The following is a 115,343-nucleotide window of genomic DNA, read 5'->3' as shown; positions in this document are numbered from 1 at the left end:
AGAACTCGGCACTGGGTGAAGTGCTGGCCAGTGGCTTCAAGACCTTGTTGCAGCACCCCCACTGCACCGAAGCCGAGCTGCGCACCGAATTGGAGGGCAGCGGCCGACGTGTGGCGGCCAAACTGGACAAAAACCTCAGTGCCTTGGCCACCATTGCGTCGGCAGCCCCCTTGTTGGGCCTGCTGGGCACCGTGATCGGCATGATCGACATCTTCGGCTCGCAGTCTGCTGGCCCGGGGGCGCTGAGCGGTGGCACCAACCCGGCCCAACTGGCCCACGGGATCTCGGTAGCCCTGTACAACACCGCCTTCGGCCTGATCGTGGCAATCCCCAGCCTGATTTTCTGGCGCTACTTCCGCAGCCGTGCCGACGCCTACCTGCTGACCATGGAACTGGCCGCCGAGCGCCTGCTGCGCCACCTCAACACCCTGCGCAAGTAAGGCCCCATGAACTTTCGCCCACGCCGCCAGGATGAGCCTGAAATCAACCTGATCCCCTTCATCGACGTGTTGCTGGTGGTGCTGATCTTTCTGATGCTTTCCACCACCTACAGCAAGTTCACGGAGTTGCAACTGCGCTTGCCGCAGGCCGATGCCGATGCGCAACGCGACTATCCCCGCGAGCTGATCGTCAGTGTCAGCGCTGACGGCCGCTTTGCCGTCAACAAGGTGCCGGTGCCGGGCAACCCCGACAGCCTGGCCATGGCCATGGCTGAAGCGGCCAAAGGCGGCCGCGACACCGTCGTGGTGATCAGCGCGGATGCCAGCGCCACCCACCAGTCGGTGATCAGTGTGATGGAAGCCGCACGGCGCAGCGGGCTGTCCCAGGTCACCTTTGCCACCCAGTCTCCCCGGGCCGGCAATCGCTGAGCCCTGCTGACAAGCTCGATCCATGACCCGATCCAAGACGGGGCTTTCGACACGCCTGCTGCAGGCCTGGCAGCACCGAGGGCTGGTGGCCTGGGCCTTGTGGCCCCTCTCGCGGGTGCTGGGGGCCTTGGTGGCCCTTCGGCGCATCGCCTACCGGCGCGGCTGGCTGGCCAGTTACCGGGTGCCGGCCGTGGTGATCGTGGTGGGCAACGTGGTGGCCGGCGGTGCAGGCAAGACACCCACCGTGCTGGCCTTGGTGCATGGGTTACGCCAACGCGGACTGGCGGTCGGGGTGGTGTCACGTGGGCACGGTCGTCAAACCGACGATTGCCGCGAGGTCACGGCCACCAGCGAGGCCCATGAAGTGGGGGACGAGCCCCTGTTGATTCAGCGCCGCAGCGGTGCACCGGTCTTTGTGGCACGCCAGCGGGCCCAGGCCGCCCAGGCCTTGTTGCACCGCCACCCCGCGACTCAGGTGATCGTCTGCGACGATGGGCTGCAGCACCTGGCCCTGCAACGGGACATTGAGCTGTGCGTGTTCGATGACCGAGGGGTTGGCAACGGTTTTCTGCAGCCCGCCGGCCCGCTGCGCGAGCCCTGGCCTCGGCCCGTGGACCTGGTCTTGCACACAGGGGATCACCCCGCCTTTGCGGGCTACCGGGCCCATCGACAATTGGCCCCGGTGGCATTCAACGGGCACGGCCTGAGCTGCTCGGTCGACAGCTTGCGACAGCGCAACTGGCACGCCGTCGCAGGCATTGCCCATCCGGCACGGTTTTTCAGCATGTTGCAAGACCTGGGACTCCGTGTGCAACAGACCACGGCACTGCCTGATCACCATGACTTCCGCGACGGAATTCCCCACAGCCCGGCCGGACTGGACCTCATCTGCACCGAAAAAGATGCCTACAAGCTGTGGGCCATCCAACCCGACGCCTGGGCCTTGGCACTGCAATTCGAACCCGAGCCGGCATTCTGGGACGACCTGCAGCAGCGACTGGATGCGGCGCTATCATCCAAGCCTTCCCTTCGCACCACCTCTGAACAAACACCCTCTCCGCATGGACAGCAAACTTCTTGAACTGCTGGTCTGCCCCGTGACCAAGGGCCCGCTGACCTACGACAAACAACGCGAGGAACTGGTGTCCCACAGCGCCCGCCTGGCCTACCCGGTTCGCGATGGCATCCCCATTCTTCTGGAAAACGAGGCGCGCGCCCTCAGTGACGAGGAACTGGGCCTGTGAGCTACACGGTTCTGATTCCGGCTCGGCTGGCATCGTCGCGCCTGCCGGACAAACCGCTGGCCGACATCGCAGGCCTGCCGATGGTGGTGCGTGTGGCGCGCCAGGCCCAGTTGAGCCAGGCCGCCACCGTGGTGGTGGCCGCAGACGATGCGCGTATCGTGGCCGCCTGCCAACAGCACGGTGTTCAGGCCATCCTGACCCGGGTCGACCACCCTTCGGGCAGTGATCGCCTGGCCGAAGCCTGTGGCGTGCTGGGCCTGGCTGACGATGAGCTGGTGGTGAATGTCCAGGGCGACGAACCGCTGATCGACCCCGGCCTGATCGACGCCGTGGCCGCGCTGCTGCGCCTGCACCCTGGTGCCAGCATGAGCACGGCTGCGCATGCCATCGAATCATTGGAAGAGTTCACCAACCCGAATGTGGTCAAGGTGGTGCTGGAGGCCTCGGGCCTGGCACTGACCTTCAGCCGGGCACCAATCCCCTGGTCACGAGACATGGCCGGGCAGGCTTGGTGGCGCAGTCCGGTTGCGGCCGGGCTCAAGCCCTTGCGCCACATCGGCATTTACGGCTATCGCGTCGGCTTTCTGCGTGCTTTCCCCAAGCTGCCTCAAGCGCCCATCGAAGTGGTGGAATCGCTCGAACAAATGCGGGCCGTGTGGCACGGACACCGCATTGCGGTTCACCTGAGCGAGCAGGCCCCAGGGCCCGGCGTCGACACCCCTGAAGACTTGGCACGTGTGCGAGCGCATTTCAGCGGGCTCTCGGCCTGAATCTGCGCGCACCCCGGGCAATCGGGGACCCTGCGCTTTGTCACAAGCGTAAGGATGGCGCAGGCCTGCCCATGCTATCCTCTGGACCAAATGAGCACTGCATCTGCCTTGGCCCACCGGGGTCAACTTGTGCGCAGCCAGTGGTGCCGGCCGATTTGACACTATCCGAGGACTTCCATGAGACTGATTCTGCTGGGCGCGCCAGGCGCGGGTAAAGGCACGCAAGCCACCTTCATTTGCCAAAAGTACGGCATCCCCCAGATTTCAACAGGCGACATGCTGCGTGCAGCGGTCAAGGCCGGCACACCCCTGGGCCTGCAAGCCAAGAGCGTGATGGAGTCTGGCGGCCTGGTGAGCGATGAGTTGATCATCAACCTCGTCAAGGAACGCATTGCCCAGGCCGACTGCGCCAATGGTTTCCTGTTCGACGGCTTTCCCCGCACCATCCCTCAAGCCGATGCCATGAAGGCAGCCGGCGTCAAGCTTGACTACGTGCTCGAAATCGATGTGCCCTTTGAAGCCATCATCGAGCGCATGAGCGGCCGTCGTTCACACCCGGCTTCGGGTCGCACCTACCACGTCAAGTTCAACCCGCCCAAGACCGAAGGCCTGGACGACCTCACCGGTGAACCGCTGATCCAGCGCGACGACGACAAGGAAGAAACGGTCAAGAAGCGCCTGGAGGTCTACAGCGCACAGACCCGCCCCCTGGTGGACTACTACGGAAACTGGGCCAAGGACGATGCCGCAGCAGCCCCCAAGTACCGCGCCATCAGCGGCATGGGTTCGGTCGACGAGATCACGACTCGCGCACTGCAAGCCCTGGCCAGCTGAGCCCGGCTCAGACGGCCGGCCAGAAGCCACCTGCGGGTGGCTTTTTTGCGCCCGGAATGAGCGCCGTCACCCTTCGCCAAACCAGTAACTCAAGCCAGCAACTGCAACAACAAGGCCACTCGGGCCTTGACCGGGTTCAGCCCAGGCACCACGGGCCAGCCACCGGCCTCCGTGACCAACACCGGGCCAAAGGCACAGCGAGAACTGCGAACGACAGCCACACCGGTTGCTGCCGCCCGCTGCAGGGCTTGATCCAGGCCCTGATTCAGGGTGCCATTGCCGGTTGCAGCAATCACCAAGCCCCGCACACCCTGGGCCACCAAGGCATCGACCTCTCGGCCTTGCGCGCCGGCATGGCTGTAAAGCACCGAAACCCAAGGCCAATCGGCCGCAGGCAGCGCCAAACAGGCCGCTGCCAACGCGGCGGGCCGGGCACCCGCCCCACCCGAAGGAGCCGTTCGCAACCAGTTCACCTGGCCCTCATACAGGCGAGCACAAGGACCGACGTCACCCGAACTGAATGCATCCGGCTGATAGGTGTGAACTTTCTGCACCACACTGGCTTCGTGGACCAGGCCTGCACACACCACCAGAACCCCCGCTGCCCGCGGGTCGCGAGCCACCGCCACGGCATCCACCAGATTCTGCGGACCATCCGGCGCCAACGCAGTCGCCGGCCGCATGGAACAGGTCAGCACAACGGGCTTGGCACAGTGGCCCAGGGTGGCGCCGAGGAAATAGGCGGTCTCTTCGAGCGTATCGGTGCCATGGGTGATGACCACGCCTTGCACAGCGGGATCGGCCAGCCAATGCAGGACACGCTCCAGCAGCACCTGCCACGTCGGGTGGTCCATGTCCTTGCTGTCGAGCTGAGCCACCTGCTCGCATTGCACGGTGACACCCTGCGCCAAAGGCAGCCCCGCCAGCAGATCCGCCACCCCGCGTTGCGCAGCACGGTAGCCGATGTTGTCATCGGGCCTTCCCGCCTCGCCCGCGATCGTGCCTCCGGTCCCCAATACAACAAGGTGCGAAGAAGTCGTGATGTTGGCTTGCATTTCAGAAAAAACTGGTCAAAAATACAGTTACTGGATATTAAAACAGCCCTCAGGAGCCGCCACCATGGACATGCCCAAGCTCACCGCACGACAGCAACAGATTCTGGAACTGATCCAGAGCGCCATCGGCCTCACCGGTGCTCCGCCAACCCGGGCTGAAATCGCATCCGAGTTGGGCTTCAAATCTGCCAATGCGGCTGAAGAACACCTGCAAGCGCTGGCACGCAAAGGGGTCATTGAACTGGTCAGCGGTACTTCTCGCGGCATCCGGCTGCGTGGCGAAACCTTGCGCCAACTGAATCAAAGCCGCGACCCTCAATTCTCCTTGCCCCTGCCCGGCCTGAGCCAATTGGCACTGCCCCTGATCGGACGAGTCGCCGCAGGCTCACCGATTCTCGCCCAAGAGCACGTGGATCAAACCTATTACGTGGAAAACAGCCTGTTCCAGCACAAGCCCGACTACCTTCTGAAGGTGCGCGGCATGTCGATGCGTGACGCGGGCATCATGGATGGCGACCTGCTGGCAGTGCAATCCACCCGTGAAGCCAAGAACGGTCAGATCATCGTGGCCCGCCTCGGTGAAGAGGTCACGGTCAAGCGCCTGCGCAAGACACCGCAGCACATCGAACTGATCGCCGAAAACCCGGACTTCGCCCCCATCATCGTCCAGCCGGGTGACCCTTTCGAGATCGAAGGGCTGGCTGTTGGCTTGATCCGAAACACGATGCTGATGTAAAGCGGCTGGCCTGCGCAGGTGGCGGGCGTTTGAGGCAAGGTGTCCTTGTCGAAACCCTGCGCTGGCTCCATCTTTCAATCCTGCCTGTGTTCAACCCCTGAATCGAACTGGAGTTTCACATGGGAAAGGCATTCACCACTGCCGTGCGTTGGCTCGCGCCTCTGAGCGCCATCTTGGCCCCTCGACGCACCCACAATGCAGGCTTGAATGACGCCAATCTGGGCGCGCAAGCCTCCAAGCGGATGACATCGGGTTGCGAAGCACCTCCCCCCATCCCACAGGCATCCCAGGATCTGGTCGGCATCGCCCTCGAACAGGCGGTGGCCACGGTGCCGGTGGATGCACGAGCCGACCGCATGGACCGCGGGCCTGTCGCCACAGCCCCCCAGGTGCACTCGAGCCCCTCGTCCTCCAGCCTGCGCCCCCTTCGTGTGTTGCGGATCCGGGAAAGCTGCCCCAACCCTCGACAGGCTGGTCGACTGGTGATTTCCGGACGCATGGCCGATGTGTGTGCCGAGCTGGAGCGCTTGGCTGCCGCCCATCCCGGATTGGTGCATTGACAATGATCGGCTCTACCCCGGGCTGAATCCGGCGTACCCCAATCGACCCGCCTTGGGGCCCAAAAAAGCGCGCATCGTGCCCCAAGACTTCGGGCCTCGCGATTCATCATCTATCGCAATGTCCTACGCTGAAGCGGGCAAATGCCTGCATTCACCCAAACCGGTTCCATGATCCATCCCCTCCAGGCCCGATGCCCACCCCAGGCAGGGCACAATCAGGGGATGAACATTGTGATTCTGGACGACTACCAAGACGCAGTGCGCAAACTCAATTGCGCAGCACGCCTGGACCCCTTTTCCGCCAAGGTTTACACCAACACGGTGAAAGGCCTTGGGCAGCTGTCCGTGCGGCTCAAGGATGCGGAAGTCATTGTGCTGATTCGGGAGCGGACCCACATCACCCGCCAACTGATCGAAAAACTCCCCAAACTCAGGCTGATTTCACAGACGGGACGGGTGGGCAGTCACATCGATGTTGGCGCCTGCACCGAAAAAGGCATTGCGGTGGCCGAAGGCGTTGGCTCGCCTGTTGCCCCTGCTGAATTGACCTGGGCCCTGATCATGACCAGCATGAGGCGGCTGCCTCAATACATCGCCAACCTCAAGCATGGCGCATGGCAACAATCGGGTCTGAAATCTGCCTCCATGCCGCCCAACTTCGGGTTGGGCAACGTGCTGCGGGGCAAGACCCTGGGCATCTGGGGGTACGGCAAAGTGGGTCAGCTGGTCGCCAGCTATGGCGCTGCATTCGGCATGAATGTGCGCGTCTGGGGGCGCGAGGCATCGCGGGCCCAGGCTTTGTCCGATGGCTACCAGGCGGCCAACAGCCGCGAGGAGTTTTTCGAGCAGTGCGATGTGTTGAGCCTGCACCTGCGCCTGAACGATGACACCCGTGGCATTGTGACCCTCGAAGACTTGTCACGCATGAAATCCAGTTCGCTGATCGTCAATACATCACGAGCCGAGTTGCTGGAGCCCGACGCCCTGATCGCCGCGCTGAACCGGGGCCGTCCCGGCATGGCTGCGGTGGATGTGTTTGAAAGCGAGCCCATTTTGCAGGGACATGCCCTGCTTCGCTTGGAAAACTGCGTTTGTACGCCCCACATCGGTTATGTGGAACTCGACAGTTATGAGCTGTACTTTGGTGCGGCATTCGACAATCTGGTCAACTACATCCGCGGTACGCCCACCAACATCGTCAATCCTGGGGCGCTGCAGGTGCGGCGCTGATCGGACAGCCAGCGACTCGACGGGGGCTCTTGAATGCACCCCGGCTGGGCCACAGAGTCTTGCCTGGAGCGGCCACTGCGCCGCTTCAAAGTTTGTTGGATTTCGAAATCGACTTGGCAAGATCGGCCTCGAACAAGTCGAAATCGATCAGATTGCTGTCTTCGATGACTGTTGATTCCACTGGCATGGACGCGGGCAGGCGATCCAGTTCGGCAAGCGCAGTCCCGTCAAGCGTGAAGTCCAAGGGAGAGTCCAACGGCGAGTCAAGCGGCGAATCAAAAGGAGAATCCAGCGGCGAGCTCAACTCTGCCGTTCGAGCGACTGCGCTGTCCGCTTTGCCAAGCTCTTCGACGCGCACCTCAGTCGGCGCCCTGGGCGGCGCCAGAGCCGCCTCCATGTCGCTGAGGTCCAGGTCGAGGTTCATCAAGCTGTCAGGGCCTGAAGACTGGGTGGAAGGGCCAAAACCCGAGATGGGATCTACAGGCATGAATTCCGCCGGAATCTGCCCAGGCGCCGCACCGAATTGAGAGTCGCGCACGGTCTGGAACGCTGTCGACAAGTCGCCAGACTGCAGGCGCGGACTGCTGACACCCGAGGCCCCATCACTTCGCGCTTCCTGATCCAGTTGACGAGCCACGGACTGCAGCACGAGCAGGTCTTTGAAAGCATCCAGGTCAAAGAACTCGCCGATCGAGACGGCGTGCGCATGAAAGACGGCGTCCTCCACCGCCACCAAAGCCCCGGGGCTGCCCCACACCTTTTCCAGATAGGAAAGGGTGCGAGGGTAGGCCTCCAGGCCCTTGCCCGCCTTGGAGAAAGCACTGAAGGGCGGCACTTCGGCACTGAAGATCTGATTGAAACGCTCACGCAACCGGGCGTACTCCCCGGTGTGACTGAGTGTGTGGTGAATCTTGAGCAGATCGAGGTAAGCCAGAGGGGTGCTTTCTGGATACTGATCAATATAGGTTTGCAGAACGCCGATGGCTTCGTCGTATTGGCCGAGCGAAACGAAAAATTCAGCGTGCTGTTGCACATCAAACAGATCCAACGGCAGCTTGGAGCCCCCACCGGGCACTGGCACACCCACCAAATCTGTGGAGCCAGCGGGACGCAACTCCGATTTTAAGAAATCTGTGGGTGACGCCGCCGTCGCCTTGCCCATGCTCTCCAACCGTTGGAAGGCCGACTCACTCAAGTCCAGGTCGACATGAACGCCGGACATCGATGGCAGGAATGGCGGCTTGGCCACATCTGCCATGACCGGTCTGGCAGCCCCAGTCACCGGGGCTGGAGACGCCATGGCAGGCACCGGCTCCGGCAGCACCGACGCACCCGCCTCTGCCCCTTGATTCGACTTGAGCCCCGTCTGCCACCAGGGCGCCTTACCCTTTCGAGAGGCCTTGGCAACCCCCCCACTCGCTCGCGGCACGCCACCGCCTCGCTTCAGACGCAGGCCGGCATAAGCCCCAGCGCCGATCAGCAAAAGCACCAACCCACCCAGCCCGTACACCACGGGATTGGCGTAGCGCTCATCTTCCGCCTCTGCCAGACGACTCTTCAACTCGTTCAGTTGGGCCTGAGCCTGCCTGTCCACCGACTTGAGACGCTTGTTCTCGGCCTCCAATCGCACGCGATCATCCGTGTCTGAAAGAATCTGCTCCAGCGATCGATTCAGCGAGGCCCATGCAGCCAGGGCCTGCGCACGCTGCGGCGAAGCCCCCTCTTGCGGCACCATGCTGAGCATGGGCGAAGGCTTCAAGCCGACGACGCGCTCGACCGAATCCGCAGGGGAATCCAATTTGAGGCGAGCCTTGGCCACCGGAGGCGCCGAGGCCACCTTCCCAGCAGACGGCTTGGCAGGCTCGTGACGCGCTGCCCGCACGACACGCTCCCCGGTCTTGCCCGCTGCTGTATCGCGGACGCCACGGGCCTCGCTTGGCACCAATTGGGCGGGTATCGCGATAGCGTCGGAGGCTTTGGGCAGCGGCACGGGCGAAGCCGTGGCTGGGGACGCACCCACCGAAGCCGCCGCACGAGGATCCTGCGGCAGCTCGGTCAACAACACATAGCGGCGGGTGACCTGTTGATCACAGTTCGCCGTCAAAGTCACAGTGACCACGGGCTCGTCAACAGGGACATTGGATCGAAGGCGCACCACACGCTCGCCGGCGCTACCAGAAATCGCCAGCGTCACACGGGAGCCATCAATGCGGGTATCACCTTGGGCCAGTTGGGCACGCAGGCAACCAGCATCGACATCCTCGCCGGATTCGAGTTTCAATTCAAAGGCCAGCGAAAGCGCCTGCCCCAGCACAGCGTTGCCGCGCACGCCCCCCAGACTGAGAGCAAAACTGCTACCAGCCAGCGCCAACAAAGGCACCCCGACGAAAATATTACGTATTTTCACAATTTCGTGTTTGCTTTATCGCAGATTCTGGCACAAGGCTTCTAGTCCCCAAGCAAGGGATAATTCATTCATGAAAATAATTTACCAAAGCGTTGCAATCGTGGGCAGTGGCGCCATGGGACGAGGCATTGCACAGATTGCAGCCCAGGCTGGCAGTCAAGTGTATTTGTTCGATGCCAAACAAGGTGCGGCCAGTTCTGCCCGTCAAGAAATCAACAGCCAATGGGAAAAGCTGTCGGCCAAGGGCCGTATCAGCCCGGACCAACTGCAGCAATATCAGAGCCAGTTGCACGTGGCTGAAAGCCTGTCGGCATTGGCTGGCTGTCAGTTGGTCGTCGAAGCCATCGTCGAAAACCTCGAAGCCAAACGTGCCCTGTTTCGAGACCTGGAATCCGTGGTGAGCGCCGAGTGCGTGCTCGCCAGCAACACATCCTCTCTCTCGATCACGGCAATTGCAGCCGCCTGCGCCCGGCCTGAGCGGGTGGCTGGCTACCACTTCTTCAACCCTGTTCCGCTGATGAAAGTGGTTGAAGTGATTGCAGGGCTGGCCACGGCGCAGCCCACCTGCACGGCACTCAGCGACTACGCGCGCCAGATGGGGCACACCCCAGTGACCGCTCAAGACACCCCTGGCTTCATCGTCAACCATGCCGGCCGCGGCTACGGTACCGAGGCCCTGCGCATCGTGTCGGAAGGTGTGGCTGATTTCGCCACCATTGACCGCATTCTGAAAGACCAGGTCGGGTTCAAGTTGGGCCCATTTGAATTGCTGGACCTCACAGCCCTCGACGTCTCGCATCCGGTGATGGAGTCGATCTACCGCCAATATTACGAAGAGGCACGCTACCGCCCCAGCGTCATCACCGCACAGCGGCTCGCGGGCGGCATGCTGGGTCGCAAGACTGGCCAGGGGTTTTACCGCTACGAAGGCCAACAGGCGCAGTGGCCGCCAGAGCCCCCCGTGCCCCAGGTTCCAGAGATGCCCCCCGTGTGGGTTTCGAGCCGCGCCGCGCGCCGGGCCGAGTTGTACCAACTGCTCAAGGACCTGGGTGCTGCGATCGAAACCGGCACGTCACCCTCTCCCCAGGCACTCACCCTGGTGGCCCCGCTGGGCTTCGACGTGACCACGGTGGCCGTGGTGGAGCGCCTGGACCCAAGCCGCACCGTGGGCATCGACATGCTGGTGGACGATGCCAGCACCAAGCGCCGGGTATTGGCCACCAACCCGGCCACTCGAGCCGATATGCGCGATGCAGCGCATGCGCTGTTCGCTCGTGACGGCAAGGCGGTGAGCGTGATTCGCGACAGTGGCGGTTTTGTCACCCAACGGGTGGTCGCCACCATCATCAACATCGCCACGGACATCTGCCAGCAAGGCATCTGCAGCCCACGCGACCTGGAACTGGCCGTCACACTGGGTCTGGGTTACCCCATGGGCCCGCTCGCCATGGGGGACCGCTATGGCCCCACCAATGTGCTGGAGGTGCTTTTCAACATGCAGACCGTGTACGGCGATCAGCGCTACCGGCCCAGCCCCTGGCTGCGACGCCGCGGCGCCATCGGCCTGAGCTTGAGCCACGTCGAACACTGAGCCCTCGAACGCCACAACACCACTGAACCATGCCCGCCGAACTGCAAAGCACCAGCCAGGGTCAGACCCTGATCCTGACCCTGCACAATCCCGAGTTCCGCAACGCACTGGGGCCAGAGATGTATGCGGCCGGTGTCGAAGCCCTCAATGTGGCCGAGCGCAGCGCGGACGTGCGCTCAGTGGTCATCACGGGGTCTGGGCCCTGGTTCTGTGCCGGGGGCAATCTGCAGCGCCTGCAGGCCAACCGCCTACAGGCACCGGCCGTGCAGGCCGAAAGCATCGAAGGCTTGCACACCTGGATAGAGGCCATCCGACTCTTCCCAAAGCCGATCCTCGCGGCCGTCGAAGGAGCCGCAGCAGGCGCCGGTTTTTCATTGGCCCTGGCCTGTGATTTCGTGCTGGCGGCGCGCGACGCCCAGTTTGTGATGGCCTACAGCACGATTGGCCTTTCGCCCGACGGCGGCGGCAGCTGGAGCCTCGCCCGGGCCTTGCCGCGGCAACTTGTCACGGAGTTGCTGATGTTCGGCAACCGCATCTCAGCCAGCGCACTTCACCAACATGGCCTGGTGAACCATGTCAGCGAACCAGGCCAGGCGCTGCAGGATGCGCTTCAATGGGCCGAGCGCCTCAACGCACGTGCCCCCAATGCACTGGCCAGCATCAAAGACCTGATCAACGAGGCCGGTCAAGACACATTGACCCACCATCTAGACCTCGAACGCGACCACTTTGTCCGCAACCTGCACCACGTCAATGCGGGCATTGGCATTGAGGCCCTTCTGAACAAGACCACGCCGCGTTACTGATTGCAAGGTTACTGATCGCAAGATTACTGATCGCCACGCTGCCTGGCACGACGTGACTGATCAGCCTTGACTGATGGCGCCGCCAACGGCCTTGCGCCTGAGCCTGCGCCTGGGCCTGCACTCGCCACGCGTGATCACCCCTGGGCCTGGCGAGCCAACGCAGTCCACCGTCCGCACTGACCGCCCCGCAGGCGCAGGCAGACGGTGGTTCGCGCCCGTACGAAAGCCGGGATTCGCGAACCGGATCGGATGAGGCAAGCAAGCCGTCCTGAATGCCCCGTCCGCTCAGACACGCAGGTGACAACCCTGTGGGATCACGCCGGTCCCAGACGCGACAATGAACCTGTTTTCAGTCACGCAAAAGACAGGCCATGGACGACCCGATTCTTAATATCGAAGAACGTGAAGCGATCAACTCAGGTCGCTGGTTCTCATCCCTTTCACCCTCACTCCGGCACGACATACTCCGATGCGCATACGTGAAGCGATACCGCGACGGCGAGCTGATTGCAGCACGGGGCGACCCACCGGAAGAGTGGATTGCCTGTGCCAAGGGCGCGGTGCGAGTGAGCTCCACCTCGATCTCGGGCAAGCAGATCACGCTGACCTATGTCGAGCCCGGGATCTGGTTTGGCGACGTGGCCATCTTCGACGGCGATCGGCGCACCCACGATGCCTACGCGCATGGAGACACCACCATCCTGTGTGTGGCCAAGGCCGACTTCAAGAAGATCCTGGCCATGCACGTCGAGCTCTACGAAGCCATGCTGAGACTGCATGCGCGGCGCATTCGGCAATTGTTCGGCCTGGTGGAAGACCTCAACACCCTGCCCTTGCGTGCGCGTCTGGCCAAGCAATTGGTGCATCTGGTTCGCAGCTACGGTGTGCCCAGCCTGTCGGATGGTCGCGAAATGCGCATCAGCCTGCATCTGGCCCAGGAAGAGTTGGCCCAGTTGCTGGGGGCCTCGCGTCAGCGCGTCAACCAGGAACTGAAAGCCATGGAGCGCGAAGACGCGATCCGCATCGAACCAGGAGGCTTGATCGTGCGTGACCGCGATGCGTTGATGCGCATCGCCGACAGCGACCTCTGATTCAGCCACCCTGCCCCTGAAACCCAAAGAGACAAACACCAGCCCATGAGCAACTACGAACACTTTGTCGGCACGCGCCCCGTGACAGAACAGCATGCCATCGACACTGCGGCCCTGTCGCAATGGTTGAGCCAGCACCTGCCCGGTTTTGAAGGCCCGCTGAGCGTCGAGATGTTCAAGGGCGGGCAGTCCAACCCCACCTACAAACTGGTCACGCCCAAGCGCTCCTATGTGATGCGCGCCAAGCCGGGCCCGGTGGCCAAGTTGCTGCCCTCGGCGCATGCCATCGAACGCGAATTCGCCGTGATGACGGGCTTGGCCGGCACCGACGTGCCGGTGGCGCAGATGCACTGCCTCTGCGAAGACGAATCCATCATCGGCCGCGCCTTCTACGTCATGGAATTTGTCGATGGCCGCGTGATGTGGGACCAGTCTCTGCCCGGCATGACGCCTGCGCAGCGCCGCGACATCTACCTGGAAATGAACCGCGTGATCGCGGCCTTGCACACGGTCAAGTTTGCCGACCGCGGCTTGGCCGGCTATGGCAAGCCAGGCAACTATTTCGAGCGCCAGATCGGCCGCTGGAGCAAACAATACGTCGCCTCCATCACCCAACCCATCCCCGAGATGGACCAGTTGATGGCCTGGCTGCCCGCCAACATCCCGGCCGCGGCCCGGGATGAGCGCATGGTGTCCATCGTGCATGGCGACTACCGGCTCGACAACTTGATGTTCCACCCCACCGAGCCACGCGTTCTGGCCGTGCTTGACTGGGAGCTCTCCACCCTGGGCCATCCCTTGGCCGACTTCAGCTACCACTGCATGGCCTGGCACATCCCGCCCGGCTCGTTCCGCGGCATTGGAGGGCTGGACGTTCAAAGCCTGGGTATTCCGACCGAAGACGAATACATCCGCCTCTACTGCGAGCGCACCGGCATCACCACCCCCGAAGCACTCAAGGCCGACTGGAACTTCTACCTGGCCTACAACCTGTTCCGCATCGCAGCCATCCTGCAGGGCATCGCCAAGCGCGTGGAGACCGGCACCGCCTCCAGCGCCCAGGCCGTCAGTTCGGCAGCCGGGGCCCACCCCCTGGCCCAGATGGCATGGCAATTTGCGCAACGTGCAGGCGGCTGAAGCCTCTCGCCCCCGCAGACACGGCCACCCCATTTTTTCGTTCTTTCCACAAGAAGCCCCCGGCACAGCGCCAATCAATCCAACAGGAGAAGCACATGGACTTTGACTATTCACCGAAAACCAAGGAACTCCAGGCACGGCTGAAGCAGTTCATGGCCGAGTACATTTACCCGTCCGAGGGCGCTTACCACGCCGAACTGGAAGCCAACACGGCCGCGGGCAAGCGCTGGTCAGCGCTGAAGACCATCGAAGACCTCAAGCCCAAAGCCCAGGCGGCTGGTCTGTGGAACCTGTTCCTGCCCGTCGACACGGCGGACGCCTCGGGCTACAAGGGTGCCGGCCTCACCAACCAGGAATACGCACCGCTGGCCGAAATCATGGGTGCGGTGCCCTGGGCCAGCGAAGTGTTCAACTGCTCTGCCCCCGACACAGGCAACATGGAAACCATTGCCCGTTACGGCTCGTCAGAGATCCGCGAGCGCTGGCTCAAGCCGCTGCTCGAAGGCAAGATCCGCTCTGCCTTTGCCATGACAGAACCCGATGTGGCCTCCAGTGACGCCACCAACATCGAAACCCGCATTGAACGCCAGGGCGACGAGTACGTCATCAATGGCCGCAAATGGTGGATTTCAGGGGCTGCCGATCCGCGCTGCGCCGTCTTCATCACCATGGGCAAAACCGATCCGGAAGCTCCCCGCCACTCTCAGCAGAGCATGGTGGTCGTGCCAGCCGACGCGCCCGGCATCAAGATCCTACGTCCGCTCAATGTGTTCGGCTACGACGATGCCCCGCACGGCCACGTCGAGATGACGTTTGAGAACGTGCGTGTACCAGTGGGCAACATCCTGCTGGGTGAAGGCCGCGGCTTCGAGATCGCCCAGGGCCGCCTTGGCCCCGGACGCATCCACCACTGCATGCGCCTGATCGGCCTGGCCGAGCGCGCACTTGAGCTGATGTGCCGTCGCGCCTCGGCCCGCACCGCCTTCGGCAAGACCGTGGCGCAACAGACCGTGACCCAGGAGCGCATCGCCGAAGCCCGCTGCAAGATCGACATGGCGCGCCTGCTCACGCTGAAGGCAGCCTGGATGATGGACGTGGCCGGCAACAAGGTGGCCAAGACCGAAATTGCCATGATCAAGGTCGTGGCCCCCAGCATGGCCTGCCAGGTCATCGACTGGGCCATGCAGGTGCATGGCGGCGGCGGCATGTGCGACGACTTCCCGCTCGCCTACGCTTACGCAGGGGCACGTACCCTGCGCTTCGCAGACGGTCCGGACGAGGTGCACCGCAACGCCATCGCCAAGCTTGAACTGGGCAAGTACGCCGCCCGCCCTGTCGAAGTTGAAATGCCGATCACACGAGGCTGCTGAGCCCGAAACCGGCAAAGACCTGCGCCCGGTTGGCAGCCAACCGGGCCAGTTCCAATGTGCGTGACAACTGCTGCACATGGGGGCGATCATGCTCGGTGCGCAGGTACAGACAACCGCGCGTCAGCATCATGACCAAAGGGACAGAGCGCTCATCCGTCCCCTCCCAGGCCAGCAAGTCCGCCGTGAGGGGCCCCTCCAGCCAGCACTGGGCCTCCTCCCGACGATCGCCGAGCACGGCGTAGCGTGCCCAAAGCTCTGGCGCCATCGTGGTCCACCCGAGCTCGCCAAACAGTGCCAGCCATCGGCTTTCTTCGTGCAACTTCAGCTTTCCTGTCGTTCGCACCTTGTCGGTGTAACCCTCGTAAGCCTGCTGCTCAAGACGGGTTTTCAACCATCGGCTCATCACCATCAAAGACAAGCTGTCCGGCAGATCCAGATTCATGCGCAGACGCAATTCATGGCCACGCAGGTAGTCACGCCTGGGCGGCATGCTCTCCATGCGCAAGGCCATTCCGCTGAGACGCCCGGTCCAGATCAGGCGGTCCTCGCTGCGGATGGCCTCGAAAGCCAGGCCTTCACGCTTGGCCCAAGCCCCCAGGGCAACGGAATGATCGGGCTTCAAGAACTTTGACAGGCGCTCCAGCATGGCAACTCAAATTCACTGAAAGATGAATTATTTGCCAGAAGTTGATCTGCCTGAAGCATCCAGCGAACCGCTGCCGCAACAAAGACACGGAACTCGGCACTGAATCGCGCCCGGGTTACCCCCCCTCAGGAGTTGGACACGTGCGGATGGAAATGGAGACCGGCGCCCGGCTCTCCAATCACGCTGCCAACCTCGGCGAGAGCGACGTAGAACTGGACGACGCACGATGGACCCTGGGCCCAAAGCGTTGACAACCAGGCCAAGGCCCCCCTTTATTGCAGCCACAAAGTCACACCTGTTCAATAACATGGTGCAGACATCGCAGCCACGCGTCTCCAACTGCCCACTACTTGAGCTTTTGCCGGCCAATTGCCAATGCTTCATCTCTCCGTTGACTTGCCAACCGTGCTGCTGTTGCAGGTGTCGTCGTTACTGGCAGGCGCCATGGGCCTATTCAATTTGCGCAGCCGCAGCCAACGCCATCCTGGACTCGGTTTTCTTGCATCCTGCTTTCTGTTGCTGGGCGCCGGCGGTGTTATCGCGGCCATGGGCGAACTCAATGTCTTGCCTCACGCGCTATGGACTCACCTCTCCCTGGCAATCGGTTGCGGGGGATACGCACTGATGTGGCTGGGGGCATCTGAATTGAGCGGCGGCCCCTGGCGTCGTTATCAACGGCTGGTGGCGTCGACTCCGGTGGGATGGATCCTTATCGGCCTGATCACCCAGTTTCCGCTGACCAACACACCGCGCGCGGCGGCATTTCATTTCAATGCCAGCTTCTTCCTGATCGGGTCAGCCGTCATCATCTGGCGAGACCGTCATACCGATCCGCTGCGTTCCAGATGGCTGCTGAGCTTGACCATGCTGAGCAGTGGCGTTGTCTATGGCGTGATGGCCGTGGGCATGCTTAGCCACGGGGCCGAAGAGCTGCCGATCGCAGAGGCATTTTTTCTGCAGATCATTTTCAATTTTTGCATCGTCTTGTGGATCATGTCCCTTGTGAACGAGCGCACTGAGTCCAAGCTCCGCCACGCCACAGAAACCGACGAACTCACTGGTGTAGGCAATCGGCGTTTCCTGACAAGTCGTCTGCCTGAATTGGCACATGTGGGATGGGCCCTCGCGGTGCTTGATTTGGACCATTTCAAGCGGATCAATGACGCTCATGGTCACGACGTCGGGGATCGTGTTCTGGCGTCCTCGGCCACCGTGCTCAAAGCTGAGCTGCGTGACTGCGACACGCTGGTTCGCCTTGGTGGTGAAGAATTCGCGGTTGTCCTGCCTGAAGTCAGCAAGGACAACGCCCTCGCTGTCGCCGAACGTCTTCGCCGCGCAGTCGCGGCACAAACAATCGAGACAGGTGCGGCGGGCCATTGCACGGTGACTGCCAGCATCGGGTTGGTCTGGGTCGACACACACGGCCAGCCTTGGAGCCATTGGCTCAATCTAGCCGACCTCGCCTGCTACGAAGCGAAGCATCGTCAACGCAACTGCGTCGTTTTGCATGCAGCATGAGCTTGCCCCCCCTGGGGGCCGGCGCGTGCAACTCGATCTTCATTTGTGCTGCGCCACCCACCGGCGATTCCCGTACCGCAGGGGCTCATCTCGCCCAATGTCGCATCGAGCCGGGAAGGGCTCTGGAGCCCTGTTCAGTCCAGAATCGCCTGCCGTGCTTGTTCTCTGGTCGCGAAGCTTGATTTCCATGCAAAGCGAACCCATCGCCGATGGCGACCCTCTCCACTCGCCAAGGGAGGGCCGAGGCCAAGACGCAGGCGCCAGGGGGGCAGACTGCGGCCGACCTCTTGGGGCACGCCAGCGTGTTCACGACGAGGCGACACCATCTGCGTCGAGGCAAGATCGTGGGCCCGACCAAGTAGCAAATCGTGCCAGTTTCAAGGGCATAATCCGGTGCGCGCCGGAACTCTTTCCGATGCGCGTCGGAATGCGCTACAACAAACATAGCGCGAAACGCAGTATTCATGCGGCTGCCCGTAGCTCAGTTGGATAGAGCAACAGCCTTCTAAGCTGTGGGTCACAGGTTCGATTCCTGTCGGGCAGGCCAATCATCCAATGACCAGGCCAACGGGTTCAGGGTTTGAGCCTCGACGCGGCGTGTGCACCAGGCCAGTGCGAAGTCTCGCAGCGGCGGCCGCCTTACATTTCTTATCAAAGAGACACTTGAAGTTGGCGCCTGGCGGACCAGAATGACGCATGGACTCATCAGATGCTCAGTTGCGCCAATTGCGTCTGGCCGTGCACGATGCGCTCGCCGGGCTGGACGAATTGATCTTGCTGCTCAAAATTGCCCAACGCACGCCCGAAGCCCAGGAGGCCGAAGCCCTTACCCGCCAGACACTCGCCCTGACTCTGTCTGACGGCCGTCAAAAAAATAATAAAACATAATCAATTCAGTATTGAATTAACAGCCTGCCCCTCTGCAACGGGCGGTCTTTACTGAACTTTCGCCTGCCTCAAAAATTTCTCAAAAAAACTGTCAACCAAGTCTGCGGGCCTTTCGTTGTAGCTCCATCCACGGAGATTTCAAATGAATTCCAGCTTCGCCAAACAACCTGTCAACGCCTGGCCCCACGACGATCGCGATCGCAAGCGCAGCCCTCAGCGTTGACCCCTGGCCAGGGGAGCCCTCTTCCCCCAATGGCCCAATCCCCACGACACCTCCCAAAAGCGCCTTGATAGGCGCTTTTTGTCGTTGATTCATTGACCTTGCTGCACCGCAACAGCGTCTTCCCGCAACCATCGCTCACCGGCATTCGCGATGGCTGCCGCCCCCAAGCGCGAGGGCTGGGGTGTCCCCGCTCCGTCACGCCCCTGATGTAGGAATTGCTACATTGACGCAAAATGCCGGGATGCAACTCAACTTCATCGCCAACGCATCGGTGCCCAGTTCTTCGGGCAAAACCCTGCCAGTGATCGATCCCTCGGACGGGCAGGTCTTTGATCATCTTCAACGCAGCAACGCCCAGGACATCGACGACGCCGTCCGGGCCGCACGCCAGTGTTACGACACGGTCTGGGGCAAGCTGAGTGCCGCTGAACGTGGGCGCCTGCTGATGCGCCTGTCGGTCAAGGTGGGAGAACATGCCGATGAACTGGCAGCCCTGGAACAACGCGATTGCGGCAAGCCCACCAAGCAGGCACGGGCCGATGCCCTGGCCCTGGTGCGCTATTTCGAGTTCTACGCCGGCGCAGCCGACAAGTTTCACGGCGAAACCATTCCCTACCAAGATGGTTACAGCGTGCTCACCTGGCGTGAGCCACACGGCGTGACCGGCCACGTGATTCCCTGGAACTACCCGATGCAGATCTTTGGCCGCAGCGTGGGCGGTGCTCTGGCGGCGGGCAATGTGTGCGTGGTCAAGCCGGCCGAAGACGCTTGTCTGTCGCTGATCCGGGTGGCCCAATTGGCCGCCGAGGTGGGGTTTCCGGCCGGCGCTCTGAACATCGTCACGGGCTACGGCCACGAGGTGGGTGACGCCCTGGCGCGCCACCCGGGCATCGACCACATCAGCTTCACAGGCAGTCCCAAGGTGGGCACGCTGATCCAGCAGGTGGCCGCCGAGCGCCATTGCCCGGTCACCCTGGAACTGGGCGGCAAGAGCCCTCAGATCATTTTTGAAGATGCCGACCTGGACGCCGCCGTGCCGGTGATCATCAATGCGATCGTTCAGAACGCGGGTCAGACCTGCTCGGCGGGCTCGCGCGTGCTGATCCAGGACAGCATCTACGAGCCCCTGCTGGAACGCCTGGGCCACGCCTTTGAGGCCCTGCGCGTGGGTCCGGCCCACCTGGATCTGGATGTCGGTCCCTTGATTCGCCAGACCCAGCAGCAGCGGGTCTGGGATTTTCTGTCCGATGCCCAGGTGGCCGGCATCTCGATGGTGGCGCAGGGCCGGGTGGTTGAAGAAGCACCTGAAACCGGCTACTACCAGGCCCCCACCCTGTTGCGTGATGTGCCGGTGGATCACCGCCTGGCCCAGGAAGAGGTCTTCGGCCCCGTGCTGGCCGCCATGCGCTTTCGCGATGAAGACCATGCCGTGGAACTGGCCAACGCCACCCACTTCGGGCTGGTGGCCGGGGTCTGGACACGCGATGGCGGGCGCCAGTTCCGCATGGCCAAGCGCCTGCGCTGTGGCCAGGTGTTCATCAACAACTATGGTGCCGGCGGAGGTGTCGAGCTGCCCTTCGGCGGGGTCAAGTCCTCGGGTTACGGCCGTGAAAAAGGCTTCGAGGCCCTCTATGGCTTCACCACCCTGAAGACCGTCGCCATTCGCCACGGTTAAGGCCCCCTCAGTTCATTTCATCTCAGGTTTTCTTCGCCCAGCGGCGGTAGACCGGCCCATCCGGCCGATCCCGCCGCAGCAGCCCCCTCTGGAGACTTTTCATGCGTGTGAATCAAAAATCGATCATCGTGACAGGCGCCGGCAACGGCATCGGTGAAGGCATTGCCAAGCGCCTGGCCGCTGAAGGCGCCCGAGTGCTGGTCAACGACATCAACGAGGCCGGCGGCCAACGGGTGGTGGCCGAGATCACCGCTGCAGGCGGCACCGCCGCATTCTTCAAGGCGGACGTCACACGCTCGGACGAGGTCAAGGCCCTGGTGGACGAAGCAGTTCGCCTCTACGGCAAGCTGGACGCCATGGTGAACAACGCCGGCTGGACCCACCGCAATCGCCCCGCCCTGGAAGTGTCGGAGGAAGAATTCGACCGCTGCTTCTCCATCAACGTGAAGAGCATCTACCTGGCCACCTTGCACGCCACGCCTGTGTTCCGCGCCCATGGGGGTGGCAGCTTCATCAACATCGCCTCGACCGCGGGTGTGCGTCCCCGCCCAGGGCTGACCTGGTACAACGGCTCCAAGGGTGCCGTCATCACCATCAGCAAGTCGCTCGCCGCGGAGTTGGGGCCGGACAACATCCGGGTGAACTGCATCAACCCCGTGTTCAACCCCGATACCGGGCTGGCCGCCGAATTCGCCGGTGGCCCGGTCGATGACGCCCGGCGCGCCAAATTTCTGGCCACCATCCCGCTGGGCCGGTTCTCGACGGCACTCGACGTCGCCAACGCCGCCCTGTACCTGGCCTCGGACGACGCTGCCTTCATCTCCGGCGTCTGTATCGAAGTGGACGGCGCCCGCTGCGTCTGATCTGCCAGCCGGCCCAACCGGCCTCATGGATTTCCCCCATGAGGCCCGTCGGGGCTCTGCTTCTGGTGTACCGTTGCGCGCATGACCGGGGTGCTTGATCAAAGGGCACCCGACCGCTCCCCCTGCCCGCATGACAGAACGATCCCCCTCCCCGTCCGTCCCTCGCATCATCCCTGTGGCCGACTGGCGCCAGCCAGGACCGCGGGGCGCCGAAACCCAGCCGCTGATCCCGGCGCAGGGTCAGCTTCATGATCGCCTGCACCGCCCCTTGCGGGATTTGCGCATCAGCGTGACCGATCGGTGCAACTTCCGTTGCAGCTACTGCATGCCCAAGGAAGTGTTCGACAAAAACTACCCCTACCTGCCCCATGCCTCCCTGCTGAGCTTCGAGGAGATCACGCGCGTGGCCGAGCAATTCCTGGCCCACGGCGTGCGCAAGATCCGGCTGACCGGCGGTGAGCCCCTGCTGCGCAAGAACCTCGAACACCTGATCGAGATGCTCGCCGCACTGCGCACCCCCGATGGGCTGCCCCCCGACCTCACCCTGACCACCAACGGCTCGCTGCTGGCGCGCAAGGCCCAGGCGCTGCGCCAGGCCGGCCTGCAGCGTGTCACCGTCAGCCTCGATGGCCTGGACGACGCGGTGTTCCGCCGCATGAACGATGTGGATTTCCCGGTGGCCGATGTGCTGGCGGGCATTGAAGCCGCCCGTGATGCCGGCCTGGGTGTGCAAGGCGGATTGAAAGTGAACATGGTGGTCAAACGTGGCACCAACGAGCACGAGATCCTGCCCATGGCGCGCTACTTCCGTGGCCGAGGCGTGACCCTGCGCTTCATTGAGTACATGGACGTGGGTGCAACCAACGGCTGGTGCATGGACGAAGTGCTGCCCTCGGCCCAGGTGATCGACCTGCTGAAGACCGAGTTCCCTCTGGTGCCGCTCGAAGCGGCTGCCCCAGGCGAAACCGCCCAACGCTGGGGCCATGCCAACCCGGCGGGCGAGTGGGATCCCGCCCTGGGCGAGGTCGGCGTGATCAGCAGCGTCACCCAGGCCTTTTGCCACGACTGCAACCGAGCCCGCCTGTCCACCGAAGGCCAAATCTACCTGTGCCTGTTTGCCACCCAGGGTCACGATCTGCGGGGCCTGCTGCGCAACGGTGCCAGTGATGCCGAGCTGGCCTCAGCCATTGGCCACATCTGGCAAGGCCGCAGTGATCGCTACTCTGAACTGCGCGCCAGTCTGCCTGCCGAAGCCTCGGCACCGGCCAACGTCAGTCGCCGCGTCGAGATGAGTTACATCGGCGGTTGACGCCGCCCTGTCATGGCTTTCCATTCAAGCGACATTCAGGCCCCGATCGGGCCAGAGCAAATCACTGGACTGGTCCTGGCCGGGGGTCTGGGCCAGCGCATGGGCCAAGAAAAAGGCCTGGTGTCACTGCAAGGCCAGGCCCTGGCCTGGCATGCCCTGCAGCGCCTGCGCCCCCAGGTGGGCCCGTTGGCCCTGAACGCCAACCGCCAGTTGGCGCAATACCAGGCCCTGGGTGTTCCTGTCTGGGCCGATGCACCAGCCGATGAGCCGCAAGGCCCGCTGGCTGGCATGCTCTGCGGTCTGCGCCATTGCCAGACCGATTGGCTGCTGACAGTGCCCTGCGATGTGCCCAATTTTCCGCACGATCTCGCTGATCGGCTGGTGCAGGCCCTGGGCTCACCGCCCAAAGCCTTGGCCACGGTGCGGGCCTTTACCCCTGATGAAGGCGCTGCCGGCACACCGCCAGCGACATCCCAGGGCCGCCCTGGCCCCTGGCGTCAGCCGGTGTTCTGTCTGCTGCATCGCAGTCTGGAAGGCGATCTGGCCCAGTGGTTGCATGAAGGCGGGCGCAAGGTAGGTGCCTGGCTGGGGCGACACACCCCAGGCGAGGCCGTGTTTGATCGGCCGCAGGATCAGCCGAGCGACTTCACCAACGTCAACACCCCGGCAGAGCTGGCCCGCCTGGCCTGAACCAGCCGGCCGCCCGGTCAAGCCTGAGGCGTCTGACGGGCCAGAGCGGCCACCAGCGGCTTGTCAACACGCCCCAGCAATCCCTCATCACGCAAACCCGCGCGGTTGAGCAGCAGCACGCTCACCGCCTGCAAACGCGGGTACACGCGCCACTCGCCGTAATGCCCCACACCCCCGCCTGCGTGCCCACACCAGTGCTGCCCTTCCAGCCAGCCAGTGAAACCGCCCAGGCTTCGCGCCGGCCCCACCATGGGCACCGAATCAAACAAACCTGAGGGGCAGCCGCTGCTGGCCAGCGCTTGACGCCCCAGCAGACCTTGCAAGCTGGCCGCCACACCAGCGGCATTGCCGATCAAACCGCTGCAGGCTTGGGCATCGGCCTGATGGTGCTCCAATCGCACCCAGGCGCTGCTCACCCCTGCCACAAAACGGTCCCGGTCGAGCATCCAGGCCAACACGGGGTTCAACCATCCCCAGCGAGGCAAGGTGCCCCGGGCGTGGTGGGCAGGATCGGGGCGATCAAAGCTCAGATGGCCGCTCGCCAAGGCCTCGCCGCCCAGCAAGCCCTGCGCCTGCAGATAGCCCGGCAAGGTCTGCCGGCTGACCGCGCGAAGCACCTGCCCCAACCACAGATGGCCGATCGGCGAGTAACGGTACGCACCGCCTGGCGAACGCACCGGTCGCCCGTGCTCCAACAGCAAGGCTTCGGCCACCTTGGGCGGATCAAAACTGTCGCGGCCCAGGTGAATCCAGGCCAGGGGATTGGGGTTGGCAAACCCCGCCGTGTGCAACAAGGCCTGGCGAACGGTCGCGCCGCCCAACTCAACGTGCTCGGGCAGGTAGGCTTGCAAGGGTTCGTCCAGGGCCAGCAGCCCGGTCTGCACGCCACGCAACACCGCAGCGGCTGTCCACAGCTGGGTGGCCGAATGCAAGTTGAAGCGGTGGCTCGCCTGCAAGACCTCGCCCGTGCCGGGATCGGCCAGGCCCGCCTGAAAGGACAACAAGGCCTGGGGCCCCTGCATGAACAGGTACTGCACGCCCGGGCTGTTGCCCGCCGTCAGCAGCGTCTGCAATGAATGGCGCGCGGCCTCAACCGCCGGCGCCTGCGGATCGACATCCATCTCCCTCACTCCCAAAGCATCGGGCCAGGCCCGTGGGCCACAGGATACGGCGCCTCATGGGCCGCTGGCCATACGCCTCCGGGGGCGTTGCTGCCAGACGACGCCGTCAAACCACTGTCACCCGGCATGCAGGGCACTCAGCGCCGGCCCAGGGCCTTTTCGACCCCCATGTTGGCCAGTGCGTCGGCGCGCTCATTGCCCGGATCGCCGGCATGCCCTTTCACCCAACGCCACTCGATCTGGTGACCACCGGTGGACACCAGCGCGTCCAGACGCTGCCACAACTCTGCGTTCTTCACAGGCTGCTTGGCAGCGGTCTTCCAGCCCTTGGCTTTCCAGCCGTGGATCCATTCGGTGATGCCCTTGCGCACATATTCGCTGTCCAGGAACAAGGTGACCTGGCAGGGCCGCTTGAGCGCCGTCAGCGCCTCGATCACAGCCATCATCTCCATGCGGTTGTTGGTGGTACCCAATTCACCACCAAACAATTCTTTTTCGAAGCTGCCCGATTTCAGCAACACGCCCCAGCCACCGGGGCCAGGGTTGCCCTTGCAGGCGCCATCGGTATAGATCACAACATGGTTCAAAACTCAAAATCCTTCTGATTCAAAACGAGATACCGACGGCTGGCCAGCCGCCTGGGTGGGTTGGTGATGCTGGCGGTTCACGGCGGGCACTGACACTCCCGCCGGGCGACGTGAGGTCTTCCAGGCTGGCCCCAGCAGGCGCATGCCCCGTACGCGCTTGACGGCCACCAAGCAATAGGCCGCGCCGAAAATCGGCCACCAGCGCGGGCCGGCTCGGTCCATCCATTCAAACCGACGCAGCCACTGGTCGCTGTCGACCGCAGGCCGGTAACAGCCGAAGTCGGCCTCTTCGACCTCAAAACTCAACAGCCGCAGCCAATCCCGCAGCCGAAGGTAGCCCAGAAAATCCCCCGCGCCTGGCAGGTACAACTGCCCGCAGCCAAAGCGTTGATACAGGTGCTCGCGCCGTTGCCGCGCCCCCCAGAGGCTGGTCGGGTTGAAGCAGCAGATCACAACCCGCCCCTCCGGTACCAGCACCCGGGCCACCTCGCGCAAAGTGGTGTGCGGGTCGTGCGACACCTCCAGTGTGTGGGGCAATACCACCAGATCAAGACTGGCCTCCGGAAAAGGCAGCGCTGCAAAATCTGTCACCAGGGCTGCGCGCAGGCCACCCGGGGCGGCTTGTACCGCGGCGCTGTCAACGGCCAGCCACTGGTGCGGCATGCGGTTGCGCCGCAGGGCATCCAGCTCGGGCAGACCCAGCTGCAAGCTGTGGTAGCCAAAAATATCAGCCACCGCCGCATCGATGCGCGCCTGCTCCCAGGCCATCAGGTAGCGCCCGGGCGGGGTCTGAAACCATTCGTGAAGCGACTGCATGAGCGGGCTGAAAATGCGAAACTCGGCGGCTTGGGCACGCGGGTCGGTGCCGTGAAACCCGGAACAGACGCACCGGGGACAAGCCCCAGAGCATAGCGCCTGCCATCCCCCTGCCAGCTCCTCAACTTTCTATAATCCGCCCGTCCATGACCACACATCTCATTCCCCTGCCGGCTTTTGCGGACAACTACATCTGGCTGCTGCACGACGGTCGGCGGGCACTGGTGGTCGATCCGGGCGATGCCCAGCCCGTGCTGGACGCCCTGGCTGGTCACCCCGGCCTCCAGCTGGAGGCCATTTTGCTGACCCACCACCATGCCGATCACACCGGCGGTGTGGCCGCCTTGCAGGCCCAGACCGGCGCCCGCGTGCTGGGCCCCGCAGGCGAAAAATTGCCCGAGCCCGTCACCCGGCTGAACACGGGTGACCGCCTGGAGGCCGCCGGCTATGATTTTCAGGTGATTGGCGTACCCGGCCACACGGCGGGGCACATTGCCTACTACCTGGAGCGCCCTGGCAGCGAACCGTCAGGCCCCCTGCTCTTTTGTGGCGACACCCTGTTCTCGGGCGGCTGCGGTCGCCTGTTTGAAGGCACCCCGGCCCAGATGCTGGCGTCGCTGGACCGTCTGAGCGCCTTGCCAGGCGACACCCGGGTGTGCTGCGCCCACGAGTACACCCTGTCGAACCTGCGTTTTGCGCTGGCCGTCGAACCCCACAACCAGGCCCTGGTCGATCACCAGGCCCAATGCATCGCACGGCGTGCTCGGCACGAACCCACCCTGCCGTCCACCATCGCTCTGGAGCAATCCATCAACCCCTTCCTGCGCTCGCGCCTGCCCTCGGTGATCGAGGCCGTGCAAGCTCAGGCCCCAGACACCTCCGGCGCCGACGACGCCGCCGTGTTCGCGCAACTGCGCGAATGGAAAAACGAATTCAAATGAAATTGCTCACCGCGGCCTGCCTGGCCGCCCTGTTGTGGCTGACCGGCTGTGCCAGCGCACCCAACCCCAACCCGGCCAGCCCGGAGGCAACCGCCTCCAGCACGACCAGCGCTGCCACCCGACCGTCCGCGCCCCGCTCCCCCATGACCATGACGCTGGGGGGAGCCAACCCCTTGCAACCGATTGCTGCGGCCGAAGCGTACTCGCGCCCCGTAGCGCAGTTGGCGGCACCATCCGACATCTGGGAGCGCATCCGGGCCGGCTTTGCCATGCCCGACCTCGAGACCGACCTCGTGCACGACCGGGAGCAGTGGTATACCGCACGGCCCGACTACCTCAACCGCATGACCGAGCGTTCGCGCAAGTACCTCTTCCACATCGTCGAAGAACTTGAGCGCCGTGGCATGCCCACCGAACTGGCCCTGCTGCCCTACATCGAAAGTGCCTTCAACCCGCAGGCAGTCTCATCGGCGAAGGCTGCCGGCATGTGGCAGTTCATGCCCGCCACCGGAACCACCTTCGACCTCAAGCAAAACGTTTTTCGCGATGACCGGCGCGACGTGCTGGCCTCCACCCGGGCTGCGCTCGATTACCTGCAAAAGCTCTACAACATGTTTGGCGACTGGCACCTCGCCCTGGCTGCCTACAACTGGGGCGAAGGCAGCGTGGCACGGGCCATCGCGCGCAACCAGAAGCAAGGCCTGGGCACCCGCTACGTCGACCTGAGCATGCCCAACGAAACCCGTTATTACGTGCCCAAGCTGCAGGCCGTGAAAAACATCGTGGCCAACCCGGAGTTGTTCCGCGCCGAACTGGCCCTGATCCCCAACCACCCTTATTTCGAAACGGTGGACATCCCGGGCGATATCGACGTCGCCCTGGCCGCCAAGCTGGCCGAGGTGCCGCTGGACGACTTCAAGGCGCTCAACCCTTCGGTGCACCGCCCTGTGATTCTCGCGGCTGGCACGCCGCAGATTCTGCTGCCCTGGGACAACGCCACCATCTTCAAGCGCAACCTTGAGACCTACCACGAGCGCCTGGCCACCTGGACAGCCTGGACGGCCCCCAGCACCATGTCGGTGGCTTCGGCCGCCCAACGCGTGGGCATGAGCGAGTACGACCTGCGCAACGTGAACAACATCCCGCCCCGCATGTTGATCAAGGCGGGTTCAGCGCTGATCGTGCCGCGGCTGGGCGCACTCGACAACGACGTGGGCAGCCTCGTTGCCGATGCCGGCCAACTGGCACTGGCGCCCGAAATCACCACCCGCCGCACGGTCGTCAAGGCCGGCCGCAAAGACACCGTGCTCAGCATCGCCCAGCGCTACAAGCTCACCGTCGGGCAAGTGGCCGATTGGAACGACACCAAGACCTCGGCCGCCTTCAAGGTGGGCCAGTCGGTGATCGTGTACCTGCCCTACCAGCCACGCACCACGAGCTTCGCCAGCCACAGTGGCTCGGCCAGCCATGCGAAGAGCCCGCCCTCGCGCGCCGCGGTGTCCAACACCAGCAGCCGGCCCACACGCCAGCCAGCACGCAGTGCGACGGCACCCAGCCGGGGCACGCCAGCAGCAGCCTCATCCCGCCACAAGCGCTGAGCCACTTGCAGCCTTCAGCACGGCGCCAACGACGCCAGGCAGCCTGTTGCTTGAATGCCTTGGCGACCGCCTTCAGGCCTTGAGCAGGTCTTTGGCCCGCCGGGCAAATTCGTTGGTGTAGAGGCGTGTGAGTTCCGTGCGTTCAGGGAGGATCGAGGGATCCACCGCCGCCAGGGCTCGCAACGCGGTGCGAGGGCCGTCGTCCGACACCAGCCCATCGGGTGAGATGGCCTCACGCATCTTGCCAAAAGCCGCGAGATACAGCGCCCGGTCGCCCAGCAGGTAGCTCTCGGGCACCGCTTGCAACAGGTCGGACGGGCCGGCCGTCTGCAACCACTTCAGCGCCCGGACCATCGCATAGGTCATGGCTTGCACCGTGCGCGGGTTCTTCTGGATGAAGGCCACAGGGGCAAACAGACACCCGGCCGGCATGGGGCCACCAAACACCTCGGCGCTGCCACGCAGGGTGCGGGTGTCGGCCACCACGTGCACCTCGTTCTTCTGGGTCAGCATCGTCATCACGGGGTCCACGCTGCTCAGCGCGTCAATGCTGCCCGAGCGCAAGGCGGCGAGCGCGCTGCTGCCCACCCCCACCGCCACCGTGTTGATGTCGGCCATGGGCAGGCCGGCACGGGCCAACAGCAGGCGGCAGACCGTGTCGGTGGACGAACCAGGGGTGGACACCCCGATGCGACGCCCGCGCAGATCCGCCAGGCCCTTGTAGCGCGGCAAGGTGCGGTGCGACACCCCCACCACCACCTGTGGGGCCCGCCCCTGCAGCACAAAGGCCTTGACGGGCAGGCCACGGCTTTGCAGGCGCAACGTGTGCTCGAAGGCGCCTGAGCAAATGTCGGCTCCGCCATCGACAAAGGCCTGCAGGGCCCGGGCACCGCCCTGGAAATCAAGAATCTGTACGTCCAGGCCTTCGGCCTTGAAATACCCCAGTTGCTCAGCGATGGTCAGCGGCAGGTAATAGAACGTGGCCTTGCCACCCACCGCAATCGACACCGTGCTGCGCTCCGGCGCGGCCTGGGCCCGCAACAGCGGGGTGGCCAAAGCCGTGGCCGCCAGCGTCAGAACGCCGCCGAACACACGGCGGTTCAGCCCCAGGGGCGGCCTCATCCTGAAATCTCCTCACGGGGCTGGTAACGCTTCAACATACGACGGAATGAAAAAAATACCCGCATCGGATTCACGCCGTGCGGGTTGGGACCACAGTGTGCCATCTGCCTGTGTCACGGCCATTTCAAGACCGTAGCAAGTGCGCTGTTCTGCCAGGGCATTCAGTGGTGACCGATGAAAAGAATCACCAGGTTCAACAACATCCCCACGGCCCAGGCCGCGCTGCGGGCACTGGAAAGACCACCGACATACATCGTGATGTAGAGGACGCGGGTCAGCACGTACAGAAAGGCCAGGATGTCGAGCAAGGTCTGTGCCGCGCCAAGCTGGTGCGCAATGATGACCGCCGCCATGAAAAACGGCAGGCCCTCGAAGCTGTTGGCCTGGGCTGCATTGGCCCGCGCCCGCCAGTCGGTCTGCCGGGCCATCCATTGACGAGGGTGGTCGTTGTCGTAACCGCCCTGGTTGCGAGGCTTGCCCAGCAAGCCCGACTTGGCAATGCCGGCACACACATAGGGAAGCAGCGCGGCCGCCAGCAGGCACCAGTAGGCGACCGTGAAACGGACGAAATGAAGAGTGTTCATGACAGAAATCTGATCTCGCGGGGCTGTCCCGTGGGCGCAAGGGCCTGCCATGGCCCAGGCATGGCGTGGCTCGGTAGAGCCTAGCCCCTCATTACATCACGGGTCGACAGGTGCCGAAGGCAGAAAGGACGCACTGGCGACTCCGGGGACCCTCAACGACGATCCGCCAGCGCGTGGGCAATGGTGCCCAGGTCGACGTATTCCAACTCGCTGCCCACCGGCACCCCGCGGGCCAGACGTGTCACCCGCAGTCCGCGGGTGCGCAGGCCCTCGCCCACCACATGGGCGGTGGCCTCACCTTCCGCAGTGAAATTGGTGGCCAGGATCACCTCTTGCACCACGCCATCACAGGCCCGCTGAAACAACAGATCGATCCCGATCTCATGGGGCCCGATGCCATCCAGCGGGCTGATGCGGCCCAGCAGCACAAAGTACAGGCCCTTGTAGGCCCCGGTGCGCTCCAGCGCAGCCTGGTCTGCCGGCGACTCGACCACGCACAGGCGTGTGGCATCGCGTGCCGGATCGAGGCAAGTGGCACACACCGGCTGCTGGGTGAAGGTGTGACAGCGCTCGCAATGGCGCATGCTGGCACTGGCCTCAAGCAGGGCATGGGCCAGCATCTGAGCGCCCTCACGGTCGTTTTGCAACAGGTGATAGGCCATGCGTGAGGCCGACTTGACGCCCACCCCGGGCAAGCGTCGCAACGCCTGCACCAGCGCGTCCAGCGAGTGCGTGTCCGAACTCATGGCCTCAGTGCCGCAATGCGGCCCAGCAAAGACAAGGCGGTGGATCTCAGAACGGGAACTTCATGCCGCCTGGCAGGCCAGGCATGCCGGCCGTGAGCTTGGACATCTTCTGCTCCGAGGTTTCCTCGGCCTTGCGCACGGCCGCATTGAAAGCCGCCGCCACCAGGTCTTCAAGCATGTCCTTGTCATCGGCCAGCAGGCTGGGGTCGATGGTGACGCGCTTGACGTCGTGCTTGCAGGTCATCAGCACCTTCACCAGGCCCGCGCCCGACTCACCTTCGACTTCGATGTGGGCGAGTTCTTCCTGGGCCTTCTTGAGGTTGTCCTGCATGGCCTGGGCCTGCTTCATGAGGCCGGCGAGTTGTCCCTTGTTGAACATGATCGGAAGTCTTTCTAGGAGAAGTGATTGAAGAAAAGAACAGAAAAATTCAAGGCCTCAGCAACCGTCGGCCCCATCAGGCCGACTTGATGCTGCCGGGCACGATTTTCGCGCCAAAGTCGCGCATGACCGATTGCACAAAAGGATCACCCAGGATGATCTCCTCGGCCAGCTTATGCCGCGCCGCCGCCGCCGCCGCATTGCGCCGCGCCGGGCTGTCGATCACCACCCCCAGCTCGACCGTGATCTGACTGGCCAGGCCGGCTTGTTGCAAGGCCTGGCGCAGGCGCTCACGGCTGTTGGGCTGGTTGAGCGACTCGCGCTCGACCCGCAACATCCAGTGCTGGCCATCCCGCGCCACCAGTTGGGACTGCAGCGCCAGCTCACGCACCAGGGCGGTGATCGCCTCGGCCGCCGCCAGCTGCTGCACCGTGGTGTGCCAGAACTCGCCGTCTTCGGTCGGGGTGAAGGTGGGGGCCACCCTGGAAGCTGCATGCACGTCGTAACGGGCCTGCGTGCGCTCACCCGGCTCGGGTTGCACGCGCACCGGCACGGCCATCAGCTCGGGAGGCGGTAAACCGGCCCCTGCGCCGGACGGCGAATCGCCGGGTTCACGGACGGGCAAGGACACACCGCGGGTCGGCACCGGGGTCACGGCCACCGAGCCATCGTCGGGCCACTCATCGGCCCACGGCGGCGGCCCGCCGGCATCGCCGTCGTCGGACGACTCGCTCCAACGGCCGTCCTGAGCCGTGGGCTCGGGGCTCGGCGCCGGCGCTGCGGCTTGCGCGGGCGGTGGCGACGGGGCCACTGGGGCTGCTGGGGCAATCGGGGCAATCGGGGCGCCAGGGGTTACAGACCTCACAGAGCCCGGCGTCATGCTCACCGGGGCCGGCCTGGGCAAAGACGGTGCCTCAGCCGCGGCGGTGCGAACGACAGGCTCGGACGATGGGGCTGGCGTGCTGGCCTGCACGGGGGCTGGCGCGACCACCCGCGGAGCCACAGCAGCGGCAGCCGGTGGTGCCGAAACAGGCGCAGCGAAAGGCGCGGAATCGGGTGAGGAAGCAGGCTTGGAAGCCACCACTGCGGGCGTCTGAACCGCCGCTGCAGCAGGCTCAGAGGCTGCCGACGCCGGTTTCAGAGTTTTTTTTTCAGCCAAGCCGGTTTCGCTGCGCGGGTGGCCTGTCTTGAAGGCCAGCAAACGCAGCAACACCATGGTCAAGGCCGCGTATTCATCGGGGGCCAGCCCCAGCTCGGCGCGGCCATGCAGACACATGCTGTAAAGCAACTGGGTCTCGTCAGGGGGCAGCAGCTCGGCCAGACGCGCGATCTCGCCCGCCTCAGGGTCGGTCGGGTCCAAGGCAGCAGCCATCTGCGGCACCGCCTGAAACACCGCCATGCGTTGCAGCACAGCGCTCATCTCTTCCAGCGTGGAGGCTGCCGACAAGCCATTCAGGCGCAGGGCATCGGTGGTCTCGACCACGCTGCGGCCATCGCTGGCCGCCAGGGCTGCGATCACGCGAAACACATGGCTGCGGTCCACACTGCCCAGCATCTGCCGCACGCCGGTTTCCAGCAATTCGCCACTGCCAAAGGCGATGGCCTGGTCCGTCAAGGACAGCGCGTCACGCATCGAGCCCCGGGCGGCCCTGGCCAGCAATCGCAAGGCGCCTTCTTCGGCAGGCACCGACTCCAGGGCCAACACCCGGGTGAGGTGCTCCAGCACCGTCTCGGGCGCCATGGGCCGCAGATTGAACTGCAGGCAACGCGAAAGCACCGTGACCGGCACCTTCTGTGGATCGGTGGTGGCCAGCACGAACTTGAGGTACTCGGGCGGCTCTTCAAGCGTCTTCAACATCGCGTTGAACGCGGTGTTGGTCAGCATGTGCACCTCGTCGATCATGAAGACCTTGAAGCGCCCCTGCACAGGTTTGTAGACCGCCTGCTCCAGCAAGGACTGAACCTCATCCACCCCCCGGTTGGAGGCCGCATCAAGCTCGGTGTAATCCACAAAGCGACCGCTGTCGATGTCGGTGCAAGCCTGACACACCCCGCAAGGCGTGTTGGTGATGCCCCCCTGCCCATCGGGGCCCACACAGTTGAGCGACTTGGCCAGGATGCGTGACACCGTGGTCTTGCCCACCCCACGGGTTCCCGTGAACAAGTAGGCATGGTGCAGGCGCTGGGTCTGCAAGGCGTTGCCCAGGGCTTGCACCACGTGCTCTTGCCCCACCATTTCCGTGAAATTGCGGGGGCGGTACTTTCGGGCGAGCACAAGATAGGACATGGGGTGAGATTCTATGTGCCCCGGCCAGCCCCTTGGCACCAGCCTCTTCACATTGGCTTCAGGCCTCTGGCTCAAAATAACCCTTTTTGAAGCGAGGGAGTTCCTCCATGCGTTCCTTGACACCCAAAAACAGATACGGCATGCCCAGCTTGGCACTGCATTGGTTCATGGCCTTCCTGCTGGTCGCCCTGGTGATCTGCGTCGAGCTGCACGAGCTGTTCCCCAAGGGTGATCCGCTCAGGGCAGGCCTGGTGGCCTGGCACTTCCGCCTCGGCCTGGCCGTGTTCGTGCTTGTTTGGTTGCGCCTGGTGCTGCGCTGGGTCGACCGCACCCCCGCCATCACCCCAGCACCGCCCCGCTGGCAAACCGGCCTGAGCCACGCCGTGCAGGGCCTGCTCTACCTGCTGATGATCGCCATGCCCCTGCTGGGCTGGGCCGTGCTCAGCGCCAAGGGCCGCACCATCCCCTTCTTCTGGGGCATCGAATTGCCGCCCCTGGTGGCCCCGGACAAGGCATTGGCCCACACCCTGATGGAACTGCACGAAACCGGCGCCACCATCGGCTACCTTCTGGTCGGCCTGCACACCGCCGCTGCCCTGCTGCATCACTATGTCGTGCGCGACAACACCTTGCTGCGCATGCTGCCCTGGCAACACACGACCAAACATTGACGCCAACCTGAGCGGCCATTGCCCGGAACACCCTTCGCCATCGCATATACTCGTCGCTGACGGGCCTCCCCGCATGGTGAAGCGGCCAACCGGGTCAGGTGGGGAACCAAGCAGCCCTAACTGTGGAGCCAGTGCCGGGGGTAAGGCTCGTCAACTTCTTCTCACAAATCGTTGGTTTTCAAGCACTTGGTCGGGGCCACCGGCGCAAGATGACGATTTGCAGCACTCTCGCCTGGCATCAAACCCTGAACCTCAGGGTGGCTCATGGGACCCAGCATGCAGCAGATGCCAAGCCATTGAAACCCGCCTGAGCACCTCACGCGCTGGGCAATCTGGTTTTGGCTCTCCGGCTGGTTCAAGGTCTCATCGACAAGCCTGCGCACAGGCAGTTTCACGACTTGCGCGATCCAACACTGCCTGAGCCCTGCCGACGAACGCGAAAACCCCATGCGCCGAGCAGCGCCAGACAACAGGCTGTCCCCATCAAACCGAGGGGGGACATTGCCGGTATGGAGGTTGACGGAGGGATCACCGGAACAACCGGATCAGCGATCAGGCCTAAAGTCGGATCGCTGTCGCCAACGCCGTTGTCAGTGACGCTGAAACTGACACTTTGGCCGTTGTTGCTGAACACCACCCCGGGCACCTGGAACCAGGTCGAACTGGACGCCCCGGCCGTGGCAGGGCCATATTTGTATAAAACGGTACCCGAGGGCAGTGCCTGCGCGAAATTGAGCGTGATGGTGATGGTGGCCCCAGATCCACAGTTGTTGGTGGTGAACTGAAAACCCGCACCAGCCACCTGAACCCCTGCCGGTGGACCACTGCCCCCCACACTGGATGGGATGACGAATTGCTGAGTATTGAAGGCGCAACCACCATTGCCACCGCTGAGCGAGGCACCTGTGCCACTGACATAGGTCGCTACATTGGAGTTCTGTTGGTTGTTTTGATTGAACGAGTTGAAGGACAGAACACCGCCCTGAGCATTGTTGGAGGCCACGCCCGCCGTGCTGTTGAAGAATATGCTGGTTTGCCCCAGATTCAGCAGGGCAGCGGCTTGGTTGGCAACGCCTACCGCGCAATTTGAAAAGGTTGAATCCGAGACATCAACCAGGGCCCCCGCTGCGCCGGCCTCCACGAGCAAGCAGTTTTGGGCGTAGCCGAACACATCGACATGTTCCAGCACCAGGTTGGTGGCTGATTTCAGTCGAATGCCATTGTTGCCTGTACCTCCATAGCCGTTGAAGCTGAGATTGCGCAGAATCACCGAGCCTGCCGCCGGGTTGCTCAGGTTGATGACCAGTGAGTCGGCCGCGGCGATGCCGCCCAGGGCAGCCACTTGACCACCACCACCATCAATGGTGACGGGCTGTGTGATGGTGACTGTGGCCGGTGTCGCGGCGCTGCCGCCGATTTGGCTCCCATCAAAAACCCCGGGGTCCAGAAAATCAACCTCGCCACCGCTTGCTGTTTTCAAAAGGGCGCCCGCAAGTGTTGCGCATGGGGCAGTTCTGCTGCAGGGGTTGACATCATCGCCAACTCCCGAAACCCAGGTTCGGCTTGCCTGAGCCCACGCAGGACTGCCAAAAAACATGCAACACACGCCAAGCACAATCGCCTGGCACCACAACAACTGCCGCAGCTTGTTCATGATGCTGCCCTTCTTTATGAGCCATCAGTTGTTGGACACGGTGCCTGAGAAGCTACCGTTGCTTGTATTTCCTTGAACCTGGTTGTTCCCGAAGCTGTTGATGACACCACCGCCGCTGGGGTTGATACCCACAGGATTGCCGAAAACCACGGAGTTCGATAGTTGCACCGAGGCACCCGAGCCAGCAGCCAACACCCCATTGCCGCAAGGTGTCACAGGATTGCAAGTGGTCAGGCTCATGATGAACCTGGAGCGCTCCACAGAAACCGTGGCCGTTCCTCCAGTCACATTTACCGCCAAACCATTGCCAGAGTTACTCACGGTGGTGTCCAGAATTTCAACCAATGGCGCCCCGCTTGAGACGCTGATGGAAATCCCATTCGAGCCGAAGCGGTCGACCTGGACGTTTTGAATGCGCAGGCTGGCACCGCTCGTGAACAAAATGCCCGACAAGCCCGGCGATCCTGTCCCGGCCAGGCCGTTGAAGCGAAGGTTTCGCAGAATCACAGCGTCATTGACACCCGCAGCAACAACGATGCCGTTGGTTCCTGCCACCAGTACGCTAGCCACCTGTCCGCCACCGCCATCCAATGTGATGGCCTTGGTGATGGTCAGCGCACCAAAGCCGGCAGGGTCGAGCGCATCAATTTCGCCACCTGCTGCCGTCTTGGAAATGGCACCAGCCCAGGTTTTGCACGGCGCCGTCCGCGAGCAGGGGTTGGCATCGTCCCCAACGCCCGAAACCCAGGTTCGAGTGGCCTGCGCATGGCCCAGCAGCGGAAACGCCAGTACCAACGCAGCCACCCAGAGGCTCCCGCGGACCAAACCTCTGAACCAAAAAACTCGAATCACAGGTGTAAACATGTCAGATCCGTTTCGTTGAAGGGGGCCACCGGCGTCAAGCCGTAGAACCGGCGTCGATCAGAGTACCCTCATAACTGGGTAATCCGACGCAACCTTGATGCTCAAGCATCATGATCAATGTTGTTACGAATTTTTGCAATAAGGTTGGTTTGAATGGTTCCGCAACGTGGCCCCACCGTTCTCGCCGTCTTTGCGTCTTTGATCAACTCAAGCGACTGAAAGCACGGGTGCCCAAGCAGCGCCTTCAGCCCACATCCCGGCCCGCCGCCCTGAACAGCATCCGTTGAAACGCATCAAATGCCTTTTGCATCACCGCCGACTTGTAAGGGAAGAGGCCGGCAGGGTCGGTGTCGTGAATCCAGCTCTGGTTGTCCGCTTCGAACAGAAGCAGTTGACCGTCTTGGGTTTCAGTGCAGTCCAGCACGAGGTAGTCCAGTCCCATGCGCCGGGCGATTTCGGTCAGGGCACCGGCGTGCCGACGCCCGAAGCCCGCCTCGAAACCTTGCATGAAATCAGCTTCTTCGACGCGAAGTGCGGCTTGTTGAGTCATCGGTGCCGAGTAGTAATGCACCATCCAATGGGACGAGATCGCCATGTGGCAGGCATAGGCCTGCCCCTCGATGAGCGCGATGCGGCATTTGCGATAGAGGCCGTCCGGGCCCGAACTGTCGATGAACTGCGACACGTAGAACTCGGCTTCGGCGTGTTGGGCGAGGTAGTGCTGCAGGTCGCTGAGATACCCGATCCGGGCCAGCCCCTGGCCGCCCTGGGTGCCCAGCGGGCGGACGGTGCAAGGCAGTTCCGTCCATCGCAGCAGATCGGCACGAGAAAGCCGCCGCGTCCGCGGCAGCAGCAGCCCAGGAATGCCGCCGAGCAGACGGCCTAGCTGGTCGCGCAAGCAGTTTCGAAGGTGCTCGGGCCGATTCAAGACCGGACGAGGCCAATGCAGAAGCAACTGCTCGATGCGGTGCAGGCTTGCGTCGTTGCGGCCCGACGAGGCCAGCGCCACAAAGGCCACATCGTGCTCAGGCAGGGCATCAGGCCATGGGGCCTCGGGCAGGACATACAGCAGGGTCAACTCGATGTCGCTGTCCTCCAGAAGGAAGTCAACTGGCGTGTTGTCCATCATGCCTCCGGGCCCCATCAGCACCAACAAACGCAAGCGCGGCTCTGCGCAGCCTTCGATGCGAAAGACCGTGCGGTGCTGCAAGGCCTGTTGCTGCATTTCCATCGCCAATTCGGTGTCGCCAAGGCCCAACATCTGATAGTGCAGGCGCATGTAGAAATTGGCCAGATCAGGCTCGGCACCGGTCTGCTGAAGCAGTTGGGGCCATTGCTGCGCTGTGCAGCGGCTCAGGCCCAACGCCCCCGGGATGGCGGGGAGGTTCATGGGCACCAAACGAGGCATGTGCATACCGTTCGTGCCTTCACCTGTTCGATTCAGGCGGGCTGGCTGAAACGCCGTTCCAGCGCCTCGCGCCCCTGGGGGCTCGTCATCAGCACCAGGGTATTGCCCGGCTGCAGCCAATGGCTTTCATCGGGATTGAAAATCCAAGCCCCGCCTTCGTGGGCGGCCAGCACCACATAGTCGCGCGAGCGAGGCACGGCCTCGCTCAGCGCGCAAGGCACAAAGCCCGCTGGCAGCACCAGTTCCTCCACCCGCATGGCCTCGTCGCTGTGCAACATCTGATCCATGAAATTGACCACATGCGGCCTCACCATGGCCGAGGCGATGCGCATGCCGCCGGTGAAGTCGGGTGACACGATCTCGTCCGCGCCCGCCCGACGGGCTTTTTTCTCGTTGCGGATGTCGTGCAGCCGCACCACCACCCGCACCGCCGGGTTGATCAGCTTGACCGACAGCGACACCATCAGGTTGTGACTGTCGTCACCCGTGACGGCAAATACCCCGGCCGCACGGCTGAGGCCGGCGCGCAGCAGGGCCTCATCGTCTGCCGCGTCCTCGTGCAGGTACAGCGCGTCGGGGTGGTGCTCCAGCCACGAATCCAGCACCTGGCGATCGGTTTCAACTACCACGTAGCGGCGCCGGGTCAGGTCCAGTTCGTCGGCCACATTGGAGCCCACCCGCCCGATGCCGCACACAATGTAATGACCGCTGAGGCGGTCCAGTTCCTTTTGCATCCGCCGTCTCCTGATGGCCGCATTGAGGTCGTAGTCCACCAGCAAGGCCACCATGGTGGAAAACAGGTAACTCATGGTGCCGATGCCCACCACCGCAATCAGCACGGTGAACAAGCGCCCCATGGGGTGAGTGGACAGGTCAACCGTCTCTCCATAGCCAATCGTGGCGATGGTGATGAAGGTCATGTAGAAGCTGTCGATCCAGGTGGCCGTGGGTCTTCCGATGTGGTGGTAGCCCAGCGTGCCGGCGATCTGAATCAGCAGCAACAGCACCAAACCTCGGGCCAAGCCTGAGAAATGTCTGCCGGGAAAGCGTTTGGACAAAGGTGCACCACCGAATTGAATCGGCCGGATTGTGCCACTCACCCGGCCAATCAAGCCGCTTGGACTGACTTCGACCCGTTCAACGGAGGCGATGCAGGATCCCAAATCGGTTTAGAGTGGTTTGCCATCATCCTTGATGGTCTGCTTTTTGCTCCGCTTCAACATGTCAACCCTCCTGCTCGACAGACCGGCCCTGAAGTTCAAGCTCAGACAATGGGCGCATGAGCACGATCAAGTGGCCTCCCAGGCCGGTGAGATCAACCTGGCCCGCATGCGGATGCTGACGCCGCTGCTGGCAGGGCTGAGTGCGCTCTCAACCCTGATCTTTGCCTTTCGGCTGGTGTTGCTGGAGAGCGCCGGCACCTCGCGCGACTGGCTGTTCGGATTGCTCTGGGCCCACCTGACCATGACGCTGCTGATGCTCGCCTTCATGGGGCTGAACCACCACCTGAGACACGGAGCCCGGCGCCTCGCGGGGCAGGTGTTGCCACTGGCTTGGCTGATCACCGTGTTGGCCTATGCCACCGTGCTCACGTGCATCGATCAGTGGGTCACCCCGAACATCACCCCTTTTGTGTTGGGCAGCATGCTGGCGGGCCTGCTGCTGCACCTGAGGCCGCGCGAATCGGCCGCCTTGTTTGCCCTGGCGGCGTTGGGCTTTCTGGCGGGCCTGGGCCTGACTCAGGCCCAGCCCGAAAGCCTGCTCTCCAACCGCCTCAACGGCGTGTGCGCCTGCCTGCTGGGGCTCACGCTGTCGGTGTTGCTGTGGCGCAAATTTGCCATGATCACCTTGCAGCAGCGCGCCCTTGAAAAAGCCAACCAGGCGCTGCAGACCAAACAGCGCGAGCTGGAGCGCCTGACCCGGGTCGATGGCCTGACAGCCCTGCTCAACCGGGCCACCTTCGTCGAGCTGACGCGCAACGAACTGGCCCGGGCCCGGCGTCAGGGCACGCCCACCACCTTGCTGCTGCTGGACCTGGACCACTTCAAACGGGTCAACGACACCTGGGGCCACCCTGCCGGCGACGAGGTGCTGCGCCATGTCGCCGCCTTGTGTGCCGGCACGGTGCGCAGCACCGATCTGGTCGGTCGCCTGGGGGGTGAAGAGTTCATCGTGCTGCTGCCCGCCACACGCCCCGAAGCCGGGCGCATCCTGGCCGAAAAGCTGCGCCTGCGCGTCCAGAACACCCCCGCCGGGGTCCAGGGTCGTCCTCTGACCATCTGCGTCAGCATCGGCCTGGCCAGCACGGCGCCTGATGCCGATGCCAGCTTCGACACCCTCTACGCAGCGGCAGACCATGCCCTCTACCAAGCCAAGCAATGGGGTCGCAACCGGGTCGTGTAAAGCCTCGGTAACAGGGTCAACCTCGCCATTCGTCGGGCGTTATCGGTATCAGAATGCTGACAAAAGGTCTTACATGCTCAACACGCCCCCCACCCGCTCACTGATCGCCTTGGCCGCACTGGCCATCGGCGCCAGCCTCACTGGCTGTGTCGTGGCCCCCATGCCCGCACGCCCTGTGGTGGTGAACCCTGGGCCGGTCTACGTCGCGCCCGCCCCGGTGTATGTGGCGCCCACCTATGCCAGTCCGGGCGTGGGCTGGGTCTGGGTCCAGCACCCCCGCTATGGCTGGGGCTGGCATCACCCCGACCACGGCTGGCACCGCGGCTGGCGCTAAGCCACCGGCGATGGCAAGGCCCGCTTGCCCGGGTCAGGCGGCGATCTGCGTGGCCAACCAGCGCAACACGCCCTGGCCAGCCTGACGCCCGGTGGCCGCACAGGCGGTCAACAGGTAGCCACCCGTGGGGGCCTCCCAGTCGAGCATCTCACCGGCACAGAACACGCCCGGGCAGGAGCGCACCATCAGGTCGGTATCCAGGCCCTCGAAAGCCACGCCACCCGCGGTGCTGATGGCCTCGTCCAGCGGCCGGGTTGCCAACACGGTAACGGGCAGTGCCTTGATGGCCGCCGCCAGTTGGACAGGATCGTTCATCTGCTCCCGGCTCAGCAATTCGTTGAGCAAGCCCATCTTGATGCCTTCCAGCCCCAGCCGCCCCTTCAGGTGGCTGGACAGCGAACGCGAGCCGCGGGGGTGGCGCACCTCGGCCAGGACCCGTTCTGCCGAGTGGTCGGGTAGCAGATCCAGCTCGAAAGTGGCGCTGCCGTGCCGTTCAATGCCACGCCGCAAGGCCGGTGACACCGCGTAGATCAGGCTGCCCTCCACCCCGCTGGCGGTGGCCACAAACTCGCCGCGGCGCTCGAACAACTGGCCCTGCTCGTCCACATGCCGCAGAGCCACCGACTTGAAGGGCTGACCCGCAAAACGCTCGGCAAAGAAGGGGGTCCAGCCGGTCTTGGGCGTGGCTTCGTGGCCCAGCAACTCGCCCATGAACTCGCGCCGTGATTCGCCCCGCCCATTGGCGGTGGCAGCCACTTCAAAGCCGCAATTCGAGGGCCGCAACGGTGCCACGGCCACGCCACGTGTCTGCAGCCAGGGCACCCAGGCCCCGTCCGAGCCCAGACGCGCCCAACTGGCGCCGCCCAGGGCCAGCACCACAGCCCGCGCCGCCACCGCCACAGGCCCTTGCGGGCCCTGCAGCAGCAGCGCCCCCGAGGCGTCCCAGCCCAGCCAGCGGTGGCGCATGTGGAACTGCACGCCCATGCCGCGCAGACGATGCAGCCAGGCCCGCAGCAGCGGCGCGGCCTTCATGTCGGTCGGAAAAACCCGCCCGGAACTGCCCACAAAGGTTTCGATGCCCAAACCCGCCGCCCAGGCCCGCAACTCGGGCCCACCCCAATCCTGCATCGCAGGCTCCAGCGCAGCCCGGGCCTCGGCATAGCGGCTCATGAAGGGGTCATGCGGCTCGGAATGGGTCAGGTTCAAACCCCCCTTGCCCGCCAGCAGAAACTTGCGCCCCACCGAAGGCATGGCGTCGTACAGGTGTACCGGCACCCCGGCGCTGGCCAGCACCTCGGCCGCCATCAGGCCGGCCGGGCCTCCTCCGATCACCACCACAGGGGCTGCGTCAGGATGCGCAGGAGCCAAAGCCGAAGAGGCCACGGAAGAAGTCGAAGAAGCAACAGAAGTCATGAAGGCAGGCAAATCAGAAAAAAGGCGTGGTGAACACCACTCAGCGGCGTCACCCGGGTTGCAAGTATGCGTGACACGCCCCGGGCTTTCCCCGACGACCGTCCGCACAACACCTGCCTGATGGCTTTTGCCTATGTCACCCATAGGCGCCCGATGCCCCATCAAAGGACTTGGTTTCTGTCACAATGCCGCCAACTCCAGCGCATCTATCCTTTTCTTACGCTTCATCCCAAGGAAACGACACCATGGCCAGCGACCTGATCAAACACATCTCCGACGCCTCCTTCGAAGCCGACGTTCTGCAAGCCGACAAGCCCGTGCTGGTCGACTACTGGGCCGAATGGTGCGGCCCCTGCAAGATGATCGCCCCCATCCTGGACGAAGTGGCCACCGGCTACGAAGGCAAGCTGCAGATCGCCAAGATGAACGTGGACGAAAACCGCGACATCCCGGCCAAGTTCGGCATCCGCGGGATCCCCACCCTGATGCTGTTCAAGAACGGCCAGTTGGCCGCCACCAAGGTGGGCGCCCTGAACAAGGCTGCGCTCACGGCTTTCATCGACCAGCAACTGGCCTGATGCCCGAGCGGCCCGCCCTGTGCGGGCCGTGTTTTGCAGGCGCCCGCTGCGCTGAAACGGGCGGCCTGATTTTCCTGTCATAATCAGCGCAATTCATCGGACGGCAGACCAACCTTCCGAATCGAATGTCCGGTTTGCGAGGCCTCTCTCGCCTCCCCCCAAACCTCCCCCGAATCAGTCAGCCCGCAAGGGATTTTTTGGCGACCCCTGTCCGGGTCAGTCCACGCAGGACCCTCCATGCATTTGAACGAACTCAAGGCACTCCATGTGTCTGAAGTGTTGAAGCAAGCCGAAGAGCTTGAGATCGAAAACACGGGCCGCATGCGCAAACAGGAGCTGATGTTTGCGATCATCAAGAAGCGCGCCAAGGCCGGCGAGCAGGTGTTCGCCGACGGCGTCCTGGAAATCCTGCCGGATGGTTTCGGGTTTCTGCGCAGCCCGGACAGCAGCTACACCGCCAGCACCGACGACATCTACATCTCCCCGAGTCAGGTGCGCCGCTTCAACCTGCACACCGGCGACATGATCGAAGGTGAAGTGCGCACCCCCAAGGACGGGGAGCGTTACTTTGCTTTGACCAAGCTCGATGCCGTCAACGGCGGCCCGCCCGAGCAGAACAAGCACAAGGTGATGTTCGAAAACCTCACGCCGCTGTTCCCCAAGGAACAGATGCGGCTTGAGCGCGAAATCAAGAGCGAAGAAAACATCACCGGCCGCATCATCGACATCATCTCGCCCATCGGCCGCGGCCAGCGCGCGCTGATCGTGGCGCCGCCCAAGAGCGGCAAGACGGTGATGATGCAGCACATCGCCCACGCCATCACGGCCAACAACCCCGACGTGCACCTGATGGTGCTGCTGGTGGACGAGCGCCCTGAAGAAGTGACCGAAATGCAGCGCTCGGTGAAGGGCGAAATCATCGCCTCCACCTTCGACGAGCCAGCGGCCCGCCACGTGCACGTGGCCGAGATGGTGATCGAACGCGCCAAGCGCCTGGTCGAACTCAAGAAGGATGTGGTCATTCTGCTCGACTCCATCACCCGTCTGGCCCGTGCCTACAACAACGTGGTGCCCTCGTCGGGCAAGGTGCTGTCGGGCGGTGTCGATTCCAACGCCCTGCAGCGCCCCAAGCGTTTCTTTGGCGCGGCCCGCAAGGTCGAGGAAGGCGGCTCGCTGACCATCATCGCCACCGCGCTGGTCGACACCGGCAGCCGCATGGACGAAGTGATCTTTGAAGAATTCAAGGGCACCGGCAACTGCGAAATCCACCTGAGCCGCCGCCTGTACGAAAAGCGCGTGTTCCCGGCCATCGAACTCAACAAGAGCGGCACCCGCCGCGAAGAATTGCTGCTGGCCCCCGAGATCCTGCAGAAGACCCGCATCCTGCGTCAGTTCATGTACAACATGGACGAGATCGAGTCGATGGAGCTCATGATCAAGAACATGAAGGCCACCAAGACCAACGTCGACTTCTTCGACATGATGCGCCGCGGCGGCTGATCCGCCCCGGCCCCGGCGCCCCGATCAGGGGCGCACCCGAATCCCGCACGCCTTGCCGCCTGCGGGATTTTTTTTGCCCGCGAGCGCCTCAAGCGGGTGCAAAACGGCACCAAAGTCACCCATGCGACAGCCCGGCACAGGGTTTTCAACCGGTTTCAACCTGGCCCGGAACCTGCTAAGTTGATAACTGTCGACAGTCTTCTGTCGAAGATCAACCCAAACAGGGGCGTCTTGCGCTAATGCAAGGCCCCGGCCAACTGGAAGGAAGCGTGCATGTCGACCTTGTCCAAACCCACCGCCGCAGCGGGCCAGAGCGAGCAACAGGTTCGCGAAGACCTGGCCGCGGCTTACCGCCTGATGGCCCACTTCGGGCTGGATGACAGCATCTATACCCATATTTCGGCCCGCGTTCCAGGCACCGAGGACCAGTTCCTGATCAACCCCTTCGGCCTGCTGTTCCGCGACATCACCGCCTCATCGCTGGTGAAGATCGACCTGGAGGGGCGAGTCATCGAGCCCTCGCCCTACGACGTCAACCCAGCCGGCTTCACCATCCACAGCGCGGTGCACTCGGTCCGCCACGATGCTCAATGCGTGCTGCACACCCACACGGTGGCTGGCGTGGCGGTGTCTTCTCTGAAGGACGGGCTGCAGCCGTGCAACCAGTGGGCGCTGCAGTTCTACAACCGGGTCGTCTACCACGAGTTCGAGGGCATCGCGCTCGATCTGGATGAGCGCGAGCGCCTGATCGCCGACCTGGGCCCCACGGCCCGCGCCATGATCCTGCGCAACCACGGCCTCATGACCCTGGGGCGCACCGTCTCCGAGGCCGTGATCCTGATGCTCAACCTGGACCGCGCCTGCCGGGTGCAACTGGCCATCCAGGGCAGCGGCCAGGCTGTCCGGCCCGTTTCCCCCGAGGTCTGCGAGCGCACGGCCCGACAGTACGAAAGCGGCGACAGCAACCGCCTGCCCGGCCAGGCCGACCCCAACCAGCGCGAATGGCTGGGCCTGCTCAAGCACCTGGAGCGCCCCGCGCCCAGCAGCTTCCGCGATTGAAACCCGACTCAACCCCACCACCCCCCCCCTCCCTCATCCCTCCCTACCCACAAAGGACTCCTGCCATGAAGCGTCGTGACGTGTTTCAAATCGCTGCCAGCGGACTCGGCCTGTCTCTTGCCGGCATCCCCCTGAGCGTGCTCGCCCAGGACCGCAAAGGCGGTGTGCTCAACGTTCTGGTGCAGCCCGAGCCGCCGGGGCTGATGCTGGGCATGGTGCAGAACGGGCCCACCCAGCTGATTGCGGGCAACATCTACGAGGGCCTGCTGCGCTACGACGAAAAGCTCAACCCGCAGCCCCTGCTGGCCACCAGCTGGACCATGAGCAAGGATGGGCTGGTCTACACCTTCAAGCTCAAGCCCGGCGTGAAGTGGCACGACGGCAAGCCCTTCAGCTCGGCCGATGTGGTGTTCTCGGTCGACGTGTTCCTGCGCAAGACCCACGCCCGCCTGCGCGGCAATCTGGAGTGCCTGGACACGGTCAAGGCCATCGACCCGCTGACGGTCGAGTTCAAGCTCAAGTACCCCTTCGGCCCCTTTTTGGGCTTGTTCGAGACCGGCACCATGCCCATGGTGCCCAAGCATGTCTACGAAGGCACCGACTTTGCCAACAACCCGGCCAACGCCACGCCGATGGGCACGGGCCCCTTCAAGTTCAAGGAATGGGTGAAGGGCTCTTACATCCAGCTGGTGGCCAACGAGGCCTACCATGCCCCCGGCCAGCCCCTGCTGGAAAGCCTGTACTTCCACGTGATCCCTGACGCGGCCTCGCGGGCTGCCGCCTTCGAATCCGGCAAGGTGGATGTGGTGCCTGGCGGCGCGGTCGAGTTCTTCGACGTGGTGCGCCTGTCCAAGCTGCCCGGGGTCACACTGACCACCAAGGGCTGGGAGTTCTTCTCGCCCCATTCGTGGCTGTGGCTGAACCACCGCAAGGCCCCGATGAACAACGTCAAGTTCCGCCAGGCCGTCATGTTCGCCATCGACCGCGAAGCCATGGCCAAGATCGCCTGGCAGGGCTTTGCCAAGCCGGCCACCGGCCCCTTCAACAGCCACATCAAGTACTACAGCGACGACGTGGCCAAGTACCCGCGCAACCTCGAGAAGGCCAAGCAGCTGCTGGCCGAATCGGGCTACAAGGGTGAGCCGCTGAAACTGCTGCCCCTGCCCTACGGCGAATCCTGGCAGCGCCAGGCCGAGATCGTGCGGCAAAACCTCACCCAGGCCGGCATCAAGATCGAACTCACGGGCACCGACGTGGCGGGCTGGAACCAGCGCCTCAACGAGTGGGACTACGACATCGCCTTCACCTACGTCTATCAGTACGGTGACCCCGCCCTCGGCGTGGCCCGCAACTACACCAGCAGCAACATCGCCAAGGGCTCGCCCTTCAACAACGTCGAGGGCTACAGCAACAGCCGCGTCGACGCCCTGTTCGCAGCGGGCGCCCGCGCCACCGACCCCGAATCGCGCGCCAAGGCCTACCTGGAAGTACAGAAGCTGCTGCTCGAAGAAGTGCCCGTGGCCTGGCTGCACGAAATCAACTTCCCCACGCTTTACCGCAGCAAGGTCAAGAACCCGATCAGCTCGGGCATCGGCCTGAACGACAGCCTGAGCCGCGCCTCACTGACCTGACCTCAACCCTGAGCCCCCCACCCTGAGCCCCCCACTTGCCGGATCTGCCCATGAAACGTCTGCAGTACATGCTCACCCGCATCGTGCAGGGCCTGCTGGCCCTGATGCTGATCGCCACCGTGAACTTCCTGCTCATCCGAGCCGCCCCGGGGGACCCGGTCTCGGTGCTGGCCGGCGAAGCCGGGGCCTCCGATGCCCAGTTCGTGGCCCAGCTGCGCAAGGAATTCGGGCTGGACCAGCCCCTGTCCACCCAGCTCGGCAGCTACCTGGGACACGTGGCCACGCTGGACCTGGGCTGGTCGTACCGCCAGCAGCAGCCCGTGCTCAAGTTGATCGCCGACCGCCTGCCCGCCACCTTGCTGCTGACCGGCAGCGCCTTTGCCCTGTCGCTGCTGTTCGGCGTGGCCCTGGGCGCCATGGCGAGCCGCAGGGTGGGCAGTTGGCAGGACAGTGTCATCACGGTGGTGGCGCTGATCTTCTTTGCCACACCGCTGTACTGGCTGGCCATGATGGCGGTGCTGATCTTCACCGTGCAGCTGGACTGGCTGCCGGGCTTCGGCTTCTTCACCGTGGGCACCCAGCTCAGCGGTCTGGATCAGGTGCTGGACATCGGCAAGCACCTGATCCTGCCAGCGCTGACACTGGCCCTGTTCTACATGGCCGTCTATGCCCGCATGACCCGCGCCTCGATGCTTGAGGTGGCACAGATGGACTTCGTCAAGACGGCCCGCGCCAAGGGGGTGCGCCCTGGCCGCATCCAGCGCAACCACATTCTGCGCAACGCCCTGCTGCCCGTGGTCACCCTGGCCGGCATCCAGGCCGGCGGGATGATCGGTGGCGCCGTGCTGACCGAGACCGTGTTTGCCTGGCCCGGCATCGGCCGGCTGATGTTCGACGCCCTGCTGCAGCGCGACTACAACCTGCTGCTGGGCTGCTTTCTGGTCACCGCCGCGGTGGCCGTGCTGTTCAACCTGCTCACCGACCTGGTCTACACCCTGGTCGATCCGCGCATCGAAATGGCCTGAGGTCCTCCATGAGCTCCCCCTCCAAGAACTCTTTCTGGCGCCGTTTCCGGCGCAACCGCGGCGCCCTGTTCGGCCTCATCGTGCTGATGCTGGTGGCGCTGGTGGTGGCCTTCGGGCCGCTGCTGGCGGCCCACGACCCCTGGGACATGGTCGAACAGCCCTTTCTGCAGCCCGGACAGCAAAGCGGCTTCGCGCTGGGCACCGACACCCTGGGCCGCGACATCCTGTCAGGGGTGGTCCTGGGGGCACGGGTCTCGCTGCTGATCGGCATTGTCTCCACCCTGGTGTCGCTGCTGATCGGCGTCAGCGTCGGTGCCGTGGCCGGCTACTTCGGGCGCTGGGTGGACGCCACGCTGATGCGCTTCACCGAGCTGTTCCAGGCCATCCCCAGCTTTGCGCTGGCCATCGTGCTGGTGGCCATCTTCGAGCCCTCGGTCAAATCCATCGTGGCGGCCATCGCCATCGTCTCGTGGCCGCCCGTGGCACGCCTGGTGCGCGGTGAATTCCTCACGCTGCGCCAGCGCGACTTTGTGGCCGCAGCCCAGCTGTCCGGCCAAAGCACGCCGCGCATCATCCTCACGCAGATCCTGCCGAATGCGGCCTCGCCCATCGTGGTGATGGCGTCGCTGATGGTGGCCACCGCGATCCTGCTGGAGTCCAGCCTGAGCTTTCTGGGCCTGGGCGACCCCAACCAGATGAGCTGGGGCTACATGGTGGGCTCGGCCCGCACCGTGCTGCGCCAGGCCTGGTGGATGGCCGTGTTTCCAGGCGCTGCCATCGTGCTCACCGTGCTCGCCCTCAACCTGGTCGGCGAAGGGCTCAACGATGGCCTGAACGCCCGACTCGATGGGAGACGCTGATGAACGCCGTGATGCAAGACACCCCCAAGCCCAACGCGCTGCCTCACGATCTACCCAACGATCTGCCCACCCCCCAGCCCCGTGCCGAGGCCCTGACCGGAAGCCACCCCATGCCTGCCAACGATCCCCTGCCCGACACCCCTGTGCTGGAAGTGCGCGGCCTTGACATCAAGCTGCCCTCGGGCGGCGACCGTCGCCTGGCAGTGCAAGGCGCCTCCTTCACGCTCCAAGCCGGCCAGACACTTTGCGTGGTCGGCGAGTCGGGCTCGGGCAAATCGATGATTGCCAATGCCATCATGGGCCTGCTGCCACGCCCCCATGTCGAGCCGGTGGCTGGGCAGATCCTGTTTGACGGGCAAGACCTGCTGCAACTCAGCGAAGCCCAGATGCGCGAGCTGCGCGGGCACCGCATCGGCATGGTGTTCCAGGAGCCCATGACCGCCCTCAACCCGGTGATGCGCATTGGCGAGCAACTGGCCGAGGTGTTTGACGCCCACTTGAAGCTCGGTGCCGCCGAGAAGCGCAGCCGCATCCTGGCCGCCCTGGCCGATGTGGGCCTGCCCGACCCGGCCCTGCTGATCGACAGCTACCCCTTCCGCCTCTCCGGTGGGCAGCGCCAGCGGGTGATGATCGCCTGCGCCATGCTGCTGGAGCCCCGACTGCTGATCGCCGACGAACCCACCACCGCACTCGACGTCACCACGCAAGCGCAGATCCTCAAGCTGATGCGCGAGCTGCAACAGCGCCGCGGCATGGCCCTGCTGTTCATCACCCATGACTTCGGCGTCGTGTCCGAGATCGCCGACCACGTGGTGGTGATGCAGACCGGCCAGGTCGTCGAGGCCGGCCCGGCCCGCCAGGTGCTCAGCCAGCCCAGCCACCCCTACACCCGCAAGCTGATTGCCGCCATTCCCCAGGGTGCGCCGCTGGTGCGCGAAGGCGAGCCCGACCTGATGCACGTGCTGCAGGTGCAGGACCTTTGCAAGACCTACACCTCGGGCGGCGGTCTGTTCCGCAAAGGGCGGCAGGTCAGCGCGGCCAAAAACGTCAATTTCGAACTGCGCCGCGGCCAGACGCTGGGCCTGGTGGGGGAGTCGGGCTCGGGCAAATCGAGCGTGGGCCGTTGCATCGTCGGCCTGGCCCCCTTCGAATCGGGCCGCATCCTGTTCAAGGGACGCAACCTGATGTCGGGCGCAGCGCTGCGCCAGCAGGCCAAGGGCAAGATCCAGATGGTCTTTCAAGACCCCTACGCCTCGCTCAATCCACGCCACCGCATCGGCCCCACCCTGGCCGCCGGGCCCATCGCCCAGGGCGTGCCCCGCGATGTGGCCATGGCCCGGGCCCTGGAGCTGTTGCAACTGGTGGGCCTGGGCCCCGAAGCCGCCGACCGCTTTCCGCACGAGTTTTCAGGCGGCCAGCGCCAGCGCATCGGCATTGCCCGGGCCCTCGCCATGGAACCCGAACTGCTGGTGGCCGACGAGCCCGTGTCGGCCCTGGACGTGTCGGTGCAGGCCCAGGTGCTCAAGCTGTTTGCCGAAGTGCGTGAGCGCTTCCAGCTGGCCATGGTGTTCATCACCCACGACCTGCGCGTGGCCGGCGAGATGTGCGACCACATCGCCGTGATGCAACGCGGCCAGGTGGTCGAGTACGGCCCCAGTGCCGAGGTGCTGGGCAACCCACAGCACGACTACACGCGCCGGCTGATCGATGCCATACCGCGCCTGAATGCCCACCAAGCCTGAGCCCGACCCAGCCATGTCCGCCCCCCTGACCATCGCCTTTCTCAGCAGCAACCTCGACTTCAGCTACCTGCTGCCCGCCTTCCGAGCCCAATTCCCCCAGGCGCGGCTGCGCCTGGGCACCGAGCTGGGCCCCCTGGAGGAGATCGATGCCGCCGTCTGCTGGTACCCGCCCGAGGGCCTGCTGGCCCGACTGCCCCGGCTGCGCCTGATCCAGTCGGTGGGTGCCGGCATCGACCACATCACGGCCGACCCGGCCCTGCCCGCGTTGCCGGTGTGCCGCATCATCGACCCCGACATGGGCCAGGGCATGACCGCCTACGTCACCTGGGCCGTGATCCAGCACCAGCGTCACATGGGGGCCTACCTGCACAGTGCCGCCGCGCGCCGCTGGGAAGAGCAGCCGGTGCAGCCACCGCGCCAGCACCGGGTCGGCATCGCCGGCCTGGGCACCCTGGGCCTGGCCTGCGCCGAGGCGCTGTTGAGCATCGGCTACAGCGTGCGCGGCTGGAGTCGCTCGCCTAAAAACGGGCTGCCCGCCGGCCTGCAGGCCTTCCATGGCGAAGCCGGGCAGGCCGAGTTCCTGGCCGGTTGCGACACCCTGGTGTGCCTGCTCCCCCTCACCGAAGACACCCGCGGCATCCTGTGCCAGCCCTTGTTCAATCAGCTGCCTCGAGGCGCCCACCTGATCAATGTCGGGCGCGGAGCCCACCTGGTCGAGGCCGACCTGCTGGCCGCCCTGGCCAGTGGCCAGCTCGCCGCCGCCACCCTGGACGCCCTGACCCAGGAGCCCCTGCCGCCCGAACACCCGTTCTGGGCCGACCCACGCATCCTCATCACCCCGCACATCGCCACGCGCACCGACCCCTCGGTCATCGCGCGCCAGACCGCCGACAACCTGGCCCGGATCGACGCTGGCCACGCTGCCGAGGTCGCGGTGGACCTGCGCCGCGGCTACTGAGCCCCAACACCTTCCCGCCCCCAAGAAAGCCCCAACATGAACACCCCCAGCGAGCTGGCCGCCAAAGACATTGCGGCCCACCTGCACCCCTTCACCAACCTGGCCACCCATGCCGACGTCGGTCCGTTGGTGATCACCCGTGGCGACGGCATCCATGTCATCGACGAACAGGGCCGCCGCTACATCGAGGGCATGTCGGGCCTGTGGTGCAGCTCGCTGGGCTTCAGCCACCCGCGTCTGATCGCGGCTGGCACCCAGGCCCTGCAGACCCTGCCGTACTACCACACCTTCAACCACCGATCCAACCCAGCCGTGGCGCAACTGGCCGAGAAGCTGCTGGCCCTGGCCCCGGTGCCCATGGCCCGGGTGTTCTTTGCCAACTCGGGTTCCGAGGCCAATGACAGCGCGGTCAAGATGGTCTGGTACTACCACAACGCCATCGGCCAACCGGCCAAGAAGAAGATCCTGGCACGCCAGCGTGCCTACCACGGGGTGACCGTGGCGGCCGCCAGCCTCAGCGGCCTGCCGGCCAACCACCAGGACTTCGACCTGCCGATAGACCGCATCAGCCATGTCGAGTGCCCGCACCACTACCGCTACGGCCTGCCCGGTGAAAGCGAGGCCGACTTTGCCACCCGCCTGGCCGATTCGCTGGAGCAGCGCATCCTGCAGGAAGGCCCCGACACCGTGGCCGCCTTCTTTGCCGAGCCGGTGATGGGCGCGGGCGGCGTGATCGTGCCGCCCGAAACCTACTTCGAGAAAGTGCAGGCGGTGCTGCGCAAGTACCAGGTGCTGCTGGTGGCCGATGAGGTGATCTGCGGCTTTGGCCGCACCGGCAACATGTTCGGCTCCACCACCTTCGGCCTGCAGCCCGACATCCTGACCTGTGCCAAGGCCTTGTCCTCGGGCTACGTGCCGATCTCGGCCGTGATGGTGTCGCCCGCCATCCACGATGCCCTGGCCGCCAACAGCGGGCGCATCGGCACCTTTGGCCACGGCTACACCTACTCGGGCCACCCGGTGGCCTCGGCCATCGCGCTTGAAACCCTGAAGGTGTACGAGGACGACCACATCCTGGCGCGGGTGCGCGAACTCGCGCCCGGCTTCCAGGCCCGCCTGCGCCAGTTCGGCCAGCGCCGCTGTGTGGGCGAAGCCCGCGGCGTGGGCCTGATCGGCGCCCTGGAGCTGGTGGCCGACAAAGCCAGCCGCCAGCCCTTTGCCCCCGCCCTCAAGGCCGGCCCGCGCCTGGCCCAACTGGCCCAGGAGCAGGGCCTGATCGTGCGTGCCATGGGCGACACCGTGGCCCTGTGCCCGCCCTTGATCATCAGCGCCGCCGAACTCGACACCCTGTTCGCTCGCCTGGACCAGGCCTTCGGCCTGTTCGAAGCCAGCCTGCCCGCCTGAACCGCAAGACCCGCCAGAAACACCCCAGGCCACCGGAGCGCCCCATGCAAGCCTTCTTCTCGCCCGACCAGATGCTGCATACGCCGCAGCAGTTCATGCGCCTGGGCCGCCTGATGCCCGCCGCCGACCTGCCCAGCCGCGCCAGCGCCCTGCAGGCCACGCTGCAGGCCTGCGGTGTGCCGGTGCACGAACCCCCTGAGCTCGGCCGCGAGCCCCTGGCCGCGGTGCATGCCCCACACTACCTGGACTACCTGGAAACCGCCTGGGACCGCTGGCAAGCCCTGCGCCGCCCCGGCGTCGAGCCCGGCATCGAGGTGCTGCCCAACCTGGCGCCGTACCCGGCACCGCAAACCGGCCTGCGCCGCAGGCCCTGCCCCTCGCCCTCGCTGGTAGCCCAGACCGGCTACTACCTGGGCGACCTGTCCTGCCCCATGGGCGCGCCCAGTTGGCGCGCCATCCTGCGCTCGGCCCACAGCGCCGTGGCCGCCGCCGACGCAGTGATCGCCGGGGCCCCCGCCGCCTACGCCCTGTGCCGCCCCTCAGGCCACCACGCCCACAGCGACCGGGCCAGCGGCTTTTGCTTTGTCAACAACAACGCCTGCGCCGCGGCCCGCCTGCAGGCACACTTCGGCCGCGTGGCCGTGCTCGATGTGGATGCCCACCACGGCGACGGCACCCAGAACATCTTCTACGACCGCGCCGAGGTGATGACGGTCTCCACCCACGCCGATCCGGCCCAGTACTTTCCGTTCTACACCGGCTATGCCGAAGAACGAGGCACCGGGCCCGGCGCGGGTTGCAACCTGAACCTGCCGCTGCCGCACGGCAGCGGCAACGCAGAGTTCGCGCAGGCACTGGACGCGGCGCAAGCCGCGCTGCTGGCCTTCGCCCCCCAGGCCCTGGTGCTGGCCCTGGGCTTTGACACCTACAAAGACGACCCGATCAGCGTGCTGCGGCTCGACTTTGACGCCTACCGCGACGTCGGCCGCCGGGTGCGCCAGCTGGGCCTGCCCACCGTGGTGGTCCAGGAGGGCGGTTACATGGTCGAGGCCATCGGCCCCGGCCTGAAGGCGTTCCTGGAAGGCTTGCATGGCTGACACCCTCGCCCCAAGGGCTCAGGCGGCAGCGCCCCAGGCCACTGCCGCCACACAACAACGCCAGGGCATGCTGCTGTTCCTCGCCGCCCTGCTGGCCTTTGCCTGCTACGACGCCTTTGCCAAGCAGATGCTGGCCCATTACCCGGCCACCCTGATGAACCTGACCCGCTACGTGGCCGTGGGCAGCATGGCCGCGGTCCTGCTGTGGCGGCATGGCGACTGGCGGCTGTGGCGCCAACCGCACCAGAAGCTGCTGTTCCTGCGCAGCCTCATGCTGGCCATCGTGGCGACCAGCTTCATGACCGCCCTGGCCAGCATGCCGCTGGCCGAGGCCACCGCGATCTACTTCACCGCCCCGCTGATCATGGTGGCCCTGTCGCCCTGGGTGCTGGGCGAGCAGGTCGGGCGTGTGCAGTGGGTGGCCGTGCTGGTCGGCTTTGCCGGCATGCTGCTGATCGTGCGCCCCGGCAGTGCCCTGCCCTTGGCCGGTACGCTGCTGATGGCGCTGGCCGCCGTGTGCTATGCCCTGTTCCAGGTGCTCACGCGGCGCCTGTCAGGCCTGGTGCCGGCCCCTGCGCAATACGCCTACATGGCCGCCATGTGCCTGGTGGTGACCAACCTGCCCGCCCTGTTCACCGGCCCCATGGCCTGGCCGGGCTGGCTTGAACTGGCGGCGCTGGTGGCCGGCGGCTTCGTCAGCGGAGCGGCCCAGTTGCTGCTGTTGGCCGCCTTTCGACGCGTGTCGGCCTCGGTGCTGGCCCCGATGAACTACCTGCAACTGCTGTTGGCGGTGTTGATCAGCACCTTCTGGTTCCAGCGCCCGCCCGACGCCCTGGCGCTGGGGGGCATGGCCCTGATCGGCGCGGCCGGGGTCTATCTGGCCTTGCCCAGGCGCTTAAAGTAACGGCCCTGACAAAGACCCCGTCGAGACAACGCCGCGCCACACCATGAACCCCATCGCCGCCCCTCAACCTGAAACCCGCGCTGTCCCCTCTGCTGCCCCCGGCTTTTCGTCCATCGATCTGCCCGATCTGGTGGCCGTGGTCGAGGCGCAGTTGCAGCAGGCCATCGTCGAAGGCCGTCTGCCCCCCGGCGCCCGCATCGTCGAGGCCGAACTGGCGCGCCAGATGGGTGTCAGCCGTGCCCCGGTGCGTGAAGCCGCCCGACGCCTGGAAAGCCAGGGCCTGTTGGTGGCGCGCCCGCGCTATGGCTTCACGGTGCGCACCCTGGACCTGCAGCAGATCAACGACCTGTTCCAGGTGCGCATCGGGCTGGAGGTCCTGGCCACCGGCCTGGCCTGCCGCCAGGCCAGCGACGAACAACTGGCGCAACTGCAGGCCCGCGTCGACCACATGGTGGCCCAGGCCCCGCACCTGGGTCAGGCCGAACGCGTGGCCCTGGACCTGGGCATCCACGCCTGCATCTGCGAGATCTCAGGCAACGCCTACCTGCACCGGCTGTTCAGCAACATGCAGACCGAGATCCGCATGATCCTGGCCCTGACCGAGGGCAGCTACCGCGACCCGAACCTGATCGCCGAGTCGCACCGCCCGGTGATCGACGCCATGCGCCGACGCGATGCCACCGCCGCCGAACACGCCCTGCGTCACCACCTGATCGAGGGGCAGGAACACGTGCAAGCCCTGTTCCTGCACGCCCAGCACAGGGCCACCACGGCGCCCCCCACCCCACCCTGACCTCCACCCTGCTCCAACGCCATGAAGATCGTCCACTCCGACCAGCACCAGGGCCACGACCCGCAACAGTTCATCGTGCGCGGCCGCATGAAGCGCAGCAACGAGCAACCCGAACGCGCCACCCGGCTGCTGGCTGCAGCCCAGGGGGCCGGCCACACGGTGCTGACCCCGGACGACCATGGCCCCAGCCCGCGCGCCGCCATCCATACACCGCAGTACCTGCATTTTCTGGAAACCGCCTGGGAGCGCTGGCAGCAGCTCGAGAACGCCTCCGACGAGGTGATGCCCAACGTCTACCCCTTTCCGGGCCAGCCCTTCACCTACCCCGATCACCTGGTGGGCCAGGCCGGCTACCACATGGGCGACAACGCCTGCAGCATCGGCCGCCACACCTGGCAGGCGGCCACCGCGGCGGCCCACAGCGCCACCCACGCCGCCGAACTGGTGCTGGCCGGTGAACGCGCCGTGTACGCGCTGTGCCGCCCCCCGGGGCACCACGCCTACACCGACCGGGCGAACGGCTTTTGCTACCTCAACAACAGCGCCATCGCGGCCCAGCACCTGCGCCAGCGCCATGCCCGGGTGGCCGTGCTGGACATCGACGTGCACCACGGCAACGGGACCCAGGGCATTTTCTGGCGTCGCAAGGATGTGCTGACCGTCTCGCTGCATGCCGACCCCCACGTGTGCACACCCTACTTCACAGGGCATGCCCATGAGCACGGCGAGGGCGAGGGCCTGGGCTACAACATCAACCTGCCCTTGCCGCGTGGCACGGGCGATGAAGGCTACCTGCAAACCCTTCAGAAGGCCCTGAACAGCCTGCGTGCCTACGCCCCCGGCGCCCTGGTGGTGGCGCTGGGACTGGACGCCCACGAAAACGACCCCTACCGCATGCTGGCGGTCAGCACCCCGGGCTTTGCCCGCATCACGGCCGAGATCGCCCGCCTGGGCCTGCCCACCGTGCTGGTGCAGGAGGGCGGCTACCTGGGCGATGACCTGGGGCCCAACCTGGTGAGCGCCCTGCGCGGCTTTGAGTCGGTGGCTTGAGATGAGCACGCTCGCACCCGCTGCCCCCCTGAAACACCCGGCACACGACAGCGCGGCCCTGCTGCCCGGCGCCGCCCTGCTGAGCGCGCCCCCCGCCCCGGTCTCCCTGGACGAGGCCCGTGGGCTGCTGCGCCAGCACTATGGCCTGCACGAGCTTGAATTGCAGGCCCTCAGCGGCGAACGCGACGCCAACTTCCTGGTCCGGCCCCGGCAGGGAGCCGCCTGCATGCTGAAGATCTCGCACCCCCAGGAAAGCGCGCTGGTGGCCGATTTTCAGACCCAGGTGCTGCTGCACCTGGCGAGCCGGGCCCCCGAGCTGCCGGTGCAGCGCCTGCTGCCCACGGTCAACGGCCAGCCCAGCCTGACCCTGGACTGGCCCGACGGAGGCCATCGCGTGGTGCGCCTGTTCAGCTACCTGGAAGGGCTGCCCATGCCCCAGGCCCCACGCTCCGAGGCCCAGCGCCTGAACGTGGCCCGCCTGCTGGCCCGCCTGGACCATGCCCTGGCCGACGTCAGTCACCCGGCCGGCGAGCAGGCCCTGCCCTGGGACATCCAGCGTGCCGACCTGGTGCGAGGCCTGCTGGTGCATGTGAACGACCCGGCCCGTCAGGCCCTGGCCCACCGGGCCCTTGACGGCTTTGTCGAGCGCGTGCTGCCCCGGCTGGGCCACCTGCCACGTCAGGCCATCCACAACGACTTCAATCTCTACAACCTGCTGGTCAATGCACAGCACACCGATCAGGTCAGTGGCATCCTTGACTTTGGCGATGTGGTGATGGGCCCCCGCGTGAACGACCTGGCCGTGGCCGCGTCGTACCAGCTGGATGCGCGCGGTGAGGGGGGTGCCCCCCAGGCGCTGGCGGCCATCGCAGGCTTCGCCGCGGCCTACCACGCTGAATGGCCGCTGCAGCCGCTGGAGCTGGAACTGCTGACCGATCTGGTGCGGGCCCGCCTGGTGATGGTGGTGGCCATCAGCGGCTGGCGCGCCGCCCGCCAACCCGACAACGCGCCTTACCTGCTGCGCAACAACGCCATCTCCTGGGCCCGCCTGCAAGCCCTGGATTCCGCCACCCCGACCCAGGCCGAGGCCGCACTTCGGCAAGCCTGCGGCTGAAAGTCATCCCCATGCACCACCCCACAGCATCGTCCGACACCGCCGCCCTGCTGGAACGCCGCGCCCGCCTGCTGGGCCCCGCCTACCGCCTTTTCTACGAAGAACCTCTGCACCTGGTGCGCGGTGAAGGGGTTTGGCTGTACGACGCCCAGGGACGCCGCTACCTGGATGCCTACAACAACGTGGCCAGCGTGGGCCACGCCCACCCCCAGGTGGTGCAAGCCCTGGCCCGCCAGGCGGCCCAGCTCAACACCCACACCCGCTACCTGCACGAGGGCGTGCTTGACTACGCCGAGCGCCTGCTGGGCCACCTGCCCAGCGAGCTGGGCCAGGCCATGTTCACCTGCACCGGCAGCGAGGCCAATGACCTGGCGCTGCGCATCGCACGCGCCCACACCGGGGCGCAGGGCGTGGTCATCACCCGCTGGGCTTATCACGGCGTGACCACCGTGCTGGCCGAGGCCTCGCCCTCGCTGGGGGCCGGCATGAAGCTGGGCGCCGCCGTGCGCACCGTGGCCGCCCCCGACAGCTACCGTGAGCCTGCCACTGATCTGGGCCAACGCCTGGCCCGCGATGTGCGCGCCGCCATCGCCGACCTGCAAGCCCAGGGCCTGCGCCCCGCGGCCCTGCTGGTCGACACGGTGTTCTCCAGCGACGGTCTGTGCACCGCCCCGGCAGGCTTTCTGCAGCCCGCCGTGCAGGCCATGCGCGAGGCTGGCGGCCTGTTCATCGCTGACGAGGTGCAGCCCGGCTTCGGCCGCACGGGCGAGGCCTTCTGGGGCTTTGAACGCCACGGCCTGGTGCCCGACATCGTGACCCTGGGCAAACCCATGGGCAACGGCCACCCGGTGGCGGGCCTGGCCGTGCGGCCCGAGGTGCTGGCCGCCTTCGGGCGCGAGTGCCGTTACTTCAATACCTTTGGCGGCAACCCGGTGTCGATGGCAGTGGCCAGCGCCGTGCTCGACGTGATCGAGCAAGAGGCCCTGCAGGCCAACGCCCTGGCCGTGGGCCAGTACCTGCGCGATGGCCTGCAGTCACTGGCCGCCCGCCATGAGGCGGTGGGGGATGTGCGCGGTGCCGGCCTGTTCGTGAGCGTGGAGCTGGTGAATGACCGGGCCCGCCAGCAGGCAGACGGCCCGCTGGCCGCCCGGGTGGTGAACGGCCTGCGCCGCGCCGGCGTGCTGCTCAGCGCCTCGGGCCCGCAGGCCAACTGCCTGAAGATCCGCCCGCCCCTGGTGTTTTCAAAAACCAACGCCGACGAGCTGATCGACAAGCTGGATGGTGTGCTGAAAGACGGCGGCTGAGGCCCAACTTCCCATCACCTCTCCATTTGAATGGCCCCGAAATGACCTCTCACCCCGCACCGACAGCCGCAGCGCTGCAACAGGCCGTGGCGCAACTCGACGCCGAGATGATCGACACCCTGAGTGCCTTCGTGGCAGCGCGCAGCCCCTCAGGGGCCGAGCAGCCGGCCGCCGATTTTCTGGAGGCCCAACTGCGAGCCCTGGGCCTGGACTGCGAACGCATCGTGCTCGACAGCGATCGCATCCGTCGCTCGCCCCTGTTCTCCTGCCCCTGCGACCCCGATGGCGGGCGCTACAACCTGCTGGCCCGGCACCTGCCACGCAACAAGCAAGGCCCTCGCGGGCGCTCAGTGCTGTTCAACGGGCACCTGGATGTGGTGCCGACCGGCCCTGAGGCCCTCTGGAGCGCACCGCCCTTCCAGCCCCATGTGAAGGACGACTGGCTGTTTGGCCGGGGCGCGGGCGACATGAAGGGGGGCATCGTCTGCGCCCTGATGGCCTTCAAGGCCTTGCGCCGGCTCGGCCTGCAACCGGCCGGGGTGGTGGGCTTCAATGCTGTGCTGGACGAAGAGAACACCGGCAACGGCACCTTGGCCACGGTACATGCCCTGCAGAACGCCCTGGCCAAGGCGCGCCTGACCGACTTTGACGCGGTGATCATCCCCGAGCCCTTTGCCGAAACCCTGATGGCGGCCCAGGTGGGTGTGAGCTGGCTGTTCGTCACCCTGACCGGGCGGCCGGCCCATGTGGCCTACATGGGCCAGGGCCTGAACCCCATCGAGGCGGCCCACGAACTGATGGCCGACTTGAAGCTGCTGGAAGCCGAATGGAATGCACCGGAGAACCGCCACCCGGCCTTCCGGGACGTGGCCCACCCGATCAACTTCAACCTGGGGCGCATCGAGGGGGGTGAATGGAACTCCTCCGTGCCTTGCACCTGCACCTTGGGCCTGCGTTGCAGCTACTACCCAGGCACCGAACCGGATGCCGCGGTGGCCCTGATCAGCCAGCGCTTGCGCGCCAAGGCCCAGGCCCTGAACCCGGCCCTGCAAGTCGAGATCAGCACCCAGGGCCATCGCTCGCCAGGCTGTGTGTATGACCTCGATCACCCGGCCATGCAGGCGCTGGCCCAGGCCCACCTGGCGGTGAACGGCCGCGAGGCCGAGCGCCTGGCCTGCACCGCCACTACCGACGGGCGGCACTTCAGCCTGATGACCGACATCCCGGTCACCAATTACGGCCCGTTGGCACGCGACATCCACGGCATCGACGAAGCGGTTTCGCTGGCCAGCATGCGCCGGGTCACCCTGACGCTGGCGCACTACCTGGTGAACTGGTGCGGGGTGGAATCCGTCTGAGAACGGTCGACGGTAAAAAAGCCTTGAGCCGGCTGTCAGAAAAATGGGATAATCGAGGGCTTTTGGCGAAAAGTGCTGTGCAGTGGTTTGTGCAGTGGCTCTCGCAACTTCCTAAAAGGTAAGACCATGGCCAAAGAAGGCATTCACCCGAACTACCGCGAAGTCCTGTTTGTGGACCTCTCCAACGGTTTCAAGTTTGTGACCCGTTCCTGCGTGAACACCAAGGAAATGGGCAAGACCGAAGACGGTCGCGAACTGCCCCTGTTCAAGCTGGACACTTCCAGCGAATCCCACCCCTTCTACACCGGCACCCAAAAGTCGGTGGACAACATGGGTGGTCGCGTCGAACGCTTCCGCAACCGTTTCGGCAAGCTGGCCACCGCCAGCAAGTAAGTCAAAGGCGGCGACTCTCGCCGCTCAGACTTCTGCTAAAAAGGCAGCCCGGTCCCCGAGCTGCCTTTTTTCTTGTCCGCTGCATTTTGCCCCCCGCAGCGGGCGGCCCGGTTGCCACGACTCTTCCCTACCCGCACCTTGAACTCGACCTCACCCGCCATCGTTGCCCAGAGCGCTGTCCGTCGCCTGCCCCGCTGGGCCCTGATCGGCCTGTGTGCCGCCTACGTGCTGGCCGGCTTCTGGGGCCGCGCGCCCTGGAAAGGCGCCGACATCGCCGAACTGGGCTACATGATGGAAATGGCGGCCGGCCACACCAGTTGGCTGCAGCCCACCCTGGCCGGGCTGGCCCCCGAGAACGACGGCCTGCTGGCTTACTGGATCGGCGCCTGGATGCTGCAACTGGCGCCGGCCAGCTGGCCGCCCGAGCTGGTGACCCGCTTGCCCTTCATGGCCATGCTGGCCCTGACCCTGGTGGCCACCTGGTACGGCGTGTATTACCTGGCCCGCAGCCCGCGGGCCCAACCCGTGGCCTTCGCCTTCGGAGGCGAGGCCCGCCCCAATGATTACGCCCGCGCCCTGGCCGATGGCGGCCTGCTGGCGCTGATGGCCTGCCTGGGGCTGGCCCGGCCCAGCCATGAAGTCACCTCTTACCTGGCCCAACTCACCTGCACCACGCTCACCTTCTATGCGGTCGCCGCCAGCCCCTATCGGCGCTGGGCCCCGCTGACGGCCCTGGTGCTGGGGCTGGCTGGCCTGGCCCTGAGCGGTGCACCCACTGTGGCACTGGTGCTTGGAGCGGCCAGCGCGGTACTGATCCGCCTGCAGACCGACGCCGACACCGAAGGCCACCAACGCCCGGCGTGGCCCCGCGAGACCTCGCTGGCTGCCGCCTGCGTGACGGCTGGCGTGGGCGTGCTGGTCTACCAGCTGGATCTGGCGCACTGGCGCATGGTGTGGCCCAGCTTTGGCGAGGCGCGCAGCCTGGCCCGCCTGCTGCTGTGGTTTGCCTGGCCTGCCTGGCCGCTGGCGCTGTGGTCGCTGTGGCGCTGGCGCCATCACCTGCGCACGGACCCATGGCCTTTGCACCTGGGGCTGCCCATCTGCTTCGTGGCCGTGTCGGTGGTGATCACCTTCACCACCCCGCCAGCCGACCGGGCGCTGCTGCTCGGCCTGCCGGCACTGGCCACCCTGGCCGCCTTTGCCCTGCCCACGTTGAGCCGCAGCATGGGGGCACTGATCGATTGGTTCACGCTGCTGTTCTTTACCAGCGCCGCGCTGGTGATCTGGGTGGTGTGGCTGGCCATGCAAACCGGCTTTCCGGCACAACCGGCGGCCAATGTGGCACGGCTGGCGCCTGGATTCCGGCCGGAGCTGTCGTGGTTCCCCCTGCTGTGTGCAGTGGCCGCCACCGGCGCCTGGCTGTGGCTGGTGAAATGGCGCGCCGGCCGCCACCGTGCCGCAATCTGGAAGAGCCTGGTGCTGCCCGCCAGCGGTGCCGCGCTGGGCTGGATCCTGCTGATGACGCTGTGGCTGCCTCTGCTCGATTACGCGCTGAGTTACGCCAGCATGGTGCAGTCGGCGCGGGCCCTGATGGGCACGGCCACCTGCGCCGAGGTCTACGGCCTGAGCCCCGACCAGACGGCGGCCTTCCAGGTGCATGGCGATCTGCGCCTGGTACCCACCGGTGCCAACACCCGCTGCGACTGGCTGCTGGTGGACCGCAACCAGTTGATGGGCTGGCTGGAAACCCACGACGGCCCGAACTGGATCTACGAAACCAATGTGTGGCGCCAGGGTGAGCAGCGCGAATCCGTGCTGGTCTACCGCCGGGCCGGGAGCTGAACTTGAGCGAGTTGCGCCTCATTGCCCGCCATGCGGGCACGGTGCTGGCCGGCCAATTGGCCGTGATGGCCTTCGGCGTCACCGACACCCTGGTGGCCGGCCGCCATTCACCCGAGGCCCTGGCCGCGCTGGCCGTGGGTTCGGCCGTGTACATCAGCGTCTACGTGGGCTTGATGGGGGTGCTGCAGGCCTTGCTGCCGGTCTGGGCCGAATTGGAAGGCGCAGAGCGCCCGCTGGCAGTGGGGCGGTCGGTGCGCCAGTCGCTGTACCTGTGTGCGGTCGCTTCGGTGCTGGGCATGGGCGTGCTGCTCCAGCCCGACGCCTTGCTGCGCTGGACCGGGGTGCCCGACGAGCTGCGCGCCGATGTGGGCCATTACCTGCAAGTGCTGGCCCTGGCATTGCCGCCGGCGCTGCTGTTTCGCGTCTACAGCACGCTGAACCAGGCCCTGCACCTGCCGCGCCTGGTCACCTGGCTGCAGTTGGCGGGGCTGGCGCTGAAGGTGCCGCTGTCGATGTGGTGGGCTTGGGGCGGCGCCGGTGTCACCGCACAGGGGGCCACGGGCTGCGCCTGGGCCACCCTGGCCGTGAATGGCGCGATGGCCGCCCTGGCTGCGCTGATGCTGAGCCGGCAGACGGTCTATCACCCCTACCGCCTGTGGCAACGGCCCGAGCCCCCCGACTGGCAGCAGTTGGGCCAGTTTCTGCGCCTGGGGCTGCCGGCCGGCCTGTCCATCCTGGTCGAGGTGACCTCCTTCACGCTGATGGCGCTGTTCGTTGCCCGCCTGGGCACCACCGCGGCGGCCAGCCACCAGATTGCGGCCAACCTGGTGGCCGTGCTTTACATGGTGCCCTTGTCGATCGCCATCGCCACCAGTGCCCGCACCAGCTACTGGCTGGGGGGGCGCCAGCCGGCCCGGGCCCGGCAGGCGATCCGAACCGGCTTGCTGCTGGCCATGGGCTTGGCCACGCTGTGCTCCACCGCGCTGTGGCTGGGCCATGCCGCGCTGCCCCGGCTCTACACCCAGCAGGCCGAGGTGGCCCGCCAGGCCGCGCCCCTGCTGGTGTGGGTGGCGCTGTACCACCTGTTCGATGCGGCCCAGACCCTGTGCGTATTTGTGCTGCGCTGCTACCGCGTGACGGTGGTCACGCTGGTGGTGTACGGCGCCTTGCTGTGGGGTGCCGGCCTGGGCGGCGGCTACTGGCTGGCCTACCGCGGCCTGGCCGGCTGGGCACCCTGGGAACGGCCTGATGCCTTCTGGGCTGGCAGCACCGTGGCACTGGCCGCCGTGGCGGCCATCTTCATGCCGCTTCTTTGGCGCGCTGTGCACCGCCCGATGGCATCGCCCCGGTGAGTGCGGGAACGGCCTGCCGCAAGCGGCTGGCAGGGAACACGATCGAGAACCGCGAGCCCACACCCAGCGTGCTTTCGATGTTGAGCTGGGCCCCGTGGCGCTGCACCACGTGCTTGACGATGGCCAGGCCCAGGCCGGTGCCACCGGTTTCACGCGAGCGGCTGCGGTCCACGCGGTAGAAGCGCTCGGTAAGGCGCGGCAGGTGCTCAGGCGCAATGCCTGGGCCCGAATCCCGCACGTCAAACTCAGCCCGCCCGTCCGGCAGCATGTGCCAGCTGACCTGGATGCTGCCACCGCCCGGGGTGTAGCGCACGGCATTGCTGACCAGGTTGGACAAGGCGCTTTGCAACTCGTTGTGTGAACCGGCCAGGTCGAGGCTGCGCGCCGCCTCGATGTCGAAGTGGATCTGGTGGCGCCGCCCGCTGTGGCTGCCGATCACGCCCGACAGAGCCTGAGCCTCCTGCTCGCAGTGCATGAGCAGCCCCTGCACCCCCACCCACTCGGTCAAGCCCGGAGCGGGGCTGCCCTCCAGACGCGACAGCGTGAGCAGGTCACTCACCACGGTCTGCATGCGGCTGGCCTGTTGGGACATCAGGTTCAGGTAGTGCTGGCGCTCGTGATTTTCGAGGTTGAGGGTCTGCAAAGTCTCGATGAATCCCGACAGCACGGTCAGTGGGGTGCGGATTTCGTGCGACACGTTGGCCACGAAGTCGCGGCGCATGGCGTCGGCCTGGTCGAGTGCGGTGATGTCGCGCGACAGCAGCAGACGCCGTCCTTCGCCATAGCCGTGCAGGTGCACCGACAGGCGCACCGGCCGGGACAAGGTGCTGCCACGGCCGTTCATCACAATGTCGTGGCTGTAGTCGCGCGAGGCGTAATAGGCGGCAAAAACCGGCTCGCGCAACAGGTTGCCGATGGACTGCATCAGGTCCCGATCCGGATCGAAACCGAAATGCTCGGCTGCGGTCTGGTTGCACCATTCGATGTGACCTTCGGGGTCCAGCAGCACCACGCCGTTGGGCGAGGCCTGGATGGCCAGCAGAAACTCCTGCAGCCGGGCTTCGCTGTCCTCGGCCTTCTTGACCAGTTGGCGCAGCATGCGTCGCGCCCGGTCGGCCACCTCGCCCCACAGGCCGCCCAGGGCGGGGGCCTCATCGAGTTGGCCTTTGCGCAACCAGCGGCGCACCCGCAGGCCACGCCACAGGTCAAGCAGAAACCACAGCCAGGTGCCCAGCAGCAAGGCCAGCAGGGCCCCCAGGGCGTCGCCCAGCGACCACCCTGCCAGGACCGCCAACAGCTGGGCCCCGGCAAAAGTCAAGAACCGGAATGTCATGAGAAAGGCCAGTCAGGCCGTCAGGCGGAAGCAACAGAAGCAGCAGAAGCCACAGGAGCAACCGACGCGGGGGCAGACACCGCCACCTGGGGCTGACCGGTGAGCCGGTAGCCCGCGCCGCGCACGGTTTCGACCATGGTGCCGGCCCCACCCAGGGCCTCACGCAGGCGTTTGACGTGCACGTCGACGGTGCGCTCTTCGATGAACACATGGTCGCCCCACACCTTGTCGAGCAATTGCGAACGGCTGTGCACGCGCTCGGAATGCTTCATGAGGTAGTGCAGCAGCTTGAACTCGGTGGGGCCGACCTTGAGCGGCTGGCCCGAGAACGTGACCCGGTAGGTGGCTGCATCGAGCACCAGTTCACCGATGGTCACCGTGTCGGACACCTGCTCCGGGGCCCGGCGGCGCAGCACGGCACGGATGCGCGCCAGCAACTCCTGGGTGGAAAAGGGCTTGGTGATGTAGTCGTCGGCACCCGCGTCAAGACCCGCCACCTTGTCGGACTCGTCGCCGCGCGCGGTCAGCATCAGGATCGGGACACCCTTGGTGCGGGCGTCGGCGCGCCATTTGCGCGCCAGGGCCACACCGCTCTGGCCGGGCAGCATCCAGTCCAGCAGGATGACATCGGGCAGCACGGCATCCAGCTCGCGCTGGGCCGAAATGCCGTCTTCGGCCCACACCGGCTGAAAGCCGTTGTGGCGCAGGTTGACCGCGATCAGCTCGGCAATCGCCGGCTCATCTTCAACGATCAGGATATGGGGCAGCTTCTTCATGGCAGATCACCGGACGGCGGACTCCACGTCGTCGATGGACGCGTGGCGCACATCCGTGCCCTTGACGACGTAAATGATGAACTCGGCAATGTTCTTGGCATGGTCACCGATGCGCTCGATGGCCTTGGCCAGGAACAGCAGATCCAGGCTGGGCGAGATCGTGCGGGGGTCTTCCATCATGTAGGTGATGAGCTTGCGCACGAAACCGTCGAACTCCCGGTCGATCAGGTCATCCTCTTTGAGAATGGCCACGGCCGTGGAGGTGTCAAGCCGGGCAAAGGCGTCGAGCGCCTTGCGCAGCAGGCCGGCCGCCAAGTCCGCCGCCACACGCAGGTCGGTGGAAGGCAGTTGGCGGGCCGAGCCGCTTTCGATGATCGACTTGACCATGCGGGCGATCTTGCTGGCCTCGTCGCCCACGCGCTCCAGGTTGGCCGTGGTCTTGGAGATGGCCAGCAACAGGCGCAGGTCGCGCGCCGTGGGCTGGCGCCGCGCAATGATGGAGGCGAGATCTCGGTCGATCTCGATCTCCATGGCATTGACCCGCTGTTCGATGTCGATCACCTGGGCCGCAGCCTCGGTGCTGAAGTTCGACAGCGAGTAGATGGCTTGATGGATCTGGGATTCAACCAGGCCGCCCAGCTCCATGACCCGCGACGAAACGCCGTTGAGATCACTGTCGAACTGGGTGGAAAGATGTTTTTCAGGCATGCTGCCCTCCTCAACCGAAACGGCCTGTGATGTAGTCTTCTGTTTCTTTGCGGGTGGGCTTGAAGAACATCTGTTCCGTCTCGCCGAACTCGACCAGATCGCCCAGGTACATGTAGGCGGTGTAGTCGCTGCAGCGTGCCGCCTGCTGCATGTTGTGGGTCACGATGACCACGGTGTAGTCATCCTTCAACTCGGCGATCAGCTCTTCCACCTTGGCGGTGGAGATCGGATCAAGCGCCGAGCAGGGCTCGTCAAGCAACAGAACCTCAGGCTTGATGGCAATGCCGCGGGCAATGCACAGACGCTGCTGCTGGCCACCGGACAGGCCCGAACCGCTCTGGTTGAGCTTGTCCTTCACCTCGGTCCAGAGTGCCGCCTTGCGCAAGGCCCATTCAACGCGATCATCCATGTCGGTGGCGCTGAGGTTCTCAAACAGCTTCACACCGAAGGCGATGTTGTCGTAGATCGACATCGGGAAGGGCGTCGGCTTCTGAAACACCATGCCGACCTTGGCACGGATCAGGGCCACGTCCTGCTTGGAGGTGAGCAGGTTCTCGCCATCCAGCACGATCTCGCCTTCGGCCCGTTGCTCGGGGTACAGCTCGAACATGCGGTTGAAGGTGCGCAGCAGGGTCGACTTGCCGCAACCCGACGGGCCGATGAAGGCGGTGACCTTCTTCTCGGGAATGTTCAGATTGATGCCCTTGAGGGCATGGAATTTGCCGTAGTAGAAGTTCAGGTTGCGCACCGCAATCTTGGCTTGCTCGTCGGGCACGGTGAATGTGGTCATGAAAAATCCTTGCCTTTACTTCTGACGGGTCAGCACGCGCGCCAGGATGTTGAGCCCCAGCACCGCCATGGTGATCAGGAACACGCCTGCCCAGGCCAGTTGCTGCCAGTTTTCGTACGGGCTCATCGCAAATTTGAAGATGGTCACGGGCAGGCTGGCCATGGGTTTGGACAGGTCCGAGTTCCAGAATTGATTGTTCAGCGCGGTGAACAGCAAGGGGGCGGTCTCGCCCGAGATGCGGGCCACTGCCAGCAACACCCCGGTGATCACGCCCGACTTGGCAGCGCGCAGCGTGATCGTGATGATCACCTTCCACTTGGGCGTGCCCAAGGCGTAGGCGGCCTCGCGCAGCGCCGAAGGCACCAGCGTGAGCATGTTCTCGGTGGTCCGGATGACCACCGGGATCACGATCAGTGCCAGGGCGATGATGCCGGCCCAGCCCGAGAAGCTCTTGAAACGGGCCACCACGATGGCGTAGACAAACAGGCCGATCACGATGCTGGGCGCCGACAACAGAATGTCGTTGACGAAGCGCGTGGTCGAGGCCAGCCAGCTCTTGGTGTCGTACTCAGCGAGGTAGACGCCGGCCATGATGCCGATGGGCGTGCCAATGAAGGTCGAAACGACCACCATCACCAGCGAGCCGAAGATCGCGTTGGCAATGCCACCCACCTCGTTCGGCGGTGGCGTGGACTGGGTGAACAAGGCCACGCTCAGGCCGCCAAAGCCCAGGCGAACCGTCTCCCAGAGAATCCAGATCAGCCAGAACACGCCAAAGGCCATGGCCGCCAGCGACAAGGCCAGGGCCATGGTGTTGACCCGCTTGCGGCTGGCGTAGCGCGCCTGGCGCACCGCGGCCAGCGCCGTGCGCTCAGCCAGTGCCGAAGAAGCTGCTGTGTTCATGAGCGGGCTCCTTCGTTCTTCTTGAGTTGCATCAGCAGCACCTTGGACAGGGCCAGCACCACGAAGGTGATGAAAAACAGCACGAGACCCAGGTAGATCAGCGAAGCCTGGTGCAGGCCCTCGCCCGCTTCAGCGAACTCGTTGGCCAATGCCGAGGTGATGCTGTTGGCAGCCTCGAAGACACTCAGCGAGTTGAGCTGATTCATGTTGCCGATCACAAAGGTGACGGCCATGGTCTCGCCCAGAGCCCGGCCCAGGCCCAGCATGACCCCGCCCAGAACACCGGTCTTGGTGTAAGGCAGAACCACCTTCCAGACCACTTCCCAGGTCGTGGACCCCAGGCCGTAGGCGGATTCCTTGAGCAGGGGTGGCGTCACTTCGAACACATCACGCATCACCGAGGCAATGAAGGGAATGATCATGATGGCGAGGATGATGCCGGCCGACAAAATGCCGATGCCCACCGGCGGGCCGGAGACAAACGAGCCCAGCAGCGGCACACCCTTCAGCAAGGCCTGGAGGGGCTGTTGCACGAAGCGCGCCAGAATGGGGCCAAACACCATCAGGCCCCACATGCCGTAAACGATGGAGGGAACCGCTGCCAACAGCTCGATGGCGGTGCCCAAGGGGCGCTTGAGCCAGGCCGGCGAAAGCTCGGTCAGGAACAGGGCAATGCCGAAGCTGACCGGCACGGCAATGGCCAGCGCGATCAGCGAGGTGGCCAGCGTGCCGTAGATCATCACCAGACCGCCAAAATCGGACTGGACCGGATCCCAGACGCTGCGCACGAGGAAACTCAGGCCGTACTTTTCAATTGAAGGCCAGGCGCCGAAAACCAGCGACAGCAAAATCCCGAAAAGAAGGCCCAGGGTCAGAATGGCAGCGCCTTTGGCCAACCAGCCAAAAAGACGGTCAGCCATGGCACCCGACAACAAAGGGCGGGGAGAAGGAGGTGTGGTCATAGGTTGAGCACGCCCCACCGAGGCGGGTGGGGCATGGTTGACCGGCAGTGTAGTGGACACGACTAAGTCCCGAAAGCAGGTCTGAGGCTGAGGTCAGAAACCGCGACTCACTTGAAGGCGACCGGCTTGTCGCCAGCCGCTTCGCGGATCTCGCTCCAGGACTTCAGGATCACTTCCTTGACGCTGTCGGGCATGGGCACGTAGTCCAGGTCAACAGCGGTCTTGTCGCCGCTCTTGTAAGCCCAGTCAAAGAACTTCAGAGCGGTGGTGGCTTGGGCCGGCTTGTCCTGCTTCTTGTGCATCAGGATGAAGGTGGCGCCCGTGATGGGCCAGGAATCCTTGCCCGGCTGGTTGGTCAGGATCTGGTAGAAGCTCTTGCTCCAGGTGGCGCCCGCAGCGGCAGCCTTGAAGGTCAGGTCGTCCGGAGCCACATAGGTGCCGGCAGCGTTCTGCATCTGCACATAGTTGAGCTTGTTCTGCTTCACATAGGCGTACTCAAGGTAGCCGATGGAATCCGGCAGGCGACCCAGGAAGGCGGCCACGCCTTCATTGCCCTTGCCACCCGCACCGGTGGGCCAGTTCACAGCAGTGCCTTCGCCGACCTTGCTCTTCCACTCGGGGCTGACCTTGCTCAGGTAGTTCGTGAAGATGAAGCTGGTACCCGAGCCGTCGGCACGACGCACCACGGCGATCGGCGAATCCGGCAGGGCGAGGCCTGGGTTCAGCGACTTGATGGCGGCATCATTCCAGTGGGAGATCTTGCCCAGGTAGATGTCGGCCAGCACTGCGCCGGTCAGCTTCAGCTGGCCCGGGGTCAAGCCCTTGACGTTGATCACCGGCACCACGCCGCCAATCACGGTGGGGAACTGCACCAGGCCCTTGGCCTTGAGGTCGTCATCGGTCAACGGGGCGTCGGAGGCGCCGAAGTCCACCGTCTTGGCGTCGATCTGACGGATGCCGGCACCCGAACCCACCGATTGGTAGTTGATCTTCACGCCGGTAGCCTTGTTGTAATCAGCCGCCCACTTCGAGTAGAGGGGGGCCGGAAAGCTGGCACCCGCGCCGGTGGCCTCTTGTTGCGCCCAGCTGGCGGGAGAGAGCAAAGCGGCAACGGCGCCGGCAACAGCCATACGAATCGTCCAGGTCATTTCAATTCACCTTGGTGGTTGGAGAGTTGACTGGACTCTAGTGGGCCTTGATGACAACTGCGTGACAGGCCACAAAGAGGCTGCGAATCCCGATTTTTTGTCACAATCAGCGCAAATTCGGTCACCCAACTGTCATAAACCGCTTCTAGACTGCGAAACGCGTGAAAAATACGGGGTCGTCGGTCGGTGTCCTGTCGGTCGCAGCCACAATCGCTGCTGTCAGGTTCAGCCGCCACGCAGGCGGGAGTCCGACATCCAGCGAACTTGCCTCGACAGACTCCGGAACCCGAACCCCCTCTCTTCACAGCCCAGTACGCAAGCGGCGACGATCTCAGCTGCCGCCGCAGAGTGACCGGACCCAAGCGCTGCCAACAAATGCAAAACGGAACACTCATTGCCGCTGTCGACCTGGGGTCGAACAGCTTCAGACTTGAAATTGGCCGCCTGCAACACGGCCAGATCCAGCGCAGCGAATACCTGAAGGAAACAGTTCGTCAGGGCAGTGGCCTGGACGAGGAGCGTCGGCTTCGTGCCGAGGCCATGCAACGCGGCTGGGATTGCCTGGCCCGCTTTGCAGAACGTCTGGCCGGATTTCCGCGCACCCAGGTGCGTGCGGTGGCCACGCAGACCCTGCGTGAAGCCCGCAATCGGGACGACTTCCTGACCCGGGCCACCGAGATCCTGGGTTTTCCGATTGACGTGATCTCGGGCCCCGAGGAGGCCCGCCTGATCTACCAGGGCGTGGCACGACTGCTGCCCCAGTCGGATGAGCGCAGATTGGTGATCGATATCGGCGGGCGCTCCACCGAAATGATTCTGGGCCAACAGTACAACGCCCACATGATGGCGTCGTACCGCGTGGGCAGCGTCGCCTGGTCAATGAAATATTTTCCCCAGGGCCTGTTCACCCAACAGGCCTTCATGACCGCCGAGATCGCGGCCAAGGCCGTGCTCGACGAAGCCCTGGACAGCTACCGCCGCGACAGTTGGGACATCGCCTACGGCTCGTCCGGTACGGTCGGTGCCGTGGCCGACGTCCTCGCCGCTGCCGGTGAACCTGGCGGCGTCATCACCCGCAGCGCGCTGCATTGGCTCAAGGAGCGCCTGCTGCGCGCCCAAAGCGCAGAACGGGTGCGCATGGAAGGCTTGAAAGACGACCGCCGCGCCGTCATTGGCGGTGGGGTCAGCGTGCTCACGGCCATTTTTGACCTGTTGGGCATTGATGAAATGCACGTGGCCCAAGGTGCCTTGCGCCAGGGCGTGCTGTACGACCTGCTGGACCGCGAACAGCCCCACACCGACTTGCGCGCCACCACGGTGGTGTCACTGTGTGAACGTTTTCAGGTCGACCTGGCCCAGGCAGAGCGCGTGCGAGACGCGGCACTGGCGCTTTACCAGCAGGTCGAAAGCCCACTGGACGAGCGTGCCGAACGCAAGCTGGCCTGGGCTGCCAGCCTGCACGAGATCGGCATCCAGATCTCGCACAGTGATTACCACCGGCACGGCGCCTACATTCTGGACAACACCGATGCACCGGGCTTTGCCCTGCCCGAACTCCACCGGCTCAGCCTGCTGATCCTGGGTCACCGCGGCAAGCTGCGCAAACTGGAGGCCGATTTCAGCGACGCGGCCTTTGTGGCGCAGTTGCTTTGCCTGCGCCTGGCCGTGGCCTTGTGCCACGCCCGGCGCACCCCCGATCTGGCCCCGCTGGAGCTGGCCAGTGACGGCATGGCTTACACCCTGCACCTGAGCCAGGCCTGGTGCCAGCAATACCCGCAATCGGCCCACCTGCTGCGCGAGGAAGCGATCGCCTGGCAAAAGACACCCTGGTCGCTGGATCTGCTGGTGTCCTGAGCGCGCTGTCCCAGCCGACCGACCATCCCATGAGCCCCCGGCACCTTGCGGTGACCGGGGGTTTTTCATGCCGGGTGCAGGCACCCGACTGGCATCACCGCAGCCTTACAAACATCGAATTAAACCGTATATACTGTTTATACCGATTCACTCAAGGAATGTTGATGACCAGCACCAGCGACAAAAAAGAGACCCCGACAACCCCAGTGGCCACCCCCGTGGTCGCAACGCCCGTGACGGCGGCTGCCCCTGCCAGCGCCCCGGTGAGCAAGGCCGCCGAAAAGCCGGCCGCCAAGCCCGCCCCCAAGGCGGTGCCCGCCACCCCCGTGAAGGCAGCCGCTCCGGCCAAGGCCGCCACACCTGCCAAGGCCAAGGCTGCGGCTCCGGCCAAGGCCCCCGCCAAGGACACCAAAGCCATCAAGGCCAGCCCCGCCCCCAAGAAAGCCGTGAGCAAGCCTGCCGCCAAGCCCAAGGCCGCGCCAGTGGCTGTCGCCGCGCCCGCGCCCGTGCCCGCACCGCCCAAGGCGAAGGTCGAAGCCCCCAAGAAGATCAAGGACAGCAAGCCCAAGAAGGCTGCCGAGCCCGAACTGAAGGCCAAGAAGGCGAAGCTGGTGCGCGACAGTTTCACCATCCCCAAGGATGAGTACGACGTGCTGGCCGACCTGAAGCAACGCGCCCACCTGCTGGCCCACAGCCCCAAGAAGAGCGAGATCCTGCGCGCAGGCGTGCGCTTGTTGGCCGGCCTGGGTCAAGAGGCCTTCCTGAAAGCCCTGAAGGCCATTCCCTCGATCAAGACAGGCCGTCCCGCCGCCGAAAAGCCGGCTGCTGCGGCCCCCAAGAAGGCCGGCAAAGCCTGACAGAGTCGCCCCCGGTCAAATCGGGGGCTGGGGGTTACAGCAACTCTGGAATCTGGACCGTGACCACCACGGTCTGAGGTTCGCCTTGCCGTTCCCGGTGGCGCAGCCACCAGACCGCCCCCTTGCGCACTGAGCACTCCCCCTCAGGCAAGCCCAGCAGATGGGCCACGGTCTGGCCCAGCATGGGCTGGTGTCCGATCACCAGCACGGCCCCTCGTTGACGAGGCCACTGCACCAACTCGAGCAGATCCGACACCTGCCCCCCGGGCAGCAGTTCGGCGCGCAATTTGTACTTGCGACCCAGGGCCAGCGCCGTCTGCTCAGTGCGCCGGGCGGGGCTGCACAACACCCTCAAGCCCTCGGGCAGTTGGCGATCCAGCCAGGCCGCCATGCGCATGGCCTGCTTCTCCCCCCTGGGGGTGAGGTTGCGGGCCAGGTCTTCCATGGCCCCGGCGTCTTCTTCTTCAGCTTCGGCATGTCGCCACAAGATCAGGTCCATGGGGGTCACTCACTCCAGGTCAGGTTTTCTTGGGTTTGGGGTCGCTGCCGTAACGGTCCATCAGGGCCTGCTGGACACCGTGGGCCACATCCCCCAACGGAGCAACCCGCTGGTAGACGCCATCGGAACCCAAAGTCCAGGCATCGCGGTCGTCGCACAGGTAGCCGACCAGGCATTCGTCAATGATGCGTTGGCGCAGTTCAGGATCATGGACGGGCCATGACACCTCGACCCGGCGCAGCATGTTGCGGTTCATCCAGTCGGCGCTGGACAGGTAGAGATGCTCTTGCTCGCCCATGCGGTAATAGAAGACCCGGGAATGCTCCAGAAAGCGCCCGATGATGGAACGCACCCGGATGTTGTCGGTCTGCCCCGGGACGCCCGCGGGCAACATGCAGGCGCCGCGGATGATCAGGTCGATGCGGGCCCCGCGCTGGCCCGCCTCGATGAGTGCGCGGATCAGGGGCTCGTCGGTCAAGGCGTTCATCTTGGCGACGATGCGCCCGCCTTCGCCTCGCTCGGCCGCCAGGCCCACCTGGCGAATGGCCTCCAGGGTCTTGGCGTGCAGATGGAAGGGTGCCACCCACAGGTGCTTGAGGCGAGGCAGGCGGTTCTGGCTGGCCAGATGAGAGAACACCTGATCCATCTCGGAGGTCAGATCCGGGTTGGCCGTGAGGTAACTCAGGTCGGTGTAGAGGCGCGCGGTGCGGGGGTTGTAGTTGCCCGTGGAGAGGTGCCCATAGCGGCGCAGCACACGGCCCTCGCGACGGGTCACGAGCAGCATCTTGGCGTGGGTCTTGAGGCCGACCACCCCGTAGACCACCTGGGCGCCGATGGACTCAAGTGCCTCGGCCCAGTTGATGTTGGCCTCTTCGTCAAAACGGGCCTTCAGTTCGACCACGGCCGTCACTTCCTTGCCGCGGCGCACCCCTTCGCGCAACAGCTCCATCAACTCTGAATCAGACCCGGTGCGGTAGATGGTTTGCTTGATGGCCAGCACCTGAGGGTCGTTGACGGCCTCGCGCAAAAAGCCCAGCACGCCGTCAAAGCTCTCAAAGGGCTGGTGGATCAGCACATCCCGCTGCGCCACCTGCTCAAAAATCGAGGTGCCATGCTGCAACTGACGCGGCAGTGCGGCCTTCCAGGCCGGAAACAGCAGCGAGGGCTCGGTCATCAGATCGATGAGCTGCGTCAGGCGAACCAGGTTGACCGGACCGTGCACACGGTAGAGCGCCCCCACCGGCAGACTGAACTGGGACAGCAGGAAGTCGGACAGGAATTTGGAGCAACCAGCCGACACCTCAAGCCGCACGGCCTGGCCGTAGTTGCGGTGCTCCAGGCCCTGGCGCAGCGCGGCACGCAAGTCACGCACATCTTCTTCATCAAAGGCCAGGTCGGAGTGGCGCGTGACCCGGAACTGCGAGAACTCGGTCACTTCGCGGCCGGCAAACAGATCGTGCAGATGCGCCCGGATGACGCTGGACAGGCTGACGAAGCTGACCCCCTTGCCCGCCACCCGGGCCGGCATGCGGATGACCCGGGGCAGCACCCGAGGCACCTTGACGATGGCCACTTCGTTCTCGCGCCCAAAGGCGTCCTGGCCGCGCAGGCGCACAATGAAATTGAGTGACTTGTTGGCCACCTGGGGGAACGGGTGCGCGGGGTCCAGCCCCACCGGCACCAGCAGGGGGCGCACCTCGCGCTCGAAGTAATCGTGCACCCAGCGGCGTTGCTCGGCATTGCGATCGCCGTGCGAAACGATGCGGATGCCCAGGCGCCCCAGCGCGGGCGTCAACTGGTCGTTGTAGAGCTTGTACTGGCGTTCGACCAGGTCATGGGCACGCTCCGACAGGGCCTCAAACGAGTTGCTGCTGTAGGTGCCGCGCGGATCGCGCAATTGCAGGGCAATCAGGTGAGGCGCCACACGCACCTCGAAAAACTCGTCGAGGTTGGACGACACGATGCACAGAAAACGAAGCCGCTCCAGCAGCGGCACATCGCTGCGGCGGGCCCAGTCCAGCACACGGTCGTTGAAGGCCAGGATGCTGTGATCGCGATCCAGCAAAGGGAACGGCTGCACCGTGTCGGGCACGGTAGGTTCGGATGGGGATGACGTAGCGGAGATGGACAAGCAAAAAACCTCAGACAAGCATGCCGGCTGACGCCGGGTGGCGGCACTCAGACGGAAGGCAACCCGCCGACCCGGCAGGGCAGGAACAGGTCGCCAACATTATTCATACCGAGGTCGGTCTTTTGATGACAAATGCATGACAAGTCGATTTTCGACCGATGGGTTCCACTTTATCAATAGAGGGCCGACTCAGACACTGAGCGCCTTGATCGCCGTCCCGTGCGGCTGGCCCAGGCTCGGGTTCCAGTGCACCAATTCGAGTCGACCATCAAAGTGCTCGACCAAGGCCGTGTGGCTTTCCACCCAATCGCCATCGTTGCAGTACAGCGTGCCCTGGATGGTGCGCATTTCGGCCCGGTGGATGTGCCCGCACACCACCCCATCGAGACCGCGGCGCCGCGCCTCGGTGGCCACGGCCACCTCGAAGTCCATCACGTAATTCAACGCTTTCTTGACCTTGCCCTTGAGGTAGGCCGAGAGGGACCAGTAAGGCAGACCCAGCCGGCCCCGCAGGTTGTTGAGGTGCCGGTTCAGGCGCAGCAGCAATTCATAGAGGTTGTCGCCCAGGTAGGCAAGCCACTTGGCACACTGGATCACACCATCGAAATGATCGCCATGGATGACCCAGAGGCGGCGGCCGTCCAAGGTGGTGTGGATGGCCTGCTCGACCACCTCGATGCCCCCAAAGGAATGCCCGACAAAGCCGCGGGCAAACTCGTCGTGGTTGCCCGGAATGAAGATGATCTGACACCCCTTGCGGGCCCGTCGCAACAGCTTCTGCACCACGTCGTTGTGAGCCTGGGGCCAGAACCAGCGGCGGCGCAACTGCCAACCGTCAATGATGTCCCCCACCAGATACAGGGTGTCGCTGGGGTGGTGCTTGAGGAAGTCGAGCAGTGCCTCGGCCTGGCAGCCCGGGGTGCCCAGGTGCAGGTCGGAGATGAACACGGCTCGCACCCGGTTGCGCCCCTCGTCCCCGCCCGGATCCGTCTCGGCTTCAGTGGGTGGGCCCTGAGTGGCCCACTGGTTCAGCGCCTCGAAGCTGGTTCTCATCAGACACCCAGAAAGTGCTTGCGGTAGCGTGACGGCAGGTCGGAGATGCGCATGAGCATGGGCAGATCGGCGGTGTTGAAGTCAGGGTCCCAGGCGGGTGCACCCAGCACTTTGGCCCCCAGGCGCAGGTAGCCCTTGATCAGCGCTGGCGGCTCGATCTGCAGGCTGTCGTCGAGTTGCTCGACCGGCAAGGCCAGGCGAGGCAGCACGTGGTACTCGATGGGGGCCAGGTGCGTGTCACGCAGTTGGCGCCAGATGCTGGCCGCTGCGTCGCCACTGACCACACCGTTGTGCAGCATGGGAATGCTGGCACAGCCGATCATGGTGTCGAGTTGGTTGCGCACCATGAACTCGGCCAAAGCGCCCCACAAAGCCATGATCACGCCGCCCTGGCGGTGCTCGGGGTGCACGCAGCTGCGGCCCAGCTCGACCATGCGCGAGCGCAGCATGCGCAGGCGGGTCAGGTCGAACTCCATGTCGCTGTAGGTGCTGCCGATGCGCTTGGCCTGGACCGGGGTCAGCACACGGTAGGTTCCGATCACCTTGCCACTGTGCTGCTCACGCACCAGCAGATGCTCGCAGTAGTCGTCGAACAAATCCACGTCGTGACCGGGCACCGAGGTGGCCAGACGGGCGCCCATCTCACCGGCGAAGATGTCGAACCTCAGGCGCTGGGCTTCACGCACTTCGTCAAGGTGTCGCGCCCACGAAACCTGAATACCCCCGCGCCCAGTTGACGCATCCGCAGCGCCGTGCGGGCGCTCAGCTGAGTGGTCGCCTCGATGAAGCGACCCCCGAGGCAAGGCAATCGGCGACAGCGGGAAGGTCGGGTTGGGCAACTCTTTCATCGTGGGCTCCTGGGCGACTGACAGGCGGGGCTGCACCTGGTCAGCCGCACACCGAATGCTGAAAGGGGCCGCCACCCAACGTGGCCTACCCCACCGTTGCAAGCTCGGCGCCGCGCCGGATCACACCAGGACGAGGACAGCCAGCTGCTCTGGGGGGAAGTCTCTTCAGCCGCGATGACCGGGTCATGTCATGGGCATGGCAAAACCGTGACACTGCCCTGCCCCGGGTGCCCATGAAGCCCTGTGGGCTGACGGTCTTCTCAGCAGGGTGAACGGCATAATCAACCCAGTTCACCTACGCACCTTGCCGCCATGCCCTCCGTGAAACCCTGGACTGCAGCACTGCTGACCTTCCTGCTTTCCATGGCGGCCTCCGTGGCCTTGGTCCAGGTTTTGCAAAGCCACGAGCGAAGCGAAGCCATCGCACGCTTGTCCGACCTGGCCAATGACCATGCCCAGGCCGTGCAGCGCGCACTGGAACAGGCACTGGCCGCCAACTACGCCTTGGCCGCGCTGGTGCAGCAAAGCCACGGCAATGTGAGTCAGTTCGATGCGGCAGGGGAGATGCTGCTCAAATTTCATCCCGGGGTCACCATGCTGGGGCTCGGGCCCGGGGGGCGGATCAGTCAAGTGCTCCCCCTGGCGGGCAATGAGCGTGCGATCGGCTTCAACCCGCTGGAAGACCCGCTGCAACGCGATGAAGCGCTGCGGGCCCGGCAGGCCAAGCAGCTCAGCATGGCCGGTCCCCTGAAGCTGGTTCAAGGTGGGGTGGGTGTCGTGGGGCGCCTGCCCGTGTTCTTGCCCGACGGCACAGGCCAGGACAGTTTCTGGGGTTTCACCAACGTGACCATTCGACTGGACCCCGTCTTGAACCAGGCCCAACTGCCCCGTTTGAGCGAACGCGGCTTTGTCTACCAACTGTGGCGGACCGCACCCGACACCGGCGCCAGACAGGTGATCGCCGAAGGCGGCCACGGCTTGCTGGATCAGCCCGTCGAGCGGACGATTGCACTGCCCAATGCCGAATGGCACCTCAGCGTCAGTCCGGCTGACGGCTGGACCTCCCCCCTGAACCACTTGGTTCATGGACTGGGTGCGACCCTGGTCTCGATGCTGCTGGGGTACCTGGTGTATCTGGTGGCACGCCAGAGGCTGCAGGAGCGCTGGCTGGAGACCCAGGTTGCCACCCGCACGGCCGAAATCGAAGCCGCACAACAGCATCTGCAGGCCACGCTGCAGGCCGTACCCGACCCCATGTTCGAGTTCGACCTGGAAGGCCTGTGCCTGGGGGCGCAGGTGCCCGTCTATGGCACCGGCGTTCTTCACACCGAACTGGTGGTAGGCCGCCCCCTGCAGGAGACCCTTGATGCCGAAGCCAGCAAAGAGGTGATGAGCGCGCTGGATGAAGCCCATCGACTGGGATGGTCGGGGGGTCGTCTGTTCGTGCTGCACCATGAGGACGGCCCCCATGAATTCGAACTGTCTGTGGCCCGATCAGCCGTGTCTGCAGGGGCCATGCCGAGGTTCGTGGCAGTGGTGCGAGACGTCACACGACGGCAGATGGACCAGGAGATGCTGCGCCTGACCGCCAAGGTATTCGAACTCAGCAGCGACGCCTTCGTCGTGACCGATGCGCACGAACACATCATGATGGTCAATCAGGCGTTCTGCACCTTGACCGGATTTGAACGCCAGGAGGTGCTTGGCAGACCCGCCAAGTTGCTCGCCGCGCACCGTGAGGACGACCGCTTCGTGCACCTGGTACGCACCGCCATTCACCAGCACGGCCATTGGGAAGGCGAGGCCTGGAACCAGCGCAAGGACCGCAGCCGCTACCTGCAGTGGCTGTCCGTGAGCAGTCTGGTGTCGCCCCAAGGCCAGACCAGCCACTACATCGCGGCCTTTCGTGACATCACCCTGCAAAAGCAATCTGAAGAACGCATCCGGAGCCTGGCCTATTTTGACCCCCTCACTGGGCTGCCCAACCGGACCTTGCTCCAGGAGCGAAGCCAGGCGGCCTTGAACACGGCCCAGCGCACCGGCCAGGGTTTCGCCGTCTTCTTCCTGGACATTGATCATTTCAAGAACGTGAACGACTCCCTGGGCCACGGAGTCGGGGATCAGCTGCTGCTTGAATTCGCCCGCCGCTTGCACGATCTGGTGACCGAACCAGACACCGTGGCTCGCCTGGGAGGGGATGAGTTCGTGTTGCTGATTGGCCAGGCGCAGGCACCCGAGGCCCAGAAATTGGCCCAGGCAGTGCTGGATCTGGCGACCGAGGCTTTCATGGCAGGAGGGCATGAGCTCAACGTGACCTTGTCGATTGGCGTGGCCCTGTTCCCGCAACACGGCACCGATTTCCAGGCGCTGCAGCAGCGGGCGGACGCTGCCATGTACCGTGCCAAGCGCAGCGGCCGAAACCAGTATTGCCTGTTCACCGATGCGATCCAGGCCGACGCCAATCGGGTCCTGGTGCTGGAGAACGCCTTGCGACGGGCCCAGGAGCGCGGACAGTTGAGCTTGCACTACCAACCCCAGCTCGACCTGAACACCGGTGCGGTGGTGGGCGCTGAAGCCTTGATGCGTTGGAACCACCCGGAGCTGGGGGCTGTTTCGCCAGCCGAGTTCATTCCGATTGCAGAAGACACCGGCCTGATTCTGGGATTGGGGGAATGGGTGCTGCGCACCGCACTGGGCCAGTTGCGGCAATGGGTCGATCAGGGCCTGCCGCCATTGACCCTGGCCGTGAATGTGTCCGCCGTGCAGTTCCGTCAGTCCCAGCTCCCTGATTTGGTCAAGCGGCTGGTCGACGAAGCGGGCGTTGCCCCTGATCTGGTGGGACTCGAACTGACCGAGGGTGTCGCGCTGGAGGATCCTACCGGGGCCAGCCAGATCATGGACCGATTGCATGCGCAAGGCATCCGGCTGCTGATCGATGACTTTGGCACAGGCTACTCGTCACTCAGCCAGCTCAAGCGCTTCCAGGTGAGCACGCTCAAGATTGACCGCTCCTTCATCAACGATCTGCAGAACAACCCCGAGGACCGGGCCCTGGTGCGGGCCATCATCAGCATGGCACAGGCCCTGGACATGGTGACCCTGGCAGAAGGGGTGGAAAGCGCTTGGCAAATGGACTTCTTGCGCCAAGAGGGGTGCCAGGAAATCCAGGGCTTTCACTTCAGTCGCCCCTTGCCGGCCCACGAATTCGAGACCTTTGTCAGGCAACACCACCAGGCACTGCTGGCCACCGCCGCCTGAACCAGGGGGCATGACCATGGGCAGGCCTGCCGGCTCAGCCAGCCCGCGCGGCGTCGGCCATCTGATGGGCCAGCGAGCTGGCCAGGCTGGCATCGCGGGCCTCCACCATCACGCGCAGCAGCGGCTCTGTGCCACTGGGGCGGATCAACACCCGCCCCTGCCCCGCCAAAGCGGCCTCCGCCTGGGCAATGGCCTGCTTGAGCAAAGCGTTGTCCTGCCAGGTCTGGCCCGGGCGCAGACGGACGTTGACCAGGGTCTGCGGGAACAAGGTCACGGGTGCCAGCCACTGCGCCAGGGTGCGACCACCACGCACGCAGGCCTGCAGTACCTGCAAGGCACTGATGAGACCGTCGCCCGTGGTATGGCGATCCAGGGCCAGCAGGTGTCCGGAACCCTCGCCACCCAGGGTCCAGCCTCTTTGCTCAAGCTGTTCGAGCACATAGCGGTCACCCACCTTGGCCCGAACAAAATCAACGCCGTGTTCACGCAGCGCCAACTCCACCGCCATGTTGGTCATCAAGGTACCGACAACACCAGGCACTGGCAGGCCCCGCTCCAGTCGGTCCATGGCAAACAGGTAAAGCAGTTCATCGCCGTTGTAGAGCCGCCCGGTCGCATCGACCATCTGCAGGCGATCGGCATCCCCATCCAGCGCCACGCCGAGATCGGCCTGGTTGGCCCGGACAGATCGCACCAGGGCATCCGGGTGGGTGGCACCGACTTCGTGATTGATGTTCAGGCCGTCGGGGTTGCACCCCAGCGCAATCACCTCGGCGCCCAGCTCATGAAACACCTTGGGGGCGATGTGGTAAGCCGCACCGTGGGCAGCGTCCACCACGATGCGCAAGCCCTTGAGCGTGAGTTCGTTGGGAAAGGTGCTCTTGCAGAACTCGATGTAGCGACCGGCCGCATCGTCGAGACGCCGAGTCTTGCCCAGCGAAGCCGAGTCCACCCAGACGGGGGCTTCCTGCAGGGCGGCTTCCACATCCAGCTCCCAGGCATCGGGTAGCTTGGCGCCCTGGGCACTGAAGAACTTGATGCCATTGTCCTGAAACGGATTGTGGCTGGCACTGATGACCACGCCCAGGCTGGCGCGCTGGGCGCGGGTCAGATACGCCACGCCGGGCGTCGGCAGAGGGCCCAGCAACACCACGTCAACCCCGGCCGAATTGAAGCCGGATTCCAGTGCGCTCTCCAGCATGTAACCTGAAATGCGGGTGTCCTTGCCGATCAGCACGGTGGGACGGCTTTCGGTTTGGCGCAGAACCCGACCCACGGCATGGGCGAGTCGCAACACAAAGTCAGGGGTGATGGGCGCCTGGCCCACCGTGCCTCGGATACCGTCGGTGCCGAAATACTGTCGTGTCATGTCAATCCCTCGTCTGGCCCGGTGAATCTCAGGCCGCTTGTTGAATGCTTGGTTTCTCGGCATCGCGAACCGCCTGCCACACCTGCAAGGCGGCCCGGGTCTCCCGCACATCGTGCACTCGCACCACACGGGCCCCCCGGTCCACGGCGAGCACGGCCGCCGTGGTACTCGGCACCAGGCGCTGCTCCACCGGCAATTGGGTCACGGCCCCCAGCGACGACTTGCGCGACCAGCCCGCCAGCCAGGGCAGACCCAGCACATCCAGCTCACTTTGGCGGGCCAGCAGAGCAAAATTCTGCGCCACGGTCTTGCCGAAGCCGACTCCGGCGTCCAGCACCACCCGCTCGGGGTCCACCCCCGATGCGAGCAGGCGATCGAGCTCTTGTCGCAAAAAGGCGTTCACGGCAGGAACGACGTCGCCTTCCAGAGGTTCCAGCTGCATGGTCTGAGGGTCGCGGTGCATGTGCATCAGACAGACCCCGCAGCGCGGATGGCGGGCCACGACCTCACGTGCACCGGCCTGCCGCAAGGCCCAGATGTCGTTGATGACATCGGCACCCAGGTCCAGCACGGCCTGCATCACCTCGGGCTTGTAGGTATCGACCGACACCGGCACGCCCAGGCGCACTGCGTCCTGTACCACGGGCAGCACACGGGCCAATTCATCCTCCAGCGACACCGCCGGGCTGCCCGGACGCGTGGACTCACCACCGATGTCCAGCAGATCTGCCCCTTGGGCCAGCAGTTGCTCGGCATGCCGCAAGGCCTGAACAGCCGTGGCGTGGTGACCGCCATCGGAGAAGGAGTCGGGGGTGACGTTGACGATGCCCATCACCTGCGGGCGGCTGAGGTCGATCCGAAAACGCGAAGTCTGCCAAAACATCCAAAAAAACCGATCCGAAATAGGCAACGGGGCCAGTCAAGGCCCCGTTGAGGAGAGACGCCCTGGGCGTCGATCAAGGTCAGCGCCCGGGACTCAGGCTGCCGTCGGTGCTGCCGGAGCCGCCTCGGTGTTGACGGCTGGGGTACCACCGCCACCGCCATCACCACCGGTGGGGGTGCGGGGCGTCCAGTCCTTGGGAGGACGGGGGGCCTTGCCAGCCATGATGTCGTCAAGTTGCTCACCGTCGATGGTCTCCCACTCCAGCAAGGCCTTGGCCATGGCGTGCATCTTGTCGCTGTGCTCTTCGATCAGGCTGCGCGCAAGCGCGTACTGCTGGTCGATGATGCGACGCACTTCAGAGTCGACCTTTTGCATGGTCTGCTCGCTCATGTTGGTGGTCTTGGTCACCGAGCGGCCCAGGAACACTTCGCCTTCGTTCTCGGCATAGACCATCGGGCCCAGCGATTCGGTCATGCCGTAGCGCATCACCATGTCGCGGGCAATCTGAGTGGCACGCTCAAAGTCATTGGAAGCGCCGGTGGTCATCTGGTTCATGAACACTTCTTCGGCAATCCGGCCACCGAACAACATGCTGATCTGGTTGAGCATGTAGTCGCGGTCGTAGCTGTAGCGGTCTTGCGCCGGCAGGCTCATGGTCACGCCCAGCGCACGGCCGCGCGGGATGATGGTGACCTTGTGCACCGGATCGCACTTGGGCAGCAGCTTGCCGATCAAGGCGTGGCCCGACTCGTGGTAGGCCGTGTTGCGGCGCTCTTCCTCGGGCATGACCATGCTCTTGCGCTCGGGGCCCATGAGGATCTTGTCCTTGGCCTTTTCAAAGTCTTGCATTTCAACAGTGCGCGCATTGCGGCGGGCAGCCATCAGGGCAGCTTCGTTGCACAGGTTGGCCAGGTCGGCACCGCTCATGCCGGGCGTGCCACGGGCAATGATGCCGGGGTTCACGTCCTGACCAATGGGCACCTTGCGCATGTGCACATTGAGGATCTGTTCACGGCCGCGGATGTCGGGCAGGGTGACGTAGACCTGACGGTCGAAACGGCCCGGACGCAACAAGGCAGCGTCCAGGATGTCAGGGCGGTTGGTGGCAGCCACCACGATCACGCCGAGGTTGGTCTCAAAACCATCCATCTCGACCAGCATCTGGTTGAGGGTCTGTTCGCGCTCGTCGTTACCGCCGCCCAGCCCGGCGCCGCGCTGGCGTCCGACCGCATCGATTTCATCGATGAAGATGATGCAGGGCGCGTTCTTCTTGGCGTTCTCGAACATGTCGCGCACGCGGGCTGCGCCCACGCCAACGAACATTTCCACGAAATCAGAGCCCGAAATGCTGAAGAAAGGCACCTTGGCTTCGCCAGCAATCGACTTGGCCAGCAAGGTCTTGCCGGTACCCGGAGGGCCCACCAGCAGGAGGCCACGGGGAATGCGCCCACCCAGCTTCTGGAACTTCTGCGGGTCCTTCAAGAAGTCGACCACCTCTTTGACTTCTTCCTTGGCTTCGTCGCAACCGGCCACATCGGCAAAGGTGACCTGGTTGTTGTTCTCGTCGAGCATGCGGGCCTTGCTCTTGCCGAAGCTGAAAGCGCCGCCCTTGCCACCACCTTGCATCTGACGCATGAAATAAACCCACACGCCGATCAGCAACAGCATGGGGCCCCAGCTGACCAGCAGGGTCATGAGCAGGGAGCCCTCTTCGCGCGGCTTGACGTCGAACTTGACGTTGTTGTTGATGAGGTCACCCACCAGACCGCGATCGAGGTAGGTGGCGGTGGTGCGCAGTTTGCGGTCGTCGGTGGTGACGGCCACGATCTCAGTACCACCCTGGCCTTCTTGGATGGTGGCGCTCTTGATGCGGTTGCCACGCACTTCCTCGAGGAAATCGGAGTACCCGACATAGCCCGCACCCGAACCACCACGCGAGTCGAACTGCTTGAAAACAGTGAACAGCACCATGGCAATCACGAGCCAGACGGCAATTTTCGAAAACCACTGATTATTCAAGCGGGGCTCCAGAAGCGTAAGTCAACGAGGGAAACGTGGGGCCCATTTTAGGCCTTTCAAGTCGTCAGGGGATCTGATTTCTCGATTGCAGCCATAGGGCAAACAAGGGTTTTGACGCAGGAAGCCCTGATTTTCTTGATCTGACTCACGGTTTGCCTGGGTTCTTCAGCCCCATGCCGATCAGAAAGGTCTCCGACGATTTGTCGCGCGAGGACTTGGGCTTGAGCGGCTTGACCACCTTGAAGGTCTCTTTGAACAATTGCACCAGTTGGGTGTAGCCGCTGCCATGGAATACCTTGGTGACCAACGCGCCCTCAGGCTTCAGGTGGTTCTGTGCGAAGTCGATCGCCAGCTCGATCAGATGGGCAATTCTGGCGGCATCGACGTTCTCGACACCCGACAGGTTGGGTGCCATGTCGGACACCACCACATCGATCGGTCGCCCCTGCACCACAGATTCGAGTTGCGCCAGCACCTCGGCTTCACGGAAGTCACCCTGAATGAAAATGACCCCTTCGATCGGATCCATGGGCAGCAGGTCGAGCGCAATGATGGCGCCATTGAGCTCGCCCACGGCGGCACCCGCCGGCGACAGCTTGCGTCGCACGTACTGACTCCAGGCCCCCGGCGTGGAACCCAGATCCACCACCAGGTGGCCTGGCTTGATCAAGCCCAGTGCTTCATCGATTTCCTTGAGTTTGTAGGCCGCACGGGCCCGATAGCCGTCGCGTGCAGCCTGCTTCACGTAGGGGTCGTTGACATGGTCGTTCAACCATGCCTTGTTGACCTTTTTGCTCTTCGTTTTGATCTTCATGTTTCCTTGCCGGCGGCCTGGCCGCCAGGTCACCCTGGTTCTAGGGGCGGCCAAGCCCGATAATACGGCCATGCCCCAAATTCAACTTACACCCGCCGAGCGCCGGGAACAACGGGCCAACGCCCACCACCTCGATCCCGTCGTGCTCATCGGGAGCGATGGTCTCACCCCTGCCGTCCAGAAAGAAGTGGACGCCGCCCTGAATGCCCACGGCCTGATCAAGGTCCGGGTGTTCTCGGACGACCGAGCCAACCGCGAACAGATTTACCAGACCCTGGCCAATGACCTGGGTGCCGCCCCGGTGCAGCACATCGGCAAGCTGCTGGTGCTGTGGCGCCCGCAAGCCGAAAAGCAACGCCCCGAGGACGAAGACCGCATGCCAGGTCCGCGCGACGTCAAGGTGCTGAAATACAGCAAGCGCGCAGGCCACAAGCCTGAGGTCAAGACGCTTCGCGTGCTCGGCAACCAGCGCCTGACGGCGGGTGGTGTGGTCAAGCGCGCCAAGCCCAAGCAGAAGTCGATCAAGAAACGCCAGGCCGACTGAACGCATGAGCCCGGTACCCGACACGGCGATCACCTACAACGGTGATCGCCACGTCATCTGCATGAAATGGGGCACGAAATACGGCCCCGAATACGTCAACCGGCTTTACGCCATGGTGCGCCGCCACCTCAGCGGCCCCTTCAATTTTGTCTGCCTGACAGACGATGCCACCGGCATACGACCCGAGGTCCAGTGCCTGCCCATTCCTGCCCTGAACCTGCCAGCCGGCATTCCCGAACGGGGCTGGACCAAGCTGGCCACGTTCAGTGCCGACCTGCACGGCTTGAACGGCACCGCCCTCTTCCTCGATGTGGACGTGGTCATCACGGGCTCGCTGGATGCGTTTTTCACCCAGCCTGGCGAGTTCCTGATCATCCATGACTACAAACGCCCTTGGCGCATCACAGGCAATTCGTCGGTGTACCGCTTTCAACTGGGGGCTCATCCGGACGTATTGGCGTACTTCAGAGACCATTTCGATCAGATTCGCCAACAGTTCCGCAACGAGCAGGCCTATCTGTCGGATTTTCTGCATCGACAGGGCAAGCTGGCCTATTGGCCTGCCGATTGGTGCCCCAGCTTCAAGTACCACTGCATCCCCGCTTGGCCCAGCAACTACTGGAAAGCCCCTTTTGTGCCCCAGGGCGCGCGTGTGGTGATCTTTCACGGTGAATGCAACCCCCCGGATGCCCTGGCAGGCCGACGCAACCGCCGCTTCCGTCACATCCAGCCCGCCACCTGGGTGGCCGATCACTGGCACGAGTAAAAGCCCTGCAAGCCACCCCTTCAGGCGGCTTGCCGGTGCGACTCACCCGCGACGCCACTGAGGCGCCACAACAGCAGTCCGACCCATACCCACTGCAACAAATACAGGCCACTGCCCAATGAATGCCACAGCTTGAGGTTGTCCCGGGCCACGATGTGTGGCGCCACGCCAAACTCAGACAGCAAGGCACACAGCATGGCTGCCAGCACAAAGCCCAGCCATGTCGTCGGCCACACCGGGGCCGAGGCATCTTGATCGGCTGATGGACGCAAGAACATCAGCAACAACAAGCCACAGACCGTCCCAACCCAGGTTTGAGCCGTGAACAGATGGGCGGCCATGCCCCCGGCTACCGCAGGGGCGCCCAACTTGGCAAACAGCAAGGGCACCACCATGAAGCCGACGGCACTCAGGCTGCCCCACCACAGGCCTGCCACCAGGATCGGCAGGCGCGCCCGGAGTCGCTGACGCCAGGTGCTGGTCACAGGTAATGCACCGCCACCACTTCGTAGCGCTTGATGCCGCCCGGGGCCTGCACCTCGGCCACATCGCCTTCTTCCTTGCCGATCAAGGCACGAGCGATCGGGCTGGAGACATTGATCAGGCCTTGCTTGAGATCGGCCTCATCCTCACCCACGATCTGGTACTTCACGGCGTCACCGGTGGCCTCGTCTTCCAGCTCAACGGTGGAGCCGAACACCACACGGCCGCCTGCATCGAGGGCCGACGGATCGATGATCTGCGCCGCCGACAGCTTGCCTTCGACTTCCTGAATCCGGCCTTCGATAAAGCCTTGACGGTCTTTGGCAGCTTCGTACTCGGCGTTTTCGCTCAAGTCGCCCTGGGCGCGCGCCTCGGCGATGGCATTGATGACCCAGGGACGGTCGACAGTCTTGAGGCGATGCAGCTCTTCCTTGAGCTTTTCAGCGCCACGCTTGGTGATGGGGATGGTAGCCATGGGGTTACTCCGTCATTTTTTCTTCGAAGTCTGCCTTGCTGACACGGCAGGCTGGCAGGGCACAAAAGCAAACCGCCGCACGTTGCCGCGCGGCGGTTTCATTTCAGCGGTGGATTATGCCGCGATTAGAGCGGTGAACTCAGGCAGCCGTCAATTGCGCATGCAACTCTTGCACCGAGTACACGTCCAGGTTGTCCATGTACTTCATGCCCTCGACGGCCGCCTCGGCACCCGCAATGGTGGTGAAGGTGGTGACACGGGCCAGCAAGGAGCTGGTGCGGATCTGACGCGAATCAGCGATGGCGTTGCGACGCTCTTCAACCGTGTTGATGACCAGGGCAATCTCGTTGTTCTTGATCATGTCGACGATGTGAGGACGGCCTTCGGTGACCTTGTTCACCGTCACACAGGCCACGCCTGCGGCGGTGATGGCCGCCGCGGTGCCCTTGGTGGCCACCAGCTCGAAGCCTTGCGCCACCAGTTGACGGGCCACTTCGACGGCACGCGCCTTGTCATTGTTCTTCACGGTCAGGAAAGCCTTGCCCGAGCGCGGCAGCTTGGTGCCGGCACCCAGCTGGCTCTTGACGAAGGCTTCGCCGAAGGTCTTGCCCACGCCCATGACCTCGCCGGTGGACTTCATCTCCGGCCCGAGGATGGTGTCCACACCCGGGAACTTGACGAAGGGGAACACCGCTTCCTTGACGCTGAAATACGGCGGTGTGACCTCTTCGGTGACGCCTTGGGAGGCCAGGGTCTGACCGGCCATGCAACGAGCAGCCACCTTGGCCAGCTGAATGCCGGTGGCCTTGGACACGAAGGGCACGGTGCGTGAGGCACGCGGGTTCACTTCGAGCACATAGATCACGTCCTTGCCGTCGATGTGCTGGATGGCGAACTGCACGTTCATCAAACCCACCACGTTCAGCGAGGCCGCCATGGCGCGGGTCTGACGCTTGATCTCAGCCACCGTCTCTGCGCTCAGGCTGTAGGGCGGCAGCGAGCAGGCGGAGTCACCGCTGTGCACGCCAGCCTGTTCGATGTGCTCCATCACGCCACCGATGAAGGTCTTGCCTTCAGGGTCGCGCAGGCAGTCGACATCGCATTCGATGGCGTCATTCAAGAAGCGGTCCAGCAGCACGGGCGAATCGTTGCTGACCTTGACGGCTTCGCGCATGTAGCGCTCCAGGTCGCGCTGCTCGTGCACGATTTCCATCGCACGGCCACCCAGCACGTAGCTCGGGCGCACCACCAGGGGGTAACCCAGGGCGGCCGCCTTGTCGAGGGCTTCGGCTTCGGTGCGCGCGGTGGCGTTCGGGGGCTGACGCAGACCCAGCTCTTGCAGCAGCTTCTGAAAACGTTCGCGGTCTTCGGCCGCGTCGATCATGTCAGGGCTGGTGCCGATGATGGGCACGCCCTCAGACTCCAGGCCCAGGGCCAGCTTCAGAGGGGTCTGACCACCGTACTGAACGATCACGCCGGCCGGCTTTTCCTTGTCGACGATCTCCAGCACGTCTTCCAGCGTCAGGGGCTCGAAGTACAGGCGGTCGGAGGTGTCGTAGTCGGTCGAGACGGTCTCGGGGTTGCAGTTGACCATGATGGTTTCATAGCCGTCCTCGCGCATGGCAAGGGCCGCATGGACGCAGCAGTAGTCGAACTCGATGCCCTGACCGATGCGGTTCGGGCCACCGCCCAGCACCATGATCTTCTTCTTGTTGGTGGGCTCGGCTTCGCACTCGTCTTCATAGGACGAATACAGGTAGGCCGTGTCGGTGGCAAATTCGGCGGCGCAGGTGTCCACGCGCTTGTAGACCGGGCGCACGTTCAGGGCCTTGCGGGTGTCGCGGATCGCCTTTTCAGGCACCTTGAGGAGCTTGGCCAGACGGCGGTCCGAAAAACCCTTTTTCTTCAGGCTGCGCAAGGTGCCGGCATCGATCGAGGCCAGAGCGGCATCGCCCTTCTCGGCAGCCAGCTTGTCCAGTTCGAGTTCGATCTTGACGATCTCTTCGATCTGCACCAGGAACCAGCGGTCGATCTTGGTCAGATCAAACACTTCGTCCACGCTCAAACCCATGGCAAAGGCATCGCCCACATACCAGATGCGCTCGGGGCCGGGCTCACCCAACTCTTTTTCGAGCACTTCGCGGTCTTGCGTCTTTTCGTTCATGCCGTCCACGCCGACCTCCAGGCCGCGCAGGGCCTTTTGGAACGATTCCTGGAAGGTACGACCCATGGCCATCACCTCGCCCACCGACTTCATCTGGGTGGTCAGGCGGCTGTCGGCCGTGGGGAACTTCTCGAAGGCAAAACGGGGGATCTTGGTGACCACATAGTCGATGCTGGGCTCGAAGCTGGCCGGCGTGGCGCCACCCGTGATTTCGTTGCGCAGCTCATCGAGGGTGTAGCCGACAGCCAGCTTGGCCGCCACCTTGGCAATCGGGAAGCCCGTGGCCTTGGAGGCCAGCGCCGAGGAACGAGACACCCGCGGGTTCATCTCGATCACGATCATGCGGCCATCTTTGGGGTTGACCGAGAACTGAACGTTGGAGCCGCCGGTATCCACACCGATTTCACGCAGCACCGCCAGCGAGGCGTTGCGCATGATCTGGTATTCCTTGTCGGTCAGCGTCTGGGCGGGTGCCACAGTGATCGAGTCACCGGTGTGGACGCCCATGGGGTCCAGGTTCTCGATCGAGCACACGATGATGCAGTTGTCCGCCTTGTCGCGGACCACTTCCATCTCGTACTCTTTCCAGCCCAACAACGATTCTTCGATCAGCAGCTCATTGGTCGGAGAGGCTTCCAGACCGCGCTTGCAAATGATTTCGAACTCTTCAGCGTTGTAGGCAATGCCGCCACCCGTGCCCCCCAGCGTGAAGCTGGGGCGGATCACGGTGGGGAAGCCCACGGACTTCTGCACCGCCCAGGCTTCGTCCATGCTGTGGGCGATGCCTGAACGGGCCGAACCCAGACCGATCTTGGTCATGGCGTCCTTGAACTTCAGGCGGTCCTCAGCCTTGTCGATGGCCTCGGGCGTGGCGCCGATGAGCTCCACCTTGTACTTGTCGAGCACACCGTTGTGCCACAGGTCCAGGGCGCAATTCAGAGCGGTCTGCCCCCCCATGGTCGGCAGGATCGCGTCAGGGCGCTCCTTGGCGATGATCTTTTCGACCGTCTGCCAGGTGATGGGCTCGATGTAGGTGACGTCGGCGGTGGCCGGGTCGGTCATGATCGTGGCAGGGTTGCTGTTGATCAGGATGACCTTGTAGCCCTCTTCGCGCAGGGCCTTGCAGGCCTGCACGCCAGAGTAGTCGAACTCACAGGCCTGGCCGATGATGATCGGGCCGGCGCCAATGATCAGGATGCTTTTGAGGTCTGAACGCTTAGGCATTTTTGTGTTGCTCCATCAGTGCCGTGAAGCGGTCAAAGAGGTACGAGATGTCATGCGGGCCGGGCGACGCTTCAGGGTGACCCTGGAAGCAGAAGGCCGGCTTGTCGGTGCGGGTCAAACCTTGCAGCGTGTTGTCGAACAGGCTGATGTGCGTGGCACGCAGGTTGGCCGGGAGCGTCTTTTCGTCGACGGCAAAACCGTGATTCTGGCTGGTGATGCTGACGCGACCGGTGTCGAGGTCTTTCACCGGGTGGTTGGCGCCGTGGTGACCGAACTTCATCTTGAAGGTCTTGGCGCCCGAGGCCAAGGCCATGATCTGATGCCCCAGGCAGATGCCAAAGGTCGGAATGCCGGTTTCGATCAACTCACGGGCCGCAGCAATGGCGTAGTCGCAGGGCTCCGGATCGCCGGGGCCATTGGACAGGAAGATGCCATCGGGCTGATGCTTGAGCACTTCGGATGCAGGCGTCTGCGCCGGCACCACCGTGACCTTGCAGCCGCGTTCAGCCAACATGCGCAGGATGTTCTTCTTGACACCGAAGTCGTAGGCCACGACATGGAACTTGGGCTCAGACTGCACACCGTAGCCCGCGCCCAGCTTCCACTCGGTCTGGGTCCAATCGTAGGCTGCGGGCACGGTCACCACACGGGCCAGATCCAAACCGGCCATGCTTGGGGCCCCCTGGGCGGCGGCCACCGCCTGATCGATCAGCGACTGGGTCACTTCCTGACCAGCTGCCAAGCCGACAATCGCACCGTTCTGAGCCCCCTTGCTGCGCAACAGGCGGGTCAGCTTGCGGGTGTCGATGTTGGCGATCGCCACCGTGCCTTCGCGCTGCAGGTAGGCCGACAGCGTCATGGACATGCGGAAATTGGATGCCAGCAAAGGCAAGTCTTTGATGATCAGGCCAGCGGCGTGGACTTTCTCAGCTTCGACGTCTTCCTCATTGACCCCATAGTTGCCAATGTGCGGATACGTGAGCGTCACGATCTGCTGGCAGTAGCTGGGGTCGGTGAGGATTTCCTGGTAGCCGGTGATGGCGGTGTTGAACACCACTTCACCGACCGTGGAGCCGGGGGCTCCGATCGAGTTGCCAATAAAGACCGTGCCGTCTGCGAGCGCCAGGATGGCGGGCGGGAAGCTTCCCTGTTGAGACAAAAGCACTGGGTTCTCCGGGTTGGTTACGGGTACGCCCAAGCGGATTCCGACGAGTTGCCTCTGTGGATGTGCTTTTGGAGGGAATGGCTGGAATGCGCTAGGCGTGGGTGTTGCGTGAAAGCCTCTCATTATAGCTGATCGGCGGCACAACTGACGCGAAGTTGACAACCGAGACCCATTTTGAGGTAGGTATTTTTTCGAAACCGCACCTCAAACCAAACAGCCAAACTGGCCGCCCATCAACTCTTCAAGGCAGCCAGCGCACTGGCATGCAGGCAAATGGCCGCAGCAGCTGCCACATTCAAGGACTCTTCACCCCCCGGTTGCCCGATGCGCACGGCCCATTCGGCGCGCGCCATCAGCGCCTCGCAAACGCCCTGCCCTTCGTGGCCCATGGCCCAGGCACAAGGCCAGGGCAAGGATTGATCCTGGATCAGCGCCCCCTGGTGTGAGCTGGTGACAATCAAGGGCACCTTGAGCTCAAGCACCTGCTCCAGCGCCAGGCCCTCAATCAGGTCCAGGGCGAAGTGCGCCCCCATGCCCGCTCGCAGAACCTTGGGCGACCACAAAGCCGCCGTACCCTTGACAGCCAGCACCTGCTTGAAGCCGAACGCAGCGGCGCTGCGCAGGATGGAGCCGACATTGCCCGCATCCTGTACCCGATCCAACACCACGGTCGGCACCGCACCGTTGACGGCTGACGGCACCGGCAAGGCCATCACAAAGGCCATTGGGGCGGGCGATTCAAGGCCACTAAGGTCTTTGAACAGGGCATCGGGCAGCACCAGATTTCGCGGAGCGTGAGACGCCCAGTCCGCCCCTTCGCGGCTCCAGAAGGATTCAGCGTAGACACCCAGTGCCGGGCGCAGGCCCCGCTGCAAAGCCGCGCGGGCCAGATGATCACCCTCCAGCCAGACCCGCCCCTGTTTGCGGTAGGCCGTGCTGTCCTGGGTGAGGCGACGCAACTCCTTGAGTTGCGGATTGTCACGCGAAGTGATCGGGGTGAAGTTGGCGTTCTGAGTCACAGACAGCATTGTCGCGCACCCGCCAAGGCTTGCGCCTCACGCACTGGCGCGAACGTGTGCCTGTGCTGAGGACAGGGCCCCTGCTCACGCAAGGCCGCCAGGTGCGCGGCGGTGCCATACCCCTTGTGCGAGTCAAAGCCGTAAAGCGGATACTGCTGATGGTATTGCTGGCACCACCGATCACGGTGCACCTTGGCCAAGATGGAGGCCGCCGAAATGGATGGAATCAAGGCATCGCCCTTGACCACGGCCTCAGCCAGCACATCGAGACGAGGCAGTTGATTGCCATCCACCAGCACCTTGACAGGCTTGAGTCGCAAGCCCTCCACAGCCCGGCGCATCGCCAGCAAGGTGGCCTGCAAGATGTTGAGCCTGTCGATCTCCTCCACCGAGGCTTCTGCGATCGAGCAACACAAGGCCTTGGCCCTGATTTCATCAAACAGCTTCTCCCGCCGCGCCGCGGTGAGCTTCTTGGAGTCGGCCAGCCCCTGGATCGGCCGCAGCTCATCCAGGATGACGGCTGCAGCCACCACGGGCCCCGCCAGTGGGCCACGCCCAGCCTCATCGACTCCCGCCTGCAAACCAGGGGGGTCCCAGAGCAGCGTGGATTGTTCAGCGTGCAAGAAGCTTCTCGATCGCATCGGTGGCCAGGCGAGCGGTGTCGCGTTGAAGGGTTTGGTGGAGTTGAAGAAAATGAGCCTGAAGGTCTGCGACCCTGGCTGGGCTGTCCAGCCAATCACCCACTGCCGCTGCCAGCGCCGAAGGCGTGGCCGCCTCCTGCAGCAACTCGGGCACCACGAAGTCTCGAGCCAGGATATTGGGTAGGCCCACCCAGGGCTGCAGCTTTTTACCCTTCATGATCTGCCAGCTCAACCAAGGCATGTTGTAGGCAATCACCATCGGGCGCTTGAACAGGGCGGCCTCCAGCGTCGCCGTACCACTGGCAATCAGGGTCACATCACAGGCCGCCAGCGCAGCGTGGGATTGCCCCTCCAGAATGGTCAGCATCCCCTCGGTCAGGCCCGCACGCCGCGCCGCAGCCTCCACCTCGGCTCGCAAGGCTGGCAAGGTGGGAAGCACAAAGCGAAGATCGGGGTAACGTGCCCGCAACAGACCGGCAGCCGCCATGAAACGATCCACCAGGTAGTGCACCTCGGAACGCCGGCTGCCCGGCAGCAAGGCCACGATGCGCCCATCCTGCGGCAGGCCGATTTGGCGCCGCGCTGCCGCGCGATCAGGCTCCAGCGGAATCATGTTCGCAATCGGATGCCCAACATAGGTGGCCGCAACACCATGGGCGGCCAGGAGCTCTGGCTCGAAAGGGAAAACGCACAGCACGTGATCGGCTGCGCGGCGCAACTTTTCGACCTTCTTGGCACGCCAGGCCCAAAATGAGGGACTGACGAAATGCACCGTGGGGATCCCGGCCTCGCGCAAGCGGATTTCCAGATCGAAATTGAAATCAGGGGCATCTACCCCCACGAACACATCAGGGCGGTCGGCCAGCAGGCGGTCGCCAAGGGCACGGCGCATGGCCAGCAGCTCACGCAGGTGCGGCAGCACCTCGACATAGCCCCGAACGGCCAGACGCGCCTGAGGCCACCAGGCCTCGAAGCCTCGCTGAGCCATCGCCGGCCCACCGATGCCCCGCGCAGTCAAGGCAGGCCAACGGGCCTTCAACCCATCCAGCAGCAAGGCGGCCAACAAGTCACCGGACGCCTCGCCGGTCACCATGGCGAAACGCGGATCCATGGTCACTTCGGGGTCAGCGCACGATGCCGCGGCTGGGCGGCGTCTGCTCAAGGAATTCGAGCATCATCTGCACGTCTGCCGCAGCTTCAGGATGGCTTTCGGTCAAACGCGAAATCTCGGTGCAGGCCACATCCAGCGCCAGATTGTTGCGGTACAAAAGCTTATGAATGCTCCGCACGGCAGCAATGCGTTCGGACGAGAAGCCCCTGCGGCGCAAACCTTCGAAATTCATCGAACGGGCCTGGGCCGGCTGCCCCTGAGCCATGACAAATGGCGGTAGGTCAGCAAACAACAGCGAGCACATGGCCGTCATGCAATGCGCACCAATGCGCACAAACTGGTGCGCCACGGTGAAGCCGCCCAGAATCGCCCAGTCACCGACTTCCACATGACCTGCCAGCTGCGAATTGTTGGCAAAAATGGTGTTGTTACCCACCATGCAATCGTGAGCCAAGTGGACGTAAGCCATGATCCAATTGTCATTGCCGACGCGTGTCACCCCTCCGCCACCAGGTGATCCGATGTTGAAGGTGCAAAACTCACGAATCGTATTGCGATCGCCGATGAACAGCTCGCAAGGCTCGTTGTCGTATTTTTTGTCCTGCGGAATCGCACCCAGTGAGTTGAACTGGAAGATGCGGTTATCGCAACCGATCGTGGTGTTGCCCTCGATCACGCAGTGAGCACCGATCGTGGTGCCCGCACCAATGATCACGTCCGGCCCGATGATGGTGTAAGGCCCCACCGAGACCGTGCTGTCGAGCTCGGCTGCGGGGTCCACGATGGCGGTGGAATGGATTTGGGCCATGGCGTGCTCCTGGGATTGATCAGGCAATGGTGCGCATGGTGCACATGAGTTCGGCTTCGCAGGCCACTTCTTCGCCCACGCGGGTGATGCCCTTGAACTTGAAGATGCCGGCCTTCATGCGCTCCAGCGAGACGTCCATGATCAGTTGATCACCCGGCTCGACAGGGCGTTTGAAACGCGCACCATCAATGCCGGCGAAGTAATACACCGTCTTGTCGTCAGGCGTGACACCCAGGGTGTCAAAAGCCAGCAAAGCTGCCGCCTGAGCCATGGCTTCCAGCATCAGCACACCCGGCATCACAGGGCGATGAGGGAAATGGCCCATGAAGTAGGGCTCATTGATCGACACGTTCTTCAAGGCCTTGATGGTCTTGCCCTTTTCAACCGACAGCACACGATCTACCAGCAGGATGGGATAACGGTGGGGCAGTTGCTTGAGGATTTGATGAATGTCCAACATGGGGTACTTTATGAATTCGATTCTTGTTTTAACGACTCAAGCGCCTTGATGCGTTCTCGAAGGCCGTGAAGTTGCTTGAGAGTGGCCGCATTCTTCTCCCACTGGCGGTTGTCGTCCAGAGGGAACACGCCAGTGTACTGGCCGGGCTTGAGCAATGAGCGGGTCACCACAGAGGCCGCAGAAATGTGAACATGGTCCGCCAGCGTCAGGTGCCCCAGCACCACGGCGCCGCCGCCGACGGTGCAATGCGCCCCGATGGTGGCGCTGCCCGCCACCCCCACACAACCTGCCAACGCAGAGTGCGCGCCAATGCGGACGTTGTGGCCGATCTGGATCAGATTGTCCAGCTTCACGCCATCTGCCAGCACGGTGTCGTCCAGCGCTCCGCGGTCAATGCAGGTGTTGGCACCAATCTCGACATCGTTTCCGATACGCACGGCGCCCAATTGCTCGATCTTTTCCCAGATCCCATCGACAGGTGCGAAGCCGAAACCATCTGCACCAATGACCACGCCTGGGTGAAGAATGCAGCGTTCACCAATCGAACACCCCTCGCCCACGGTGACACGGGAATAAAGCAAGGTGTCCGCACCGATGCGAGCGCCGCGCTCGATCACACACAGTGCACCGATGCGGGCCGTGGGATGAACCTCAGCCTCGGGATCGATCACTGCGCTGGGGTGAACACGCAAGGTGTTCACTGGGCGCATCGCCTGCTTCCAGAACCTGGTCAACCGCGCGAAGTACAAATAGGGCTGATCCGTGACGATGCATGCGCCGCGCTCGCGGGCCAAGTCACGAAAAGCCGGCGCCACGATCACGCAACCCGCCTTTGTCAGAGACAACTGCTGCTGGTATTTGGGGTGGCTCAGAAAACTGATGGAGTCGGCCTGCGCCGACTCCAGCGGGGAGATGCGAGCAATGCCCAGCGACGGGTCTCCGATGAGTTCGCCGCCGAGTGCCTCAACAATCTGCCCCAGATGCAGGACCATGCCTGTCACCCGGCTCACTTGCCCGTGCTGCCCGAGGCTGCGCTGGCAGCATTCAAAGCCTTGATCACCTTGTCAGTGATGTCGTGCTTGGGATTGATGTAGATGGCTTCTTGCAGAATCACGTCGTACTTTTCAGTTTCGGCGACTTGCTTGACCACCTTGTTGGCGCGATCGATGACCTGCTGCAGTTCTTCGTTTTTGCGGGTGTTCAGGTCTTCCTGGAATTCACGGCTCTTGCGCTGGAAATCGCGGTCTTGATCGACCAGCTGCTTCTGGCGGCTGGTGCGCTGCGTTTCAGACAGGGTCGGTGCCTCACGCTCGAACTTGTCCGAGGCGGTCTTCAACGCGTTGCGCTGATCGACCAATTCTTTTTCGCGCTTGGCAAATTCAGCTTCGAGCTTGGCCTGGGCAGACTTGGCCATGTTTGCTTCGCGGAAGATGCGGTCGGTGTTGACGAAACCGGCACGGAAGTCTTCGGCCATGACCGGAGCAGCAGCGAACGCGGAGGCACCCAGCACTGCGGCCAGGGCCCATTGACGAGAAATGGATTTCATTAGAAAGACGTTCCGATCTGGAATTGCAATCTCTGGATTCTATCGCCAGGGAACTTGCGTACCGGATTGGCAATGGCAAAACGCAGAGGCCCCATGGGAGATACCCAACTCAAGCCAATACCCACCGAAGTGCGGAGTTGGCTGGAGGTGATTTTTTCATTTTCACCAAAAATGTTGCCAACGTCCGTGAAGCCGAAGACACGAAGTGTGCGGTCATTGCCGGCACCCGGGAACGGCGCCGTGACTTCGGCGTTGAGAACCACCTTCTTGGCACCGCCCACGATGGCGCCTGTGACGTCGTGCGGGCCCAAGGTACCTTGATCAAAGCCCCGGACAGAACCCAGACCACCGCCGTAGAAGTTCTTGAACACCGGGAATGGGCGTCCACCCAACCCCTTGCCCAGACCGATTTCGCCGTTGAAAGCAAACGTGAACTTCTTGGTGATGGGCACGTACTGCTGATACTGGTAGTTGTTGCGGGTGTATCGCGCGTCCCCGATCATGCCCAGTTCTGAATTGAAGCGCTGATAGCGCCCACTGTTGGGTGCCAGGGCGCTGTCCCGATCATCCCGGGACCAGCCGAGCGTGAGAGGGGCAGCCCAGCTGGTGTAGCCGTAGGTTTCCGCGTAGGTCAGATATGCGGCTGGAATGTTGGTACCCGCCTGGATGGTGGTTTGCTCAGCATTCATGCCCACAAACACGCGATCGGTCTCGCTGAACGGGATACCGAAACGCAGACCAGCGCCCGTGGTCAGCAAGCGGTAGTTACCCCCCTGATCTGCGTAGGGCCGCAGCGCGCGGTGGTAGAGATCGATGGTGCGGGAGATGCCATCGACCGTGAAGTACGGGTCGGTCGCATTCACCGAAATGACGCGGTTGTACTTGCTGGTGTTGATCTCGAAGCCGAGGTAATTGCCCGAGCCAAACACGTTTTCATTGCGGATGCTGAACGAGAGCGAAACGCGCTCGGCACTCGAAAACCCGGCACCCAACTGAATGCTGCCTGCCGGCTTCTCCGTCACATTGATGACCAGATCAACCTGGTCTGGCGAGCCTGGCACCTCCTGGGTTTCGATGTTGACGTCCTTGAAGAAACCCAGACGATCCACCCGGTCACGCGACAGCTTGATGCGGTCCCCGTCGTACCACGAAGCTTCAAACTGGCGGAACTCACGGCGAACCACTTCATCACGCGTGCGGCCATTGCCTGTCACGTGGATGCGGCGGACGTAAGCGCGGCGAGACGGTTCCGCTGCCAGCACAAAAGAAACGCGATTGGTGCTGCGATCAATGTCGGGGCGAACCTCCACCCGAGCAAAGGCAAAGCCAAAATTGCCAAAATAATCAGAGAAGGCCTTGCTGGTGTGAGCAACGTCATCGGCGTTGTAGGGCTCACCCACCTTGATCGAAACCAAAGACTTGAATTCGTCTTCTTTGCCCAGGAAATCGCCCTCCAGCTTGACACCAGACACGACAAAGCGCTCACCCTCAGTCACGTTGATGGTGATGGAAATGTCTTTCTTGTCAGGCGAGATCGCGACCTGGGTCGAGTCAATGCGGAATTCAAGATAACCACGTGCCAGGTAATAGGAGCGCAGGGATTCCAGATCGGCATTGAGCTTGGCACGGGCATAGCGATCCGACTTGGTGTACCAGCTCAGCCAGCCGCCGGTGTCCAGGTCAAACAGGCCGCGCAGCGTCGATTCGCTGAAGGCCTTGTTACCCACCACCTGGATGTCCTTGATTTTGGCGGGTTCACCCTCGACCACCGAGAAGGTCAGATTGACCCGGTTGCGCTCAATGGGCGTGACGGTGGTCACCACTTCGGCGCCGTAAAGACTGCGGCTGATGTATTGGCGTTTGAGTTCCTGTTCAGCCCGGTCGGCCAACGCTTTGTCAAAGGGTCGCCCCTCTGCCAGGCCCACGTCGCGCATGGCTTTTTTCAGAGTGTCTTTGTCGAACTCTTTGGTACCGACGAAATCGACTTCGGCCACTGTGGGGCGCTCTTCAACGACCACCACGAGCACGTCGCCATTGGCTTCGAGTCGCACGTCCTTGAAAAGACCCAATGCAAACAGCGCACGGATGGCTGCCGAGCCCTTGTCATCGTTGTAGGTCTCACCGACCCGGAAAGGGAGTGACGCAAAGATGGTTCCGGGCTCAACCCGCTGGAGGCCCTCAACGCGGATGTCACGCACAGTGAAGGGGTCGACGGCCCAGGCATGCGAGGCTACCAGGAGGGTCGTCACTGCAGCCACAGTGCGCAGGCAAAAACGGGAGAGATGTTTGTTCATGAATGAGCGCGGGCCGCGGCGCCAAGCGCTGCGACCACAAGGTTAACCAAAGAGCCGGGTGACGTCGTTGAAGAACGCGACGGACATCATGGCCATCAGCAGGGCGATCCCCCCCCGCTGCAGCCGCTCCATCCAGGCATCTGACACGGCCTTGCCGGTCACCGCCTCCCAAAGATAATACATCAGGTGTCCACCGTCCAAGACCGGCAGGGGAAGCAGGTTCAAGACGCCAAGGCTCACACTGATCAAGGCCAAAAACACCAAGTACTGACTCAACCCCAGGCTGGCTGACTTGCCGGCGTAGTCCGCGATGGTCAATGGGCCACTGATGTTGCGGATCGAGGCCTCGCCAATCACCATCCGCCCCATCATGCGCAGGGTCAGCGACGACACCTCCCAGGTCTTGACAGCGCCTCGCCAAAGCCCATCGATGGGCCCAAGGCGCACGGTCACGAATTCAGGTGGCGCACCAATCATGGCCCCCACGCGGGCCACCCGGCCGTCGCGGCCGTCTGGCTGCATCTCGGGCTTCATCTCGAGGGAACGCACCACCCCGCCCTGCTCGACGCGCCAGGTCTGGGCCAGCGGCACGCCCTGCACCACTGAAGAGCGGATCAATTCACGCAACTGCTGCCCATCGACGATGGGTGTGGCGCCGATCTGGTGGACAAGATCACCCCGGCGCAATCCACCCCGCTCTGCAGGGCTGCCAGGCATCACATCGCCCACTTCAGGGCGGGTCCACGGCCCCATGAGTCCAATGCGGCGAAAAAGCTGAGCGTCAGCCTCTTTGACCTGAACCCGGGACAGGGGCAACAGGTAGTCACGCGTGCCGGCGTGCTCTCCCATCGCCACTTCGAGCTGAACGTCTCGGCCATTGAGTGCAGCCTGCGTCAACAGCCAGCGCAGGTCTTCAAAGGAAGTCACCGCCTCCAGTTCTTCGCCGGCCAAGGCCGCGCGGCGCACCGTCTCACCCCCCTGCAAACCAGCCTGGGCCGCAATCGACCCTTGCACAGGGCTGGCCAGGATCGCCGCAGGCTCTTCAACGCCCGTCCAGTTCACCACCGTGTAGAGCAGGACGGCCAACAGCAGATTGGCCACCGGACCCGCTGCCACCACCGCCGCACGCTTGAACAAAGGTTGGGCATTGAATGCCAGGTGCCGCTCCGCGGCAGCCACCGGGGCCTCGCGCTCATCCAGCATGCGGACATAGCCGCCCAAAGGAAATGCACTCAGAACAAACTCAGTCGGCGAGCCTTTGGGCTGCCATCGCAACAGGACCTTGCCAAACCCGATGGAGAAGCGGAGCACTTTGATGCCGCAGGCCACGGCAACTCGGTAGTGCCCATATTCATGAACGGCAATCAGCACGCCCAAGGCCAGAAGAAAAGCCAACACGGTCATCAACATGGGCACTCCTCAGCCATCAGGTCTGCATGCGCTGGGCGGCCTGCCCGGCGACTTCACGCGCACGGGCATCCAGCAACAGCAGTTCTTCAAGTGTGGCCGGCTGCTGGGGCAACACCGCAGCCAACGCTTCCAGATTCACATGGTGAATCTGATCAAAGCGGATGCGACGGTCCAGGAAGGCCTGAACAGCCACCTCATTGGCTGCGTTGAGCACGGCAGCGGTGCCGGCAGGCCCCTCCAGGGCGTCCCAGGCCAGTTGCAGGCCTGGAAAGCGGGCCGGGTCAGGTGGCTCGAACGTCATGGCCGGCAAGGCCGTGAAATCGAGGTGCGCAGCGCCACTGTCAATGCGTTCGGGCCATGCCAATCCGTAGGCAATGGGCGCACGCATGTCGGGCACGCCGAGCTGCGCCACCACAGAGGTATCGTGGTACTGAACCATCGAATGCACGATGCTCTGAGGGTGGATCACCACCTCGATTCGCTTGGGTGCCAGGCCGAACAGATAGCGCGCCTCGATCACCTCAAGGGCCTTGTTCATCATGGTGGCGGAGTCGACCGAGATCTTGCGCCCCATCGACCAATTGGGATGGGCACAAGCCTGCTCGGGCGTCACCTCGGACAATGTCCGCGGGTCACGGGTGCGGAAGGGCCCACCAGAAGCCGTGAGGATGATCTTGCGCACCCGCCGATCCCAGGTGGAGGCATCGTCGGGCAAAGACTGGAAGATGGCCGAGTGCTCGCTGTCAATCGGCAGCAGCACCGCCCCGCCCTCGCGCACAGCCTGCAAAAAGACCTCAGCCCCCACGACCAGGGCCTCCTTGTTGGCCAGCATGAGGCGCTTGCCGGCTCGCGCCGCCGCCAGACAGGGCGCCAGACCTGCCGCGCCGACGATGGCCGCCATCACAGCATTCACCTGCGGGTGGGCAGCCACCGCCTCGATGGACTCGGCACCCCACAACACCTCGACAGGCAGACCTTCAGCCTTGACCCGATCCGCCAGACGTCGGCCATGGACTTCGCTGGCCATCACCGCAAAACGGGGGCGATAGCTCGCACATTGCTTGAGCATGAGCTCAACCTGCGTCGCCGCCGTGAGTGCGAATACTTCATAGCGCTCGGGGTGGCGCGCCATGACGTCCAATGTGCTTTGACCGATGGAACCGGTCGATCCCAGAATGGTGATGCGTTGTGTCATGTCTTCAAACCAGAGTGCTCAGCATCATGGCGAGCGGCAAAGTGGGCAACAAGGCGTCGATGCGGTCAAGCACGCCGCCGTGACCCGGCAGCAGGCCGCTGCTGTCCTTGGCGCCCGCGCTGCGCTTGATGAGCGACTCCACCAGATCACCCACCACGCTCATCGCACCCATGAACACCACAGCCAACAGGGCAAAGGGCCAGCCCGGCGCCATCAAACGACTGTAAAAACTGGGGACCGTGGCCCCCAATGACGCATCAGCCAGCGGCCATACCCAGGCCAGAACGATGACCCCAGCCAACCCACCCCAGACGCCTTCCCAGCTCTTGCCAGGACTGATGCTGGGGGCGAGTTTGCGGCGCGTGAAGTGCAATCCAAATGCACGCCCGGCGAAATAGGCAAAGATGTCGGCCACCCAGACCAGAACCAGAACCGAAAGCAGAAAATTGACGCCCACCACCTTGGCCTGAGCCACCGCCAGCCAGGCCGTCACCAAGGCCAAAAGGCCCGCCACCCAGCGAACCAGCAGGGGCACACGGGGCCAGCCCGCCACTCCACCACGCAGCAACGCAGCACTGCCCAGCACCCACGCGGGCCCGGCTACCACCCAAAGGCTGCGCAGTGAAACATCCAGCGCCCCCGCCCACCAGGCCAGCGCACAAATGAGCAGACAGACCCCGGCAGTGGCCCAGGACATGGGTTGCGACAAACCATTCAGGCGCCCCCACTCCCAACCGCCGGCAGCGATGAACAACAGCATCAAGGCACAAAAAGGCTGCGGCTGCGCATAGAACAAGGCGGGCAGCAAAACAGCCAGCAGAATCAGTGCGGTGATGACACGCTGCTTGAGCATGGAAATCGCCTTTCTCAGACCTTGGGGGATGCAGACGAGGTCGCCTGCGCCATCTGCTCAGACGTCTTACCGAAGCGACGTTCACGGGCACCATAGGCCGAAAACGCCTCATCCAGAGCAGCCTCGTCGAAATCAGGCCAGAGGCGGTCGCTGAAGAAAAGCTCGGAGTAAGCGCATTGCCACAACAGGAAATTGCTGATGCGTTGTTCGCCCCCTGTACGGATCATCAAGTCCGGGTCGGGCACATGGGAGAGGGCCATGGCCCGATCCAGTGCCAGTTCGGTGATCTGCTCACCTCGGGCGACCAACGCTGCTGCAGCCTGGGCAATGTCCCATCGACCACCGTAGTTGAAACAGACATTGAGGATCAATCGATCGTTCTGCGCTGTCGCGGCCTCAGCTTGGGCCAAGCCTGCAGCCACCTTTTCGGAGAGGCCTCGACGTTCGCCAACAAAATGCAGACGCACACCATCCGCCTTCAGTTGAGGAACCTCACGGCCCAGGGCCATCGCCAACAAATCCATCAAGCCGGACACCTCGTCAGCCGGGCGATTCCAGTTTTCGGACGAAAAGGCAAAAACGGTCAGCACCTTCACACCGCGCGCTGCGCAGGCCTTGACACAACGGCGCAAGGAATCAACCCCCTGCTTGTGGCCAGCCACCCGCGGGAGGAATCGGCGCGTGGCCCAGCGCCCATTGCCATCCATGACGATGGCGACGTGATGAGGAACAGCCTGGTTCGCGGGAATCTGGGTCATGGACAGCAAGATACTTCAGAGACAGGGCACGATACCCCAGAAAACGAATGGGGCAGCCCTGCTGGAGAGCCGCCCCTGAAATGGCCCTCAGGCCTGGATAGCACGACAACCGGTGGCCATCAAACCGCCATGATGTCCTGTTCCTTGGAAGCCACCAGTTTGTCGATCTCGGCAATGTGCTTGTCGGTCACCTTCTGGGTGTCGGCTTCTGCACGCTTTTGATCGTCTTCGGAGGCCAGCTTGTCCTTGACCAGCTTCTTCACCGACTCATTGGCATCGCGACGCAGGTTGCGAATGGCCACCTTGGCGGCCTCACCTTCGTTGCGCACGACCTTGGTCAGTTCCTTGCGACGCTCTTCGCTCATGGGGGGCATGGGCACGCGGATCAGTTCGCCCATGCTGGAGGGGTTCAAACCAAGATCGCTGTCCCGGATGGCTTTTTCGATCTTGGCGCCCATGCCCTTTTCCCAGGGCTGAACGCTGATGGTGCGAGAGTCCAGCAGCGACACGTTGGCCACCTGGCTGATCGGCACCGGCGATCCGTAGTAATCCACCTGCACGGCATCCAGCAGAGCCGGGTTGGCGCGACCCGTGCGGATCTTGGTCAGGTTGTTCTTGAAGGCCGCGATGGACTGATCCATCTTGGTTTCGGTTGTCTTCTTGATGTCGGCAATGCTCATGTCAATCTCCTGGAACGAATCCCGGCAACTGTTGCCGGAACTCTTCGGGCTGAAGGGCCGGGGCTCAGGCGTAAACCAGAGTCCCCTCGTCCTCACCCATCACGACGCGCTTGAGCGCACCGGGCTTGAAGATGGAAAACACCTTCACTGGCAACTTCTGGTCGCGGCACAGAGCAAACGCCGTGGCATCCATGATGCCCAGGTTCTGCGCCATCGCTTCATCAAACGAAATTTTCGCGTAACGGGTTGCGTTGGGATCCTTCTTGGGATCCGCAGAGTACACACCATCCACCTTGGTGGCCTTGAGCACCAGCTCGGCGCCGATTTCAGCACCACGCAAGGCAGCCGCAGTGTCCGTCGTGAAGAAAGGGTTACCCGTACCGGCAGCAAAGATCACCACCTTGCCCTCTTCGAGATACTGCAAGGCCTTGGGACGCACATAGGGCTCGACCACCTGCTCGATGGCAATCGCGGACATGACACGGGCGATCAAACCCGCTTTTTCCATGGTGTCAGCCAGCGCCAGTGCGTTCATCACCGTGGCCAGCATGCCCATGTAATCGGCCGTGGCCCGATCCATCCCCACGGAGCCTCCGGCAACACCCCGGAAGATGTTGCCGCCCCCGATCACCACCGCCACCTCGACACCCAGGCGGGTGACCTCGGCCACCTCTTCCACCATGCGGACGATGGTAGCTCGGTTGATACCAAAGGCATCGTCCCCCATCAGGGCCTCGCCTGACAGCTTCAGCAGGATCCGCTTGTTGGCTGGTTTGGCGTTGGTCATGAAAGGGTTCTCCTGAGTTCGATGGGGTGACGTTGGGGGTTATTGCGAGATGACGGAATCAGGCTGCAGCCTTGGCAGCAGCGACCTGCGCAGCCACTTCAGCAGCGAAGTCGTCAACCTTCTTTTCGATGCCTTCGCCAACGATGAACAGCGTGAAGCCCTTCACATCGGTGCTGGCGGCCTTGAGCATCTGCTCGACAGTTTGCTTGTCGTTCTTCACGAAGGCCTGGTTGAACAAGGACACTTCCTTCAGGAACTTCTGCACACCACCTTCGATGCGCTTGGTCACGATTTCAGGCGACTGCACCGGCTTGCCTTCGGCCTGGGCCTTGGCGGCATCTTCTGCAGCCTTGCCAGCGGCCACAGCACGCTCTTTTTCAATCAGATCGCTCGGCACATCGGCGCTGGTCAGGGCCACGGGCTTCATGGCGGCCACGTGCATGGCGACGTCCTTGGCGGCAGCTTCGTCACCATTGAACTCAACCACCACACCAATGCGGGTGCCGTGCAGGTAGGCGGCCAGTTGGGCGCCATTGTCAAAACGCTTGAAACGGCGGAAAGACATGTTTTCGCCGATTTTGCCGATCAAGCCCTTGCGCACGTCTTCCAGGGTGGGGCCGTAGGTGTCTTGCTCATAGGCCAGAGCGCCCAGGGCTTCAATGTCAGCGGGGTTGTGCTTGGCAACCAGCTCAGCGGCAGCCTTGGCCAGAGCCAGGAAGCTGTCGTTCTTGGTCACGAAGTCGGTTTCGCAGTTCACTTCGATCAGCGCACCAGTGTTGCCTTCGATGAAGCTGGCGACCACGCCTTCAGCGGTCACGCGCGAGGCAGCCTTGCCGGCCTTGGTGCCCAACTTGACACGCAGCAGCTCTTCCGCCTTGGCCATGTCGCCACCGGCCTCGGTCAGTGCCTTCTTGCACTCCATCATGGGGGCGTCGGTCTTGCCACGCAGTTCAGCGACCATGCTTGCGGTAATTGCAGCCATTTTTTGTTACTCCGTATTCAGTTCAAGTCAAAACGTTGTTGATGGGCTAAAAAAAAGGGGGCAACTAAGCCCCACTTTCTTCGCGACCCTTCGGAATTCGCGCGGGGCAAACTCAGGCAGCCGATTCTTCGACTTCCACGAATTCGTCGCCGCCTTCAGCAGCCACAGCCTTGACCACTTCGTTACCGGCTTCTGCACGGCCAGCGATGATGGCGTCAGCAATGCCACGGGCATACAAAGCCACGGCCTTGGCCGAGTCATCGTTGCCGGGGATCACGTAGTCGATGCCTTCGGGCGAGTGGTTGGAGTCAACCACACCAATCAGCGGGATGCCCAGCTTCTTGGCTTCAGCGATGGCAATCTTGTGGAAGCCGACGTCAATCACGAAGATAGCGTCCGGCAGGGCCGTCACGTCCTGGATACCGCCGATGTCTTTTTCGAGCTTGTCGATTTCGCGGCTGAACGTCAGCTGTTCCTTCTTGGACAGGCCACCCAGGCCAGCTTCTTGTTGTGCCTTCAGATCCTTCAGACGCTTGATCGAGGTCTTCACAGTCTTGAAGTTGGTCAGCGTACCGCCCAGCCAACGCTGGTTCACGAAAGGCACGCCGGCGCGCTCGGCTTCAGCAGCCACGATGTCGCGGGCTTGACGCTTGGTGCCCACAAACAGGATGGTGCCGCGGTTGGCAGCCAGTTGCTTCACGAACTTGGAAGCTTCCTGGAACATCGGCAGCGACTTTTCCAGGTTGATGATGTGGATCTTGTTGCGATGGCCGAAGATGAAGGGGGCCATCTTGGGGTTCCAGAAGCGGGTTTGGTGACCGAAGTGGACACCGGCTTCCAGCATTTCGCGCATAGTAACGGACATGAAAATTCTCCGAAGGTTGGGTCTAAAATCCAGCCCGACTTTGGCGTTTCTTACAGGGAAAACCCTTGAAAACACCAACACCTTGATGGGTCTGGTTTGCGATTTGTCTTGCCGTGACACCAGCAAAAACCCCAAAATTATAGCATGGCCAACCGCCTGTCCCGACCGATGGCCTACTCACCCATTGGCAGGTCCGCGTCGCGACAGCACCAAGCCCAACGAAAGACTGGCACCTCCGGTCGACCAAGAATTCACCAGGTGCCCCAAGCAAAGCGCATGAACATTGCCATCATTGGCGCCGGAATCATCGGCGTCACGACAGCCTACGAACTGGCCTCCGACGGCCACCAGGTCACCGTTTTCGAGCGCCACGGCGCAGTTGCAGAGGAATGCAGTTTTGCAAATGCCGGCCTCATCTCACCGGCCCAGCTGCTGCTCTGGGCAGCTCCCGGCATGGCAGGCAAATGGCTGCGCCAATGGGGCGCGGCCCACTCAGCAATGCAGCTCGGCCCCAGACTCGGCCTGCGCGAACTGGGCTGGGTCGGGCAATGGCTGCGCGCCAGCACAGGCAGCCGAAGCACGGAGAGTGGCCAACATCTGCAACAGCTGATCACCCACAGCCTGACGCGTCTGCATCACCTGCGCCAACGACATGCACTTGAATTTGACGCCAGCACAGGCCATCTGCTGTTGCTGCGCAACGCGCAGGAACACAAAAGCCTGCAAGAACGCCTGAGCCGCCTGCGCGAAGCGGGTCTGGGCTTTCGCGAGCTCAACGCCGACGAGGCCCGCAAGCTGGAACCCGCCCTGAACCCGGACAGCCCCATTGAAGCCGCCATCCACCTGCCGCAGGATGAAGTGGGCAACTGCCGCCAGTTCGCACTGATGATCAGGAGCGAAGCTGTGCGCCTGGGTGTGACCTTCGAATTCAACACCGCCGTCAGCCACATCGCCCCCGGCCCGCGCCCCTCACTCAGCACCCAAAGCACAAACCCACCCCGACCCTTCGATGCCATCGTGCTGTGCACCGGCGCCGACGCCTCAATACTGATCAAGCCACTGGGCCTGAAGATTCCACTGATGGGCATTCAGGGCTACTCGGTCAGTGCCAATGTGCGAGAAGCCCTGAATGCTCCGCGAAGCATCGTCAGCGATGAGCGCCATCGAATCACCATTGCCCGACTGGGTCAACGCGTGAGGGTGGCTGGCGGGGCAGAATTGGGCTACCGGCAGGATGACAAGCGGACCTCCGCGCTGCGCACGCTCTATCAAGTGCTGCAAGACTGGTTTCCAGGCGCCGCCTCCATGACTGCAGGTGTGCAGGAATGGAAAGGCAGCCGGCCCATGATGCCCGACGGACTGCCGGTGCTGGGTGCCAGCGGTGTTCCCGGCATCTGGCTGAACCTGGGGCATGGCGACAATGGCTGGGCCCTGAGTTGCGGTAGCGCCAGGCTTCTGGCCGACGCCCTGGCGGGCCAAAAGTCCGAACTGGATCTTGACGCCTGCTCCATCGCACGGCTGCACCGATGACCGAAAGGGCAGCGCTGGTTCATAGAGTCCCACCACACGGATAGACACCCCATGCACCGCATTCACCCCGATCGAGCCCACCCCCTGCATCGGCTGTCCAGCACGCGCACACTGGAGGCCACGTGGCTGAAGCAACTGCCGGCACACACCCTGATGCAGCGCGCAGGACGTGCGCTGGCTCAATTGGCCCAGGCACTGGCACCCCACGCACAAGCCATCTGGGTGGCGTGCGGCAGCGGCAACAACGGCGGCGATGGCTGGGAAGCCGCCTACCACCTCCAACTTCAGGGCTTCAGGCCTGTGGTGACCTGGCTGGGCCGACCCGATCGGTGCAGCGCGGACAGCCTCGCCAGCCGTCAGGCAGCCCTGCAGGCCGGCGTGATCTACCAGGAACACCCGCCAGTGCTGGGGCCGAATGACCTTTGCATCGACGCACTGCTTGGCATCGGACTGATTCGACAGACAGCCCCCTCCGGCGACATTCGCCTGAGAGAATGGATTGAGCGCATCAATAGCAGTGCCGCCACCGTGCTCGCAGCAGACATCCCCTCGGGTCTCTGCGCCGACCAAGGCACCCCCGCACTGGCCGCAGGCGCCGTCCGCGCCGATCACACCCTCAGCCTATTGACCCTGAAACCGGGGCTTTTCACAGCCCAGGGGCGTGACCACGCAGGTACTGTGTGGCTGGACACCCTGGATGTTCCGTCGCTGTCCACACCAGCCGACGCCTGGCTCAGCCCGCCGCCGCCACCTCGCCCCCATCGCCATGGCAGCCACAAAGGCACTTATGGCGACGTGCAAGTGCTGGGCGGCGAGGGCCTGAGCCTGCGCGGACTGGGCATGACCGGCGCCGCCCTGCTGGCGGGCCGGGCGGCCCTGCATGCTGGCGCTGGGCGCGTGATGGTCGCTTTGCTGGATGCCGACGAATCGCACCTGCCGGTCGATATGACCCAGCCCGAGTTGATGCTGCGCAGCCCCGAAGCGCTGGTCATGGGGAACGGCGTTCTGGTTTGCGGCTGCGGCGGCGGCGAAGCGATCGAACGCTGGGTACCCCAAGCCCTGACAGAGGCGCCTCGCCTCTTGCTGGACGCAGACGCCCTCAACGTGCTGGCGCGTCATCCTGACTGGATGCCGCTGCTGGCAACGCGTCGGCAACGCGGCTGGGACACGGTACTCACGCCCCACCCGCTTGAGGCAGCACGACTCTTGGACACCACGGCCGCCAGCATCCAGGACGACCGCCTGGCCGCCGCCCAGGCTCTGGCCGCCCTGACAGGTGCCGTGACGGTGCTCAAAGGCTCAGGGACTGTGATTGTACAAAGCGGCAAGCCACTTCACATCAACCCCACTGGCAACCCCCTGCTGGCCACAGCAGGCACCGGCGACGTGCTGGCGGGGCTGATCGGAGCCCTGTGGGCGCACCCCGGCACCCAGGCCTTCGACGCTGCCTGCCAAGGCGTCTTTGAGCACGGCCGGGTGGCAGACCAATGGCCAGCCCATCAAGCGTTCACGGCGGGCGCGCTCGCCAACGCCTTGCGCCGGCCATGAGGCAGCAGATCCGCTCTCAGCCCCGACCGGCGAACGGCATCTTGGTCGCCATCACCGTGTGGAACATGACGTTCGCCTCCAGCGGCAAGCTGGCCATGTAAAGCACCGACTGGGCCACGATGTTCACATCCATCAAAGGCTCGATCGCCACCTCGCCATTGGCCTGAGGAACCCCCTTGGCCATGCGCGCTGCCAAATCGGTGGCCGCATTGCCGACATCAATCTGGCCGACTGCGATGTCGTACTTGCGGCCATCGAGAGACGCCGTCTTGGTCAAGCCCATCACCGCATGTTTGGTGCTGGTGTAAGCCACCGAGTTGGGACGCGGTGTGTGGGCCGAGATCGAACCGTTGTTGATGATGCGTCCGCCCTGGGGTTGCTGCACCTTCATGACCCGGAAAGCCTCGCGCACACACAAGAACATGCCCGTCAGATTGGTATCCACCACGCGACGCCAATCGGCCAGCGCCAGATCCTCCAACAACACGCCCGGAGCGTTGATGCCAGCATTGTTGAACAACAGGTCGACCCGCCCCCAGGCTTTGACGGCGGCAGAAAAAAGCGCTGCCACCGCCTGTTCGTCGGCCACATCGCAAGGCACGACAAGGGCCCGCCCGGCAGCACCCGACTCGTCTGCCACCTGCTGCAGCAACTCAAGCCGTCGCCCCGCCAGGGCCACTGCGTAACCTGCGTTCAACAAGGCCAGCGCCACAGCGCGCCCGATACCCGATCCAGCCCCCGTGACGATCGCGACACGAAGCGCCGAAGCTTCCGATGCAGTGGAGGTATTCAAGGCAAGCTCCTGGAATGGCCGTGACTTTGGGGCACGGCAAGATCAACAATCAAATCAGCGATGGGATTTGCCACGGCCGCCTTTTGCACTCTTCTTTTTGGCCGCCGCGGCCGCTTTCTTCACCGAGGCCTTCAGCGCCTGGATCGGCGAACGAGGCGTCAGGTCGCCCCCCGAACCAGACCGAGGCGTCCGGGCCGAGGCGTCGACCTTCTCGTCCTGCCGGGAGCCACTGCGAGCCTTCTTGCTCGCACTGCGCGAGCCTCCCGGGGCTGGCGCTAGACCCGACTTGTCACGCTGCGCACGCCCCGCCACGGCCTCACCCTCATGCACCAGACGAAAGTCGATCTTGCGCCCATCCAGATCCACACGGCTGACCTGCACCCGAACCCGGCTGCCGATCGCGTAGCGGATGCCCGTGCGCTCGCCACGAAGTTCCTGACGGGCCTCGTCGAACTTGAAGTACTCACCGCCCAATTCGGTGATGTGCACCAAGCCCTCAACATACATCGCGTCCAAGGTCACGAAGATGCCGAAGCTGGTCGCCGCCGAAACCACGCCACCAAACTCCTCGCCCAGATGCTCGCGCATGTATTTGCACTTGAGCCAGGCCTCCACATCTCGACTGGCCTCATCGGCACGGCGCTCATTGGCACTGCAATGCAGGCCGGCTGCCTCCCAGGCCTGGGTCTCGGCCGTGGCCTTGCGCGGCTTGACCGAAGGCTCTTTGACCCGAGACGCCAGGCGTCGAGCCAGCTTGGTATGGGCCTCGCCAGGTGTGGGCAAGGCCGGCAACTGATAGCGCGACTTGCCCAGAATCGCCTTGATGACGCGGTGCACCAGCAGATCTGGGTACCGCCGGATCGGACTGGTGAAGTGGGTGTAAGCCTCGAAAGCCAGGCCGAAGTGACCGCTGTTGATGGGGGTGTAGATGGCTTGCTGCATGGAGCGCAGCAGCATGGTGTGGATCTGCTGTGAATCCGGGCGGTCCTTGGTGGCCTCGGCAATCGCCTGGAACTCGCCCGGCAGCGGCTCATCACTGACCGACAGTCCGACCCCCATGGCCTTGAGGTAGTTGGCCAGCAACTCGCGCTTCTCGGGGGTCGGGCCCTCATGAACACGGAACAACCCGGGATGCTTGCCCTGCCCAATGAAGTCGGCACTGCAGACGTTGGCGGCCAGCATCGCCTCTTCAATCAAGCGGTGCGCGTCATTGCGGGTGCGAGGCACGATCTTCTCGATGCGACCACTGTCATCGCACACGATCTGGGTCTCAGTGGTGTCGAAATCCACTGCACCTCGGATCCGGCGGGCGCCCAACAAAGCCCGGTAGACATCGTGCAGGTTCAACAGGTGAGGTACCAATGCCTTACGGCGGGCGGCTTCCGGCCCTCGTGTATTGGCCAGAATGGCCGCCACTTCGGTGTATGTGAAACGCGCATGGCTCCACATCACAGCCGGGTAGAACTGATAGGCATGGATCTCGCCCTTGGCGTTGATCAACATGTCGCACACCATGCAAAGCCGATCCACCTCGGGGTTGAGCGAACACAGACCGTTGGACAGCTTCTCCGGCAGCATGGGGATCACCCGCCGGGGAAAATAAACACTGGTGGCGCGCTCATAGGCATCGATGTCAATGCCAGAGCCGGTGTGCACATACTGACTCACATCAGCGATCGCGACCAACAGACGCCATCCCTTGCCGCGTCCGACACGGGCGGGCTCGCAATAGACAGCATCATCAAAGTCACGCGCATCTTCACCATCAATGGTGACCAGCGGCACGTCCGTCAAATCGATGCGATCACGCTTGTCAGAGGGACGAACCTTGTCCGGCAGCGCCTTGGCCTCATCCAGGCAGGCCTGGGAAAATTCGTGCGGGACACCGTACTTGCGCACCGCGATCTCGATTTCCATGCCAGGGTCATCCACCTCACCCAGCACCTCCGTGATGCGACCAACCGGCTGACCGAACAGCGCCGGCGGTTCCGTCAGGTCAACCACCACCACCTGACCTGGCTTGGCGGCCCCTGTTGCGCCCTTGGGAATCAATACATCCTGACCGTAGCGCTTGTCTTCGGGAGCCACCAGCCAGACACCACTCTCTTGCAGCAAACGGCCGATGATGGGCTGAGCAGGTCGCTCAATGATTTCCACCACACGACCCTCAGGCCGGCCACGGCGATCAGATCGCACGATGCGGGCCTTGACCCGATCCTTGTGCAACACCGCTCTCATTTCATTGGGTGGCAGATAGACGTCTGGCTCACCGTTGTCACGGATCACAAACCCGTGCCCATCACGGTGTCCTTGGACGACACCTTCAAATTCATCTGAAAAATTGTTCACTGACTTGCTTTGGCCTAAATTTTTGATATACAATCGAATTCTTCCTGAGATGCCCAGGTGGCGGAATTGGTAGACGCACTAGTTTCAGGTACTAGCGAGTAACATCGTGGAGGTTCGAGTCCTCTCCTGGGCACCAAGTTTAATGAAAACGAACTCAATATTCGCTTTCAAATGAATTAAAATCAGGAAATATTATTGTCGATAGACTGCCCAGGTGGCGGAATTGGTAGACGCACTAGTTTCAGGTACTAGCGAGTAACATCGTGGAGGTTCGAGTCCTCTCC

104 protein-coding genes, 2 tRNA genes and 1 other RNA gene (1 of these 107 cut by a window edge) are annotated in these 115,343 nt (G+C 63.9%); 54 read left to right on the top strand and 53 right to left on the bottom strand.

Features of this window, described 5'->3' with window-relative positions:
- The 6 genes from AC3WUT_RS07290 to adk form a co-directional block, all read left to right on the top strand.
- Positions 1-440, top strand: partial view of a MotA/TolQ/ExbB proton channel family protein gene (locus AC3WUT_RS07290; RefSeq protein WP_492346404.1) — the 3' portion only. It extends 196 nt beyond the left edge of the window; the window shows 440 of its 636 coding nt (coding positions 197-636); its start codon lies off the left edge, out of view; its stop codon occupies positions 438-440.
- A 6-nt stretch (positions 441-446) separates the two neighbouring features.
- Complete coding sequence (locus AC3WUT_RS07285; protein WP_492346403.1) at positions 447-869, top strand: ExbD/TolR family protein; 423 nt, start codon at positions 447-449, stop codon at positions 867-869.
- A 22-nt stretch (positions 870-891) separates the two neighbouring features.
- Entirely contained in the window at positions 892-1,950 is a 1,059-nt protein-coding gene (lpxK, locus tag AC3WUT_RS07280) for a tetraacyldisaccharide 4'-kinase (protein ID WP_492346402.1), read from the top strand.
- A complete protein-coding gene (locus AC3WUT_RS07275) occupies positions 1,931-2,113 on the top strand; it encodes a Trm112 family protein (RefSeq protein ID WP_492346401.1) in 183 nt (60 codons plus the stop codon). The genes lpxK and AC3WUT_RS07275 overlap by 20 nt, the downstream gene beginning before the upstream one ends.
- The gene (gene kdsB, locus AC3WUT_RS07270) at positions 2,110-2,883 is read left to right on the top strand and encodes a 3-deoxy-manno-octulosonate cytidylyltransferase (RefSeq protein WP_492346400.1); all 774 of its coding nucleotides are present in this window, start codon (positions 2,110-2,112) and stop codon (positions 2,881-2,883) included. The genes AC3WUT_RS07275 and kdsB overlap by 4 nt, the downstream gene beginning before the upstream one ends.
- A 177-nt stretch (positions 2,884-3,060) precedes the next feature.
- Positions 3,061-3,717 carry an adenylate kinase gene (gene adk / locus AC3WUT_RS07265; protein WP_492346399.1) on the top strand — a complete coding sequence of 219 codons (657 nt, stop codon included), beginning with the start codon at positions 3,061-3,063 and terminating at the stop codon, positions 3,715-3,717.
- An 89-nt stretch (positions 3,718-3,806) separates the two neighbouring features.
- On the opposite strand, the gene AC3WUT_RS07260 is transcribed toward adk, so the two are convergent.
- Positions 3,807-4,772: an asparaginase gene (locus tag AC3WUT_RS07260; protein ID WP_492346398.1), complete on the bottom strand. Its 966-nt coding sequence runs from the start codon at positions 4,770-4,772 to the stop codon at positions 3,807-3,809.
- 64 nt (positions 4,773-4,836) lie between these two features.
- Here AC3WUT_RS07260 and lexA point away from each other — a divergent pair, with 64 nt between their 5' ends.
- From lexA to AC3WUT_RS07245, 3 genes are all read left to right on the top strand, one after another.
- Entirely contained in the window at positions 4,837-5,508 is a 672-nt protein-coding gene (gene lexA / locus AC3WUT_RS07255; protein ID WP_492346397.1) for a transcriptional repressor LexA, read from the top strand.
- Positions 5,509-5,627: 119 nt separating this feature from the next.
- Positions 5,628-6,068 carry a hypothetical protein gene (locus AC3WUT_RS07250; RefSeq protein ID WP_492346396.1) on the top strand — a complete coding sequence of 147 codons (441 nt, stop codon included), beginning with the start codon at positions 5,628-5,630 and terminating at the stop codon, positions 6,066-6,068.
- A 222-nt stretch (positions 6,069-6,290) separates the two neighbouring features.
- Positions 6,291-7,298 carry a D-2-hydroxyacid dehydrogenase family protein gene (locus AC3WUT_RS07245; protein ID WP_492346395.1) on the top strand — a complete coding sequence of 336 codons (1,008 nt, stop codon included), beginning with the start codon at positions 6,291-6,293 and terminating at the stop codon, positions 7,296-7,298.
- Positions 7,299-7,383: 85 nt separating this feature from the next.
- Here AC3WUT_RS07245 and AC3WUT_RS07240 read toward each other — a convergent pair whose 3' ends face one another.
- Positions 7,384-9,705 carry a type IV pilus assembly protein FimV gene (locus tag AC3WUT_RS07240; protein ID WP_492346394.1) on the bottom strand — a complete coding sequence of 774 codons (2,322 nt, stop codon included), beginning with the start codon at positions 9,703-9,705 and terminating at the stop codon, positions 7,384-7,386.
- A 70-nt stretch (positions 9,706-9,775) separates the two neighbouring features.
- Between AC3WUT_RS07240 and AC3WUT_RS07235 the strand changes: the two genes are divergently transcribed.
- The 5 genes from AC3WUT_RS07235 (at position 9,776) to AC3WUT_RS07215 (ending at position 15,700) form a co-directional block, all read left to right on the top strand.
- Entirely contained in the window at positions 9,776-11,296 is a 1,521-nt protein-coding gene (locus AC3WUT_RS07235; protein ID WP_492346393.1) for a 3-hydroxyacyl-CoA dehydrogenase, read from the top strand.
- Positions 11,297-11,325: 29 nt separating this feature from the next.
- Positions 11,326-12,102 (top strand): oxepin-CoA hydrolase, alternative type, encoded by a 777-nt coding sequence (locus AC3WUT_RS07230; protein ID WP_492346392.1) that lies wholly within the window; start codon positions 11,326-11,328, stop codon positions 12,100-12,102.
- Between the two features lie 371 nt (positions 12,103-12,473).
- On the top strand, positions 12,474-13,193 hold the full coding sequence (locus AC3WUT_RS07225) for a Crp/Fnr family transcriptional regulator (RefSeq protein ID WP_027478639.1): 720 nt from the start codon (positions 12,474-12,476) through the stop codon (positions 13,191-13,193).
- A 45-nt stretch (positions 13,194-13,238) separates the two neighbouring features.
- On the top strand, positions 13,239-14,330 hold the full coding sequence (locus AC3WUT_RS07220) for a phosphotransferase family protein (RefSeq protein ID WP_492346391.1): 1,092 nt from the start codon (positions 13,239-13,241) through the stop codon (positions 14,328-14,330).
- A 95-nt stretch (positions 14,331-14,425) separates the two neighbouring features.
- On the top strand, positions 14,426-15,700 hold the full coding sequence (locus AC3WUT_RS07215; protein ID WP_492346390.1) for an acyl-CoA dehydrogenase family protein: 1,275 nt from the start codon (positions 14,426-14,428) through the stop codon (positions 15,698-15,700).
- On the opposite strand, the gene AC3WUT_RS07210 is transcribed toward AC3WUT_RS07215, so the two are convergent.
- The gene (locus AC3WUT_RS07210) at positions 15,684-16,346 is read right to left on the bottom strand and encodes a hypothetical protein (RefSeq protein ID WP_492346389.1); all 663 of its coding nucleotides are present in this window, start codon (positions 16,344-16,346) and stop codon (positions 15,684-15,686) included. The two genes, AC3WUT_RS07215 and AC3WUT_RS07210, sit on opposite strands and share 17 nt — an antisense overlap.
- A gap of 375 nt (positions 16,347-16,721) precedes the next feature.
- Between AC3WUT_RS07210 and AC3WUT_RS07205 the strand changes: the two genes are divergently transcribed.
- The 7 genes from AC3WUT_RS07205 (at position 16,722) to mobA (ending at position 23,512) form a co-directional block, all read left to right on the top strand.
- Positions 16,722-17,864, top strand: a complete 1,143-nt coding sequence (locus AC3WUT_RS07205; RefSeq protein ID WP_492346388.1) for a GGDEF domain-containing protein — start codon at positions 16,722-16,724, stop codon at positions 17,862-17,864.
- 470 nt (positions 17,865-18,334) lie between these two features.
- Positions 18,335-18,411 (top strand) — tRNA-Arg (locus AC3WUT_RS07200).
- Positions 18,412-18,560: 149 nt separating this feature from the next.
- The gene (locus AC3WUT_RS07195) at positions 18,561-18,752 is read left to right on the top strand and encodes a hypothetical protein (protein WP_492346387.1); all 192 of its coding nucleotides are present in this window, start codon (positions 18,561-18,563) and stop codon (positions 18,750-18,752) included.
- 464 nt (positions 18,753-19,216) lie between these two features.
- The gene (locus AC3WUT_RS07190; RefSeq protein ID WP_492346386.1) at positions 19,217-20,650 is read left to right on the top strand and encodes an aldehyde dehydrogenase family protein; all 1,434 of its coding nucleotides are present in this window, start codon (positions 19,217-19,219) and stop codon (positions 20,648-20,650) included.
- A 101-nt stretch (positions 20,651-20,751) separates the two neighbouring features.
- Positions 20,752-21,513, top strand: a complete 762-nt coding sequence (locus AC3WUT_RS07185) for an SDR family oxidoreductase (RefSeq protein WP_492346385.1) — start codon at positions 20,752-20,754, stop codon at positions 21,511-21,513.
- 130 nt (positions 21,514-21,643) lie between these two features.
- A complete protein-coding gene (moaA, locus tag AC3WUT_RS07180) occupies positions 21,644-22,822 on the top strand; it encodes a GTP 3',8-cyclase MoaA (RefSeq protein WP_492346384.1) in 1,179 nt (392 codons plus the stop codon).
- A gap of 12 nt (positions 22,823-22,834) precedes the next feature.
- The gene (gene mobA, locus AC3WUT_RS07175) at positions 22,835-23,512 is read left to right on the top strand and encodes a molybdenum cofactor guanylyltransferase MobA (protein WP_492346383.1); all 678 of its coding nucleotides are present in this window, start codon (positions 22,835-22,837) and stop codon (positions 23,510-23,512) included.
- A gap of 17 nt (positions 23,513-23,529) precedes the next feature.
- On the opposite strand, the gene AC3WUT_RS07170 is transcribed toward mobA, so the two are convergent.
- From AC3WUT_RS07170 to AC3WUT_RS07160, 3 genes are all read right to left on the bottom strand, one after another.
- Positions 23,530-24,633: a serine hydrolase domain-containing protein gene (locus AC3WUT_RS07170; RefSeq protein WP_492346382.1), complete on the bottom strand. Its 1,104-nt coding sequence runs from the start codon at positions 24,631-24,633 to the stop codon at positions 23,530-23,532.
- A 137-nt stretch (positions 24,634-24,770) separates the two neighbouring features.
- Complete coding sequence (gene rnhA / locus AC3WUT_RS07165) at positions 24,771-25,220, bottom strand: ribonuclease HI (RefSeq protein WP_027478648.1); 450 nt, start codon at positions 25,218-25,220, stop codon at positions 24,771-24,773.
- A gap of 3 nt (positions 25,221-25,223) precedes the next feature.
- Positions 25,224-26,036 (bottom strand): class I SAM-dependent methyltransferase, encoded by an 813-nt coding sequence (locus AC3WUT_RS07160; protein ID WP_492346381.1) that lies wholly within the window; start codon positions 26,034-26,036, stop codon positions 25,224-25,226.
- Between the two features lie 146 nt (positions 26,037-26,182).
- On the opposite strand from AC3WUT_RS07160, the gene gloB reads away from it, so the two are divergent.
- Together gloB and AC3WUT_RS07150 are read left to right on the top strand one after the other, a co-directional pair.
- Positions 26,183-26,977: a hydroxyacylglutathione hydrolase gene (gene gloB, locus AC3WUT_RS07155; protein WP_492346380.1), complete on the top strand. Its 795-nt coding sequence runs from the start codon at positions 26,183-26,185 to the stop codon at positions 26,975-26,977.
- Positions 26,974-28,575, top strand: coding sequence for a transglycosylase SLT domain-containing protein (locus AC3WUT_RS07150; RefSeq protein ID WP_492346379.1), 1,602 nt, complete (start codon positions 26,974-26,976; stop codon positions 28,573-28,575). The genes gloB and AC3WUT_RS07150 overlap by 4 nt, the downstream gene beginning before the upstream one ends.
- Positions 28,576-28,647: 72 nt before the next feature.
- Here the strand turns inward: AC3WUT_RS07150 and AC3WUT_RS07145 are convergent, their stop codons facing one another.
- The 5 genes from AC3WUT_RS07145 to dnaX form a co-directional block, all read right to left on the bottom strand.
- Positions 28,648-29,697 carry an ABC transporter substrate-binding protein gene (locus tag AC3WUT_RS07145; protein ID WP_492346378.1) on the bottom strand — a complete coding sequence of 350 codons (1,050 nt, stop codon included), beginning with the start codon at positions 29,695-29,697 and terminating at the stop codon, positions 28,648-28,650.
- Between the two features lie 161 nt (positions 29,698-29,858).
- Positions 29,859-30,281 carry an MAPEG family protein gene (locus AC3WUT_RS07140; RefSeq protein WP_492346377.1) on the bottom strand — a complete coding sequence of 141 codons (423 nt, stop codon included), beginning with the start codon at positions 30,279-30,281 and terminating at the stop codon, positions 29,859-29,861.
- Positions 30,282-30,433: 152 nt separating this feature from the next.
- Complete coding sequence (recR, locus tag AC3WUT_RS07135) at positions 30,434-31,027, bottom strand: recombination mediator RecR (RefSeq protein ID WP_492346376.1); 594 nt, start codon at positions 31,025-31,027, stop codon at positions 30,434-30,436.
- A 46-nt stretch (positions 31,028-31,073) separates the two neighbouring features.
- Entirely contained in the window at positions 31,074-31,406 is a 333-nt protein-coding gene (locus tag AC3WUT_RS07130) for a YbaB/EbfC family nucleoid-associated protein (RefSeq protein WP_027478655.1), read from the bottom strand.
- 76 nt (positions 31,407-31,482) lie between these two features.
- A complete protein-coding gene (dnaX, locus tag AC3WUT_RS07125) occupies positions 31,483-33,693 on the bottom strand; it encodes a DNA polymerase III subunit gamma/tau (protein ID WP_492346375.1) in 2,211 nt (736 codons plus the stop codon).
- 140 nt (positions 33,694-33,833) lie between these two features.
- On the opposite strand from dnaX, the gene AC3WUT_RS07120 reads away from it, so the two are divergent.
- Positions 33,834-34,364 (top strand): cytochrome b, encoded by a 531-nt coding sequence (locus AC3WUT_RS07120; protein ID WP_492346374.1) that lies wholly within the window; start codon positions 33,834-33,836, stop codon positions 34,362-34,364.
- 58 nt (positions 34,365-34,422) lie between these two features.
- An RNA gene (ffs, locus tag AC3WUT_RS07115) (signal recognition particle sRNA small type) lies at positions 34,423-34,519 on the top strand.
- A 236-nt stretch (positions 34,520-34,755) separates the two neighbouring features.
- Here ffs and AC3WUT_RS07110 read toward each other — a convergent pair.
- From AC3WUT_RS07110 to AC3WUT_RS07095, 4 genes are all read right to left on the bottom strand, one after another.
- Positions 34,756-36,018: a choice-of-anchor U domain-containing protein gene (locus tag AC3WUT_RS07110; RefSeq protein ID WP_492346373.1), complete on the bottom strand. Its 1,263-nt coding sequence runs from the start codon at positions 36,016-36,018 to the stop codon at positions 34,756-34,758.
- A 24-nt stretch (positions 36,019-36,042) separates the two neighbouring features.
- Positions 36,043-36,822: a hypothetical protein gene (locus AC3WUT_RS07105; protein WP_492346372.1), complete on the bottom strand. Its 780-nt coding sequence runs from the start codon at positions 36,820-36,822 to the stop codon at positions 36,043-36,045.
- A gap of 304 nt (positions 36,823-37,126) precedes the next feature.
- Entirely contained in the window at positions 37,127-38,272 is a 1,146-nt protein-coding gene (locus tag AC3WUT_RS07100) for an ATP-grasp domain-containing protein (RefSeq protein WP_492346371.1), read from the bottom strand.
- 50 nt (positions 38,273-38,322) lie between these two features.
- On the bottom strand, positions 38,323-39,312 hold the full coding sequence (locus tag AC3WUT_RS07095; protein WP_492346370.1) for a potassium channel family protein: 990 nt from the start codon (positions 39,310-39,312) through the stop codon (positions 38,323-38,325).
- Between the two features lie 199 nt (positions 39,313-39,511).
- On the opposite strand from AC3WUT_RS07095, the gene AC3WUT_RS07090 reads away from it, so the two are divergent.
- Entirely contained in the window at positions 39,512-40,693 is a 1,182-nt protein-coding gene (locus tag AC3WUT_RS07090) for a GGDEF domain-containing protein (RefSeq protein ID WP_492346369.1), read from the top strand.
- A 73-nt stretch (positions 40,694-40,766) separates the two neighbouring features.
- Positions 40,767-41,027, top strand: coding sequence for a hypothetical protein (locus AC3WUT_RS07085; RefSeq protein WP_492346368.1), 261 nt, complete (start codon positions 40,767-40,769; stop codon positions 41,025-41,027).
- 33 nt (positions 41,028-41,060) lie between these two features.
- On the opposite strand, the gene AC3WUT_RS07080 is transcribed toward AC3WUT_RS07085, so the two are convergent.
- Positions 41,061-42,440: a TIGR03862 family flavoprotein gene (locus AC3WUT_RS07080; protein ID WP_492346367.1), complete on the bottom strand. Its 1,380-nt coding sequence runs from the start codon at positions 42,438-42,440 to the stop codon at positions 41,061-41,063.
- Positions 42,441-42,685: 245 nt separating this feature from the next.
- Here AC3WUT_RS07080 and trxA point away from each other — a divergent pair, with 245 nt between their 5' ends.
- The 19 genes from trxA (at position 42,686) to AC3WUT_RS06985 (ending at position 64,404) form a co-directional block, all read left to right on the top strand.
- Positions 42,686-43,018 carry a thioredoxin TrxA gene (gene trxA / locus AC3WUT_RS07075; RefSeq protein ID WP_492346366.1) on the top strand — a complete coding sequence of 111 codons (333 nt, stop codon included), beginning with the start codon at positions 42,686-42,688 and terminating at the stop codon, positions 43,016-43,018.
- Between the two features lie 237 nt (positions 43,019-43,255).
- Complete coding sequence (gene rho / locus AC3WUT_RS07070) at positions 43,256-44,518, top strand: transcription termination factor Rho (RefSeq protein ID WP_019573269.1); 1,263 nt, start codon at positions 43,256-43,258, stop codon at positions 44,516-44,518.
- 273 nt (positions 44,519-44,791) lie between these two features.
- On the top strand, positions 44,792-45,577 hold the full coding sequence (locus tag AC3WUT_RS07065) for a class II aldolase/adducin family protein (protein WP_492346365.1): 786 nt from the start codon (positions 44,792-44,794) through the stop codon (positions 45,575-45,577).
- A gap of 65 nt (positions 45,578-45,642) precedes the next feature.
- Positions 45,643-47,208, top strand: a complete 1,566-nt coding sequence (locus tag AC3WUT_RS07060; protein WP_492346364.1) for an ABC transporter substrate-binding protein — start codon at positions 45,643-45,645, stop codon at positions 47,206-47,208.
- 50 nt (positions 47,209-47,258) lie between these two features.
- A complete protein-coding gene (locus AC3WUT_RS07055; protein WP_492346363.1) occupies positions 47,259-48,233 on the top strand; it encodes an ABC transporter permease in 975 nt (324 codons plus the stop codon).
- Positions 48,234-48,241: 8 nt separating this feature from the next.
- Positions 48,242-49,093, top strand: a complete 852-nt coding sequence (locus AC3WUT_RS07050) for an ABC transporter permease (RefSeq protein ID WP_492346362.1) — start codon at positions 48,242-48,244, stop codon at positions 49,091-49,093.
- A gap of 110 nt (positions 49,094-49,203) precedes the next feature.
- A complete protein-coding gene (locus AC3WUT_RS07045) occupies positions 49,204-50,835 on the top strand; it encodes an ABC transporter ATP-binding protein (protein ID WP_492346666.1) in 1,632 nt (543 codons plus the stop codon).
- Positions 50,836-50,848: 13 nt separating this feature from the next.
- The gene (locus AC3WUT_RS07040; protein WP_492346361.1) at positions 50,849-51,793 is read left to right on the top strand and encodes a 2-hydroxyacid dehydrogenase; all 945 of its coding nucleotides are present in this window, start codon (positions 50,849-50,851) and stop codon (positions 51,791-51,793) included.
- Between the two features lie 36 nt (positions 51,794-51,829).
- Entirely contained in the window at positions 51,830-53,197 is a 1,368-nt protein-coding gene (locus AC3WUT_RS07035; RefSeq protein ID WP_492346360.1) for an aspartate aminotransferase family protein, read from the top strand.
- Positions 53,198-53,241: 44 nt separating this feature from the next.
- Complete coding sequence (locus tag AC3WUT_RS07030) at positions 53,242-54,294, top strand: histone deacetylase family protein (RefSeq protein WP_492346359.1); 1,053 nt, start codon at positions 53,242-53,244, stop codon at positions 54,292-54,294.
- On the top strand, positions 54,287-55,198 hold the full coding sequence (locus AC3WUT_RS07025; protein ID WP_492346358.1) for a DMT family transporter: 912 nt from the start codon (positions 54,287-54,289) through the stop codon (positions 55,196-55,198). The genes AC3WUT_RS07030 and AC3WUT_RS07025 overlap by 8 nt, the downstream gene beginning before the upstream one ends.
- Before the next feature lie 43 nt (positions 55,199-55,241).
- Positions 55,242-55,991, top strand: coding sequence for a GntR family transcriptional regulator (locus AC3WUT_RS07020; RefSeq protein WP_492346357.1), 750 nt, complete (start codon positions 55,242-55,244; stop codon positions 55,989-55,991).
- A 21-nt stretch (positions 55,992-56,012) separates the two neighbouring features.
- Positions 56,013-57,041 carry a histone deacetylase family protein gene (locus tag AC3WUT_RS07015; RefSeq protein ID WP_492346356.1) on the top strand — a complete coding sequence of 343 codons (1,029 nt, stop codon included), beginning with the start codon at positions 56,013-56,015 and terminating at the stop codon, positions 57,039-57,041.
- A gap of 1 nt (position 57,042) precedes the next feature.
- On the top strand, positions 57,043-58,155 hold the full coding sequence (locus AC3WUT_RS07010; RefSeq protein ID WP_492346355.1) for a phosphotransferase: 1,113 nt from the start codon (positions 57,043-57,045) through the stop codon (positions 58,153-58,155).
- Between the two features lie 11 nt (positions 58,156-58,166).
- Complete coding sequence (locus AC3WUT_RS07005; RefSeq protein ID WP_492346354.1) at positions 58,167-59,459, top strand: aspartate aminotransferase family protein; 1,293 nt, start codon at positions 58,167-58,169, stop codon at positions 59,457-59,459.
- A 41-nt stretch (positions 59,460-59,500) separates the two neighbouring features.
- Positions 59,501-60,817 (top strand): ArgE/DapE family deacylase, encoded by a 1,317-nt coding sequence (locus AC3WUT_RS07000; RefSeq protein ID WP_492346353.1) that lies wholly within the window; start codon positions 59,501-59,503, stop codon positions 60,815-60,817.
- A 126-nt stretch (positions 60,818-60,943) separates the two neighbouring features.
- Entirely contained in the window at positions 60,944-61,210 is a 267-nt protein-coding gene (locus tag AC3WUT_RS06995) for a type B 50S ribosomal protein L31 (protein WP_019573252.1), read from the top strand.
- Between the two features lie 138 nt (positions 61,211-61,348).
- Positions 61,349-63,052 (top strand): glycosyltransferase family protein, encoded by a 1,704-nt coding sequence (locus tag AC3WUT_RS06990; RefSeq protein WP_492346665.1) that lies wholly within the window; start codon positions 61,349-61,351, stop codon positions 63,050-63,052.
- 2 nt (positions 63,053-63,054) lie between these two features.
- Positions 63,055-64,404: an MATE family efflux transporter gene (locus tag AC3WUT_RS06985; RefSeq protein ID WP_492346352.1), complete on the top strand. Its 1,350-nt coding sequence runs from the start codon at positions 63,055-63,057 to the stop codon at positions 64,402-64,404.
- On the opposite strand, the gene phoR is transcribed toward AC3WUT_RS06985, so the two are convergent.
- From phoR to pstS, 7 genes are all read right to left on the bottom strand, one after another.
- Positions 64,352-65,737, bottom strand: coding sequence for a phosphate regulon sensor histidine kinase PhoR (gene phoR / locus AC3WUT_RS06980; protein WP_492346351.1), 1,386 nt, complete (start codon positions 65,735-65,737; stop codon positions 64,352-64,354). The genes AC3WUT_RS06985 and phoR overlap by 53 nt on opposite strands.
- 20 nt (positions 65,738-65,757) lie before the next feature.
- Entirely contained in the window at positions 65,758-66,513 is a 756-nt protein-coding gene (gene phoB / locus AC3WUT_RS06975) for a phosphate regulon transcriptional regulator PhoB (RefSeq protein ID WP_492346350.1), read from the bottom strand.
- A gap of 6 nt (positions 66,514-66,519) precedes the next feature.
- A complete protein-coding gene (phoU, locus tag AC3WUT_RS06970) occupies positions 66,520-67,221 on the bottom strand; it encodes a phosphate signaling complex protein PhoU (protein ID WP_492346349.1) in 702 nt (233 codons plus the stop codon).
- A 10-nt stretch (positions 67,222-67,231) separates the two neighbouring features.
- Positions 67,232-68,011, bottom strand: a complete 780-nt coding sequence (gene pstB, locus AC3WUT_RS06965) for a phosphate ABC transporter ATP-binding protein PstB (RefSeq protein ID WP_492346348.1) — start codon at positions 68,009-68,011, stop codon at positions 67,232-67,234.
- Between the two features lie 15 nt (positions 68,012-68,026).
- Positions 68,027-68,914, bottom strand: a complete 888-nt coding sequence (gene pstA / locus AC3WUT_RS06960) for a phosphate ABC transporter permease PstA (protein ID WP_492346347.1) — start codon at positions 68,912-68,914, stop codon at positions 68,027-68,029.
- Positions 68,911-69,834 carry a phosphate ABC transporter permease subunit PstC gene (gene pstC / locus AC3WUT_RS06955; protein ID WP_492346346.1) on the bottom strand — a complete coding sequence of 308 codons (924 nt, stop codon included), beginning with the start codon at positions 69,832-69,834 and terminating at the stop codon, positions 68,911-68,913. The genes pstA and pstC overlap by 4 nt, the downstream gene beginning before the upstream one ends.
- Before the next feature lie 149 nt (positions 69,835-69,983).
- On the bottom strand, positions 69,984-71,024 hold the full coding sequence (gene pstS, locus AC3WUT_RS06950; protein ID WP_492346345.1) for a phosphate ABC transporter substrate-binding protein PstS: 1,041 nt from the start codon (positions 71,022-71,024) through the stop codon (positions 69,984-69,986).
- A gap of 375 nt (positions 71,025-71,399) precedes the next feature.
- Here pstS and ppx point away from each other — a divergent pair, with 375 nt between their 5' ends.
- A complete protein-coding gene (gene ppx, locus AC3WUT_RS06945; protein ID WP_492346344.1) occupies positions 71,400-72,878 on the top strand; it encodes an exopolyphosphatase in 1,479 nt (492 codons plus the stop codon).
- A 164-nt stretch (positions 72,879-73,042) separates the two neighbouring features.
- On the top strand, positions 73,043-73,735 hold the full coding sequence (locus AC3WUT_RS06940; protein ID WP_492346343.1) for a hypothetical protein: 693 nt from the start codon (positions 73,043-73,045) through the stop codon (positions 73,733-73,735).
- Positions 73,736-73,769: 34 nt separating this feature from the next.
- Here the strand turns inward: AC3WUT_RS06940 and AC3WUT_RS06935 are convergent, their stop codons facing one another.
- The 4 genes from AC3WUT_RS06935 to AC3WUT_RS06920 all read right to left on the bottom strand — a co-directional run bounded on the left by AC3WUT_RS06935 (position 73,770) and on the right by AC3WUT_RS06920 (position 78,266).
- A complete protein-coding gene (locus AC3WUT_RS06935) occupies positions 73,770-74,234 on the bottom strand; it encodes a SixA phosphatase family protein (protein ID WP_492346342.1) in 465 nt (154 codons plus the stop codon).
- 19 nt (positions 74,235-74,253) lie between these two features.
- Positions 74,254-76,326 carry a polyphosphate kinase 1 gene (gene ppk1 / locus AC3WUT_RS06930; protein WP_492346664.1) on the bottom strand — a complete coding sequence of 691 codons (2,073 nt, stop codon included), beginning with the start codon at positions 76,324-76,326 and terminating at the stop codon, positions 74,254-74,256.
- A gap of 228 nt (positions 76,327-76,554) precedes the next feature.
- Positions 76,555-77,418, bottom strand: coding sequence for a UDP-2,3-diacylglucosamine diphosphatase (locus tag AC3WUT_RS06925; protein ID WP_492346341.1), 864 nt, complete (start codon positions 77,416-77,418; stop codon positions 76,555-76,557).
- Entirely contained in the window at positions 77,418-78,266 is an 849-nt protein-coding gene (locus tag AC3WUT_RS06920) for a GNAT family N-acetyltransferase (protein ID WP_492346340.1), read from the bottom strand. The genes AC3WUT_RS06925 and AC3WUT_RS06920 overlap by 1 nt, the downstream gene beginning before the upstream one ends.
- 312 nt (positions 78,267-78,578) lie before the next feature.
- On the opposite strand from AC3WUT_RS06920, the gene AC3WUT_RS06915 reads away from it, so the two are divergent.
- Positions 78,579-81,524: a bifunctional diguanylate cyclase/phosphodiesterase gene (locus tag AC3WUT_RS06915; protein ID WP_492346339.1), complete on the top strand. Its 2,946-nt coding sequence runs from the start codon at positions 78,579-78,581 to the stop codon at positions 81,522-81,524.
- Positions 81,525-81,558: 34 nt separating this feature from the next.
- On the opposite strand, the gene glmM is transcribed toward AC3WUT_RS06915, so the two are convergent.
- The 4 genes from glmM to AC3WUT_RS06895 form a co-directional block, all read right to left on the bottom strand.
- Complete coding sequence (gene glmM / locus AC3WUT_RS06910) at positions 81,559-82,893, bottom strand: phosphoglucosamine mutase (RefSeq protein WP_492346338.1); 1,335 nt, start codon at positions 82,891-82,893, stop codon at positions 81,559-81,561.
- Positions 82,894-82,921: 28 nt separating this feature from the next.
- Entirely contained in the window at positions 82,922-83,776 is an 855-nt protein-coding gene (gene folP, locus AC3WUT_RS06905) for a dihydropteroate synthase (protein ID WP_492346337.1), read from the bottom strand.
- Between the two features lie 93 nt (positions 83,777-83,869).
- Complete coding sequence (ftsH, locus tag AC3WUT_RS06900) at positions 83,870-85,795, bottom strand: ATP-dependent zinc metalloprotease FtsH (protein ID WP_492346336.1); 1,926 nt, start codon at positions 85,793-85,795, stop codon at positions 83,870-83,872.
- Positions 85,796-85,940: 145 nt separating this feature from the next.
- Complete coding sequence (locus tag AC3WUT_RS06895; protein ID WP_492346335.1) at positions 85,941-86,609, bottom strand: RlmE family RNA methyltransferase; 669 nt, start codon at positions 86,607-86,609, stop codon at positions 85,941-85,943.
- A gap of 70 nt (positions 86,610-86,679) precedes the next feature.
- Here AC3WUT_RS06895 and AC3WUT_RS06890 point away from each other — a divergent pair, with 70 nt between their 5' ends.
- Both AC3WUT_RS06890 and AC3WUT_RS06885 read left to right on the top strand, forming a co-directional pair.
- On the top strand, positions 86,680-87,153 hold the full coding sequence (locus AC3WUT_RS06890) for a YhbY family RNA-binding protein (protein WP_492346334.1): 474 nt from the start codon (positions 86,680-86,682) through the stop codon (positions 87,151-87,153).
- Between the two features lie 4 nt (positions 87,154-87,157).
- The gene (locus AC3WUT_RS06885; protein WP_492346333.1) at positions 87,158-87,919 is read left to right on the top strand and encodes a glycosyltransferase; all 762 of its coding nucleotides are present in this window, start codon (positions 87,158-87,160) and stop codon (positions 87,917-87,919) included.
- A gap of 20 nt (positions 87,920-87,939) precedes the next feature.
- Here AC3WUT_RS06885 and AC3WUT_RS06880 read toward each other — a convergent pair whose 3' ends face one another.
- The 20 genes from AC3WUT_RS06880 to rpsB all read right to left on the bottom strand — a co-directional run bounded on the left by AC3WUT_RS06880 (position 87,940) and on the right by rpsB (position 108,839).
- Positions 87,940-88,404 (bottom strand): DUF4149 domain-containing protein, encoded by a 465-nt coding sequence (locus AC3WUT_RS06880; protein ID WP_492346332.1) that lies wholly within the window; start codon positions 88,402-88,404, stop codon positions 87,940-87,942.
- Complete coding sequence (gene greA / locus AC3WUT_RS06875; RefSeq protein ID WP_492346331.1) at positions 88,401-88,877, bottom strand: transcription elongation factor GreA; 477 nt, start codon at positions 88,875-88,877, stop codon at positions 88,401-88,403. The genes AC3WUT_RS06880 and greA overlap by 4 nt, the downstream gene beginning before the upstream one ends.
- A gap of 139 nt (positions 88,878-89,016) precedes the next feature.
- Positions 89,017-92,265 carry a carbamoyl-phosphate synthase large subunit gene (carB, locus tag AC3WUT_RS06870; protein ID WP_492346330.1) on the bottom strand — a complete coding sequence of 1,083 codons (3,249 nt, stop codon included), beginning with the start codon at positions 92,263-92,265 and terminating at the stop codon, positions 89,017-89,019.
- Positions 92,258-93,430, bottom strand: coding sequence for a glutamine-hydrolyzing carbamoyl-phosphate synthase small subunit (gene carA / locus AC3WUT_RS06865; RefSeq protein WP_492346329.1), 1,173 nt, complete (start codon positions 93,428-93,430; stop codon positions 92,258-92,260). Before carA ends, carB begins: the two co-directional genes overlap by 8 nt.
- A gap of 233 nt (positions 93,431-93,663) precedes the next feature.
- A complete protein-coding gene (locus AC3WUT_RS06860) occupies positions 93,664-94,458 on the bottom strand; it encodes a TrmH family RNA methyltransferase (protein WP_492346328.1) in 795 nt (264 codons plus the stop codon).
- Positions 94,446-95,090: a ribonuclease HII gene (gene rnhB, locus AC3WUT_RS06855; protein ID WP_492346327.1), complete on the bottom strand. Its 645-nt coding sequence runs from the start codon at positions 95,088-95,090 to the stop codon at positions 94,446-94,448. Before rnhB ends, AC3WUT_RS06860 begins: the two co-directional genes overlap by 13 nt.
- Positions 95,062-96,183: a lipid-A-disaccharide synthase gene (gene lpxB, locus AC3WUT_RS06850; protein WP_492346663.1), complete on the bottom strand. Its 1,122-nt coding sequence runs from the start codon at positions 96,181-96,183 to the stop codon at positions 95,062-95,064. Before lpxB ends, rnhB begins: the two co-directional genes overlap by 29 nt.
- Positions 96,184-96,214: 31 nt before the next feature.
- Complete coding sequence (lpxA, locus tag AC3WUT_RS06845) at positions 96,215-97,009, bottom strand: acyl-ACP--UDP-N-acetylglucosamine O-acyltransferase (protein WP_492346326.1); 795 nt, start codon at positions 97,007-97,009, stop codon at positions 96,215-96,217.
- 19 nt (positions 97,010-97,028) lie between these two features.
- Positions 97,029-97,469 (bottom strand): 3-hydroxyacyl-ACP dehydratase FabZ, encoded by a 441-nt coding sequence (fabZ, locus tag AC3WUT_RS06840; protein ID WP_492346325.1) that lies wholly within the window; start codon positions 97,467-97,469, stop codon positions 97,029-97,031.
- An 8-nt stretch (positions 97,470-97,477) separates the two neighbouring features.
- Positions 97,478-98,461 (bottom strand): UDP-3-O-(3-hydroxymyristoyl)glucosamine N-acyltransferase, encoded by a 984-nt coding sequence (lpxD, locus tag AC3WUT_RS06835; protein ID WP_492346324.1) that lies wholly within the window; start codon positions 98,459-98,461, stop codon positions 97,478-97,480.
- Positions 98,462-98,475: 14 nt separating this feature from the next.
- A complete protein-coding gene (locus tag AC3WUT_RS06830) occupies positions 98,476-99,015 on the bottom strand; it encodes an OmpH/Skp family outer membrane protein (RefSeq protein ID WP_027478711.1) in 540 nt (179 codons plus the stop codon).
- A complete protein-coding gene (gene bamA / locus AC3WUT_RS06825; RefSeq protein WP_492346323.1) occupies positions 99,015-101,309 on the bottom strand; it encodes an outer membrane protein assembly factor BamA in 2,295 nt (764 codons plus the stop codon). The genes AC3WUT_RS06830 and bamA overlap by 1 nt, the downstream gene beginning before the upstream one ends.
- A gap of 42 nt (positions 101,310-101,351) precedes the next feature.
- Positions 101,352-102,719, bottom strand: a complete 1,368-nt coding sequence (gene rseP / locus AC3WUT_RS06820; RefSeq protein ID WP_492346322.1) for an RIP metalloprotease RseP — start codon at positions 102,717-102,719, stop codon at positions 101,352-101,354.
- Between the two features lie 16 nt (positions 102,720-102,735).
- Positions 102,736-103,914, bottom strand: coding sequence for a 1-deoxy-D-xylulose-5-phosphate reductoisomerase (gene ispC / locus AC3WUT_RS06815; RefSeq protein WP_492346321.1), 1,179 nt, complete (start codon positions 103,912-103,914; stop codon positions 102,736-102,738).
- 4 nt (positions 103,915-103,918) lie between these two features.
- Positions 103,919-104,767, bottom strand: coding sequence for a phosphatidate cytidylyltransferase (locus AC3WUT_RS06810; RefSeq protein ID WP_492346320.1), 849 nt, complete (start codon positions 104,765-104,767; stop codon positions 103,919-103,921).
- A gap of 14 nt (positions 104,768-104,781) precedes the next feature.
- On the bottom strand, positions 104,782-105,525 hold the full coding sequence (uppS, locus tag AC3WUT_RS06805) for a polyprenyl diphosphate synthase (RefSeq protein ID WP_492346319.1): 744 nt from the start codon (positions 105,523-105,525) through the stop codon (positions 104,782-104,784).
- Between the two features lie 119 nt (positions 105,526-105,644).
- Positions 105,645-106,205 carry a ribosome recycling factor gene (frr, locus tag AC3WUT_RS06800; RefSeq protein WP_019573212.1) on the bottom strand — a complete coding sequence of 187 codons (561 nt, stop codon included), beginning with the start codon at positions 106,203-106,205 and terminating at the stop codon, positions 105,645-105,647.
- Between the two features lie 64 nt (positions 106,206-106,269).
- On the bottom strand, positions 106,270-106,992 hold the full coding sequence (gene pyrH / locus AC3WUT_RS06795) for a UMP kinase (RefSeq protein ID WP_492346318.1): 723 nt from the start codon (positions 106,990-106,992) through the stop codon (positions 106,270-106,272).
- A gap of 58 nt (positions 106,993-107,050) precedes the next feature.
- On the bottom strand, positions 107,051-107,974 hold the full coding sequence (tsf, locus tag AC3WUT_RS06790; RefSeq protein ID WP_492346317.1) for a translation elongation factor Ts: 924 nt from the start codon (positions 107,972-107,974) through the stop codon (positions 107,051-107,053).
- A 112-nt stretch (positions 107,975-108,086) separates the two neighbouring features.
- Positions 108,087-108,839, bottom strand: a complete 753-nt coding sequence (rpsB, locus tag AC3WUT_RS06785) for a 30S ribosomal protein S2 (RefSeq protein ID WP_492346316.1) — start codon at positions 108,837-108,839, stop codon at positions 108,087-108,089.
- Positions 108,840-109,115: 276 nt separating this feature from the next.
- Between rpsB and AC3WUT_RS06780 the strand changes: the two genes are divergently transcribed.
- The gene (locus AC3WUT_RS06780; protein ID WP_492346315.1) at positions 109,116-110,369 is read left to right on the top strand and encodes an FAD-dependent oxidoreductase; all 1,254 of its coding nucleotides are present in this window, start codon (positions 109,116-109,118) and stop codon (positions 110,367-110,369) included.
- A 51-nt stretch (positions 110,370-110,420) separates the two neighbouring features.
- The gene (locus AC3WUT_RS06775) at positions 110,421-111,917 is read left to right on the top strand and encodes an NAD(P)H-hydrate dehydratase (protein ID WP_492346314.1); all 1,497 of its coding nucleotides are present in this window, start codon (positions 110,421-110,423) and stop codon (positions 111,915-111,917) included.
- Between the two features lie 16 nt (positions 111,918-111,933).
- Here the strand turns inward: AC3WUT_RS06775 and AC3WUT_RS06770 are convergent, their stop codons facing one another.
- Both AC3WUT_RS06770 and rnr read right to left on the bottom strand, forming a co-directional pair.
- Positions 111,934-112,710, bottom strand: a complete 777-nt coding sequence (locus AC3WUT_RS06770; RefSeq protein WP_492346313.1) for an SDR family oxidoreductase — start codon at positions 112,708-112,710, stop codon at positions 111,934-111,936.
- A 54-nt stretch (positions 112,711-112,764) separates the two neighbouring features.
- Positions 112,765-115,092 (bottom strand): ribonuclease R, encoded by a 2,328-nt coding sequence (gene rnr, locus AC3WUT_RS06765; RefSeq protein ID WP_492346312.1) that lies wholly within the window; start codon positions 115,090-115,092, stop codon positions 112,765-112,767.
- An 18-nt stretch (positions 115,093-115,110) separates the two neighbouring features.
- Here rnr and AC3WUT_RS06760 point away from each other — a divergent pair.
- Positions 115,111-115,195 (top strand) — tRNA-Leu (locus AC3WUT_RS06760).
- The last annotated feature ends 148 nt before the right edge of the window (positions 115,196-115,343 follow it).

It is taken from the genome of Curvibacter sp. EU05-FHT14A10 (assembly GCF_058791075.1).
The sequence above is the reverse complement of the archived record's forward strand: the minus strand, read 5'-3'. Positions and strand labels throughout refer to the sequence as shown.

Coding starts and splice junctions, on each gene's coding strand:
- AC3WUT_RS07285 (WP_492346403.1), top strand. CDS start 447: ATGAACTTTCGCCCACGCCGCCAGGATGAGCCTGAAATCAACCTGATC.
- lpxK (WP_492346402.1), top strand. CDS start 892: ATGACCCGATCCAAGACGGGGCTTTCGACACGCCTGCTGCAGGCCTGG.
- AC3WUT_RS07275 (WP_492346401.1), top strand. CDS start 1,931: ATGGACAGCAAACTTCTTGAACTGCTGGTCTGCCCCGTGACCAAGGGC.
- adk (WP_492346399.1), top strand. CDS start 3,061: ATGAGACTGATTCTGCTGGGCGCGCCAGGCGCGGGTAAAGGCACGCAA.
- AC3WUT_RS07260 (WP_492346398.1), bottom strand. CDS start 4,772: ATGCAAGCCAACATCACGACTTCTTCGCACCTTGTTGTATTGGGGACC.
- lexA (WP_492346397.1), top strand. CDS start 4,837: ATGGACATGCCCAAGCTCACCGCACGACAGCAACAGATTCTGGAACTG.
- AC3WUT_RS07250 (WP_492346396.1), top strand. CDS start 5,628: ATGGGAAAGGCATTCACCACTGCCGTGCGTTGGCTCGCGCCTCTGAGC.
- AC3WUT_RS07245 (WP_492346395.1), top strand. CDS start 6,291: ATGAACATTGTGATTCTGGACGACTACCAAGACGCAGTGCGCAAACTC.
- AC3WUT_RS07235 (WP_492346393.1), top strand. CDS start 9,776: ATGAAAATAATTTACCAAAGCGTTGCAATCGTGGGCAGTGGCGCCATG.
- AC3WUT_RS07230 (WP_492346392.1), top strand. CDS start 11,326: ATGCCCGCCGAACTGCAAAGCACCAGCCAGGGTCAGACCCTGATCCTG.
- AC3WUT_RS07225 (WP_027478639.1), top strand. CDS start 12,474: ATGGACGACCCGATTCTTAATATCGAAGAACGTGAAGCGATCAACTCA.
- AC3WUT_RS07220 (WP_492346391.1), top strand. CDS start 13,239: ATGAGCAACTACGAACACTTTGTCGGCACGCGCCCCGTGACAGAACAG.
- AC3WUT_RS07215 (WP_492346390.1), top strand. CDS start 14,426: ATGGACTTTGACTATTCACCGAAAACCAAGGAACTCCAGGCACGGCTG.
- AC3WUT_RS07210 (WP_492346389.1), bottom strand. CDS start 16,346: ATGCTGGAGCGCCTGTCAAAGTTCTTGAAGCCCGATCATTCCGTTGCC.
- AC3WUT_RS07205 (WP_492346388.1), top strand. CDS start 16,722: ATGCTTCATCTCTCCGTTGACTTGCCAACCGTGCTGCTGTTGCAGGTG.
- AC3WUT_RS07195 (WP_492346387.1), top strand. CDS start 18,561: ATGGACTCATCAGATGCTCAGTTGCGCCAATTGCGTCTGGCCGTGCAC.
- AC3WUT_RS07190 (WP_492346386.1), top strand. CDS start 19,217: ATGCAACTCAACTTCATCGCCAACGCATCGGTGCCCAGTTCTTCGGGC.
- AC3WUT_RS07185 (WP_492346385.1), top strand. CDS start 20,752: ATGCGTGTGAATCAAAAATCGATCATCGTGACAGGCGCCGGCAACGGC.
- moaA (WP_492346384.1), top strand. CDS start 21,644: ATGACAGAACGATCCCCCTCCCCGTCCGTCCCTCGCATCATCCCTGTG.
- mobA (WP_492346383.1), top strand. CDS start 22,835: ATGGCTTTCCATTCAAGCGACATTCAGGCCCCGATCGGGCCAGAGCAA.
- AC3WUT_RS07170 (WP_492346382.1), bottom strand. CDS start 24,633: ATGGATGTCGATCCGCAGGCGCCGGCGGTTGAGGCCGCGCGCCATTCA.
- AC3WUT_RS07160 (WP_492346381.1), bottom strand. CDS start 26,036: ATGCAGTCGCTTCACGAATGGTTTCAGACCCCGCCCGGGCGCTACCTG.
- gloB (WP_492346380.1), top strand. CDS start 26,183: ATGACCACACATCTCATTCCCCTGCCGGCTTTTGCGGACAACTACATC.
- AC3WUT_RS07150 (WP_492346379.1), top strand. CDS start 26,974: ATGAAATTGCTCACCGCGGCCTGCCTGGCCGCCCTGTTGTGGCTGACC.
- AC3WUT_RS07145 (WP_492346378.1), bottom strand. CDS start 29,697: ATGAGGCCGCCCCTGGGGCTGAACCGCCGTGTGTTCGGCGGCGTTCTG.
- AC3WUT_RS07140 (WP_492346377.1), bottom strand. CDS start 30,281: ATGAACACTCTTCATTTCGTCCGTTTCACGGTCGCCTACTGGTGCCTG.
- recR (WP_492346376.1), bottom strand. CDS start 31,027: ATGAGTTCGGACACGCACTCGCTGGACGCGCTGGTGCAGGCGTTGCGA.
- AC3WUT_RS07130 (WP_027478655.1), bottom strand. CDS start 31,406: ATGTTCAACAAGGGACAACTCGCCGGCCTCATGAAGCAGGCCCAGGCC.
- dnaX (WP_492346375.1), bottom strand. CDS start 33,693: ATGTCCTATCTTGTGCTCGCCCGAAAGTACCGCCCCCGCAATTTCACG.
- AC3WUT_RS07120 (WP_492346374.1), top strand. CDS start 33,834: ATGCCCAGCTTGGCACTGCATTGGTTCATGGCCTTCCTGCTGGTCGCC.
- AC3WUT_RS07110 (WP_492346373.1), bottom strand. CDS start 36,018: ATGAACAAGCTGCGGCAGTTGTTGTGGTGCCAGGCGATTGTGCTTGGC.
- AC3WUT_RS07100 (WP_492346371.1), bottom strand. CDS start 38,272: ATGAACCTCCCCGCCATCCCGGGGGCGTTGGGCCTGAGCCGCTGCACA.
- AC3WUT_RS07090 (WP_492346369.1), top strand. CDS start 39,512: ATGTCAACCCTCCTGCTCGACAGACCGGCCCTGAAGTTCAAGCTCAGA.
- AC3WUT_RS07085 (WP_492346368.1), top strand. CDS start 40,767: ATGCTCAACACGCCCCCCACCCGCTCACTGATCGCCTTGGCCGCACTG.
- AC3WUT_RS07080 (WP_492346367.1), bottom strand. CDS start 42,440: ATGACTTCTGTTGCTTCTTCGACTTCTTCCGTGGCCTCTTCGGCTTTG.
- trxA (WP_492346366.1), top strand. CDS start 42,686: ATGGCCAGCGACCTGATCAAACACATCTCCGACGCCTCCTTCGAAGCC.
- rho (WP_019573269.1), top strand. CDS start 43,256: ATGCATTTGAACGAACTCAAGGCACTCCATGTGTCTGAAGTGTTGAAG.
- AC3WUT_RS07065 (WP_492346365.1), top strand. CDS start 44,792: ATGTCGACCTTGTCCAAACCCACCGCCGCAGCGGGCCAGAGCGAGCAA.
- AC3WUT_RS07060 (WP_492346364.1), top strand. CDS start 45,643: ATGAAGCGTCGTGACGTGTTTCAAATCGCTGCCAGCGGACTCGGCCTG.
- AC3WUT_RS07055 (WP_492346363.1), top strand. CDS start 47,259: ATGAAACGTCTGCAGTACATGCTCACCCGCATCGTGCAGGGCCTGCTG.
- AC3WUT_RS07050 (WP_492346362.1), top strand. CDS start 48,242: ATGAGCTCCCCCTCCAAGAACTCTTTCTGGCGCCGTTTCCGGCGCAAC.
- AC3WUT_RS07045 (WP_492346666.1), top strand. CDS start 49,204: ATGCCTGCCAACGATCCCCTGCCCGACACCCCTGTGCTGGAAGTGCGC.
- AC3WUT_RS07040 (WP_492346361.1), top strand. CDS start 50,849: ATGTCCGCCCCCCTGACCATCGCCTTTCTCAGCAGCAACCTCGACTTC.
- AC3WUT_RS07035 (WP_492346360.1), top strand. CDS start 51,830: ATGAACACCCCCAGCGAGCTGGCCGCCAAAGACATTGCGGCCCACCTG.
- AC3WUT_RS07030 (WP_492346359.1), top strand. CDS start 53,242: ATGCAAGCCTTCTTCTCGCCCGACCAGATGCTGCATACGCCGCAGCAG.
- AC3WUT_RS07025 (WP_492346358.1), top strand. CDS start 54,287: ATGGCTGACACCCTCGCCCCAAGGGCTCAGGCGGCAGCGCCCCAGGCC.
- AC3WUT_RS07020 (WP_492346357.1), top strand. CDS start 55,242: ATGAACCCCATCGCCGCCCCTCAACCTGAAACCCGCGCTGTCCCCTCT.
- AC3WUT_RS07015 (WP_492346356.1), top strand. CDS start 56,013: ATGAAGATCGTCCACTCCGACCAGCACCAGGGCCACGACCCGCAACAG.
- AC3WUT_RS07010 (WP_492346355.1), top strand. CDS start 57,043: ATGAGCACGCTCGCACCCGCTGCCCCCCTGAAACACCCGGCACACGAC.
- AC3WUT_RS07005 (WP_492346354.1), top strand. CDS start 58,167: ATGCACCACCCCACAGCATCGTCCGACACCGCCGCCCTGCTGGAACGC.
- AC3WUT_RS07000 (WP_492346353.1), top strand. CDS start 59,501: ATGACCTCTCACCCCGCACCGACAGCCGCAGCGCTGCAACAGGCCGTG.
- AC3WUT_RS06995 (WP_019573252.1), top strand. CDS start 60,944: ATGGCCAAAGAAGGCATTCACCCGAACTACCGCGAAGTCCTGTTTGTG.
- phoR (WP_492346351.1), bottom strand. CDS start 65,737: ATGACATTCCGGTTCTTGACTTTTGCCGGGGCCCAGCTGTTGGCGGTC.
- phoB (WP_492346350.1), bottom strand. CDS start 66,513: ATGAAGAAGCTGCCCCATATCCTGATCGTTGAAGATGAGCCGGCGATT.
- phoU (WP_492346349.1), bottom strand. CDS start 67,221: ATGCCTGAAAAACATCTTTCCACCCAGTTCGACAGTGATCTCAACGGC.
- pstB (WP_492346348.1), bottom strand. CDS start 68,011: ATGACCACATTCACCGTGCCCGACGAGCAAGCCAAGATTGCGGTGCGC.
- pstA (WP_492346347.1), bottom strand. CDS start 68,914: ATGAACACAGCAGCTTCTTCGGCACTGGCTGAGCGCACGGCGCTGGCC.
- pstC (WP_492346346.1), bottom strand. CDS start 69,834: ATGGCTGACCGTCTTTTTGGCTGGTTGGCCAAAGGCGCTGCCATTCTG.
- pstS (WP_492346345.1), bottom strand. CDS start 71,024: ATGACCTGGACGATTCGTATGGCTGTTGCCGGCGCCGTTGCCGCTTTG.
- ppx (WP_492346344.1), top strand. CDS start 71,400: ATGCAAAACGGAACACTCATTGCCGCTGTCGACCTGGGGTCGAACAGC.
- AC3WUT_RS06940 (WP_492346343.1), top strand. CDS start 73,043: ATGACCAGCACCAGCGACAAAAAAGAGACCCCGACAACCCCAGTGGCC.
- AC3WUT_RS06935 (WP_492346342.1), bottom strand. CDS start 74,234: ATGGACCTGATCTTGTGGCGACATGCCGAAGCTGAAGAAGAAGACGCC.
- AC3WUT_RS06925 (WP_492346341.1), bottom strand. CDS start 77,418: ATGAGAACCAGCTTCGAGGCGCTGAACCAGTGGGCCACTCAGGGCCCA.
- AC3WUT_RS06920 (WP_492346340.1), bottom strand. CDS start 78,266: ATGAAAGAGTTGCCCAACCCGACCTTCCCGCTGTCGCCGATTGCCTTG.
- AC3WUT_RS06915 (WP_492346339.1), top strand. CDS start 78,579: ATGCCCTCCGTGAAACCCTGGACTGCAGCACTGCTGACCTTCCTGCTT.
- glmM (WP_492346338.1), bottom strand. CDS start 82,893: ATGACACGACAGTATTTCGGCACCGACGGTATCCGAGGCACGGTGGGC.
- folP (WP_492346337.1), bottom strand. CDS start 83,776: ATGTTTTGGCAGACTTCGCGTTTTCGGATCGACCTCAGCCGCCCGCAG.
- AC3WUT_RS06895 (WP_492346335.1), bottom strand. CDS start 86,609: ATGAAGATCAAAACGAAGAGCAAAAAGGTCAACAAGGCATGGTTGAAC.
- AC3WUT_RS06890 (WP_492346334.1), top strand. CDS start 86,680: ATGCCCCAAATTCAACTTACACCCGCCGAGCGCCGGGAACAACGGGCC.
- AC3WUT_RS06885 (WP_492346333.1), top strand. CDS start 87,158: ATGAGCCCGGTACCCGACACGGCGATCACCTACAACGGTGATCGCCAC.
- greA (WP_492346331.1), bottom strand. CDS start 88,877: ATGGCTACCATCCCCATCACCAAGCGTGGCGCTGAAAAGCTCAAGGAA.
- carB (WP_492346330.1), bottom strand. CDS start 92,265: ATGCCTAAGCGTTCAGACCTCAAAAGCATCCTGATCATTGGCGCCGGC.
- AC3WUT_RS06860 (WP_492346328.1), bottom strand. CDS start 94,458: ATGCTGTCTGTGACTCAGAACGCCAACTTCACCCCGATCACTTCGCGT.
- rnhB (WP_492346327.1), bottom strand. CDS start 95,090: ATGCGATCGAGAAGCTTCTTGCACGCTGAACAATCCACGCTGCTCTGG.
- lpxB (WP_492346663.1), bottom strand. CDS start 96,183: ATGGTGACCGGCGAGGCGTCCGGTGACTTGTTGGCCGCCTTGCTGCTG.
- lpxA (WP_492346326.1), bottom strand. CDS start 97,009: ATGGCCCAAATCCATTCCACCGCCATCGTGGACCCCGCAGCCGAGCTC.
- fabZ (WP_492346325.1), bottom strand. CDS start 97,469: ATGTTGGACATTCATCAAATCCTCAAGCAACTGCCCCACCGTTATCCC.
- lpxD (WP_492346324.1), bottom strand. CDS start 98,461: ATGGTCCTGCATCTGGGGCAGATTGTTGAGGCACTCGGCGGCGAACTC.
- AC3WUT_RS06830 (WP_027478711.1), bottom strand. CDS start 99,015: ATGAAATCCATTTCTCGTCAATGGGCCCTGGCCGCAGTGCTGGGTGCC.
- bamA (WP_492346323.1), bottom strand. CDS start 101,309: ATGAACAAACATCTCTCCCGTTTTTGCCTGCGCACTGTGGCTGCAGTG.
- rseP (WP_492346322.1), bottom strand. CDS start 102,719: ATGTTGATGACCGTGTTGGCTTTTCTTCTGGCCTTGGGCGTGCTGATT.
- ispC (WP_492346321.1), bottom strand. CDS start 103,914: ATGACACAACGCATCACCATTCTGGGATCGACCGGTTCCATCGGTCAA.
- AC3WUT_RS06810 (WP_492346320.1), bottom strand. CDS start 104,767: ATGCTCAAGCAGCGTGTCATCACCGCACTGATTCTGCTGGCTGTTTTG.
- uppS (WP_492346319.1), bottom strand. CDS start 105,525: ATGACCCAGATTCCCGCGAACCAGGCTGTTCCTCATCACGTCGCCATC.
- frr (WP_019573212.1), bottom strand. CDS start 106,205: ATGAGCATTGCCGACATCAAGAAGACAACCGAAACCAAGATGGATCAG.
- pyrH (WP_492346318.1), bottom strand. CDS start 106,992: ATGACCAACGCCAAACCAGCCAACAAGCGGATCCTGCTGAAGCTGTCA.
- tsf (WP_492346317.1), bottom strand. CDS start 107,974: ATGGCTGCAATTACCGCAAGCATGGTCGCTGAACTGCGTGGCAAGACC.
- rpsB (WP_492346316.1), bottom strand. CDS start 108,839: ATGTCCGTTACTATGCGCGAAATGCTGGAAGCCGGTGTCCACTTCGGT.
- AC3WUT_RS06780 (WP_492346315.1), top strand. CDS start 109,116: ATGAACATTGCCATCATTGGCGCCGGAATCATCGGCGTCACGACAGCC.
- AC3WUT_RS06775 (WP_492346314.1), top strand. CDS start 110,421: ATGCACCGCATTCACCCCGATCGAGCCCACCCCCTGCATCGGCTGTCC.